The organism is Dietzia sp. IBK-p2-15D, assembly GCF_057773105.1.
This window is the reverse complement of the sequence record NZ_JBYMTK010000015.1, coordinates 1-83765: the sequence shown is the minus strand read 5'-3', so window position 1 is coordinate 83765 and position 83765 is coordinate 1. Positions and strand designations below refer to the sequence as shown.

Genomic DNA, 83765 nt, shown 5'->3' with positions numbered 1-83765 from the left:
CGGGCGGCGGTGAGTGTCGGCCCGGTCATGCGGTACTCGATCCGATCGATGTCGCGGCCGGGTACGTGGTGTCGGCGATGGCGATCTCGACGGGCCGGGCCGAACGGATGATCACCTTCGCCCTCGATCTGCACCTGCGGTATCCGGCGATCCTGTCCGCGATGGCGCAGGGGCGGCTGGATCTGCAGGCCGCGAAGATACTGGCCTCGCAGATGGCCACCGTCCACGTCGATGTGCTCGAGGCGGTGCAGCGGCAGGTCGTCGAGGAGTACCTCGCCGCGATCGAGGGCGGGGTGCGCATGGGCGAGAAAGCCATCCGCAGCAACGTCGATGCGATCATCGCCCGCTACGACGCGAACGGGATCCGCCTGCGCCGTCAGGAAGCGGCCCGCACCCGCGGGGTGCGGTTCCACAAGGGCGTCGACGGCATGTCCAGTGTGTCGGCGATCCTGGCCACCGAGGAAGCCGCCGTCCTGGCCGAGGCCCTCGACCAACGCGTGAAAGACCACAAGTACGCCGACGCCCAAGCCGCCGCCAACACCCAAGCCGACACCGCCAACCCCGGCGGCGGCGGCGCTGGCGGCTCTGGCGAGGTCGAGGACTACTCGATCGCCGAGCGTCGCGCCGACGCCCTGATGTCCCTGGTGTGCGGCGATCCCGGCCTAGCCGGCACCCCTGCCCGCCCCGGCCGGCCCGGCGCGCCTGGTGCCGGGGTGGCGTTGCGGCCGAAGGTCACCGTCATCGCCACCGGCAACACCGCCCGCGACGACGGCGGCGCCCGAGTGGAGTTCACCCGCTCCGGCCAGGCCGCCCTGCAGGCCCTGCTGGACATGCTCGCCACCAGCGACGGAGCCACCTTCGAGCCCATCGATCCCCACATCGGCGCCGCCGACGACTCCCGCGCCGCCCTGCAGTACCGGCCCAGCGCCCAGTTGGCCCGCCGGATCCGGCTGCGGGATGGCACCTGCCGCCACCCCGGCTGTGCGATCCCGGCCGAGGCCTGTGATCTGGATCATGTGGTGCCGTTCGATCACGCCGACCCCCAGCGGGGCGGGCACACCATCGAGGGCAACCTGGCGGCGATGTGCCGCCGGCATCACCGGTTCAAGACCTTCTCGGACTGGATCTACGACCTGCAGCCCGACGGCACCCTGCTGGTGCGCACCCCGGACGGTTCGACCATGCTCACCCGACCCTCCGGCCCACTGGCCGAGTACCGGCGTGAACAGGCGCGCGCCGAGACCGAGGCGTGGACCCGGCAGCAACGCCGCAGCCCCGGGCCCACCGGTGAGGAGCAGGCCGACGCGGAGCCGACGTTCTGGTCGCGCCGCGCGGCCCGCCACCGCACCGAACGCCGCAACGCCGAACGCTCCCGTACCTTTGACCCCGCCCCACCCGCCCCTGGGGCTGGCAAGGCCACCGGGACCGGCACAGGCACAGACGCCGCCAGCGCCAGCACCGGCGCGGCCACCGGCACCACGCCCGAGAAAGCCACCCCCGCCAGCGCCACCCCCGAGAGCGCCAGCCGCTGGTGGGCCCGAAACAAACCCCACCACAGCGACATCGAAAAAGGCATCCGCGCCCTACTCCACGAACGCCTCGACGAACTCATCGACCCACCACCGTTTTAGGTGGGTAGGTGGCTAGGTGGGCGCGGGCCAGTGAGGCGTGGATCAGTAGCCGGTGTAGCGCTCCGGCTCCTCGCCGAAGGTGAACCCGCGGCCGGAGATCTTCTCGGGCGTGATCTCGACGAAGTTGTACTTCAGGGTCGGGATCCAGGGTTTGAGCTCGAGCTCCTCCGCGCGGTTGATCTCCGCGAAGCTGTCGAGTCGTCGCGCCGTCCCGCGGATGACGATCGACCAGGCGTCGTCGCCCTCGATGTGGTCGACTTGGAACACGACGTCCGGATGGACCGTGATCCCGGCGAGCTTGGAGCCCTCCGCGGTGCGGAAGAAGAGCTTGCCCTCCGGGGAGAGCGCGTAGTTGACGGGGAAGATGTCGGCACGGCCCTCGGAGACGGTGACCAGGCGTCCCAGGGAGACCGTGCCCAGAAGCTGCAGACTTCGCGCCTCGTCGAATTCGGTGATCGGGTTGGCGTCCATGCCCTGATCCTGTCACCGCAGAGCCTTCACCGGAACCGTTGTCGGAGACTGCCGCGTGACCGACCTCACTCCCCGGCGGCCACCTGCACACTCATCGTGTTTTCAGGTAACGAATTGGGGAAGGGTGATGCAACAACGTGGGGACGTCACTACGGTGGACACCGACTATGAACCCAGGAGAACGAGTAGTACCCCGTAACCCTGATTCGTCCGACGCGCTGTTCCGCGTGCCCACCGCGGCAGACGGAACCCGCATGTGGGAGATCGCCCGAGACAGCGGCGTTCTCGACCTCAACTCCTCCTATGCCTACGTGCTGTGGGGGGCGGAGTTCTCGGAGAGTTCCGTGGTGGTGGAGGTCGAGGGCCGGGTCGTCGGATTCGTCACCGGATTCATCCGCCCCTCGGAGCCGGACACGATCTTCGTGTGGCAGGTCGGTGTCGACGCCGACCAGCGCGGCAAGGGACTGGCGGCGCGACTGCTACACAGCCTCATGGACCGGCTGGCCGAGCGCGGCGTGGTGCGCCTGCGCACCACCATCAGCCCGGACAACGAGGCTTCGCAGCGCACCTTCGGTGCCGTCGCGCGAGACCGCGGGATGACGCTGTCCGACGAGGACTACCTGAGCTCCGAACTCCTCGGCGAAGGTCACGAGCAAGAAGACCTGTACACGATTTCCTAGACGAGGGCGCGCGGGCCGCCCGGCCCGCCACCGTCGCCCGCCTCTTCACAAATGGAGTGATCTGAAGACCATGACCGAGTCCACGCACGACACCAGCACCAATACGGACATCTTCTCCGACCGCGAGTCGGAGGTCCGTAGCTACTCGCGCAACTGGCCGGTGGTATTCGACACCGCCAAGGGCACCACGCTCACGACCGTCGACGGAGACGACTACCTCGACTTCTTCGGCGGTGCCGGCGCACTGAACTACGGCCACAACGACGACGACATGAAGAGCGCGCTGTTGGAGTACATCCAGCGTGACGGTGTCACCCACTCGCTCGACAAGTACACCGTCGCCAAGCGCGCGTTCCTGGAGACCTTCTCCTCGAAGATCCTCGAGCCGCGCGGGCTGGACTACAAGGTGATGTTCCCCGGGCCGACCGGCACCAACGCCGTCGAGTCGGCACTCAAGCTCGCCCGTAAGGTCACCGGCCGCGAGGCCATCATCAACTTCACCAACTCGTTCCACGGCATGACCCTCGGATCGCTGTCGGTGACCGGCAACTCCATGAAGCGCGCCGGTGCCGGCATCCCGCTGGTCCACGCCACGCCGATGCCGTACGACAACTACTTCGGTGGCGTCACCGAGGACTTCCAGTGGATGGAGCGCGTCCTCGTCGACTCCGGCTCGGGCATGAACCGCCCGGCGGCCGTGATCGTCGAGTGCGTCCAGGGTGAGGGCGGCATCAACGCGGCGCGCGCCGAGTGGCTGAAGGCCCTCGACGAGCTGTGCAAGCGCCACGAGATCCTGCTGATCGTCGACGACGTCCAGATGGGCTGCGGTCGCACCGGTGAGTTCTTCTCGTTCGAGTTCGCGGGCATCAAGCCGGACATCGTCTGCCTGTCCAAGTCGATCGGTGGCTACGGCCTGCCGCTGGCGATCACCCTGTTCAACCGCGAACTCGACGAGTGGACCCCGGGCGAGCACAACGGCACCTTCCGCGGCAACAACATGGCGTTCATCACCGCCGACGTGGCGCTGCGCAAGTACTGGTCCGACGACAAGCTGCAGAACCGCACGCTGGAGAACGGCCGTATCTTGCGCGAGCGCTTCTCCCCGCTGGTCTACAAGTACGAGGGCAAGCTCGAACTCCGCGGCCGCGGCATGGCGTTCGGTATCGCCTTCCTCGAGAAGCCGGAGCTGGCCGGAGAGGTCATGGCCCGGTGCTTCGACAAGAAGATGCTGGTCGAGACCGCCGGCCCGAGCGACGAGGTCGTCAAGTTCCTCGCCCCGCTCACCCTGACCGACGACGAGCGCGATCGCGGCATCGAGATCTGCTACGAGGCCGTCGACCACGTCCTCGCCCAGCAGTACCTCTGAGCGCCCAGACCACACACCCTCGACCCACGACCTCGCCGAGGAGGCTCCGCATGATCGTTCGTACCACCGCAGAGATCACCGACACCGACCGCCACATCAAGGGCAACAACGGCAACTGGGAGTCCAAGCGCATCGTCCTCGCCGACGACCGCGTCGGGTTCTCGTTCCACGAGACCACCATCGCCGCCGGCACGACCAACGACTTCCACTACGCCAACCACATCGAGGCCGTCTGGCTGACCCGTGGCAAGGGCACCCTGCGTGACCTGACCAACGACAAGGAGTACCCGCTCGAGGCGGGCTCCATGTACCTGCTCGACGGAAACGAGAAGCACCAGGTCATCGTGGAGGAGGAGATGCAGATGCTCTGCGTCTTCAACCCCCCGGTCGTCGGCGACGAGAACCACGACGAGAACGGCATCTACCCGCTCCTGCGCCTGCAGGACGACGGCTCGGTCGTTCGCGAGAAGTAGACTCCCGGTCGCTTCCGAGCCCTCCCCGGTCGATTTCGTCCAGTGCGGACGAAACCGGCCGGGGATTCTCGCGTTGTGGGGCAGTATCTGTACCCGTGCCCATCTTTGACACCCGTCCAGTCGCGATCATCGGGGCCGGGCCCTCCGGCCTGGCCGCAGCCCGCAACCTCGACCGCCAGGGCGTCGACTGGGTGGGCTTCGACCTCGCCGGAGACGTCGGCGGACTGTGGAACATCGATTCCCCGCGCAGCACGGTCTACGCGTCGGCCCACCTCATCTCCTCCGCCCGCACCACGGAGTTCGCCGAGTTCCCCATGCCGGCCGACACCCCCGACTACCCGGACCACCGCCGGTTGCTGGCCTACTTCCGCGACTTCGCCGACCACTTCGGCCTACGCGAACGGTTCCGCTTCGGCACCGAGGTGATCCGCGCGGAACCGGTGAGTGACGAGCGCGACTCCGGGTGGCGACTCACCGTGCGCGCGGTGGGTGGGAACGACGACGACGAGGTGGGCCCCGGGCCCGAGGCTGACGCCGGGGAGTTCTCGGCGCTGGTGATCGCGAACGGCACCCTCTCCGAGCCCAAGATCCCGGAGTTCGCGGGCCGGTTCAGTGGCGAGGTCCGCCACACCAGCCGCTACAAGTACCCGCGGGAGCTGGCCGGGAAGCGGGTCCTCGTGGTGGGCGGCGGCAACAGCGGCTGCGACATCGCGGTCGACGCCGTCCACCACGCCACGTCGGTCGACATCAGCGTGCGGCGCGGCTACCACTTCGTGCCCAAGTACCTCTTCGGCCGACCCGCCGACACCCTCGGGTCCGGCGGCCGCCCCCTGCCCCCGCGGATCAAGCAGTTCATCGACTCACGCGTACTCAAGGCCTTCACCGGCGACCCGACCCGGTTCGGTTTCCCGGAGCCCGACCACAAGATCTACGAGTCCCACCCCGTGGTGAACTCGTTGATCCTGCAGCACGTGGGGCACGGCGACATCGGGGTCCGCGCGGACATCGACCGGTTCGACGGGCGAACCGTGCGGTTCGTCGACGGGACTTCTGGTGAGTACGACCTCGTCATGCTCGCCACCGGCTACGTGCTGGACTACCCGTTCATCGACCGCCGCCACCTCGACTGGGCCGAGAGCGCCGCCGCGCCGGACCTGCACCTCAACATCTTCCCGTCGGCCCGCGACGACCTCGCCGTACTCGGCATGCTCGAGGCCTCCGGCATCGGCTGGCAGGGCCGCTACGAACAGGCCGACCTCGTCGCCCGCTATCTCGCGGCACGCCGTGACGACTCACCGGCCGGGCGTGCGGCCCTCGCCGTCGTCGACTCCTCCCGGCGCGGTCCCCGCCCGGACCTCACGGGGGGCTACCACTACCTCGGGCTGGACCGGATGGCCTACTACGTCAACAAGAGCGCCTACCGCGGCGCCGTGACCGGGCTGGTCGCGCGCATGGAAGCGGCGGGTTCGGAGGCCGCGCAGACACAGGGGGCCGGCTCGTGAACGTCGACGACATCCGGATCGCGTTCGACTCCGGGTCCCTCACCACACTGAAGATCGTCCTGGGGCTGATCCTGTTCGGCATCGCCATGGACACCCGGCTCTCCGACTTCCGGCTGGCGCTGCGCAAGCCCAGGGCGTTCGCGGTGGCCGTGGCCGCACAGTTCGCGCTGCTGCCCGCGCTGACGTTCCTGCTGACGCTGCTGCTCGGCGTGCAGGGGTCGGTCGCGCTCGGCATGATCCTCGTGGCGTGCTGCCCGCCCGGCAACGTCTCCAACATCCTCACCCACCGGGCGCGCGGCGACGTGGCGCTGTCGGTGTCGATGACCGCGGTGGGCAATGTCCTGGCGATCGCCATGCTGCCGCTGAACTTCGCGTTCTGGGGTCACCTGCACCCCACCGGCCGCGAGTACTTCGCCGAGATCTCCGTGGCCCCGTGGGACATGCTCAGCGAGGTGCTGCTGGTCATCGCGCTGCCGTTCGCGCTCGGGCTGACCGTGTCGCACCTGCTGCCGCAGGTCGCGGCGCGCACCCACCGCGTGGTGGGCATCCTGTCGTTCGTGGCGCTGGGCGGGATCATCGTGATCGCGGTCGCCAACAACTGGACGCTGTTCGTGGCCTACATCGGGGTCGTGGCGGTGGCGGTGTTCCTCCACGACGCTCTCGCCCTGGGCCTCGGGTACGGCATCGCGCGCGGATTCCGGCTCGACGTCCCTGCCCGCAAGGCCATGACGTTCGAGGTGGGCATCCGCAACGCCGGGCTCGGGCTGCTGTTCGTGTTCAGCTTCTTCGACGGACTCGGTGGGATGGCCCTGGTCGCCGCGTGGTGGGGAGTGTGGGACATCATCGCCGGGTTGGTCGTCTCCGTGGTGTGGGCGCGGCACAGCACGGCGAATGCCGAGAACAGGGAGGTCACGACGTGAAAGTACTGGTCACCGGCGGCAGCGGGTTCCTCGGCAGAGGGGTGGTGGCCGGACTCGCGGCGGCCGGGCACGAGGTCACGAGCGGCGACCTGCTGGTGCCGGACGGCCCGGGCGCCCCCGGGGTGCGGCACGTGCGCCTCGACGTGACCGACGCCGCCGCGGTCTCCGCCGCCGTGGCGGGCCATCACGCCGTCGTGCACCTGGCCTCGATCGTCGACCCCGACGGGATGGGGCGCCACGCCGCTTACCGGGTGGATGTCGACGGCTCCCGACACGTCCTCGACGCCTGTGTGGAACACGGGGTTGGGCGGCTGGTGGTGTCCTCGTCGGGCGCGGCCTACGGCTACCACGCGGACAATCCGGTGCCCATCATCGAGGATCACCCGGTCCGCGGCACCAGCGCCTTCGCGTACAGCCACCACAAGGCGCTCGTCGAACACCTGCTCGCGGACGCCCGCCGGGACCATCCGCAGCTCGAGCAGGTCGTGTTGCGCATCGGCACGATCCTGGGCGACGCCGTGGACAACCAGATCACCGCCCTGTTCCACCGACGGCGGCTGCTGGCCGTGCGGGGGTCGGACTCGCCGTTCGTGTTCATCTGGGACACCGATCTGGTGGCGATCGTCGTGCGCGCGGTGGGCGACGGTCCGCCCGGCACGTTCAACGTGGCCGGCACCGGCACGCTGACCATCCACCAGATCGCGGCGCGGCTCGGCAAGCGCACCCTCGCGATCCCCGAGCCGGTGCTCAAGGCGGTCCTCGCCGTGGGCAGCGCACTGCGGGTCAGCCGCTACGGGCCCGAGCAGACCGGCTTCCTGCGCTACCGCCCGGTGCTGGACAACACCCGTCTGCGGACGGTCTTCGGCTACACGCCCGAGCTGACCAGCGCCGAGGCGTTCGACCGCTGGCTCGCGGGTCATCCCGACGCACGCGCGTGACGCCCCGCGTCGGGCGGCCGGCAGGGCAGAATGTCCGGGTGTCGACCATCGTGTTCCTCCACGCCCATCCCGACGACGAGACGTCCCAGACCGCGGGGATGATGGCGCTCGCCTCCCGCGACGGGCACCGGGTGGTGACGGTGTTCGCCACCGACGGCGATCACGGTGAGCGCCCCGAGCACCTCGGACCCGACGGCGACCTGGTCGAACACCGGCGAGGGGAGGCCCGTGCGGCGGCGGCGGTGCTGGGCGTCGCCCGGATCGACTGGCTGGGGTACCGGGATTCGGGGATGACCGGGTGGGAGCAGAACGATCACCCGCTGAGCCTCCACAGCGCCGACGTCGACGAGGCCGCCGCGCGGGTGGCGCGGATCTGCGACCGCGAGGACGCCGACGTCCTGGTGGGCTACGACCACCACGGGAACTACGGGCACCCCGACCACATCGCGGTCCACCGGATCGCCCGGCGCGCGGCGGAGCTGGCCGCGCGACGTCCCCGCCTGATGGAGGCCACGACCAACCGGGACGCCCAGTTGGAGATGCTCGACAGCCCCGCCGCGGCCGAGTTCATGCAGGCTCTCGCGGCCGGCGGGATGGACCTCGACGCGGACCGGATCCGGCAGGCGATCCTCATCGGCGACGACGGACAACCGATCGGGGTCGCGGAGTCGGAGATCGCGTGGGCGATCGACCTGCCGTCGGACGTGATCGAGCTCAAGCGCCGCGCGATGCAGTGCCACGCCAGTCAGACCAGCGACATCGGCATGATGCTGGCGTTCCCGCCGGACATCTACGCCGCGGCCTTCGGCACGGAGTACCTCATCGAGCCCGACGCGAGTGGGTCCGGAACGGACGTGCCGATGCGGCGCGGGTGGCCGTTCGGCTGAGGCGTCGCGCGTGGTGGGGCGCGCGTCAGGGCATGTCGAGCGCGCGGACCCAGTCGCCGTGGCCGTGCGCCGTGGCCAGGGGGCGACCGTTGACGGCGACGACGAAGATGCCCTTGTGTCGACGGAGCGACTCCGGGACCTGCTCGGCGACGTCGGGCAGGAGGGTCACTCCCTCGACCGAGATCCACACACAGTCCAGCTCGGTGACCCGGCGGACGAACTCGGCGCGGGCCGGCGGCTCTAGGTAGCCGAGCACTGCGGTGTGGAACACCACCGGTGTCGATCCCGCGGGGCAGGCGGCGACGGAGGCCTCCAGCTCCTCGACCAGATCGCCCGCGATGATCTGCGGCGGGTCGGCGGCCGCGATGTCGAGCGCGGCGTCCAGGCGGGGCACGCGCTCGGCCTGCTGTCCGGGCCAGATGAGACTCCGCAGCCAGGCGCGGGAGTCGGCGTCGGCGGGGTCGATGGGCGAGAGGTCCACGCCACCGCGGTGGACGACCTCCGGCAATGCGCGGGGCAGCGGGACGCCGTCGCGCAGGTCGCAGTCCAGGACCGGGGGCGCTGCGGGAGAGTCGACGATTGCGGGCGTCAGCTCGCGGGTGACGCCGCCGTCGAACGTGTACCGGTAGGCGTAGCGGTCCGGGTACAGGCACAGGCCGGCGGACGCGCCCATCTCCACCAGCGAGAGCGGGCCGGGGAGCAGGGACAGGAACGGCAGGAGCACCGCGCAGCGCTTGGCCTCGTTGGTCTGGGTGGAGTGGCTGAGGACGATCTGCTCGATCTCCGGCCAGTGATCGTGGACGAAGTCGCGGAAGGCCGGGTAGTCCTCGGTCTCGGGCGCGCCGGCGTGACGGGCGGCGGCGAAGAACAGTGCCGGCTGACGCTTGATCCGGGGCAGAGAGGCGATGAGGTCGCTGGTGGCGGGGTCGTCCGCGATGCCCCGGGCCCAGGAGAGGTACACCGGGGTGCGTCCGCGGACCTCGAACTCGGCGAAGTCGGAGTAGCGGGCGGGGACGTCGTCGACGTGCGCGGAGTCCATGGTGCCCAGCGTCGCACACCCCCTGTGGGGAGGAGGGCTGGCCTGGCCACATTCCACCCGGTATGTTGGTGATGCATCAATGACCTCACGCCTACCTCTGGAGGCCCTCATGGCTGCCGATTCCGACTTCACGCCCGCCAGGAACGCCTCGACCGACGGCGAGTTCGTCCGCGACGCCACCTACATCAACGATCGCGTGGTGGCGGACGTACCGGCCGGGTCGGAACCGGTGGGGGACAGGGTGGGCGAGATGCGGTGGCCGGTGGAGCCCGGCCGGTATCGACTCATGGCCGCCCGCGCCTGCCCGTGGGCCAGTCGCACCATCATCGTGCGCAGACTCATGGGGCTCGAGGGCGTCATCTCGATGGGCCTCGCGGGCCCCACGCACGATGTCAACTCCTGGGTCTTCGACCTCGACCCGGACGAGCGCGACCCGGAGACCGGCCTGCACCGCCTGCAGGAGGCCTACTTCAACCGGATCCCCGATTACCCGCGCGGCATCACGGTCCCCGCGCTGGTCGATCTGCCCACGAAGTCGGTGGTGACCAACGCCTATCAGAAGCTCAACTTCGATCTCCTCTCCGAGTGGACGGCCTTCCACCGCGAGGGTGCCCCGGACCTGTACCCGGCCGAGCACCGGGACGAGATCGACGAGCTGGACTCGTGGATCTACCCCACCGTGAACAACGGCGTGTACCGCTGCGGATTCGCGGCGGACCAGGACGCCTACGAGCAGGCGTACGACGAGCTGTGGGAATCGCTTGACCGGCTCGAGGAGCGGCTGTCCACGCGCCGTTACCTCGTCGGCGACACGATCACCGTCGCGGACATCCGGTTGTTCACCACACTGGTCCGCTTCGACGCGGTCTACCACGGCCACTTCAAGGCCAACCGCAACAAGATCTCCGAGATGCCCGCGCTGTGGGGCTACCTGCGGGACCTGTTCCAGACCCCCGGTTTCGGTGACACCTGCGACTTCCCGCAGATCAAGGAGCACTACTACGACGTCCACCGGGACGTGAACCCCACCGGTGTGGTCCCCAAGGGGCCGGACCTGTCCGGTCTGCTCACCCCGCACCACCGCGAGGAACTGGGCGGTCGACCGTTCGGCGACGGCACCGCACCCGGGCCCATCGAGGACCCGGCGGAACGCATCGCGGAAGGACACGGCGCGGCCTGAGGGGGCGGTGAACGCCTAGACTTATCGCCTGTGACCCCAGCCCTCCCCGAACCCGGCCGCTACCGCCGTGGCGCCCGACAGTTCCTCATGTTCGGGATCGTGGGTGGCTCCGGCATGGTCGTGAACATGATCGTCACGGTCCTGATGAACAAGGCCAACGGCGGGACACAGAACGCCCAGGACATCCTCTTCCCGCTCGGGGGGACGGAGTTCAACTTCCGGTTCACCACGCTGGTGTGGATCGTGGCCTTCCTCGTGGCGAACGTCTACAACTTCCTGCTCAACCGGCACTGGACCTTCGGCAAGGGGCACAAGGCGCCCCCCTGGCAGGAGTTCTGGCCGTTCCTCGTGGTGGGGTCGGTGGCGGCGGCCGCGGGCATCTTCATCAAGCTCGCGTTCACCAACCCCACCAGCCCGTTCTACCTACCGGAGCCGCTGTTCCACGAGGACGCCGGGATCAACTCCCGTGAGTACTGGAGTCAGCTGCTGACGATCCTCATCACGATGCCGATCAACTTCATCGTCAACAAGCTCTGGACGTTCCGGGCGGTGCGCAACCGGCACCACGCGCGTTCCACCACGGATGCGTCGGACGCGGCCGACGCGGTGGTCTAGGCCCCGCCGTGGAGTCCTCGCCGCTGGTCCTGTGGTTCGACCTGATGGGTGTGTTCTTCTTCGCCCTGTCCGGGAACCTGCTGGCGGCGCGGAAGGACATCGACATCACCGGTGGCCTCGTGCTGGGGCTGCTCGCCGGTCTCGGTGGCGGCATCATCCGTGACGTCCTGCTGGGGGTCACCCCACTCGCGCTGTCGGAGCCGATCTACCTGGTCGCGCCCGTGGTCGCGGCGGCGGTCGTGTACCTGCTCGGTTCGCTCATCCACCGCGTGCAGACGCTGATCGTCGCGTTCGACGCCGCGGGCCTGGGGCTGTTCTGCACCTTCGGCACGGCGCGGGCGCTGGATCACGGGATGCCGGTCGCGTCGGCGCTGCTGCTCGGGGTGGTCACGGCGGTGGGCGGCGGGTTGCTGCGGGACGTGGTCGCGAACGAGATCCCCGCGGTGTTCAGCGGCTCCAACCTGTATGTCATCCCGGCGGCGACCGGTGCCGCCCTGACGGCCCTCGCCGTGGCCACCGACACCTGGGGGCCGTTCGCCGCGACCGTGTTGTCCTTCCTCGTGTTCGCGTTCCGCATGGTCGCGTGGTGGCGGCAGTGGCGCGTCCCGGCGCCGGTGCGGAGCTGGACCGTGCGGGACCTCGACGTGCTGCGCCGCCGCGAGCGGTCGGTGTTCGGCCGGCCGCGCCGGGAGGGGAGCTCCGCCGACGACCGGGATCACGAGAGGCGCGACGACGACGACGAGGGCCGCGACCGCGACGACGACGCTGATCCCGACGGCCGCCGAGGCTTCGGGCCGGGCCGACGTCGGTAGGGTTGTCCGGTGCAGTACTACCTCAGCCTGCTGGGTTTCGCGGCGATCGATTCGCTCAATCTCCTGGCCTTCGCCGTCATCGCGGGCCTGTGGCTGACCTCTGCCGGTCGCGGGATCGCGTTCGCGCCACGGGCCGCGCGGTTCACCGGCGGCGCGTTCTGCGGCATCGTGTTGCTCTCGCTGATCTCGGTGTGGGTGATCGGCAACAACCAGGAGTTCGTCCGCAGCCTGTTCTACAACCTGTGGGCGATGGTCGCGCTCGGCGTGGTCGGCCTCGTCATCACGGTCATGGGGTTGCGTACGCCCGCCGAGGCCAAGGAGGAGAGCGTCGAGGCGCCGCTGACGCAGAACATCCTGCAGAAGTTCGGGATCATGGCCACGGGTGTCGCACTGGGCGTCATCCAGTCCGGGACATCGGCGCCGTTCGCCGCGGGGATGGTGCTCATCTCGTTCGCCGAGACCCCGTGGTGGTCCAAGCTGCTGCAGATCCTGTTCTTCGCGATCATCGCGATCCTGCCCAGTGCCGGGTTGATCGTCGCCCTGGCGCGGGTCCGGTCGGGCGGGATCACCGCGGCCACCCGCCGGATCGACCGGTTCCTGTCGTACGGCCGCGTGGCCGGGCGAGTGCTCACCCTCGTGGTGGGGGTGGCGCTGCTGGTCCTGGCTCTGGTGCGGATCGTCCAGCTCACGGGCGTGCTGTCGTAGCGCGGTCCTAGGGTGGCGGGCGACCACCACACGGGCGGTCCGATGAACCCGGGAGACCCCATGCAGACCCAGCCCCAGACACAGAACCAGACCCAGAACCACGCCTCCGCCGCCGGCACGGTGCTCTGCGAGGACGGACTGAGGCGACCTCCCTGGGCGGCGCGGGACCCCCTGCTGCGGGAGTACTACGACACCGAGTGGGGCGTGCCCGTCCGCGACGAGGCCGGCCTGTTCGAGCGGCTGGTCCTCGAGGGATTCCAGTCCGGGCTCAGCTGGGTGACGATCCTGCGCAAGCGCCCGGCCTTCCGGGAGGCGTTCGCGGGGTTCTCCCCGGACGCCGTCGCGGCCTTCACCGAGGACGACGTGGCCCGGCTCATGGCCGACGAGCGGATCGTGCGCAACCGCCGGAAGATCGACGCCGCCATCGCCAATGCGCGTGCCGTGGTAGCCCTGCGGTCCGAGGGTGGGCTCGGGGAGCTGATCTGGTCGTACCGGCCGGAGACCACCCCGCAGCCGCGGACCGTGGACGAGGTACCCAGCCGCTCGCCGGAATCGGAGGCGCTCGCCAAGGAGCTCAAACGACGCGGATTCAGCTTCGTGGGCCCGGTGACCGTCTTCGCGCTGATGGAGGCCATCGGGGTGGTCGACACCCACCTGGTGGATTCGCACCGTCGCGGATCCTCGGGCGTGTGGACCGGGGGCGCGGCGACTCCGGAGGGCGCGGGCTGACCGGTCAGCCGGGTGGCCCCGGCAGTGCGGGCAGTCCGGCGCGGGCGGGGAGGGCGGGGATCGGTGCGGACAGTGCGGCGGCGCCCTCGACCTGCCCGGTGGCGGGGCCGCCCACGCAGCCGGGGATCCCGCGCAGTGCCGCCATGCGCATCAGGGAGCGGTCGAGGGCCTGTCTGCTCAGGGCGCCGTTGGCCAGTGCCTGTTCGACGGCGTCCAACGCCTCGCCGATCCCGGCCGTGGTGATCCACAGCGGGGAGTCCGCGCCGGCGATGAGCGACTCGGCGACCGCCCGGGGCAGCGGGAAGGCGTCGGTGACCGCGCGCATGCCGGACAGGTCGTCGGTGAAGATCGGTCCGTCGAACTGTTGCGCCCCGTAACCGTGGCCCTCCCGCAGGAGTCGGTACGCCGCCGGTGAGAGCGAGGCCGGACGGTCCACCCCGGTCAGTCCGGGCACCTGCTGGTGGCCCAGCATCATGCCGGCGCCGGGGGTCCCGGCGAGTTCGGCGAACGGGTGCAGGTCGTGGGGCACGAGCTGGTCCAGGGGTGGCACGGTCACCGACTGGTGGTGGCTGTCGCCGGAGGAGCGGCCGTGGCCGGGGAAGTGCTTGAAGACCGGGGCCACACCGGCGTCCTGCAGTCCGGTCGCGAACGCGCGGGCATAGCGCACCACGCGGGCCGGATCGGGGGAGAAGGAGCGGTCCCCGATCACGGCGCCGTCCGGTTGCGCGGACACGTCGACCGAGGGGGCGAAGTCGACGGTCACGCCCATCCCGCGCAGGAACTCGCCGCGCGCGCGGGCCGCCGACCGGACCTGCTCCGGACTCATGGTGGCCGCCATGACCCGGGCGGACGGCAGCGGGCCGGCGTAGGGGGCGATGCGGGACACGCGGCCGCCCTCCTCGTCGATCGCGACCAGCAGCGGGAGGGGAGAGTCCTGCTGGAGACGGGCGAGCGCGTCGCCCGAGACCACCTCGCCGACGACGCCGCCACCGAGGAAGATCCCCCCGATCTTGTGTTGCTCGACCGCCTGCCGGGCGTCTGCCATCGAACTCACGCCGACGGTGAACAGTTGCGCGATCCGCTCCCGCTGGCTCAGTGAATCCAGGGGCGACTCGCACGGCGGTGCAGGTGGCGGCGCCGGTGGCGCGGGCGGCGCAGCGCCAGCCGCTGTCGCTGCCGGGGTGGCCGCAGCGCTGACGGGGGCCGGGTCCACGGGTTCGTCGTCCGAGCACCCGCTCATCGCCAGTCCGGTGATGAGGACGGCGGCCGTCACGCGGAGCCGGCGGGTGAGGGACACGACCCCCAATGTATCCGGACCGGCGGGTGAGCCGAATTCGAGCGGGGGGCCGGGTGCCACGTTCATCTGCCGTCCACCCGGGTTTGTGATGGTGACACGGTGACGTCGACTCTGGAGCGCAGACTGGGCCTGTCCGATGCCGTCGTCGTGGGACTCGGCGCGATGGTGGGGGCCGGGGTGTTCGTGGCGTTCGCGCCCGCCGCGGCCCGCGCCGGCTCGCTGGTGTGGGTCTCGCTCGCGGTGGCCGCGGTGGTGGCCGTGTGCAACGCGTTGTCGTCGGCCCGGCTGGCGGCGCAGTTCCCCTCGGCGGGAGGGACGTACGTCTACGGGCGCGAACACCTCGGGCCGCTGCCGGGGTTCCTCGCCGGATGGGGTTTCGTGGTGGGCAAGACCGCATCCTGCGCGGCGATGGCCCTCACCGTCGGCCTGTACACCTGGCCCGGGCACGCCGACCTCGTCGCGGCCGCGGCGGTGCTCGCGCTGACGATCCTGTCGGTGCTCGGCGTGCAGCGCACGGCCGCCGCGTCGAAGGTGCTGGTCGGAATCGTGCTGGCGGTTCTGGCGGTGTTCGTCGCGATGGCGTGGGTCACGGGGCCCGCGAGTGCCGGCCCGGTGGCGCCACCGCCCGCCGTCGACGGTGAGGCGTGGCCCGCCCGGGTCCTCGGGGTCCTCGGGGGCGCGGGGTTCTGCTTCTTCGCCTTCGCCGGATACGCCCGCATCGCCACCCTCTCCGAGGAGGTGCGTGAGCCCGCCCGCACGATCCCCCGCGCGGTCGTCGTGGCGATCACCGTGGTCATCGGGGTCTACGCGGCGGTGTTGGCCGCCACGGTGCACGTGCTCGGGGTGGGGGGAGTGGCCGCGAGCGCCGCGCCGGTGCTCGACGCGGCCGCTCAGGTCGGCGGCGCGGCAGGCGGTGGCGCAGGAGACGGTGGCGAGTCAGGCGGTGGCGCGGTGCTCGCGTCGGTGGTCCGAATCGCCGCCGGGATCGCGGCCCTGGGGGCGTTGCTCGGTGGGGTGCTCGGCGTGTCCCGAACGGCGATGGCGATGGCGCGCGACCGGCACCTGCCCGCGCCGCTCGCGGCCGTGCATCCCATCACGCGAACGCCGTACGTCGCCGAGCTCTGCGTGGGCGTGCTGGTGGCCGCGATCGTGCTGGTCGCGGACGTCCGTCAGGCGATCGGGTTCTCCTCCTTCGCGGTGCTGATCTACTACCTCGTGGCGAACACCGCCGCACTGCGCCTCGATCGGCGACGCCGGCGACTGCCGGCCTGGGTGCCGGTGCTGGGTGCGATCGGGTGCGTGGTGGTCGCCGGGAGTCTGCCCTGGCAGTCGGTGATCGGGGGCGTCGTCGTCTTCGTCGTCGGCGGCGCGGTCTATGCGGTGACCCGACGCCGGGCGGTACCGCCGGGCGTAGCGTCGGGGGCATGACCCACGACGACACCCGCCACGTCCGGCCCCGTCTCCTGCCGTCCCACCTGCGGCGTCCCGTGATCGGTGCGCCGATGGCGGGCGGACCCACGACACCGGAACTCATCGCCGCGGTCGGCGAGGCGGGCGGGCTCGCGATGATCGGTTCGGGGTACCTCGACGCCGCCGGCCTCCGCGCGGAGATCGCGCGTGTGCGTGAGCTGACGGACGCGCCGTTCGGGGTGAACGTCTTCCTCGTGGACCGCGACGACTCCGACGCCGCCCTGTCGGCGGCGGGTGGACCGGACGCCGTGGCGGAGTTCGCGGCGGCGATCGGGCCGGTCGCGCAGCGGCTGGGGGTCACGCTCCCGGAGGAGCCGGAGTTCACCGACTTCGACCAGGACGCCAGCCTCGCCGCCTTGGTGGCCGACCCGGTCGCGGTGGTCTCCTTCACCTTCGGGATCCCGGATCCCGGCGTGGTCCGGGCTCTGCAGGAGTCGGGGTCGGCCGTGGTCGTCACGGTGGCCGGGGTCGCCGACGCACGCCGGGCGGTCGAGGCGGGGGCGGACTGGCTGTCGGTGCAGAGTGCCGAGGCCGGAGGCCACCGTTCCACCACGACGGTGGGGGAGGAGCCCGACGGCATCACCACAGTGGCGCTGGTGCGGGCGGTGCGTGAGGCGCTGCCGGAGACGCAGTTCGTCGCTGCCGGCGGGATCAGCACGCCGGAGGACGTGGTCGCCGTGCTCGACGCCGGGGCGGACGGTGTGCAGCTGGGCACCGTCCTGCTGCGCACCCCGGAGGCCGGCACGAGCGACCTGCACAGGAGCGCGCTGGCCGACCCCGGGTTCACCGAGTCCCGGCCGACCCGCTGCTACACCGGCCGCTACGCCCGGGCGCTAGTCAACGGTTTCGTGGAAGAGTTCGATGCGGCCGCGCCCCCGGCGTACCCGCATCTTCACCTGCTCACCGGGCCCCTGCGCAAGGCCGCCGCGCAGGCCGGGGACTCCGAGGTGCCGCCGCTGTGGGCGGGGTCGCGCTGGCGGGCGGCCGACGCCTACGCCGATCGGCCGGCGGCGGAGGTCGTCGCGGACCTGTGGGACCGGGCGGTGGCGCTGCGGGGCTGATCGGCGCCGGCCGGGTGCGGGTTACCCGGCCCGCCGCTCGGCCTCGGCGGCGATGTCCGCCAGGTCCTGCTCCATCGTCCTGCGGGTCGACTTCTCGGCGACGCGGCCCATCACGGACATCACGACCCGGGAGACCGCGGGGGCGTGAGCGGTGTGTGCACCGAACCGCATCCGAAGGGTCGAACCGCCGTCGGCGTCCGGGGTGATCGTGAAGACGGTCTTGTACTCGGTGCCGCCGCTCTCGGCGACGATGGTGGTGGAGTGTGGCGGCTCGACGGCCAGCACCATCATCTCCTCGGTCGCCTTCATGCCGAACATCTTGCGCGTCTCACGCCAGCGCAGACCGGGCTGGTACGGGCCGGAGGTGAGGATCTCGACCGCCAGCACGCCACTGAGCGTGCGGTGCGCCTCGGGGATGTCGGTGAGCACGGCCCACACGGTGTCGGGGTCGGCGGCGACGTGGCGGGTCAGGTCGAGTTCCATGGCTCCACGGTACCGGCGCGTGTGGACGGAACGGGCCGCGACAGAACGGGTTGCGGAAATGCGGAGACCGGCCCCCGCCGAGCGGGGGCCGGTCTCACGGTGCACTCGGGCCGACCGAAGCCGAGCCCGGGCGAGGCGCCGTCAGGCGCGTCGGCTCAGGAGCCGAGGGTCCCGGTGACAGTCTTGACGATGTCGCCGAAGAAGTTGAGGACGCTGGCGGCGAGGTCGCCACCGCCGTCAACGACCTGCGAACCGGTGCTGACGTTGGAGGAGCCGGTGGCGAGGCCGGGGAGGAAAGACTCGATGGAACCCATGATGTGGTCCTTTCGTCGGGGGATGCGACGCCTGGTGCGTCGATCGGTGTGCGGAGTTCCCGGCGGGCTCGAGGCCCGTCGAGGACTCACCTCCGGACGCTACGTAGGGCTGCAGCAGGATTCACCCGATTCAGTGTCGCGCGCGGGCGATTCACGGGGAATGCTCTTTACTTTCGCTGGTTGGCAGGCATCCGCGGGTTAATGTGATCTGCGACACACGCTTTCCTGAAAGGCGTGCTGCGCCTTTCAGGAAAAGCCCGCGAGACGGGAGAAGAAAGAGCTAATAAATGCACAACGCCGACATTCTCGAAAGAGAATGTCGGCGTTGAATGCGACTAGGACCTCGCGGGTCCAGCGTCACTCAGCTCAGAGCGAGCCCACGACCTTGCCGAGCGAGCCGGTGACGGTGCCGTAGACACCCTTGGCAGCGGCGGAGCCGGTGTCGACGAAGCCCTCGGCGGCGGTGGAGCCGGTGCCGATCAGGCTGTTGAAGAAGTTGAGGACGCCGGTGAAGATCTGCTCGATCATGTGATGATCCTTTCGTCTGCGGGCGGCGCGAGGGTGCGCCGCACTCGTGGTGCAGTCCTGCTTTCGGACTCGCAATGTACATCCCGAATCCGCTGGAGGACGTTACGCAGCGATCGCGGAATTACTAATTGGGAGGTGGTTTTCGCCCGGTGTTCCGGCTGCACGCTTTTTTATCTATGCAGAACACGGGACCGCACATCTTTCTCTTGTTAGGGGTGTCACATTCTTGAAATGCCTCGGGTGGAACCGGCGCCCCGGCCCGATCCGGGTGGTCGCATACCGCCGGCGGACCCCGGCGGGGGAGAATGGTCACCATGACTCCGCCGAACGCCACCGTCGCCGCCCGGACGATCCCGCTCCCGCCGGGCTTTCGCGCCCACTCGGGTGCCGCGGGACTGCGTGAGCGCGGGGATGACGTCTTCGTCGTCGTCAACGACGGTCCCTCCCCGGCCTCGTCGGCAGTGTTCACCCGGTCCCTCTTCGCCGGACCGTCGGTCGTGCTCAGCCGCGCCAATGCTGCGAGCGGTCGGGCGCGCGGCGTGGTGGTCGTGGCCAAGAACGCCAACGTCGCCACCGGCGAACAGGGCATGGCCGACGCGCGCGAGGTGCTCGATCACGCGGCCGCCGCCGTGGGGGCGGCGCCGGAGGAGATGCTCATCGCCTCCACCGGCGTCATCGGCCGGCGGTACCCGATGGACCTCCTGCGCACGCACCTCGACGGCCTGGCCGGTGCCGGGTTCGATGCCGACGCGGTCGCGCTGGCCACCGCGATGATGACCACGGACACCCATCCCAAGACGGCGCGGGTGGAGGTGACGACGACGACGGGCGGCACCGCCGAGATCGTGGGCATCGCCAAGGGCGTCGGAATGGTCGAACCGGACATGGCCACGATGATCGCGGTGCTGTTCACCGATGCCGCGGTGGAGCCGGGGGTGCTGGACTCCGCGTTCAGGGCCGCGGTGGACGAGACCTTCAACTGCCTGTCCGTCGACACCGACACCTCGACCTCGGACACCGCGATCGCCCTGGCCAGCGGCGCGGGCGACCCTGTCGGCGAGGTCGAACTGCGTGAGGCGTTCGAGGCGATCTGCCTCGACCTGACCCGCCAGCTCGCGCGCGACGGGGAGGGCGCCACCAAACTCCTCACGGTCGAGGTCACGGGCGCGCGGGACCGGGCCCAGGCCAAGCGGGTGGCCAAGGCGATCCTCAATTCCCCGCTGGTCAAGACCGCCGTCCACGGCGCCGACCCCAACTGGGGACGGGTCGCCATGGCGATCGGCAAGTGCCACGACGACACGGACATCGACCCCGAGCGGGTCCGCATCGTGTTCGGCGACCTCGAGACCTACCCGGCGTTCCCCGGCGAGGCCGAACTCGAGCGGCTCACCGAGATCATGCGGGCCGAGGAGGTCACCATCGCCGTCGACCTGGGTGTGGAGAGCGGCGCCGGCGTGGCCGACGGGGCCTGCACCGTCTACGGCTGCGATCTGAGCCGCGAGTACATCTCGATCAACGCTGATTACACGACATGAGCCGGCTGCACGACGGGAGCGCGGTGGAGGACCTCGAGGCGATCCGGGCGGTCTTCGCCCGGCGCCTGTACGTCATGGACACCAAACAGTGGGACGCCTACGGACCGTGCCACACCGAGGATGTGGTCAGCGAGTCGTGGGCGGCGAGCGGCGGCGCGGCCGAGGTGCGCGGGCGCGAGGCGCTCACCGCCGCGATCCGCGACACCCTCGACGGTCCGAACCCGGTGACGAGCGTCCATCACGGGCACACGCCGCTGCTGGAGCTGACGGGCCCGCACCCGACCACCGGTGAGCCCACGGCCACCGGCATCTGGGCGATGGAGGACCGGTTGTGGTGGTCGGTCGACGGCCGTGAACGGCGGCTCCACGGCTGGGGGCACTACCACGAGCGGTACCGGAAGGTGGACGGGCAGTGGCTGATCGCCTACCGGCGGCTCGAACGGATCCGCGTGGACACCGGTTGGAGCTAACCCGCCGGGTTGGGGTTGCGGCGGGCCATCGCGAGCAGCGTGTCACGGGTGTCGTGCCACACGGTGCCGCTGATGTCGCCCCACGGGTCGTGCCCGCCGGGGACCAGCGAGACCCGGGCCGGGTCGCCGGCGCGGCGGGCCGCCCGGACATACGACTCGGACTGCTCGGGCAGGACCACCTTGTCGTCGCGGCCGTGGACGCACACCACCGGAATCCCGGCGGGAAGATGCGTGGCCGGGGACGCGTCGACGTAGCGCTGGCGGCGATCGTCCGGGCGGCCACCGAGGAGCCTGTGGACGTACCGGTCGCCCGTGCGCTCGGCCATGAGCAGGTCCGTCACCCCGGCCAGGGAGACGCAGCCGGTGACCGGCACGACCGGCCGGGACCCGGGCAGCGAGGACGGCAACCGCGCCCGCCCCGCGACCCACAGTGCGAGATGACCGCCGGAGGAGTGCCCGGCCACCACCACCCGGCGTAGATCCAACCGGCCGTCGAGCTGCGCGGAGACCTCGGCGAGGTGGTCGACGGCATCGCAGACGTCCGCCACGGTGGTGGGCCAGCCGCCGCCGGAGTCCACCCGCCGGTACTCGACGTTCCACACCGCCACGTCGAAGGACGCCAGGTCGCGTGCATGGTTCTCCATGTACGCCAGGCCGAGCGAGTCCTTCCACCCCCCGCCGTGGACCAGCACCACCACCGGCAACGCCGGGTTCGCGGAGTCGGGTAGGTAGAGGTCGCCGAACGTCTGGCCGTCGGTGTCGCCCGGATCGGCGTAGTAGTGGCGGCGGGGCTCGGTCACCGGGACGGCTCCCTCGGGCGGCACGTACGGGCGCGGCCCCACCGAGTCCGCATCCTGGCCGGAACCGGACCCCTCGTCGTCGTCACCCGCCCCGATCATCGACGTCAGGGCCCACCCCGCCGCCCCGCCGAGGCCGGCCGAGAGGCCGATCAACAGCGAGCGGCGGGACAGGTCGGGCCGGGCGCGGCGCGACGTGCGGCGGCTGGGCATGCGACTACTGGGCATGCGGCGGCTGGACCTCCTGGTAGGGGGGCGCCGGCCGGGTCGGGCGGGGGGACTCAGACGGTGCCGGCGACGACGTCGTTCTCCGCGCCATCGTAGAACGGGACGTACCCGTTCTCCTTGGACAACACGTAGAGCGGGTCATCGAACTTCGAGGTGTCGAACGCCTGATCACGTAATTCGTTCTTGCGGCTCTTGTAGGTCGAGGTCTGCTCGAGCTCCTTGGACAGCCGGACGAACAGGGGCACCGCGTACGAGGGCAGCGAGTCGCGCAGGTGCTTCGCCATCGCCGCACCGTCGAAGTCGGACTTGTCGTGCAGACGCACCGCCGCCATCCCCGCCTTGCCGTCGGCGTCCGGGACGGCCACGCCGTAGACCACGGCCTGGTCCACCTCGGGAAGGGAGCTGACCGCGGCCTCGACCTCGGTGGTGGCCACGTTCTCGCCCTTCCAGCGGAAGGTGTCGCCCAGGCGGTCGACGAAGGACGCGTGCTTGAGTCCCTGGTCGAGCATGAGGTCGCCGGAGACGAACCAGGCGTCACCGTCGCCGAAGGCGTCGCGGACGATCTTCTTCTCCGTGGCCTCGGCGTCGGTGTAGCCGTCGAAGGGCTGGGAGTCGGAGATCCCGCTGATCAGCAGGCCGGCCTTGCCCTTGCCGACCTTCGTCAGACGGCCGTCGTCGCCCCGGCGGGGCTCACCCGTCTCGGGGTCGTAGTCGACGATCGCGAAGTCCATGGGGCAGTAGCCGGTGGTCCGTGGGACGTTGAAGGCGTTGACGAACGCGATGTTGCACTCGCTGGCCGCGTAGAACTCGCAGATTCGACCGATCCCGAACCGCTCCTGGAACTCGTGCCAGATCTCGGGGCGCAGGCCGTTGCCGGTCATGACGCGGATGGAGTGGTCGCGGTCGCCCGGGCCGGGATCCTGGTTGAGCAGGTACCGGCAGATCTCGCCGATGTAGATGGCCGCGGTCGCGCCGGCCGCGCGGGCCTGGTCCCAGAACTTCGACGCCGAGAAGTGCTCCTCGATCGCCATGCAGGCACCCGCGGCGAGCACGCAGCCGAGGCCCACCGTGAGGGCGTTGTTGTGGTACATCGGCAGCGGACAGAGCAGGACATCGTCCTTGCGCAGGCGCACGCCCGACAGGCCGAACCCGGCCATCGCCTTGTTCCAGCGGTAATGGGACATCGTCGAGGCCTTGGGCAGGCCCGTCGTGCCCGAGGTGAAGACGTAGTAGGCGGTCTCGTCGCCCACGGTCTCGTCCGCCTCCGGCGGGTTGGTGCCCCCCACGTCGTCGCCCAGGGCGTCGAGCTCGTCCTCCAGCCAGGTCAGGTCGGACAGTTCCTCCGGACGGTGGTTCGCGCGGAACTCGCGGAAGGGCAGGTCGACCGGGGAGCTGACGGCGATGAGCTCGCCGACCCAGTTCTCCCGGGGGACGGACTGGACGGCCTCGGCGCACTCGGCGCCGACGAGCACGACCTTGGACTCGATGATCTGCTGCGAATGGTCGAGGACCTCGCCGCGCTGGTGGTGGTTGAGCAGGCCCACCGACGCGCCGACCTTGACCGCACCCAGGATCGCGAGCATGACCTCGGTGCGGTTGACCATGCAGATGCCGACGGTGTCGCCCCGCTCCACCCCGCGCGCCCTGAGCACCTCGGCGAAGCGGTTGGCCCGTCGGTTGGCCTCCCCGTAGGTGACCTCGGTGCCGAGGAACTTCAGGAAGGGGGCGTCGGGCCGGTCGGCCGCGAGTTTCTGGAAGCGGCGGCCGATGGACACCTTGTGGCTGCTGCGCGAGGTGCGGACGATGCGGAGACCGTTGAGGACGGACGGCAGGTCGGCGACCAGGGAGGGAAGGCCCTTGGCGAGGTCGGCCGGGCTGAGGGTCCGGGCGGCCTCGGACCGGCGGGCGGTGGCGGTGGACGTGTCGGTCACGGCTTCTCCTCTGTGGCGGTGGTGAGTGACTTCGCTGGGTCGCCCGCGAGGCCACGCCAGGCGAGCTCGACGACGACCCCGGCGGCCACCGACGTGGGGATCGAGCGGTGCGCGACGCGGTCGGCGACCGCTTCGCCCGCCCCGACGAGGGCGGTGGCGACGACCTCGAGCACCTCGCGGCTGCGCTCGTCGACGGAGTTCTGCGCGAGGAGGTCGGTGGTCAGGTCGACCAGGACCGACCGGGTCTTCTCGACCTCCTCACGGAACTGGGGTTCGGCGAATGCCTGACGGTAGACGACGTTCCACGAGTCCGTGTGCTGGTCGACGAACTCCAGGAACGCCTGGACGACGCCCTCGAGTCTCCGCCGCGGCCCGGCGCTGCCGGTCGCGGCGTCGGTGAGGTGGTCGATGAGCCGCCCGGACTCCCGGACCACGCACGCGGCGAACAGCTCCTCCTTGGAGCCGTAGTACAGGTACAGCATCGGTTTGGAGATGCTCGCGTGGCGGGCGATGGTGTCCATCGAGGCCGACCGGTAGCCGAGATCGGAGAACACGCTGATCGCGGAATCGAGCATCTGTTGCTCGCGGATCGCGCGTGGGATGCGTTTGGTCCCCGTCGTCACAGGTCTCCTCCCGGCGGGCGCGGTGTGGTGCGGTCTGGTGTGGTGGTCTGGTGTGGTCGTCTGGTGAGGCGCGGTGTCATGTGCCACACCCAACTTACCCGCCGGTAAGGACTTATGGGAGCCGCTCCACCGATCCGTCGGGCGGTGGGTGCTACTCTTCCGGCGTCGGTGTGCTCCACAGCACTGCCGTCAGACACTGTCACGTGAACCGCAGGGAGAACCCGATGAGCTTCGGTACCGGAGCGCTCGCCAGCGCAGTCGGCGGAATTGTCCTCGGCGGCATCGTCGCCTTCGGTGTCAGCACCGCGATGGCCGAGAACTCCATCCCCGAGGTCGCGCAGCCGCCGGCCGACCAGGCCCTGCTCGGCCAGGTCGAATACGGCGCGCGCTGATCCCGCGTCGCTGTCAAGTTCTCACGCCGGCGTAGGTGATCCGCGGGGTCCGTCTCGGCGCCGGCGCGCGTGACGCGGTCGTCGCGTTTCTCGCTTTCCTCCTGCTGGCGTGCCTGCAGGCCCCGGGGCTGGTAGTCCCGGACACCAAGTACGACCTCGTCGTGGACCCCGGGCGCTTCCTCGCCCAGGCCACCCACCTGTGGACCGGGCTGTCCTTCTCCGGTCAGGTGCAGAACCAGGCGTACGGATACCTGTTCCCGCAGGGCCCGTTCTTCGCAGTGTTCGACCTGGTCGGGATGCCGGCCTGGCTGACCCAGCGACTGTGGTGGGCCGTCGTCCTCACCGTCGCCTTCGTCGGCGTGGTCCGCGTGGCCGCCGCATTGCGCATCGGCACCCGGCAGACCCGGGTCGTGGCCGGGATCCTCTACGCGCTCGCGCCGCGCATGCTCGGCGACCTGGCATCGATCTCGTCGGAGATCTGGCCGGTCGCCCTCGCCCCCTGGGTGCTGCTGCCGGTCATCCGGGTGCTGCAGGGGCGGATGTCGCCGAGGCGCGGCGGAGCCGGTGCCGCGCTGGCGTTGGCGCTGATGGGGGCGGTCAACGCCGTCGCCACGGCGGCCGCCTGCCTGCCCGCGGTGCTGTGGTGGGCCCTGCACCGCCCGGGCCGCACCTGGGCGCGGCTGGCCGCGTGGTGGCTGCCGCTGTCCGCGGCGGTGTGCGTGTGGTGGGCGGTGCCGCTCGTGCTGCTCGGCCGCGTCTCGCCCCCGTTCCTCGACTACATCGAGTCAGCTCAGGTAACCACCCGCTGGTCCTCGGCGACCGAGGTGCTGCGCGGCGCCTCGACGTGGGTCCCGTTCGTCTCGACCGACCGCACCGCCGGCGCGGACCTCACGAGCGAGCCGGTGTTCGTCCTGGTCACCGGGGTGCTCGCGGCGGTCGGCGTCGTGGGGTTGCTGTGGCGCGGGATGCCCGCACGGGGCCGGCTGCTGGCGATCGCCGCCGTCGGCCTGGTGGCGATGGCGGCGCCGTGGGTCGGGCCCGCCGGCGGCGGCCTCGCCGAGACGCTGCGCGACTTCCTCGACGGCCCGGGCGCCGCGCTGCGCAACGTCCACAAATTCGATCCGCTACTGCGGTTGCCACTGGTACTGGGCGTCGCCCACCTGCTGTCCTGTCTGCTCGCGGGACTCGCCGGGAGCGGCGGCGGGGACACCCGAGGCGAGACCCCCCGCGTCCGCGTGGTGGACGCGCTGGCGCACCCGGAGCGCCACCGGTCGGTGGCCGTGGCGATGGTGATCGTGCTGGCCGCGGGTGTGTCCGTGGCCCCGGCGTGGCTGGGCAGGCTCGCGCCGGTCGGCGCGCATGAGTCGCTGCCCGACCACTGGCCGGACGCGGCGCGGTGGCTGTCGGAGAACGCGCCGGTGGACCGGCCGGGTGCGGACGGGGAGGACGGGGAGGACGGGGAGTCCGACCCGGCCGGCACCACGCGTGCGCTCGTGGTCCCCGGCGCGTCGTTCGCCCGCCAGGTGTGGGGGGTCACCCGGGACGAACCCCTGCAGCCGTTGGCCCGGACGCCGTGGGCGGTCCGCGACTCCGTGCCGTTGCAGCCGGCCCCCGCGATCCGCGCCCTCGACGCCGTGCAGCAACGACTGGCCGACGGCCGCGCCGCGCCCGGGATGGCCGCCACACTGGCGTCGCTGGGCGTCGGTTTCCTCGTGGTGCGCAACGACCTGTCCGAGGACGCCGCCGCGCCGCGCCCGGCGCTGGTGCACCAGGCGATCGACGGCTCGCCCGGGTTGGTGAAGGTCGCCGAGTTCGGCGACCCCGTCGGGGGATCCCGGGTCGGTGACGACGGGGGTGGTGACGACGGGGTTGGTGACGACGGGGCCAGGAACGACGACGAGGTGGTCGTGGTGCCCGATTCCGGGCTGCGGCCGGCCTATCCGGCGATCGAGATCTACCGGGTCGACTCACGACTGGGATCGGATGCGGCGCCGCCCGGACCGCCCCGCTCGGCGACCGCGCCGTACACGGTGGAACTCCGCGACCTCCAGGTCGTCGCCGGAGGACCCGAATCACTGTCCCGGTTGGACGACCTGCTGGCGTCTCAGGACACCGTCGGCTCGCCGTCCCGGGTCACGCGCCTGCTCGAGGCCGACGCGCTCGCCGCCGGCGTCGACCCGGCGTCCGACCCGTTCCCGCGGCCGCGGCCGCTGAACTCCACCGGCCCGGTTTTGACGGACTCCCCGGCGGATCGCGAGACCGACTTCGGCCGGGTCGACCACAACTCCTCGGCCGTCCGGGCCGAGGGCGACCCCCGCCGCAGCCGCGGCACGGTCCCCGACTACCCGGCGACCGTCGCCGAGGACGACCCGGCTCTCACGCGGGCCCGATGGTGGGACGCCCGGGTCACGGTGTCGTCCTCGGCGGCCGACTCGGCCCAGACCGGACCGGTGCGGCCGGCGCACTCCGTCGCCGCCGCCGTCGACGGTGATCCCGACACCGCCTGGCGATCCGGCGGGTACGGGTCCGCGTTCGGTGAATGGATCGAGATCGACCTGCCCGAGCCCCTCGACCGCGGCGTCCTGACGCTGACCGTCCCGGACCCCGCCGCCGGACCGCCCGTCAGCAGACTGGAGGTGCGCACCGACACCGGAACCACGACGGTGTTCCCCGCGGTGGGCGAACAGACCTCCGTGCCACTGCCGCCCGGCCCCACCGGGCGGGTCAGGGTGACGGCCACGGGCTTCGCCGACGGCGGCCGCGGCACCTACCTCGAGGTCTCCGAGATCGGACTGACCGCCGGTGGCCAGGACATCCCACTGCTACGGACCATCGCCCTGCCCGGCCGGCCCGAGGACTCCCGCGCGCCGTCCGGCTGGCTGCTGCGCCACGAACTGTCCGGCCGCTCGGACTGCGTCCACGCCGGCAGCCCGGTCGAGGGACTCGCCGGGGCCGAGGAGTCCACCGGCGCCGCCAGGTGCGCCCCCGGCCTGGCGATCGACCCCGAGGAACCGGGCCGCTTCGCCCGCCTGCTCGACGTCCCCGCCGCCACGACAGTGATCCCGCGACTGCTCGTGCGCCCACGTCCCGGCCCCGCCCTCGACGACGTCCTGCGCGGGGACCCGGCCACCCGCGCACGGCAGGTCCGCGCGACGGGTGAGTCGCTCGTGGACGACCCCGCGGGCAGGCCGTCGGCGGCCGTCGACGGCGACCGTTCCACCAGCTGGCACGCGCCGGACGTTCCCGCGCCGTCGCTCGCCCTGAGCCTGCCCGGTCGTCAACTCGTCGGCTCGCTCCGCCTCTGGGCACCCCGCTCCGAGGCCCCCGCCGCGCCCGAGGTCATCACCGTCGACACCGGGGTCCAACGCACCCGCGTCGACCTGGCCACGCTCACCCCGGAGGAGGACGGCTCCGTCGTCGTCGACGTCCCCGCCGACCACACCGATCGGATCACCGTCCGCGTCGACGACACCCGGGACGTGCGCGGTCCCACCGGCGCGCGGCTGCCCACCGGCATCGCCGAGGTGTGGGTACAGGACCCCACCGGCGCCCGCATCGGCGCGCTGCCCGCCGCCGACGACGAGCCCGTCACCCTGACCTGCCGGGACGGGCCGAAGCTGCACCTCGGCGACCGGGTCGTCGGCACGCGGATCACCGCCAGCCGACGGGCGCTGCTCGAGGGTCGCGCGGTCACGGCCGAACTCTGCGACGACTCCGCCGTCCGGCTGGACGCGGGACCGCAGGAGGTCTCGGTGGACCCGGGTCAGGCGTTCTCCGTCGACACGGTGGGCCTCGTCGTCGTCGACCCGGGAACCGGGAGCCGCACGGGAGGCACCGGGGGCGGCCCCGCGCCGATCCTCGGCGGTGCCCCGCACCCCGCCCGGGCCGTCGCCACCGCGCTGTGGGACGACTCGCGGCGCGAACTGCGCGTGCCGTCCGCGCCGCGCGAACGCGTCCTGGTGATCCCCGAATCCGTCACGCCCGCGTGGCAGGCCCGGCTCGTCGCCGACGACGGCACCGACCTGGCCGACCCGCGTCCGGTCACCGTCGACGGGTGGAAGCAGGGCTGGGTGCTGCCCGCCACCACCACCGGCGCCACCCTCGTGCTCACCGTGCCGCTCGACGCGCCGTACCGCGCGGCGCTGCTCACCGGGCCGCTCGCGCTGCTGCTGGTCCTGCTGCTGTTCCTCGTCCGCGGTAGCCGTGACCGGGCGGGGGCCCGCGCCACGCCGTGGCGCGGGCGCGGACCGTTGACGGTCGCCGCGACCGCCGCGTTCGGGTTCGCGATGGCCGGGCCGGTCGGGCTGGGGGTGACCGCCGGGCTGACCGTGGGTGCGCTGGTGGCGAGTCGGTACCTCGGAGCCGGGCGGGCCCGGCACCTGCTCGTCGTGGGGGCCGGGGCGGGGATCGTCGCCGGCGCCGCGGTGCTGTCCCGCGCCCCGTGGCCGGACCCGCTGGGCTACGCCGGCGACGGCTGGGGGCCTCAGGTCGCGACGGTGGCGGGGCTCGTCTGCGCCGGGCTGGCCGCCAGCTGGCCGTCCGCGGGCCGTCCGCGCGGCGCGCGCCGGGGTGCCAGCCAGCGTCCGGCCGGCACCTCGACCAGCGCGTAGCTGGCAGCCGCGACCACCGTCGAGACCACCGCGGTCACCAGCCAGATCCGCAGCATCTGTCCGGAGAACATGGGCACCGCCGCGATCTGGAACGCGAAGTGCAGGACCAGGACGTGCCACAGGAACACGCCGTACGACCACCGGCCCAGGGTCGTGAGGACGGTCGAGCCGAGAACGGCGAAGCGCAGCCCGCCGCCGTCCGCGGTGCCCGGGCCGGCCGGGGCCAGCGCGGCCGGGGCCAGGAGGCAGAACGCCACCACGGCGCCGAGCGCCGTGCGGAGCGCGAACTCGGGGCCCGACGGATGCACGAAGCCCTCGGTGAACCACTGCGGCACCGTGCTCACCAGGAACGCCGCGGCCGCGACCGCCCACCACCCCCACCGTGCGTGGCGGTGGCGGGCCAGCGTCGCCGCCCGTCCGGGCGGGGCGCAGGCGAGTTCGGCCAGGATCATCCCCGCCGCGAACCACGACGCGAACGCCGGCGGCAGGATCTGGTCGTTGAGCCGGTCGTGCAGTCCCAGCTCGTACCACGGCACGAGCGCCCATCCCAGGCTCGCCACCCCCGCGACCGCGATCGCCGGGATGCGCCACCGCGCCGCCCGCCCGCGCAGCCCCGCGAGCGCCCACCACAGCAACGGCAGCACCAGATAGAAGCTCATCTCCACGGACAGCGACCACGCGTGCGTGAGCCCCTCGACGAGGGAGTCCGGGACGTACACCTGGGTGAGCGTCAGGTTGGACGTCCATGTGCTGGCGGAGCTCCGTGCGTTCCGGGGGATGAGCAGGAACACCGCGGCCACCAGGACGAGATACGCGGGCATGATGCGGACGAGTCGGGAGCGCAGATAGTCGCGGGCGGGCCGTGCGGTCCCCGTGCCTCCCCGGCGTGCGTGCAGGGCGTGCGCGCGCCACAGCAGGAAGCCCGAGAGCGCGAAGAACACGGCCACGGACAGGTCGAAGCGGCCCCAGACGCGGTTGAGGAACGACCCCGTCGAGGCCCCGGTCTGGAACGCGACATGGGTGGTGAGTACAGCGAACGCGGCGACCGCCCGGAGCCCCTCGAGCGCCGGCACGAAGCCCGTCGCGGAGGGCAGAGTCCCGACTCGGTGGTCGGGGGTGCCAAATGCGTTCTTCATCACTGTTAATCTTCTCCTGATGATGGTCCGGTCTGGCAGCCGACCCGGGGACGTTACCCGGGCGTGACCACGGACCGAGGGCGCGACTCCAGGAGGACAACCGATGGCACGACAGAGCAGTTCCGCGGGACGGAGGTCGTCGGTGCCCGCGCTGGTCCTCGTCGGGCTCGGCGCATTCTTGATCACTATCGCACTGGCGCTCGTGTTCTTCGTGGTGCCGGCGCAGAAGAAGACCCCGCTGGACATCAATTCGACGACCGTCACCGAGGTCGCGCCGGGGGCGGTCCTCGTGGGCAGGGCGCTGGCGGGCAACGCGCCCACCGAGCTCAACGCGGACCGGCCCGAGTGCCGTCCCGAGGACGGGGCCGAGGGAGAGGGCGACGCGCCCGAGGGTGAGGCGGTCGAGACCCAGGACGGCGCCGAGGCCGACGACTCCGAGGTGCAGTTCCCCGTCTCGTGCTTCATCGACAACGACATCCCCCTGTACTCGCAGCGTCGGGTGATGGCCGTCGAGCCGTCGGACGCCGACGTCATCACCCTGCAGGCCGCCCAGTCGCTGCTGCGCGAGGACATCGCGGGCGGCGACGAGGTCGAGGCGCTGATCAACGCCACAATCGACCGCATCACGCTGGACCGCGTCACGGCGCAGCCGGTCGACGAGGCCACCAGCACCCTGCAGGTCGTCGCGGGCGGTGCCGACGACACCGCCCCCACGGGTTTCGTCCGCGAGGGGCTGCAGTACAAGTTCCCGTTCGACACCGAGCAGCGGGCCTACGACTACTTCGACGCCAGCACCTTCACCACCAACCCGATCGAGTTCGTCGGCGAGACGTCCGTCGGTGGGATCGAGGCCTACGAGTTCACCCAGGAGCTCGGCCCGATCGACATGTGGTCCTCGATCCGCGACCACTTCGCCTCGATCTCCGACGGCTACGACCCCGCCGTCGAGTCGATCCTCGCCAGCTACCGCCGCGAGGGCATGACCGCCGGCCAGTGGGGCCTCGAGGGTGACCCCGACCGCCCGGTTGACATGCGACGCTTCTACACCAACACCCGCACGGTGTACGTGAACCCGGCCACCGGCCAGATCATCAACGGCAAGGAGGACATCTTCCAGTTCTTCGCCGAGGACCAGGCCGAGGCCGACGCCTTCTTCTCCGACAAGGCCCGCCTGGAGGAGGAGAAAGCCGAGCCGACCCGCACGGCCGTCCGCTTCCAGTCCGGATGGAACGACGAGACCCAGGAGAGCACTCTGGCCGCGGCGCAGGACAGCGCGGACACGCTCAACACGTTCGGTCGTATCGTCCCGGCGGTGCTGGGCATCCTCGGCCTGCTGTCGCTGATCGGTGGCATCGTGCTGGGCCTGCGCGGGAGCCGCGGCGGCACCGGCGGACGGACCACCCGGACCCGCGCCTGACCTGTCAGACCCCGCGGCCGCTCGCCCTATCCGGAGCGGGGGCCGCACCCGGAGCATCGACAAGAGCGTTCCGCACACGACACCCGAGTGGGAGTGTGCGGAACGCTCTTCTCGTTGGGTGACGGACCCGCGACCGCCGCGCAGCCGCCGCGCAGCCGACCGCGACCGCGACCGCCGCGCGACCGTCGGGGACACCAGCCGCCCGGCTCCCGCGATCTGTCCCTCGGATCGGGCGCTGCGAACCCGCGGCCGGCCTCGACGATCCCGCTCCGCCAGCCGCTCCGCCAGCCGCTTCGCCTATCGGATCACGCGCCACCTAGCGGATCCGGTAGGTGAGTCGCCAACGGATAGGCGACGTGGCTCGGCTCGAGGGCGCGGCCCGCTCGGGGCCCTCGCTTCAGGCAGGGCGCACGCGGAGCGCCCGCCAGCCGGCGGCGACCGTGGTGAGGGCGACCGCGACGAGCGTCGCGCCCAGGACGCCCTCGACGTCGCGGGGCGCGAACCACACCGCGACGGCGGTGAGCACCAGACCGCACCAGGCGATCGCGGCCTCCACCGTCCGGTCGGAGGCGATGCTCGCCAGCAGGAACGCCTGCAGCACGCTCAGTGTCACGCCCAGGGCGGCGAACGCCCACAGCAGGCCGGCCACGGGCCGGTAGTCCTCGCCGACGACCACCGGCACGAGCGGGGCGGCCGCCGCGGCACCGACCACCACGACGGCGCCGATACCCAGCAGGACACCCACCGCGGAACGGACCGCCCCCCGGTGCCCCGCCGGATCGGCCATCCTCGGGTAGAGCACCGTGCCCACGGCCTGCGGTAGCCAGAACGCGGCCTTGGCGGCGACCGCCCCGAGCGCGTAGCGGCCGGCGTCCTCGGGGGATAGCAGCGCACGTGCGAGGAGCAGGTCGACGGAGGTCAGGGCCATCATCACGAGCTGCACCTGGCCGGCCGCGAGTACGGCCGCGACGCCGGGTGAGGTCGACGAAGTCCCGGTCGGCGGTCGCCGCGCCTCGGACCCGCGTGTCGAGATCCACGTCGCCACCACCCAGGCCACCGTCACGCCGACGGCCCCGGCCGCGAGCGCGGGCCCCACGCCTCCGCCCGCGGCGAGGACCGCGACGGCCGGCACCACCTTGCCGGCGCCGGCGAGGGCGAGCACTCCGCCGAGGGCGCGGAACCGCTCGGCGCCCTGCAGCAGGCCCTGTTCGGTGGTGAGCAGACAGAGCACCGGGCCGGGGGCCAGCGCGGCGGCGGTGGCCGGGACGGGGGTGTCCAGCAGCAGCGACACCGGGACGACCGCCAGTGCGGCGACCACCGCGACCAGGAGCGCGACCCGCCGGCCGAGCGAGCGCAGGACCTCGTCCGGTACTCCGCGTACGTGGTCGCGGGCGACGACCGCCTGCAACGCCAGTGACGGAACGGCGACCAGCAGCTGCGCGGACAGCAGGGCGGCGAAGGCGCCGTAGCCCTCGGGCCCCAACCACCGGGAGGCCGGCAGGTGCAGCAGGTAGGCGGCGATGTTGGCCAGCATCGACCCGGCCGTCACCGCCCCCGCGCCGGTCAGGAAGCGCCTGGTGGCGGAGCCCGGTGCCGCCTCGCGCGCCTGATGGTCCACACCGGGAATCGTAGGGGGCCGCCGCGGTGGCCCGGTGGCTGGCCGCCGACGGCCCGGCCGCGCGGTGGCGGCCGGCCCCGCGCGCGGGCGTGGTGGAATGAGCGCATGTCGTCCGCTGTCGGTTCCCGTCGCGTGATCGCGCGACCCGCCGGGAGGGACGCCGCGGTGGACGCGGCCGTGGGGGCGGTGGTGACCGCCCTGCTGCTGGCGGGGGTGGCGCGGCCCGGGTTCCCACTGCTCAGAGACTGGGTGGCCACGCCGACGCCGCCCCTGTCGGACGCCGCGCTCGGGCTGGGGGAGTCGGCGGCGCGGGCGGTGCCCCAGGACGTGGCGGTGGTGTGGGCGACCCGCGCGCTGCAGGCGGTGGGGTTGCCGGTGTGGCCGCTGACCGGCGTTCTCACCGCCGTGTTCTGCATCTGGTTGGCGGTGGCGGCGGGGGCGCTGGTGCGCCGGGTCCTGCCCGGCGACGCGGCCGCGGGGCTGTCCGGGCTCTGGCTGCGCCTGCCCGCCGTGGTGGGGGCGGTGTGGAACCCGTTCGTGGTGGAGCGGCTGCTGCAGGGGCACTGGTCCGTGCTGGCCGGGACGGCGGCGGTGATGTCGATGCCGGTGTTGTTGGCCTCCGCCGGCGCCCTCGGTGGCGCGCCCGGTCGGCGCCGGGTGGCGGCGGCGTGCGCGGCGCTGGCCGCGGCGGGGCTCACGCCGACGGGCTGGGTCCTCGCGGTTGTCGCCGCGGCGGTGTCCCTGTTCAGCGGCGGTGCGGGTGGCGGTGACAGTGCCGGTGATAGTGCGGGTCCCGCCGCGCGGCCGGGCCGGCGCGACCGTGCAGCGCTGGCGTTGGCCGCCACCGCCGTGGTGACCGCGCTGCCGTGGCTGCTCGCGACCGCGCTCGCCCCGGCCGGGACCGGCACCGCGCCGACCGCCGCCACGGGCGTGAGCGCGTTCGCCTCCCGCGCCGAGCCCGGCATCGGCACCTTCGGGTCCGTGGTCGCCCTGGGCGGAATCTGGAACTCGGAGGCGGTGCCGCCGTCGCGGTCAACGTGGTGGGCGGCCGTGGCGCTCGTGCTGCTGCTCGTCGTGTGGGCGGTGGCGGCGCGCGGGGTGTGGCGGGCGCGCCGCGATCCGGTGGTGCGGGCGACGGTACCGCTGGCGGTCGGGACGTGGCTGCTGGTGGCGGCCGCCGCGACGGGGCCGGGCCTGGCCGCGCTGGAGACCGTCGTCGCCGCGGTCCCCGGCGCGGGTCTGCTGCGCGACACCCAGAAGTTCGTCGCGCTGGCGCTCCCGGCGACCGTGCTGGCGCTCGCCTTCGCCGCCCGCGAGCTGGCCGGGCGACTCCGACCGGCCGGGGCGGGCCTGCTGCTCACGGCGGTGGTCGTCGCCGCCGTCCCCGACGCCCCGCGAGCCCTGTGGGATCAGCTGCGGCCGGTCACCTACGGCCAGGACTGGGAGCAGGTGGCGCGGATTGTCGACGGCAGGCCCGGTGACCTGCTGGTCCTGCCGGCGGGGTCCTTCCGCTCGACGCCGTTGTGGGCGGGCGGCGCGGCGGTACTCGATCCGGCGCCCCGACTGCTCGACACCCGCGTGCTGGTGCCCGGAGACCTGGTCGTCGGCGGGGCGGCCGGCGACGACGCGGCCGCGGTGCCGGGCGAGGGTGATCGCGCGAGGCGGGCCACCGCGGCGCTGCTGCGAGGGGACGACCCGAGCGTCCTGGCCGGACTGGGGGTGCGGTGGGTGCTCGACGAGCGCACGTCCGCCGGCCCGCGCGGGCGGGCGGCGCGGACGCTGGCCGGGACACCGCCGGAGTCGACGACGACGAGGTTCACCGGCTCCGAACTCGTCCTGCACGAGCTGGCCGCGCCGAACGGGCCGGGTGGGGCGGATGCCCGATGGGAGGCCACCGCCGAGCCCGCGGCTCCGGCGTCGGCCCGCGGATGGGTGCTGGCGGCGCACGCGCTGTGGCTGCTCACGCTCGCCCTCGCCGTGGCCGTTGCCAGCGTCTCCGCCGCGACCACCACGGCGCGCCGGGACGCGCACGCCGCGGGAGGACCGGTCAGCCGGCCTGGCCGCTGATCACACCGCTCACGCGCCAGCCCTCGGTGACCGCCCGGAGGACCTGCGCCATCGCCGCTCCGGTGGCGGGCCAGGACAGTCCCGCGGCCTTGCGGCGCGCGGCTTCACCCATGCGCCCCCGCAGGTCGGGGTCCGCCAGGAGGCGATCGGTGGCCAGGGTCATGGCCGCGACATCGTCCACGAGGAGGCCCGTCTCGCCGTCGTCGATCGAGTCCCGTAGTCCCGCCGCGTGGTGGTAGCCGACGGTGGGCACCCCGTGCTGCGCGGCCTCGGACACCGCCAGACCCCAGCCTTCCTTGCGGGAGGGCATGAGATGCAGTGTGGCGCCGGCGAGGATGCGGTGCTTGGTGGACTCGTCGACGTGCCCGTGGAACACGACCGAACCCGCGTCCGGGCCGGGGCCCGTGCCGGCACCCGAGCCCGGCGCGGGGACGAGGAGCCCGCGCTCGGCGGCGTACCCACGGAGGCGGTCGGACCACCAGCCGCTGCCGATGACGTCCAGCACCAGGCCGGGCCTGCTCGCGCGCAGGGTGGCGACCACGTCGAGGGCGTCCTCGACGTGCTTGTGCGGCACCAGCCGGGACAACACGACCAGCCGCGGGGCGTCGGTGTCGGTGTCAGGGCCGGGGCCCTCGTGCGCGGCCGGCCCGCCCGGCTCGACGTCCGCCGGGAGCGGGTCGAGTCCGTTGCGCACCACGGCGATGCGCGCGGGGTCCACGCCGAGCCCGGCGAGCTCGTCGGCCGAGGGGAGCGACACGGTCACGTACTGACTGCGCGAGTGCACGCGCGGGGACAGCCACGACTCGATCCACCAGCCGATCCGCGCGACCAGCCACCCGGCCACCGGCCACTGCTCACGGTGGATGTGGTGGACCAGCACCACCACGGGCGCGGTGGTGGCCAGGCGGGAGAAGAAGGGGACGCCGTTCTGGGTGTCGACGACGACGTCGGGCTGCCTCAGGACACCGAGGGGCCCCAGCCCGATCCTGCCGAACAGGATCGCCAGCAGCGCGCGGGGATAGACGGTGAACCGGCCGCCGGCCCGGCTGAACCGCACCCCGGCCCCGGTGGTGGCGGAGCGGGCCGCACCCGGTGAGCGCGAGGTCCGGTAGACGACGGTGTGCCCGGCGCCGGCGAGGCCGTCCGCGACGTGCTCGAGGTAGCGTTCGCTGCCACCGCCCTGGGGATGGGTGCTGTCACGCCAGCACAGCAGTAGGATACGAGCCACGCGGACACTGTACGCGGGCGTCGGGACCGCCGACGGGGTGGTCAACGCTGCCGCCGGTATCGTCACCCGCCGGTATCGTCACCGCCGTGATCACCGATCCCGTCCACCGCTCGCCCGCCCTGCGCTCGGTGGCCCGCCGCGCCACCCTCGGTCGGTCGCTCGGATTGCTGCGTTCGTTCCCGCTCGAGCAGTCCGACCCGGACGTCTTCTACTCCGGTCTGGCCCGCGACACCGTCGAACTGGTGGCGGACCTGTGGGAGCGCGCCGGTGACCGGCCGGCCGGGCGGGGCCCCGGGTCCGACACCGGCCGCCTCCCGGGGCTGACGGTGCTGGACGTCGGCGGCGGGCCGGGTTACTTCTCCGACGCCTACGCCGCCGAGGGGGCGCGGTACGTGTCCGTCGAACCGGACGTGGGGGAGATGTCGGCGGCGGGCCTGGACCAGGCGGGCTCGATCCGCGGCAGCGGGATGTCGCTGCCGATCCGATCGGACTGCGTCGACGTGTGCATCTCCTCCAATGTGGCCGAACACGTCCCCGAGCCCTGGACGATGGCCGAGGAGATGTGCCGGGTCACGCGACCGGGCGGCCTCGTCGTCGTCTCCTACACGCTCTGGTACGGACCCTTCGGCGGCCACGAGATGGGACCCACCCACTACCTCGGTGGCGAGCGGGCGCGGCGGATGTACGAGCGTCGCCACGGCCGGCCGCCCAAGAACGTCTACGGCGAGTCCCTGTTCGAGGTGGGCTGCGCCGAGGGGCTCGACTGGGCACGCCAGACCGGATCGGCCGAACTGGTCGCGGCGTTCCCGCGCTACCACCCACGGTGGGCGTGGTGGCTGGTGCGGGTGCCGCTGGTCAGGGAGGTCCTGGTGTCCAACCTCGTGCTGGTGATGCGGGCCGGGTAGCTGCCCCACGGGGCGCCGTGGACTCGCTACAGTGAGGTGGAACACGTTCTTGTTTTCTACCTCTCGGAGGTCCCCGTGGTCGTCGTCCATGACAAGCTCTTCTCCGGCACCCGCTGGACCGATCCCATCACCACCGGCGTCCTCGAGGTGACCTCGCCCGCCACCAACGCGGTCGTGGGTCGGGTCGCCGAGACCACCACCGAGGACCTGGACGAGATGATCAGCCAGGCGCGCGACTCGTTCGAGTCCGGCGTGTGGCGCTCCACCCCGCCCGCCGAGCGCGGCGCCCTGCTGGCCCGCGTGGCCGACATGCTCGAGGAGCGTCAGGCCGAGGTGTGCCAGATCCTCTCCGACGAGATGGGCACCCCGCCCGGCACCGCCGCGATGATCCAGGTGACGCCGACCCTGGGTGTGCTGCGCTACTACGCGCGCCTGTCCGAGACCTTCCCGTGGTCCGAGGTGCGCCACGGAGACTTCGGCGCGTCGGTCATCACCCGCCACCCCGTCGGCGTCGTCGCCGCCATCACCGCGTGGAACGTCCCGCTCTACCTCAACACCGCCAAGCTGGCGCCCGCGTTGCTGTCCGGCAGTTCGGTGATCCTCAAGCCGTCCTCGGCCACGCCGCTGTCCGCGCTGTGGCTGGCCGACCTGTTCCGTGAGGCCGGGCTGCCCGAGGGCGTGCTGTCCGTGGTGACCGGCCCCAGCTCCGTGGGCGACCACCTGGTCTCCCACGCGGACGTCGACAAGATCTCGTTCACCGGCTCCACCGGGGTCGGCAAGCACATCGCCGGGATCGCCGCCCAGAGCCTCACGCGCTGTTCGCTGGAGCTGGGGGGCAAGAGCGCCGCCATCGTGCTCGAGGACGCCGACATCGCCGCCCACGCCGGCACCATGGTCTTCTCCGCCCTGATGAACTCCGGGCAGGCGTGCGTGTCGCAGAACCGCATCCTCGCGCCGCGGTCGAAGTACGACGAGGTCGTCGAGGCGCTGGTGGAGAACGTCAAGGCCATGCCCGTGGGCGACCCGGCCGACGACGGCACCGCCTTCGGCCCGCTGGCCAACCACAAGCAGAAGGCGTCCGTCGAGGGCTACATCCGCAAGGGCGTCGAGGAGGGCGCGACCATCGCCTACGGGGGCGGCACGGTCGAGGGACTGCCCGAGGGCGTCGCCGAGGGCGCCTACGTGCAGCCGACCGTCTTCCGGGACGTCGACAACTCCATGACCATCGCCCAGGAGGAGATCTTCGGGCCGGTCCTGCAGGTCATCGCCTACGACACGGTCGACGAGGCAGTGCAGATCGCCAACGACTCCGAGTACGGCCTGGCCGGGGCCGTGTACTCCGCCGACCCGGATGCCGCGCTGGCCGTGGCCCAGCGGGTGCGCACCGGCACGATGGGCATCAACTGGTACGCCTTCGACCCGAGCGCGCCCTTCGGCGGGTTCAAGAACTCGGGCCTGGGTCGCGAGAACGGCCCCGAGGGGCTCGAGGCCTTCTGCGAGCTGCAGAGTGTGCTCATGCCGTTCGGTTGGGAGCCCGGCGAGGGCTGAGACCTCGACAGATGTGAAGACCCCCGGCCTCGGCCGGGGGTCTTCACACATCGGACGCGTCGGCGCGGCGCCGACCGGCCGGGTGTCACTCCACGCGGTAACCGACGCCGCGGACGGTCTGCACCTTGTTCTCGCCGATCTTGCGGCGCAGGGAACGGATGTAGACGTTGACGATGTTGGAGCCCGGGTCGAAGTCCATGCCCCACACGCTCTCGAGCAGCTGCTCGCGACTGATGGTCTCGCCCTTGTTGCGCAGCAGCATCTCGAGGAGCGAGTACTCGCGGTTGGTCAGCTCCTGGATCCGGCCGTCCACCTCGACCCGGCGGGTGCGGATGTCCAGGCGCATGCCCGCGTGCTCGAGGATGCCCGGGTCCTCGGTGGCCTCGTGCTCGCGCAGCCGCAGACGGATGCGGGCGAGCAGCTCGGGCACGCGGAAGGGCTTGACCATGTAGTCGTTCGCGCCGGACTCCAGCCCCTCGACGGTGTTCGCCACACTGTCGCGGGCCGTGAGGATGATGACGGGTGCGGCGAACCCGCGGTCGCGGGCCTCGCGGAGGAGGGTCAGCCCGTCGGTGTCCGGCAGGCCGATGTCGAGCAACATCAGGTCGATGTCGGAGATCGTCGACAGGATCGCCTGCGCGCTCTCCCCGTCCACGGCCTCGAGTGCGGTGTACTCCGCGCCGCCGAGTGCCTTCACCAACACCGATCGGATGAGATCGTCATCCTCCACGACGAGAACATTCGTCATGCAACCCTCCTTCTCGAACCCGGAGTATCCCACGGGAAGACATCAGTTGGACGCTGCCCGGTCCCGTGTCCGCGGTTTCGTCCGGGACGTGCGCGGGATCAGTGCGTACCGCTGTCGCCCGACGCGACCGGCTCGGCGTCCCCGTCGTCGCGGGGCCGCTTCTCCGGTGGTGGTGCGATGAGGGGGACGACGATGCAGAACACCGCGCCCCCGCCCTCGGCGTTGAACGCGAACGCACGTCCCCCGTGCGCCTTGGCGATGGTGGAGACGATGGCCAGACCGAGGCCGGTGCCGCCCCGGCCGTCGCGGAGCTGGCCGCGCGCGGTGTGGAAACGCTGGAAGATGCTCTCCTCTTCCCCGGGCGGGATCCCCGGTCCGCTGTCGCGGACCCACCACAGGAGCCGTCGGCGGTAGTCCTCCCGCTTGGGCGACGGGGCGACGGGCCCCGCGGCGAACCCGTCGGGCACGGTGGGATCCCCCGGCTCGATGATGCGGCACCCGATCTCGATGGTGTCGCCGGGGCCGGTGAAGCGGACGGCATTGGAGCAGAACTGCATGAGGGCCTGCGTGATGCGGTGCTGGTCCAGTCGGGCCACGCCCTCGGCGTAGGGCAGCACCCGCCAGTCCCGGTCGGCGATCACGTCGATCTTCGCCTCGACGTCCAGCACGAGTTCGGCGACGTCGGTCGGGACGGTCCGGAGGAAGTCGGGACGGTCGGCCCTGGCGAGGGTGAGCAGGTCCTCCACGATGCGGGTCATCCGCGACAGCTCGTCCTGCATGAGGCGGGTGGCCTCGGCACGCCCGTCGGGGTCGTCGGGCATGAGGTCGAGGTTGCCCTGCACGACGGTCAGGGGCGTCCGCAGTTCGTGCCCGGCATCGTCGAGGAACTCCCGCTGGGTCCGGTAGGCCTCCTCGACGCGTTCGAGCATGGCGTTGACCGTGTCGGCGAGTGAGACGATCTCGTCGGGTCCGTCGGAGGGGACCCGCCTCGACAGGTCGGCGGCGGAGATGGTCTCGGCGGCTTCGCGGATACGGCGCACCGGCACGAGCATCCGCCCGGCGATCCACCACGCGAGCACCGCGCTGACGACCATGCCTCCGGCGCTGGCCCAGCGCATGTAGAACACGACGCGCCGTGTCTCCTGGTGGGTGCCCCGGTCGTTGACGGCGACGACGATGTTGGCCAGTCCGGCGGGGCTCTCGACCGTGGTCTTGCGCCACCGCACCGAGCCGTCGAGGATCCCCGAACTCTCGGTGGAGACCAGGCCGATCCGTTGGATCTGTGAGCGTATCGCCGGCGGGAAGAGCTGGTCCTCCTCGGGCCCGTACCGGGAGAGCGTGAACTGGGTGCCCGACTCGGTGGCCGTCCCGACCAGCAGCAGCTCCGAGGACGGGTACTGCTGGGCGAGGTATGCCCGGATCAACTGCTCGACCGTGGGGTTCTCCGACTCGAAGGACGGCAGGATCCCGGCCGTCATGAAGGTCGTGAAGTCGGCGGCCTCCCGGTTGAGCCGCGAGTCCATCACCCGTTCGGTGCTGAGGTTCAGCAGTTGGAACGTGAACACCATCATCGCCGCGAACACGGCGGCGGTGATCAACGTGATGCCGAGGGTGATGCGGAGCCGGGCGGAGTGCCACCAACGGATCGGGGCCGACGTCCGTTTCGAGGGGTTCACCTCGGCATCGGGTGGTCGTCGCCGGACGCTCTCGGGCTGGACACTCTCGGGCTGGACACCGCCGGGCTCGCCTCCGTCGCGCCCGCCCCCTGCGAGGTCGTCACCGGCCCGCTCGCGGCACGGTCTCCCACGGGAGGTCGGCCGAGCACCGGAGCGCCGCCGGCGGGCGACCGACCCGCGTGTGGGGGAGGCCCGGTCTCGTCGGCATGGGCCGGTCGGCCGGTCTCTCCGGCGTGGGGCGGGGGCCCGGGCAGCGGGCCACCTGCTGCGGGCGGTCCGGGAACGGACACGGGAGGCCGACCGGCATCGGGCGCCGGTACGGCGGGACGGCCGCCCGGTCCGCGGTCGTCAGGCGTGTCGCCTCGATCGGCCCCGCCCTCGGAGTGGGGTTCGAAGGTCACCGGCTGGTCGTCCGCCCCGGAGCCGGGACCGGGGCCCGTCGTGGGGTCGCGGGGCACGAGGTCGTCCCGGACCCGGTCCGGGCCCTGCCCGGCGCGCGGACCGACGGTGTCTGCGGGAGCAACCCGGCCGTCGGCCTGCGGGGGAAGCGGTGCCAGCGGCACGGAGGGCACCGTCAACAGCGAGAGGAACGACGGGATCGGCTCCGGTACGGGCAGGGCCGACCTGCCGTCGATCACCGTGAGGAACGGCTTGATCCCCTCGATGGCGGTGCCCGCGTACTCCTCGTCGACGGCCGGGGACGCGTCCGTCGACTCGCCGGTGATCCCGGCGGTGGCGGTCGGCCCGGCAGGAACGGACGTCGGGGCGGGGAGCCCGAAACCGGCAACGGCGGCTGCTGCGACGCCGCTCGCCGCGATCGGAAGCGCGATGAGGCCGACCACGCTGGCTCTCATGCCCCTCCTTCCGGGCGGGAATACTGTTGCCCGCACAGCCAGTAACTGTGACATCAACAAGCGCCGTAGTACAGGGCTTCGCCCAGATTGTAGAGGCGGACGGGCCACACCGGGGAATGGTGTGGCCCGTCCGCGTGGGTCTTTCCGTGCAGGTGCCGGTGTCAGCCGAGCCGCTCCTTGAGGGCGGCGAACTGCTCGTGGACCTCGGCCGGGACCTTGGGTCCGCAGAACTCGAGCCACTCGGTGATGAGCGGCAGCTCGCGGCGCCACTCCTCGGGGTCGACGGCCAGGGCGGCCTCGACGTCCTCGATCGGGGTGTCCAGACCGGTCATGTCGATGTCCGCCGCGCGGGCGGTGATGCCGGCGGCGGTCTCGTCGCCCTCCACGCGACCCTCGATGCGGTCCACGACCCACTTCAGGACGCGGCTGTTCTCACCGAAGCCGGGCCACACGAAGCGGCCGTCGGCGCCCTTGCGGAACCAGTTGACGAGGAAGATCTTGGGCATCTTGTCGCCGCCCCGGGCGCCCATGTCGACCCAGTGCTGGAAGTACTCGCCGACGTTGTAGCCGACGAACGGCAGCATGGCCATGGGATCGCGACGCACCGCGCCGACCTGGCCCTCCGCGGCGGCGGTCTGGCCGGAGGACAGGGTCGCCCCGATGTAGACGCCGTGGTTCCACGAGTAGGCCTCGCTGACCAGCGGGACGGTGTCGGCGCGGCGACCACCGAAGAGGATGGCCGAGATCGGCACGCCCTCGGGAGAGTTGAACTCGGGAGCGGTGACCGGGCACTGGTTGATCGGAACGCAGTAGCGCGAGTTGGGGTGCGCGGCGTTGCCGGCCTTGCCGTCGCCCTCCGGGGTCCAGTCGTTGCCCAGCCAGTCGATGAGGTGGTCCGGGGTGCCCTCGAGGTCCTCCCACCACACGTCACCGTCGTCGGTCAGCGCCACGTTCGTGTAGATGGCGTTGCCCGGCTCCAGCGTCTTCATCGCGTTGGGGTTGGACGAGTAGTTGGTGCCGGGGGCCACTCCGAAGAAGCCGTACTCCGGGTTGACGGCGTACAGCCGACCGTCGGCGCCGAAGCGCATCCACGCGATGTCGTCACCCACGACCTCCGCGCGCCAGCCCTCGATGGTGGGCTGCAGCATCGCGAGGTTGGTCTTGCCGCAGGCGGACGGGAAGGCCGCGGCGATGAAGTGGACCTCGTCGGCGGGGGAGATGAGCTTGAGGATGAGCATGTGCTCGGCCATCCAGCCCTCGTCGCGGGCCATGGCGGAGGCGATGCGCAGCGCGAAGCACTTCTTGCCCAGCAGGGCGTTTCCGCCGTAGCCGGACCCGAAGGACCAGATCTCGCGGGTCTCGGGGAAGTGGGTGATGTACTTCTCCTCGTTGCACGGCCAGGGCACGTCCTGCTCGCCCTCGGCGAGCGGGGCACCCACGGAGTGCAGGCCCTTGACGTACTCGCCGTCCGTGCCGATCTTGGCCAGGGCCGCCGAACCCATGCGGGTCATGATCTTCATCGAGACCACCACGTACGCCGAGTCGGTCAGCTCGATGCCGAGCTTGGGGTCCTCCGCCTCCAGCGGGCCCATGCAGTACGGCACGACGTACATCGTGCGGCCGCGCATGCTGCCGCGGAACAGTCCGGTCATGTGCTCGCGCATCTCGGCCGGGTCGCGCCAGTTGTTGGTGGGGCCGGCGCCCTCTTCGGTCTTTGAGCAGATGAAGGTCCGCGACTCGACGCGGGCGACGTCCTTCGGGTCCGACTGGGCCAGGAAGGAGTTCGGCTTCTTCTCCTCGTTGAGCTTGACGAAGGTCCCGGCCTCCACCATCTCGGTCGTGAGGCGATCCCACTCAGCGTCGGAGCCGTCGGCGAAGACGACCCGGTCCGGCTGGGTGAGCTCGGCGACCTCGGCGATCCACGCGAGCATCTCCGCATGATCGGTTGGTGCCTGACCCTCGAGGCCGGGAATGGTGGTGGTGGTCATCACAGCTCCTCGCGCGTGGTGCATGGTGTTAGTCACAGAGTATCGTCAAGCGTTGTCGACTGCTCAGTCGCAGCCCCCTTTGCACACCCGGACATGAGGGATTCCTCAGGTCGCCGGTCAGATGTGGCCGTGGTCGATGCGTTCCCACCGGGCGGGCGACGGGAAGTCGCCGGTCGTGTCCCCGCGAGCCTCGTTCGTGAATCCCCCGAAGGGCACGCCCTCCGCGGGGTTCGCCAGCCGCCACGAGTCGTAGCTGCCGTCGAACCGCACGGTCGAGACGTGGTCGACGGTGCCGTCGCCGTCGGCGTCGGTGTACACGGTCAGTCCCCGGTCGTCGCCGAGGGTGACCGCCTCCATGAAGCCGTCCCCGTCGAGGTCCGCCTCGGGGGAGCCGAGGTCGAGGACGTCCTCGCCCACGGGCACGTGCAGTCCCAGCGACGAGGGTTCGGCCAGCGGGGCGTCCTGGAGGCCGCACACGTCGGGCGCCGGGTGGTGATCGAAGGAGTCCGCACCGAACAGCGGATCGGTCATGAGGGACTCCCTGTCGTGGGGGCCGGCGGGGCGGTCTGTCCCGCGCGGGTGGTGCGGATGCGGCGTTCGAGATCGGCGACCCGGGGGCCGGGATCGTGGGCGAAGCCGTCGGTGATGGTGGCCTCCGCGGCGAGGATCCTCGAGCCGAGTGACTGCTCGGCGTCGGCCCGCAGCGCCGCGAGCCTGTCGGCCACGGCCGCGACGGTGTGGGTGCGCAGCGCCTGCGTGCGGCGGACGGTGACGGTGATCCACCCCAGCACCACACCGCACAGGAGGGCGAGCGGGATGACCACCGCCGCGACCCCGGGGATCTCGGCGAGCGGGGACAGCAGCATGCGCCCCACCCCGGTCCCGCCGGCGGCACCCATGACCATGACGAGCAGTTCCTCGCCCGTGTTGCGCGGCGGTCGACCCGGGGCGATCCCGCTGGTGGGCGGGGGGATGCGGGGACCCGCCGGCGCGGCGGCGCCGAGATGGCGGGCGACGAGGGCGTCGGCGCGGCGGTCCGCGCGGGCGATGGTGCCGGCCACCGCGGCGTCGGCATCGGCGGCGAGCTGGTGGACCAGCGCGTCGACACGGGCGCGGGGGGCCGCAGCGAGTTCCTCGCGCGCGCGTCCGCCGAGGTCGCGCACCGACCGGTGGAGATCCTGGACGACCTGCATGCGCAGGGCCTGGACGTCCTGCCGCAGTGCCTGGGAGCGGGTGGTGATGGCCTCGGTGCGACGCGCGAGGAGCCAGTCGACGGTCGCGACGGCCGGGTCCGGTGGCGGTGTACCGCCGGGGGCGGGAGGCGCGGTGGGCGGACGGCGCACGCCGGAGGCGAGGACGGCGACGGCGGCGAGCAGCGCGGCCGGGGCTCCGGGGTGACCGTCGTCGATCACGTGGACCGGCGCCGTCACACCCGCCTCGGCCAGGCGCCGGGTGGTGACGTCGACCGTCTCCGACAGGCCCTCGGCGGTGCACTGGTCGGCGCGCCCGGCCAGGGCGACCGCCAGCGGCAGGCGGGCGGCGACGCCGCGCGCGACCTCGACGTCGTCGGGGCGTACCGGGCACACGGCGTCGACGACGAGGACAGCGGCGTCCGGCCGGTCCTCGGGTGCCGCGTCGACGAGCACGCGGATCCGGGCCCCGCCATCGACGGTCGGGGCCGCGGCCGAGGTCAGCGCCTCGGCGACGGCGGGCGCGGCGGAGTCCCGTGCGCCCAGGACCGCGATCGTCAGGTCACGGGGCGGGGAATCGCGGTGCGGGGAGTCGCGAGACGGGGAGTCGCGGGACGGGGAGTCGCGGGACGGAGCGGGCGCGGCGGTCACGACGGACCCGGTCCGGTGAGTACGCAGAGGGCGGCCTCCGCGAGTTCGCCCACCTCGTCGTGGACAGCGAGGCGTTCCAGTTCCGCCTCGAGACGGGCCACCCGGACCGTCGCCAGGGCGTCCAGGGCGCGGTCGAGAAAGGACACGACGCCGTCGACCGACCGGTGCCCCGGCTCCCGCGCGTCCACGGCGGGCAGCCCACGGGCCCACCGCGGCAGGACCTCGTCGTCGCTGCCGCTGCCGCTGTCGCTGCCGTCGTCACCGCCGCCACCGACACCCGTGGCCACCACCAAGAGGGCGTGCCGGCGCGGGCGCCGCACCCACGCCTCCTCGTGGCGGCAGGGGGCGGTGCGCAGGCACACGATCTCCACATCGGGCGCCGTCGTGGCCGGCGCGCCGGGAGCGGCGAGCACGTCGAGGTCGTCGACCTGTGCCCGCCACCCGCGACGCGCCCGCAGCGCCGCGGCCAGGGTGCGGCGCCCCGACCCCAGGCCGCCGCGGATCCGGATGTCGACGGGCGCGTCGAAGCGCGCGAGTGCCTCCTCCACCGGGCCGTGCACGCCCGGGTCGGACCCGGCCGGTCCGGTGGCGGGCTCGACCGACCGCCCGGAGCGTTCCCGGGCGGAGGAGACCAGGCGCCGGACGCGCGCGGCGGGATCCGGGCTCTCGGGTCGCACCGGGGCCTGGGGCTCGGTGTCGTGGGTCACGGTCGGCACGCGGTAATCGTGACGCGGGGATCTGCCCGCGGCAAGACCTTCCCCCAGGCAGGGTCACCCGCGCGGCGCGGTGGGCGGCCCCGCGGCGGGGACGGGGACGCCCGGTCGGATTCGTAACCCGACCACGGATTACGGGATGATGGCCGGGTGAACCAGAGCGAGAACCCCGCCCCGGCGGCTGACGGGACCCCGGACGACGGTGTCACTCCCGACGACAGTGCCCGTCTGTTCCCCCGGGTGACGGCCTACCGGTTCCGCCGCGGAACCCTGCGGCCGGGCCAGCAGCGCAACTGGGAGGAGCACTGGCCCACCTACGGACGCAACGTCTCCGACGAGACCGTGGACCCGGAGCAGATGTTCGGGCGCCGCGCACCGTTGATCGTGGAGATCGGGTCCGGGACCGGGACCTCGACCGCCGCGATGGCCGCCGCCGAGCCGGACGTCGACGTGATCGCCGTGGAGGTCTACCAGCCCGGACTGGCACAGCTGCTGGGCATGATCCTGCGCGAGGGGCTCGAGAACGTGCGCATGATCCGCGGCGACGGCGTGGACGTGCTCACCAACATGATCGCGCCGGCGAGCCTGACCGGCGTCCGCGTGTTCTTCCCCGACCCCTGGCCCAAGGCCCGCCACCACAAGCGGCGGCTGCTGCAGTCCGGCACCTTCGAGCTCATCGCCTCACGCCTGGCGCCCGGCGGCGTGTTGCACGTGGCCACGGACCACGCCGACTACGCCGAGTGGATCGGCGAGACCGGCGACGCCGAGCCCGCGCTGAGACGGCTGGACCCCGCGACCGACCTCGGGCACGTACCGTTCAGTCTTGACAGACCCGTGACGAAGTTCGAGGGCAAGGGGCTGCAGGAGGAACGAGTGATCAACGAATTCCTCTGGCGTCGTACGAACTGACGCCCCTTCTCCACAGCCCCCGAACCACGACGACCGAGGCGGACGCGATGACCCCACCTGACGAGATGCGCAACCACGACACGACGGACGTGGTCACGCCCGACGCCCCGGGAGTGGTGCTCCTGGTGTGGGACGCGCCCAACGTCGACATGGGGCTGGGGTCCATCCTGGGCGGCCGCCCCACCGCGATCTACCGGCCGCGCTTCGACGCGCTCGGCCGCTGGCTGCTCGGGTACACCGCCGACCTGTCCCTGCAGACCGAGGACACCCTCGAGGCCGAGGCGACGGTCTTCACCAACATCGTCCAGGGCACCTCGGACAACGTCCGGCCGTGGGTCGAGGCGCTGCGCAACGTCGGCTTCGCCGTGTTCGCAAAGCCCAAGACCAGCGACGACTCCGACGTCGACGAGGACATGCTCCAGCACATCGACCTGCGGGCCGGCTCCGGCCGCCTCGCGGGCGTGGTGGTGGCGTCGGCCGACGGTCAGGCGTTCCGCGAACCGCTAGAGGACCTCGCCCACGACATCCCGGTCACGGTGATCGGGTTCCGCGAGCACGCCACCTGGGCCGTCCAGCACGACACCATCACGTTCCTCGACCTCGAGGACATCCCCGGTGTGTTCCGCGAGCCGCTGCCCCGGGTCAGCCTCGAGAACCTGCCCGACGAGGGTGCCTGGCTGCAGCCGCTGCGGCCGCTCACGGCCCTGCTCACCTCGCGCTAGGAGTTCCCCGGTGTTCAACTCACTCGGGCGGTTCGTCGCCCACCGCCGCGTGCTGGTCCTGGTGTGCTCGGTTCTCGTCATGGCGTTCATCAGCCTCGCCGGGACCGCGTTCGGCAACCCGTTCGGTCAGGGCGGGTTCGAGGACCCCGACAGCGGGTGGGCGACCGCCGAACAGCTCGAGCAGGAGGCGTACGGACGCGATGCGCTCGGCGACGTCGTGGTGTCGTACCACGCACCCGAGGGCACCTCGGTCGACGATCCCGCCTTCCAGGACCCGATCCGCGCCTCACTCGAGTCGATCCGCACCGAGCACCCCGACGAGGTCACCGGCGTCACCAGCTTCGTGTTCAACCAGTCCCCGGCCCTGGTCAACAGGGACGAGGGCATCGTCGTGGCCTCCATCCAGATCGCCGGCGAGGAGGAGGAGATCCTCGAGAACTTTCGGGTGATCGAGGACGAGATCGCCATCGACGGAATCCAGACCGACGTCGCGGGTGTGCAGGCGGTCGCCGGTGCGCTGCAGGACGGGATGGACGCCGACCTGGTCCGCGCCGAGCTCATCGCGCTGCCGCTGGTGTTCCTGCTGCTGATCGTGGTGTTCGGTGGTGTCGTGGCCGCGTTCATGCCGGTCGCGGTGGGCGTGCTCACGATCCTCGGTTCGCTCGGGGCGCTGCACCTGCTGTCGCTGGTCACCCCGGTGAACTCCTTCGCCCAGAACGTGGTGACCCTGATCGGCCTGGGCCTGGCGATCGACTACGGCCTGTTCGTGGTGAGCCGGTTCCGGGAGGAGATGGCCGAGGGCTACCCACCGGACGCGGCGGTGCGCCGGGCAGTGGCCACCGCCGGCCGGACCGTGGTGTTCTCGGCGGTCATGGTGGGCGTGACCCTGTCCGGGCTGCTCATCTTCCCGCAGGCCTTCCTCAAGTCCGTCGCCTACGGCGCGATCGCCGCCGTCATCCTCGCCGCCGCACTGTCGGTGACGCTCCTGCCGGCCGTGCTGATGCTGCTCGGCCACCGCATCGACATGCTCGGCATCAAGCGACTGCAGCGTCACCGCTCGCGCGAGCAGGTGGAGAACGGCCTGTTCGGTCGCGTCGCCGACTTCTCCATGAAGCGCCCGGTGGCTGTGGCCATCCCCGTCGTCGTGGTGCTGGTCGCGCTCATCATCCCGTTCTCCGGCGTGAAGTTCGGCGGCATCAACGAGACCTACCTCCCGCCGGACAACACCACCCGCGTCGCGCAGGAGCAGTACGACGAGAACTTCCCCGGCACCCGCACCGACCCGGTCAAGCTCGTGGTGATCGGCTCCGACGGGGCGACCCTGTCGCAGATCCGCTCGGCGGCCAACGAGGCGCCGGGTCTGACCGGTCCGTTCCAGTTCGCCCGCTCGGGCGAGCAGGACGCGCAGGGGCGCGACGTGGTGGTGTTGCAGACCGGCGTGATCGACCGGAACGACGCCGCCGAGACCGTCGAGTACCTGCAGTCCTTCCCGATCCCCGCGGACACCGAGGTGTACGTCGGCGGCAACCCGGCCATGGAGCGCGATTCGGTCGAGGCCCTGGTCGACGGTCTGCCGTGGTTCGTGCTGTACGTCCTACTGGCGACCACGCTCCTCATGTTCCTGGCGTTCGGGTCGCTGGTGCTGCCGATCAAGGCCGCGATCATGAACCTGCTCGGGCTCGGCGCCACTCTCGGCATCCTCACCTGGATCTTCGTCGACGGGCACCTGTCCGGGTTGCTCGGATTCACCGCCGGCCCGCTCACCTCGCCGGTCGTGGTGCTGCTCATGGCGATCATCTACGGGCTGTCCACGGACTACGAGGTGTTCCTGGTCTCGCGGATGGTCGAAGCACGCTCGCGCGGCGCCCGCACCACGGAGGCCATCCGCAGCGGTGTGGCCAACACCGGCCGGATCATCACCTCGGCCGCGCTCATCCTCATCGTGGTGACCGGCGCGTTCGCGTTCTCCGAGATCGTGATGATGAAGTACATCGCGTTCGGCATGATCGCCGCGCTCATCATCGACGCCACCGTGATCCGCATGCTGCTCGTGCCGGCGGTCATGCAGATGCTCGGCACCGACAACTGGTGGGCGCCCGGGTGGATGAAGCGCGTCCAGGAAAGGATCGGCCTCGGCGAGGCGGAGATCGACGACGAGCCCGAGCTGCTCACCGGCCGATCCGCCACCACCGGTGCCGCCGAGCCGGTCCCCGCCGCGGACTCCGCGAACGCTGCGGACTCCGCGGATTCCGAGGGCGCCGGACAGCCGGGGGTCGCCGCACCCACCACGGGCGTGGGTGTGCTCGACCGCGAGCCCGGGGCCGAGCCGGAGCCGGAGTTCGAGCCGGAACTTGAGCCGGAGGCGGAGTGGCGGTCCGGGCCGGAGACCGAGCCGGAGGCGGAGTTCGAGCCGGTCCGTGACCCCGAGTACGACGAGGAACCCGACACCACCGAGGAGGGGAAGATCCCCGCCTCCGACCTGATCGCCCGTCTGATGCGGGAACGTCAGCAGGGACGCGACGCGTGACGCCCGCCAGGGCCCGGCGGTGTGGGTCCTGGGCCGGGTCGGATCCTTTGGTTATGGTGGGTCGATGATGGGCACGCGGGGCGCCGAGGCGCGGCGTCGCATCCGGGTGGTCCTGGGCAATCCGTGGTTCAAGGCCATCGCGACCCTGACTGTCCTGGGCTTCATCCTCTACTGGCTCCGTGGCCAGATGCCGTTCTTCGCCGAGGGATTCGAGGCCGTCACCCGCCCGCACTGGGGTTGGGTCGCGGCCGCGCTGGTGTTCTCCTACCTGTCGATGTCGAGTTACGGCTCGGTACAGAAGCTGCTGCTGCAGTCCGCCGGTGTCAGGGTGGGCTACTGGGGCAGCGTCGGCCTGGTCTTCTCCGCCAACGCGTTCTCCACGAGCATCCCGGGCGGCCAGGTCTTCGGCACCACCCTGACGTACCGCAAGACCCGGCAGTGGGGAGCCACCCGCGTCGTCGCCTCGTGGCAACTCGTCATCTCCGGCGTGCTGTCGACCGTCGGCATCGTCCTGCTGGCGCTGCTCGGCTTCTTCCTGGTGGGGACGGTGTCCAACCCGTTCCTGCTGGCGCTCTCGGCCATGGGTCTGGTGGGGATCGTGGTGGTGGTCCAGTGGGCCGCCCGGAACCCCGACAGGATCGAGGGGTCTCTCCTGGCGCTCCTCGAGTGGGTCAACGCGCGGCGTCGCAAGCCCGCCGACCACGGTGCCGCCGCGGTGCGCAAGGTCGTCGAGCAGGCCGAGGCCGTCGAACTGACCAAGACGCAGTTGTCCAAGGCCTTCGCGTTCTCCCTGCTCAACTGGGTCGCCGACATCGGCTGCCTGTGGGCGGCGGCCAACGCCGTCGGTGCCCAACACAGCATCGGCGGGCTGTGCATCGCCTACGTGACCGGCAAGATCGTGGCCAGCGCGCCCATCACCCCCGGCGGGCTGGGGACCGTGGAGTTCGCGCTCATCACGACCCTGACCGCGGGCGGGCTCGGCGCGCATCAGGCGTTCGCGACGGTGTTCGTCTACCGCATCGTCAGCTTCGTGCTGGTCGCCCTGGCCGGCTGGGTGGTCTTCTTCCTCTTCTACCGGGGTGCCGTGGACCTCGACCCCGACGCCGACCCGGACGACGCCGACGACCCGGGGGAGAACACCTCGTCGTCGTCCCCCTCTCCGTCCCCCGCGGCGGCGTATACCGCCGCGTCGCGGCAGACCGTCGCGGCGGCCCCGCCGGCCGGGATTTCGGCGATGTGGCCGCTCAAGGGCACACCGTGGCGGCCCCACGTGCACCACGACTCGGGTCCCATCCCGCTACTGCGCGTGCGTGAGGACGGGGTCGTGGACGACGAGGCCGGCGATGCGTCCTGCTCGGTCAGCGCGAGCGAGCGACGGGAGGGGAAGAGACGGTGAGTCGTGTGGCCGTGCCGGTGATGATCGTGCTCGATGCGGTGTTGGTGGTGGTGTTCTCCACGTTCGGCCGGGGCGCGCACTCCGAGGGGCTCGGCGTGGCCCAGGTCTGGGGTACGGCGTGGCCGTTCCTCATCGGGCTGGCAGTGGGGTGGCTGATCCTGCTGACGACCCGCCGCCCGCCCGCCGCCGTCGGGTCGGGCGTACTGCTGTGGCTGGCCACGCTGGTGGTGGGCATGGTGATCCGCGGTCTCGGTGACGGGCGTGTGCCGCACTGGAGCTTCATGGTGGTGGCGGGCGTCGTCACCGCCGTCCTCCTCATCGGATGGCGTGCGATCCGCGCCGCCGTGGTGCGGCGACGCGAACCCGCACCGCGCTGACGTCCCCCGCGGTCAGCGCATTCCGGGTCAGCGCATTCCGGGCGGCAGCTGGGCCACGACCTCGCGGGGGATCTCGATGGTCTCCGCTAGGCGCACCCCGTCCGGGGCCGGCAGGTCGCGCGGTACGGGGATCGTGAACGGCTCGACCGGGACGGGTGCCTCCGGCGGGATCCCGGCGGGCGCCTCGACGATCTCGCGGTCCGACACGAGCTCTGGGGCGGGCGGGGGAGGCGGCGCCGGTGCGGGCTCCTGTGTGGATTCGGGTGCGGGGGCTGGCGCGGGTGCGGGTGCGGGTGCGGGCTCGACGTGGCCGAGCCAGGCGTGGAGGTCGTCGCGGGTTCCGGCGAAGACGTTGAGATCCACGGCGTCGGTGAAGCCGGGCACCTCACCGGTCTCGGAGCGCTGCCAGAACAGCCACTCGTTCCAGCCGCCGATCACGGGCAGGGTGGGCTCGGACACCCCGTACTCGGCGAGCCACAGCGGGAACTCGGCGAAGCGGTGGGTGTTGGCCATCCGATCGATCCAGAAGTAGCGGTAGGTGTAGAGGATCGGCGCGCGACCGGTCCGGTGGGCGAGAGTGTCGAGGAAGACCTGCGTCCAGTCGGCCAGCTCGGCGGGGTCGAGGCCCTCGTCCTTCTCCAGATCGAGCACCGGCGGGAGCTGCGGGCCGCCGACGGACTGCAGTCGGTCGGCGAACGCGTGGGCCTGCTGCGCGGGGTCCATGGCGGGGCGCGCCATGTGATAGCTGCCGACGAGCATGCCGGCGGCGCGCGCATCGGCGACGTCGGACTCGTAGTAGCGGTTGGCGGGTCCGGTGCCCTCGGTGGCCTTGATGAAGGCGAAGGACTGCCCGGACGCGGCGGCCGCGTGCCAGTCGACGCCGGCACCGTGCGGGTGCTGCCAGCTCGCGGCGTCGACCCCCTGCGCGAGGCCGTGGTAGGCGGGCGCCAGGGGGACGCCGGCGTCGGCGCGCGGGGAGATGACGACGACGAGGAGGCCGAGGGAAAGAGCTGCTGCAGAGGCCACGGCGACGAGAAGGCGGGGAAGGGGGGCGCGTCGGGCCGACGGTCCGGCAGATGTCATGGGCTGAGTATGTTGCAACCCCTCCAGTCACACAAGCAACTCAGGCAACATTTCCCACATCTGTCTAGTTCCGGTCCGCATGGCGGTCGCGGTGAGGCGCCGGGAGAGTGGCCGGAGGGTGGCCGGAGAGTGGCCGGGATCACGGGTTGATCACAACCTGTAACACGCTGTCCCACGCGTTCGGTGACCTGGTTTCTTCACCTACTATTAAGGCAATCCCACCGACCAGTCGGGAGTGCCCCTCAATGAACAATGCGATCGACCTGACCACCCCGCGTTACCGCCAGGACCTCGTGACCGAGGTCGATGGCCCGGGCGACGACCCCTTCCTGGAGGTGTCGGTCGCCGAGACCGTGATGTTGGACGAGCACGGCGCGGGGCGGGGCGTTCCCGAGTTGCGGCTACAGACCGGGGCCGAGGGCATCACGCTCACCGATCGTGACCAGATCCTGCAGCTCCAGGCGATCATCAACCGCGCAGTGAACCAGTGGCGCGAGTCCGCCTCGCACCTGATTTGAGCTCTCCTCGAGCGACTCGACGCGCTGCGCCCTGACGTCGGGCGGTCGGATGTGTGCGGCCGGATGCGGGTGGCCGGTCAGTCGACCCGGATCCCCGCCTCGCCGATCAGCGCCAGGCCCACGCCCAGCACCTGGTCGGGCGAGATGAGGGCGCCCCGCAATGCCGACGCCCCGCGTAGGTCCTCCAGGTCGGCGCCGCGCAGGTCCACGGCCGAGAGGGTGGCCCGGTCGAACGCGGCCCCACGCAGGTCGGAGCCCTCGGTGGTCAGATCGGCGATGCGCGCCTCGAGCAGGTCGGCCTGCCGGCACCGTGTCGAGGCGAGGCGGACCCGCTGCAGTCGGGCCATCCGTAGGTTGATCATGTCCGCGTGGCAGTCCTCGAATGTCACGTCGGTCAGTCGTGCGTCGGACAGCACGATCCCGGTCAGTCGGCAGCCCGCGAACCTCACGCGGGTGAGCGAGGCGCCGTCGGCCACCAGTCCCGACAGGTCGCAGCCGCTGATCACGACATCGGTCAGCCTCAGGCCGTCCGCGCGGGCGCCGCTCAACCGGAGGTTCTCGAGTGCGGATTCCCGGATCTCCATCCCGCCGATCTGCGCCTCGCCCTCCTCCGGGTCGGGCGCGTGTTCGGCGGCGGCCAGGACCCCGTCCCACAGGCCGTCCGTCTCGAGTTCGGTGCGCGGCGGCTCGAGCTGCTCCCGCCTGGGGACGACGGGGGCGGCGGGTGGACGGGGTGAGTTCGAACGGCGACGCAGCGGTGGGGGCACGGCCGTCAGCGTAGAGGGGGCGCGATCAGGGAAGGTCGCAGAGTCGCCGGAACTGGTCCCACTGGGCCTCCAGCGCTGCCGGGGAAACGGTCGGCTGCACGGCGATGCCCGACAGTCGACTCGCCACCGCGGACAGCGCGTTGTCGGTGACCCCGTCGGCGAGGCGGCGGACCTCGGCCGAGGTTGCCTCGCGGTCGTCGTCGGTGCCGTGGACGAGCCGGTGGACGGGTTCGGTCAGTGCCCCGCAGCCCGGGGTGGCCGCCGGCCCGGGCGTCGGGGGCGGCGTCGTCGCGGTGGGGGCCGCGGCTCCCGGGGATGAGGTGGCCGTCGCGATGGTCGAGGTGGCCGTGGCCGGGACGGCGGGTTCCGCGGTCCCGGGGGTCTGGTCTCCGACGCTGACCTGGCCGCACCCGGACAGCGCCAATGCGAGTGACGCGGCCGCCGCGACGACGGTGCCGGCCGCTGCTCTACCGGGGATCATGGGCCGACACTAGCGGCATCTGGGAATCCGTGGGGCGCAGGCGTACTCTGGTCCGCGAGATAGACCGATCGGTCTATCGGAGTGCGTGAGGAGCGAGAACTGTGAGTCTGCGAGAAGCGTTCGTCTTCCCCGAGATCGTCAACGACTACGCCGCGCGGTGCACCGCCGCCCTCGTGGTGACGCTCGCGGTGATCACCCTCCTCGCTCCCGAGCCCGCCAGGACATGGCTGGCGGGAGCGCTGGTGGTGGGTTTCGCGCTCCGGGTTGCCGGCGGCCCGCGGTACTCGCCGTTCGGTCGCCTGTCGGTCCATGTGCTCGCGCCCCGGGTCAGCGACGAGCCCAAGATGGTCGCCGGCGCGCCCAAGCGATTCGCCCAGACGATCGGCCTGGTGATGTCCTCGATCGCGTTCGGACTGTTCCTCGCCGGGTTCGCGGTGGCGGGCAGCGTCGTGCTCGGTGTGCTGGTCGCCGCCGCGCTCGCCGAGGCCGCGCTCGGCTTCTGCCTGGGCTGCTGGATGTACGGGCAGCTCCAGCGGGTCGGCATCGTCTCGGAGGACGCGTGCGTGGACTGCGCGGACATCTGGGCGCGGCCCGGGATGACGGCCCGCAATTAAAGGGCGGCCCGGGAGGACCTCCCGGCTACGCGCCCGCGATGGTCCATTCACGCAGCCCAACCCCTCGATGAGTGTGCAATCGGGCAGCGTAGGCCAGCGAGGACGTGGAGCCGGGGCCGCTTGTGGTGGCGGTGTGAGCGGTCTTGATCGCGGACGACCTGTCGTGGTGCCGCGATACTGTGGACCCATGAGTACTCCCGCTGACGGCAACGCCTCCGACCGGCCCGACGACCCGTTCGGCGGTCGGGCGAACGAGCAGTGGCCCGGTCACGACGGCGGTCAGCAGTACGGGGCCGGCGGCTACGGCGGTCAGCAGTACGGGAGCCCGCAGTACGGAACCCCGCCGTACGGGAGCCCGCAGGGCGGCGGTCAGTTCGACCCGGGTCAGTACGGCGCGCAGCCCTTCTACGGCGCCGAGTACGCCTACGGGGCGCAGCAGCCGTACGGGATGCAGTCCTATGGTCAGCGGTACGGGATGCAGTCCTACGGTCAGTTCCCGCCGGCGGCCCGCAAGGACCCGGCGCTGATGCTGGTGGCGTCCCTCCTCGTGCCCGGCCTGGGGACGATGCTGGTTGGCCGGGCCGGTAGGGGTGTGGGCATCCTCGCCGGCTACCTCGTGGGTGCTCTGCTCTCGGTCATCCTCATCGGACTGCCCATCATGTTCGGGTTCTGGATCTGGGGGATGGTCGACGCCTACCAGGGCGCCAAGGATCACAACGCCCGCCACGGCCTGCCCTGACCCGCGTCCGGCAGCCGCGCGCGGCATCCACGACCACCGGCCCGCCTCACCGGTTCGGCGCATCCCGTCGGCCCGCCTCGTCGTCGTCACGGAGGTGGCGACCTCCGACGTCGTGCCGACCGCCCACCCCGCGACCACTTACGTAACCTGGTCACATGACAGCGACCGAGATCCCCACCACCGACGCGCCCCGTCCCTCGGGCCTCGACCTGCAGTACGTCGATCCGGACGTCCGGCCCCAGGACGACCTCTACCAGCACGTCAACGGCACCTGGATCCGTGAGCACGTGATCCCCGCCGACCGGCCGATCGACGGTGCGTTCCTCGCCCTGCGCGACCTGTCCGAGGAGCGGGTGCGCGACATCATCACCGACGCCCCGGTCGACTCGCAGATCGGCGCCTTCTACGCCTCCTTCATGGACACCGATGCCGTCGAGGCCGCTGGCGTGGCCGCGCTCGCGCCCGATCTGGCCGAGATCGACGGTGCGACCGACGCCGACTCGCTCGCGCTGGCGATGGCACGGCTGGAGAAGGTGGGCGTCGGCGGGCTGATCGGTGCCTACGTCAACAACGACGCCAAGAACTCGAGCGAGTACATCCTCTACCTGGTGCAGTACGGCATCGGGCTGCCGGACGAGTCCTTCTACCGCGAGGACCAGTACGCCGAGATGCGCGAGCAGTACACCGACCACATCGCCCGGATGCTCGACCTCGCCGGGCTGGTCGACGACGTGGACGGGGAGACCGGGGCCCGCCGGACCGCCGAGCGGATCGTCGCGCTGGAGACCCGCATCGCCGCCGCCCACTGGGACGTGGTGGCCCGTCGCGACGCGGACAAGACCTACAACCCCGTCACCTGGGACGAGTTGCCGCAGCAGGCACCCGGTTTCCCGTGGCACGACTGGGCCCGCGAGCTCGGCGGCACCGAGGAGACGTTCGGCCGGCTCGTGGCGATGCAGCCCGACTTCCTCACCGCAGTGGCCGAGCTGTGGTCGGGCGAGCCGCTCGAGACGTGGAAGGAATGGCTGCGCTGGCGGACCGTCTCCTCCCGGGCGCCGTTCCTGACCTCGGACCTGGTGGACGAGAATTTCCGCTTCTACGGCACCGTCATGTCCGGCACCGAGGAGATCAAGGCCCGCTGGAAGCGCGGCGTCGGCGCGGTCGAGGCCGCCCTCGGCGAGGAGGTCGGCAAGGAGTACGTGGCCCGGCACTTCCCGCCCGGCCACAAGGCGCGGATGGTCGAGCTGGTGGAGAACCTCACCGAGGCCTACCGCTATTCGATCAGTCGGCTGCCGTGGATGACCCCGGCCACCCGCGAGCGGGCGCTGGACAAGCTCGAGGCGTTCGTGCCCAAGATCGGCTACCCCGACAAGTGGCGCGACTACTCGGCGCTCGAGGTCCGCGCCGACGACCTGCTCGGCAACGTGCGCCGGTCCGCCGAGTTCGAGCACCACTACGAGCTGGGCAAGCTCGGCGGCCCGGTCGACCGCGGTGAGTGGCACATGACGCCGCAGACGGTCAACGCCTACTACAACCCGGTGATGAACGAGATCGTCTTCCCGGCCGCCATCCTGCAGCCGCCGTTCTTCGACGCCGACGCCGACGACGCCGCCAACTACGGGGCGATCGGCGCGGTGATCGGGCACGAGATCGGCCACGGCTTCGACGACCAGGGAGCGAAGTACGACGGCGACGGCAACCTGGTCGACTGGTGGACCGACGACGATCGCGAGGCGTTCGGAACCCGCGTGGAGGCACTGATCGCCCAGTACGAGGGCCTCACCCCCGACGGCCTGGACTCGGACAAGGACCACGTCAACGGGGCCTTCACGGTGGGGGAGAACATCGGCGACCTGGGCGGACTGACGATCGCGCTGCTGGCCTACCGGCTGGCGCAGGGCGCCGACGGCGAACCCGCCGAGGGCACCGAGGTGGGTCCGGAGATCGACGGGATGACCGGCATCCAGCGGCTCATCACCTCGTGGGCGATCGTGTGGCGCACCAAGACCCGCGCCGAGGAGGCCGCCCGCCGGCTCGCCGTAGACCCGCACTCCCCGCCGGAGTTCCGCTGCAATCAGGTGGTGCGCAACCTCGACGACTTCCACGCCGCCTTCGGCGTGACCGAGGACGACGGCCTGTGGCTCGCCCCCGAGGAGCGCGTCAGCATCTGGTGAGCGTGTTCAGGCGCCGGTGAGTCGGCGGTGGTCGAGGTCGAACTCCCGCCGCGCGACCCTCTCGACCGCTCCGGAGGCGATGAGCTCGTGCAGTCGACGACTCAGCGTCTCCGGGGTCGTGCCCAGATGCGTGGCGAGATCGGCCTGGGACAGGGGTAGTCGAACCCGGGTCCGCCCGTCTGGTCGGGTCGACCCGGGCAACGACGCGAGGTAGCCCGACAGGCGCGTGACCACGTCCTCCGAGGTGAGCGACGCGAGGTGCTGTTCGCAGTCGACCACCTTCCGGGCCAGCGCGCGCGTGATCGAATCGTGTAGGACCGGGCACGCGGCGGCCACCGAACGAAGCGCGTCGTGCGACACGCTTTCCAGCGTGGTGGCCTCCGCGGCCACGACGGTGTGACGGGCAGGGCAGCCCAGCGCGTACTCCACCAGCCCGAGATGACTCCCGGGGCCGAGGACCCGGACGTGACGCTGGTGACCGGACCGGTCCTCTCGGGCGACGTGGAGGGTACCGGCCGTGACCACCGCCAGGCGGCCCACCGGTTCCCCGGTCACCTGCACCACCGCGCCTGGCCTCGCCGTGCTCTGCCGCGCAGAGGCGACCAGCGCGGCCCCACACCTGGGCGGCAACGAGGCGAACAGGATCGAGTCGGCGAACCTCGCGGATCCGGCGAATCCGGAATCGTCCCCGTGTGCGCTCATGCCCCCAGTGTCCCCCGTCAGCCCAGCGTGTGGAATTGCTCACTCGAAGTTGACGTACATCAATGCGAAGTCGGTGGCGTCGACCTATCTTCGGTAGCACGAATGATCGGGGAAGATATGTCTGAGGTTCTCGTACCGCCCACGCATCCGGCCCATCAGCTCGACCATCCGCCGGGCGTCCCCACAGGTGCAGGGCGTCCGGGCTCTGCGGTGTGGAAGACGCTGACGACGACCGATCACAAGCTGATCGGCCTCATGTACATCTCCACGTGCTTCGCGTTCTTCGCCATCGGTGGTCTGATGGCGCTGCTCATCCGGACCGAACTGTTCCTCCCGGGCATGCAGTTCCTGTCGAACGAGCAGTACAACCAGTTGTTCACGATGCACGGCACCGTGATGTTGCTGTTCTACGGGACGCCGATCGTCATCGGGTTCGGCAACTACATCATGCCGCTGCAGATCGGTTCCCCCGACGTGGCGTTCCCCCGGCTCAACGCGTTCGGCTTCTGGCTGTTCACCTTCGGCGGCGTCATTGTGCTGTCGGGCTTCCTGACCCCCGGCGGCGCGGCGTCCTTCGGCTGGACCATGTACATGCCGCTGGCGGACAAGATCCACTCCCCGGGCGTGGGGGCGGACCTGTGGATCCTCGGCGTGGGCATCGGCGGTATCGGCACGATCCTCGGTGCGGTCAACTTCGTCACCACCATCATCTGCCTGCGCGCACCGGGCATGACCATGTTCCGGATGCCGATCTTCACGTGGAACATCCTCGTCACCTCAGTGCTGATCCTGCTGATCTTTCCGTTGCTCACCGCGGCCGCGATGGGGGTGTTCTACGACCGCACCTTCGGTGGTCGGATCTACGACCCCGGTAACGGCGGGGCAATCCTCTGGCAGCACCTGTTCTGGTTCTTCGGTCACCCCGAGGTGTACGTCCTCGCGCTACCGTTCTTCGGCATCATCACCGAGATCCTGCCGGTTTTCTCCCGGAAACCGCTGTTCGGCTACGCCGGGCTGGTCTTCGCGACCCTCGCGATCGCGGCACTGTCGATGGCAGTGTGGGCGCACCACATGTTCGTCACCGGCGCAGTGCTGCTGCCGTTCTTCGCGTTCATGACGTACCTCATCGCCGTGCCCACGGGGGTGAAGTTCTTCAACTGGATCGGCACGATGTGGCGCGGGAAGATGACGTTCGAGACCCCCATGCTCTTCGCTCTGGGGTTCCTGGTGTCGTTCCTGTTCGGCGGACTGACGGGAGTCATGCTCGCGTCGCCGCCGATTGACTTCCAGGTGCACGATTCGTACTTCGTGGTGGCGCACTTCCACTACGTACTCTTCGGCACCGTCGTCTTTGCCACCTTCGCCGGCGTGTACTTCTGGTTCCCCAAGATGACGGGCCGGATGCTCGACGAGCGGCTGGGCAAGTGGCACTTCTGGCTGACGTTCATCGGCTTCCACCTGACCTTCCTGGTCCAGCACTGGCTGGGCAACCAGGGCATGCCGCGCCGGTACGCCGACTACCTGGAGTCGGACAACTTCACGGTCCTCAACCAGATCTCCACGATCGGCTCGTTCGTCCTCGGCATCGCGATGCTGCCGTTCATCTGGAACATCATCAGGAGCTGGCGCTACGGACCGATCGTCACCGTCGACGACCCGTGGGGCGCGGGCAACTCCCTCGAGTGGGCGACCTCCTGCCCGCCGCCGCGCCACAACTTCGTGACGCTGCCGCGAATCCGCTCCGAACGCCCCGCGTTCGAGCTGCACTACCCGCACATGAGCGATCGGATGCGCGCGGAGGCCCACGTCGGTGGACGGGGTAGTGCACAGGACCCGGACTCGTCCAAGGACGTCGGCGAGCGCGGGCCCTCGCCCCAGGACAGGTGAGTGCCGCGGGGCGGTCCGGCGGAAGACCCCTCCGCCGGTAGGGGGCGACCGATAGGGTCGGTGCCCATGACGATCCGCGTGGTGGAATGGTCGACGGGGTATCTGGGCCGGATGGCGGTCGAGGCGATCGACGCCCGCCCCGAGCTGGACCTGGTGGGCGTGTTCGTCTCCGACCCGGCCAAGGTCGGCGCGGACGCCGGGCGGCTCGCCGGCATGGGCCGTGAGCTGGGCGTCGAGGCCACCGATGACACCGCCGCGCTGCTCGCGCTGGAGCCCGACGCGGTGGTGTACACCGCCGAGACCGAGACCCGGTTCATGGAGGCCATGTCCGACTTCGGCCGCTTCCTGCGCGCCGGCGTCAACGTGGTGGCCTCCGGCCCGGTCCTGCTGCAGTACCCGCACGGCACACTGCCCGAGGAGATGATCTCCGAGCTGGCGGCGGCCGGACGCGAGGGCGGCGCCACGCTGCACGTCAACGGCATCGACCCCGGCTGCGCCAACGACGTCCTGCCGCTGGCCATGACGAGCCTGTCCCGGCGGATCGACCACATCCGCGTGGGCGAGATCGCCGACTACTCCGTGTACCACCAGGGCGAGACCATGCGGCGGCTGTTCGGCTTCGGCGCATCCATGGACACGCTTCCGCCACTGCTGCGACCGGGGATGCTCGCGGCGGGCTGGGGCTCGGTGGTGCGCCAAATCGCGGCCGCTCTCGAGGTCACCCTGGACGAACCACTGGTGGAGCGCCACGAGCGCCTGCCCGCGGACCGCGACCTGACCTTGTTGGCGTGTGAGGTCCCGGCGGGGACGCAGGCGGCGTTGCGGTTCGAGGTGGTGGGACAGGTCGACGGCGAGGACCGCATCGTCCTGGAACACGTGACCCGCACCGCGCCCGGCCAGGCTCCCGACTGGCCGCGGCCCGACCACGGGGACGGGTGCTACCGCATCGAGATCGCCGGCGAGCCCGCGATGCGGGTGGAGTTCGGCCACCACGCCGAGCACGGAGACCACAATGTCTCCGGCATGCTCATCACCGCGATGCGACTGGTCAACGCGGTCGAGGCGGTCGTGGCGGCCGAGCCCGGACTGGTCTACGCGAAGGACCTGCCGATGATCACCGGGCGTGGCTTAATGAGTACATGAGAACCCTGCGGGCCGCCCTGGCCGTCACCGCCGCCGCGCTCCTCGCAGTGACGGGCGCGGGCGCCGCGAACGCCACCGACCCGTCGACGCGGGCGCCGCTGCCGGTGCCGTACTCGTTCTTCACCGGGGCGGTTCAGGCGCTCACCGCCCCGGGGGCGGAGCTACCCGGGGCCAACGACTGGTCGTGCCGCCCCACCGCCGACAAGCCGCGCCCCGTCGTGTTGGTCCACGGCACCTCCGGCGGTGCGGTCACCAACTGGGCCACCTACGGACCACTGCTGCACAACGAGGGCTACTGCGTCTACACGCTCACCTACGGTGCGCTTCCCGGCCAGCCGTGGCCGGTGAGCATGCTGGGCGGTCTGTCCGACATCACCGAGGTCTCGGTGCCGCAGGTCGGCGAGTTCGTCGATCGTGTCCTCGCCTCGACCGGTGCCGAGCAGGTGGACCTCATCGGGCACTCGCAGGGAACGCTCGTCTCCGGCCTGGTCGCCAAGGTCGGCCGACCCGGCAAGGTGAACACCGTCGCCGCGATAGCACCCCTGTGGCACGGCTCCCGCGGGACCGGGTCCGGGGCGATCGGCACCGCCCTGGCCAGCGGGGACCGCGGACGCGCGGTCGAGATCGCGCCGTCCCTCGGCCAGATGGCCGCCGGGTCGGACATGCTCGAACTCCTGTGGTCGGGCGGCACCCCCTATGCGCCGGGCGTGACGTACCTCAACCTCGTGACCCGCTACGACCAGCTGGTCCAGCCGTATACGTCCGGTGTCGTGGAGGGCCCGCAGGCCACCAACATCACCATCCAGGACGGGTGTGAGCAGAACCGGGCCGAGCACCTGGCCATCGCCTCGGACGGCCGGACCGCCGACTTCATCCTGGGCGCCCTGGACCCGTCCGACCCGCGTGAACCGCGGTGCGAGGCGGTCGCCCCGTACCTGGGGCCGATTCCCCCGCTGCCGGGATCGTGACCCGGACCGGGATCGCGGGACTGCTCGCGGCGGCGGCCCTCGTCGTCGTCCCTGGTGTGGCGGCCCCCGCCTCCACGCACGCGCAGGTGCCCTGGCGGTGGTGGGACGGCGCGGCGTACCAACTCACCCACGGCCTGGCCGATCCGCCCGGGATCAACCGGGACGACTGCCGGCCGACGGCGCAGCGCCCCGCGCCGGTGATCCTCGTGCACGGCACCGGGCTCAACGGCGGGAACTCGTGGGCCACCCTCGGCGCCGCACTGGCCGCCGAGGGCTACTGCGTGTGGGCCCCCACCGTGGGCGCGCCACCCGGACCCGGCGGCGCCCCCGGGTCTGTGGGCGGCGTCGACTCGCTCACCGGCGCCTCCGCGCCGCAGCTCGCCGCAGAGATCGACCGGGTGCGTGCGCTCACCGGGGCCGCCGAGGTGGACCTGGTGGGGCACTCGCAGGGCGCGATCATCGCCTCCTACGTCACCGCGACCGCCCGGGCCGACGCCGTGCGCACCGTCGTCACGCTGGGCGCCGATCCCGCCCGGTCGGGCGACGGGCCACCCGAGTTCGTCACCGATCTGCTCGGCGTGCTGTCACCCGACACCGCGCGGCAGGACGCCGAGGCGACGCTCGCGTGGCTGGGCGAGGAGGGCGTCCCGTTCGCGCGCGGGGTGCGGTACGTGGCGGTGTCCTCGGACTACGACGAACTCACCGGGCCGGTGGTGGCGCCGGAGGTGCCGGACTTCGTGGACCTGGACGTGGTGCGGCTGCAGGACGGCTGCGAGGTCGACCGCTCGGGTCACCTGACCGTGTTGGCGTCGCCTCGTGCGGTGGACCTGGTGATCGACGCCCTCGGCGGGCCGCGGGACCCGGGTGGTGTCGAGCAGGCCGGCCCGCCGCCGCGCTGCGTTCCCGCGGATCAGCTGCTGGGCGTGCTCGCGCCCGTTCCGCCCCGGTGACCGCGCCGCCGGCGAGCGGGCGTCAGTAGTTCCAGTCGCCCTGGCCGTCGAACGCGCCGAACGGGCGGCCGGGCCCGTTCTTGACGATGAACGGGTCGCCGTTGCGGCTGGTGTCGTAGTACCAGCGGGCGTCGGCGGGGCTGACGTTGATGCAGCCGTGGGAGACGTTGCGGACACCCTGGTCGGCGACCGACCACGGTGCGGAGTGGATGTAGATGCCGTCGTAGGAGAGCCGGACGGCGTCGTTGATGATCGAGTTGTACCCGCCGTCCTCGATGCGCAGACCGAACGTCTCCGAGTTCATGCGGACCTCACGCCCGCGCTGGCCGGTGTAGTAGGTGCCGTTGTAGGTCTCCCAGCCGGGCCGTCCGGCGGAGGCCCGCATGGTGCGGATGTGCTGGCCGTTGCGGGTGACGGTGACGAGCTTGGTGCGGTCGTCGAACTCGGCGATCACGGCGTCGCCGGTGCGGAACGACTGCTGGCGCTTGCCGCCGGCCCACACGGTGACCGAGGTGTTGACCGGCCAGAACTCGTGGGGCCGCCAGCGCACCTCGCGGTCGTTCACCCAGTAGAACTTGCCCGGGACCGCCGGCTCGGTGCGGATGCCGATCGTGGCCTCGGCCCGCGCCCGGTCGCTGATGGGGCGGTCGAAGAAGAACATGACCGGCTGCGCCACGCCCACGATCTCGTTCGGGGTGGGGAAGATGTCGACGTTGCCGTACTCGGGTGTCGGCCGCGCGGGCCCGATGACCGGGTAGGTCAGTACGGGCATCGCGCCGACGCCCGGGATGGCCGGCGTGTACAGGGGCGCGTTCTCGAGCTGCGGCACCCCGGGAGGGCTCAGCGGCATGACGGACTGGGCCTCGGCGGTCGGGGCGGTGCCCGCGCCGACCGACACCCCCATGAGGAGCGCGATCGCGGCGAGGACCGCGGCGGCCACCGAGGGGCGGGAGGAACGGGTCATGTGAGGGGCTCCTGAGGGCGGCGAGGGATTCTCTAAGCGTTACGACAGACTTCTACCCGGATATATCGTGCGTCACAACCGAAGTGTTTCGGAGCGGCGGCCCGCGGCCGCCCGCGATCAGTAGTTCCAGTCGCCCTGACCGTCGAACGCGCCGAACGGTCGGCCGGGGCCGCCGGTGACGATGAACGGGTCGCCGTTGCGGGTGTTGTCGAAGTACCAGGCCGCGTCCTCGGGGCTGACGTTGATGCAGCCGTGCGAGACGTTGCGGACGCCCTGGTCGGCGACCGACCACGGCGCCGAGTGGATGAAGATGCCGTCGTAGCTCAGCCGCACGCCGTTCTCGACGATCGTGTCGTACCCGCCGGCGGTCCGGGACAGTCCCCAGGTCTCCGAGTCCATGCGCACCTCGCGGGCCCGCCAGCCGTTGTAGTAGACGCCGTTGTGGGTGGCGTAGGCGTCGCGGCCGGCGGAGGCCTTCATGGTGCGCACCACCTGGCCGTTGCGGGTGACGGTGACGGTGTGGGTGGCGTCGTCGTAGGTCGAGATCACCGCGTCGCCGGTGCGGAAGACGGTCTCACGCCCTCCGGCCCACACGGTGACGGAGGTGCCCGCGGGCCAGAACTCGTGTGGTCGCCAGCGCAGTTCCGAGTCGCCGACCCAGTAGAACTTGCCGTCCACGGCGGGCGCCGTGCGGATTCCCACCGACGCCTCGGCGCGGGCACGGTCGGCGACGGGCTGGTCGAACCGGATCATCACCGGTTGCGCGACGCCCACCGTCTCGCCCGAGGTGGGGTAGACCGAGGCCACCCCGGTCTCGGCCGTGGTCCGCCCGATGGCGGGGACTGGCAGGGTGAGTACGCCGGTCGATCCGCCGACCGCGGGCAGTGGCGCGGATTCCAGGCCCAGCGCGCCGACCGAGCCGGTGGATCCGGTGGGGCCGAGGAGTGACTGCGCGGAGGCGGCGGGGGAGAGGCCGACGACGACGAGGCAGGCCGTGGCCAGAAGCGTTGCGAAGGACCGGGTGCGGCGCGACATCGTTCTCCTCGAAAGCGGGTACCGCGGCGGGCGGCGACAGCGGGGGTCGCGTGAGGGCGGACAGCCAACCCCACGCGTCACATAAGTAACATCAGTAACAGTACATATCAGGTGCCCGGCCTGTACATCTCCGAGCGCGGGCGGGGATCACGGTGGGTGCCCGCTCCGCCGGGGACGCGCACCGACCCGGCCGGGCACCTTTCCAATGTTCGTTGGTATCGCCGCGGGGAGAACCGCTGGTAGATCCATGCGGCGGCCGTCGTTGAGCGAAAGTCAACGGAGAAACGCCTGATCATGGGCTTGATCGAACGGCAGCTGCAACATAGGGTCATCTCAGTCACCGCCGAGGGGTGGGTGGCGAAGTGAAGTGGTTGCTGAGGGGCTGCGACTTCACGTAACGAGGGGCCGGTCTTGCCGACCGGGGCACCTGGGGGGGTGCCGACCCGCAGCCGAGAGGCAGCGTGGAGGCCGGATCGTACGCGATCTGCCAGATGGAGGGACGGCGTCGGATGCTGAGGGGCTCCGGCGCCGTTCCCGTCATTTCGGCCCACCTCTAGCCGATGATCTCCTGTGCCACGCGGTGCAGTCCGGCCAGCGCCGACGACTCGGCCTGTGGTGACCTCGGCGTCTCGGGTCTGAGCATCGTGATGTGCCACAGCTCGTCGCCGGAGATGAGGATCGTGTGTACCTCGACGCCGCCGCCGGTGGGCGCTGCCACGCAGTCGATGTACAACGTGGCTGGCCGTGGGCCGACCGCGGCGGGTGCCCCGGGCTCGCCCGGGGCCGTCAGGCCGGCCTCCGCGGCACCCGGTCCGCGGATCTCCGAGCAGGCGTACCTGGCGCCCAGCAGTGTGGCCTGACCCGCGAGCGCGGCCCGGGCACCGTCGCGGGGCGTGACGACCCCGGCGGCAACGGTGTCGGGGACGACGTCCGGATCGAAGGCCGGCGGGGTGGTCGTCGCCGTGGTCGCCGTGGTCGCCGTGGTCGCCGAGGTCGTCGCCGACTCGTCGGCCGTGGCGTCAGGCGTCGACGCATCGGTCGTGGCCTCCGCCGCGCCCGCCGCGCCCGCCGCGCCCTCCGTGTCCGCCGATTCCGCATCCGAGACCTCGGAGGCGTCGGCGTCGGTGGCCGTCGCCTCGGCGTCGGTCGTGCTGGTGCCCGCCAGTCCGGCTTCGTACCTCTCGGGTGACCCCGGGCCGCCGTAGGTGCACAGCAGCCCCAGGTCACCGGAACCGGTCGGATCGACCACCGGCATGTCGGCACCGGTGAGGTCGATGATCTCCTCGGTGGTCAGGTCGAGGAGTTCGCAGGCGTTGAGTCGTTCCTCGAGCGCGGGCCGACCCTCGACCATCGCGGCGGCGACGTCGTGCCGGGGATTCGGGGTGAGCCTCGGCGGGCCCGCGTCACCCGAACCGGGGCCCGTGGCAGTGCATCCGGCGACAGCCACCGTGGCCGCCAGGGCGACGAACCCTCCGGCGAGACGGCGTCCGCGCGCCGGACGGGGTCGCTGCGATCGCATGGCCCGATCCTACGGGTCGGCCCCACTGTCATGGCCCCGACGTCCGGCGTTCACCGCGCGTGCGCGGCCCGCTCATCTCGCTCGGCGACACTGCCGGATGTGGAAGCGAGACGCGGGCGGGACGCGCAGCCGCTGCCGGGGCCCGCACTCGGCTACCGGCGATCGGATCTGCACGAAGCCGGGCGCCTTCCCGGTGGGTGGAGGGAGGTTGTCGCCCACGCCGTGCTCGGCGAGGGGGTCGCCCTGTTCGACGGGGCCGCGGACGATCTGCTCAGTCTGGCCGCCCACGCCCGCGCGGGGATCAGGACGGAATCGGCGGAACCGCCCTCGCCGTCGGACCTCGTCGTGCTCTACGGGCCGATGCGTGGACCCTGCCGACTCGTCGACCTGATCGACGAGTCGCTCCGGCAGGGCGTCGTCGTCGGCACCCTCGAGGGCAACACCGCGGTGGCCGAGCACCGCTGCCACCTCGACCTGCACCCCGGGACGGACGAGGTCACCGTCACCGTCCGGACGGTGTGGCGGCCGCGCACCTCCACGGTGCTGCCCGGTGCCGCGGGCCGCGAGGCGCGCGCCTACGAACGCATGGGCGACCGCCTGGTCCGGACGCTCGGCGGCGCTTTCTAACCGGGCACGGCGCCGTCGGGGGCAGCCGGGCCCCTGACGACGTCGGTCGGCTCGGTCACCGAGCCCCGGATGGCATCGAATGATTCCCGGATGCGGTATTCGAGCAGGGAACCCGGCTCGTCGGTGCGCCACCGTTCCACGGCGATCCGGAGGATCGCGATCGACGCGGCCGCCACCGTCGCGGCCTCCACCGAGTCCGGTTCCCGCCCCTCCCGGCGCGCCACCAGGGACGCCAGCTCCTTCTCGTTGCACGCCAGGATCTCGTAGACCTGGGTCCGGACGCTCGCCTCCCGGCGCCACATGTCGTGGAATCGGTCGAAGGCCCGGCTCTGCCGCCGTGCGTTGGACACCTGGTGCCACATGAGCCGTGAGAGGGCGGTCATGGTGGACACGCTGCGGTCGGTGAGGAACTCCCTCACCGCGTCGCGACCGGCGGGGGGAGTGTCCGGGATGCAGGCGGCGGCCTTGGACGGGAAGTAGTTGAAGAACGTCCGCCGCGACACGTTGGCGGCTCGGGCGATCTCGTCGACCGTCACCGCGTCGAGTCCTCGCTCGATCACCAGGTCGACCGCGGCGGCGGAGATCGCACCGCGCAGGTCGCGGCGGCGATCCTCCGCGCGGTCGGCGCCCGCAGCGATGCTCGCGGAGTCGCTCATCTGCCACCTCCCGGTCCCGTCGCCGTGTCGGGCGGTCAGCCGCACCGCCACGGTCAACAGTACTGACCGAAGCGGCATCTATCCTGGCGGGATGCGCACACCCGCCTCCCCAGCCCTCGTCGCGGTGTCGGCGATCCTGCTCGGTGCCTTCGCCGGGTGCGGCGGCGGCTCCGGGCCGGCCCCTGAGATGGGCACCATCCGGACCGCCCCGCCCGAGACAACAGAGCCGGAACTGTCGCCCGTCGAACCGGTCGCCGATGCCGAGTGCCCGTACCTGTCCGCCGACGAGGTCACACGACTCAGCGGCCAGCCGGTCACCGACGTGCGGATCGACGACGGCGTGGAGCCCGCGGCCTGCTTCTTCTACGACTCAGACGGCGAGGTGCAGCTCACGACCACCGTGTACTCGGTCGCGTCCCCGGAGCGGGCGGCGGAGCTGGTGGAGGAGTCGGCGCCCTCCGGCGAGGCCGAACCCTCGCAGGCGGAGGGAGGCTGGAGCGGCGGCCGTACGGTGGGCCTGGGCGGTGCGCTGGTGGTCCTGTCCCGCGACGCCCGGGTGCTGGCCGTGCAGTCCACGCAGGAGGATCCGACGACGGCCCAGCGGATAGCCGAGCTCACCGCACCGCGGGTGGCGGGCTGAGCCGCCGCGCCACAGGATTCACGTGGATCACGTCGGGTCGGTGACCATCCCCAGGATGAGCTCGGCCATGCTGCGGGCGGTCATCGCGGTGGTCCGGGCCTCACCGAGCATGGCGGCGGTCACCGAGCCGTCGTGGAGGAGCGCCAACCGGTCGGCCAGGTCGGTGATGTTGTCCGGGTCCTCGAGGCCCATGCCGGCGAGCTCGGAGCGCAGGGTCTCGGCGACCCACTGCCGCTGATCGGCCACAGCGGCGCGGATGGCGCGCTCGCCGTCCGTCGCCGGGCTGGGGAACTCGATCGCCGCCGCGAGGTGGCAGGACCCGGGCATGGCGGGCTCGACCTGCTCGCGGACGATGTCGAACAGTGCCAGGATGCGGCCCCGGGCATCCGGGGCGAGGTCGGCGCGACGCCGCCACAGGTCACGGTCCCGTTCGGCGACCGACCGCAGGTAGGCCACGACGAGCTCGTCCTTCGACCCATAGGTGTTGTACAGGCTGGCCTTGGCCACCCCGGCCTCCCGCAGGATCCGGTCGATCCCGACCGCACGGATCCCGTCGGTGGAGAACAGACGGGTCGCCGTCGCCAGGAGTCGCTCCCGCGGCCCGGGCTTGGTCGACCGTGTGCTCGTCACGGGGTACACACTATCGGCAGTGACCGCCGACACCACGGGGCCGGTGCCGCGCGCGGCGGACACCGGCCCCATCGCCCGACGGTGCGGTCGATGATGGTCAGGCCGGCGGCTGGCCGTCGGCCGGCGGGCGGCTGTGCTGCGACGAGTCCGGGTTCGGCGTCGGCGTGCCGTCCGGGGCGTCCGGGTTGTCGGGCGCGTCCGCAGTGCGACCGGTGAGGAACTCGCCGGCCTTCTGCTGCGCGGTATCGGTGTGCTCCGAGTACTTACCGCCGGTGCGCTGGTCGAACGCGTCGCCGGTCTTGTCGAGTGCCGAATCCACCTTGTCCGGGTTCTTTCCTGCGAGGTCCTTGGCCTTGTCGAACAGTCCCATGTCAGGCTCCTTCCACTCCGGGTTATGCAGACGGGCGGCCCGACCCCGCTTCGGGCCGGGCCGCCCGGATGTCGCGTTGTGTGGCGTCTGGCGCCGGGGTCAGACCTTGGTGCGTCCGCGCCCCTTGATGGCGGAGACGACGAAGATGACCAGGATCGCGCCGATGATGGCGGCGACGAAGCCCCAGATGGAGAAGGCCTCGGGCATCCCGCCGCCGCTCGTGAAGAGCGAGACGAGGAAGCCGACGATGAATGCGCCGATCACGCCGGCGAGAACGTTGGCCACGAGGCCCATCTGTGCGTTCTTGCCCATGATCATGGAGGCGATCCAGCCAGCGAGGCCACCGACGATGATCCAGGAGATGATGCTCCACAGCATTGTGGTTGTCCTTTCCCGAGAGTCGTAATCGGCCCGGGACGGGCCGCTCACTCAGGAGAACACGACACAGACACGAATGCTTCCGGTCGCACGCCGTGTGGCGTTAAACGTCACTCACTCGTTACCGGTCCGTGTCCGCCGGGCCACCCGCCCGCGGCCTCAGGCGATCTCCGCGGCCTCCGGGTGCTTCTGGATGTATCCCGCGACGAACGAACACGACGGGCGCACCCGCAGTCCCTCCTCCCGGGTCACCTGCAGCGCCTCACCGACCAGCGTCCCGGCGAGACCGCGCCCACCGAATTCGGACGCGACCACCGTGTGGGGGAACTCCCGGACGCCGTCCGTGCCGTCGGAATAGTCGGCGAAACCCGCCACCACATCGTCCACGAGGATCTCGAATCGCCCGGCGGCGGTGTCACGCCGAACCTGAACGTTGTCCTCGCAGCTCATGAGTGCGATTCCGGACGGACGACCATCACCGGGCACGGGGCCGCCTGCAGGAGCGCGCGGGAGGTGGAGCCGAGGACCATGCCCGTGAACCCGCCCCGCCCGTGGGAGCCGACGACGACGAGCTGGGCGTTCTCGGCCTGCTCGACGAGTGCCCGGACCGCGCGATCGCGCGTGACGAACCGCTGCACCTCGACATCGGGGTACCGGTCCGAGAATCCCGCCAGCCGCTCCGACAGCGTCTGGAGCTGCTGCTCCTCGAGTTCCTTCCAGTCATCCTCGGTGAGGGAGATGCCGGCCGCCGCGGCCTGCACCTGCGGATCCATCCAGGTGTGCACGGCGACGAGGGGGGCGGACCGCGCGGAGGCCTCGGCGAACGCCCACTCGGTGGCCTTGGCGCTGACCTCGGAGCCGTCGATCCCCACGACGACCGGGCCGCTGCGGTTCAGATCGTCCGTGTCCTCCCGGGTCACCACGACCGGGCAGAACGCGTGGCTGGCCACCGCCGCCGACACCGAGCCGAGCACCATGCCCTTGATCCCGCCCAGGCCGCGGGAACCCAGGACGATGAGCTTGGCCTTGCGCGAGTAGTCGATGAGCACCTGCGCGGGATTGCCCTCGACGATCGCGTGCGACACCTCGATGCCGGGCACCACCTTGGCCGCGGTCTCACGGGCCTTCTCGATGATGGGCGTGCACTCCCGCTCCAGCTCGTCGTAGACGGGCTGCGGAGGGATCATCCCCTCGGCGAACATCGCGGCCGGCATCGTGTAGCTGGTCACGAGGAGCAGCGGGATGCGGCGGGTGGCGGCGGTGTTGGCGGCGTACGCGACCGCACCGGTGGAGGCGGCGGAGCCGTCGACGCCGACGACGACGGTGTTCTCGAGGGAAGCCATGGCCCCGACCCTACCGCCGGGATACGACACCGGATCGCGGTTTGGGAGTGGGCCGTCTAGAGCTGGTCCGGGAACGGGGCGTTGGCCGGGTAGGCCATGTTGAAACTCCCCTGGAACGCCGGGAGGACGACGCGGCCCGGGCCGAAGAGGAAGAAGTCGACGACGACGTCGATCATGGGCGCTCCCGAGTGTTCAGAGTGGTGCGAGGGACAGATGGTGCTCGAGTGAGTGTAGCCCACCGACTAGGCTCGTGGACATGTCCAGCTCGAGACGCCGTGGGCGGCCCCTCCCGCTGCGGAACGGTGTCGACCCGGTCCGGATCCGGCTGGCCGACCCCGGACAGGGGCCCCGCAGCATCCCCGAGGAGTTGCGCCGACGCTTCCCCGATCGGCTCGCCGAGCTCACCGTGGCCCTCGAGGCGGGGCAGGTCGTCACCGCCGACGGGGCACCGGTCACCGCCGCCACCCGGCGGCACCGGGGGATGGACGTGTGGATGTACCGGACGCCGGAGCCCGAGATCCCGGTCCCGTTTGAGGTCGAGGTCCTGCACGCGGACGACCGCCTCGTCGTCGTCGACAAACCCCACTACCTCGCCACGACCCCCCGCGCGGGGCACGTCACCGAGACCGCACTCGTCCGGCTCCGGCGCGATCTCGCGCTGGACGACCTCGCGCCCGCCCACCGCCTCGACCGGCTCACCGCCGGCGTCCTGGTCTTCACCGTCGATCCCGCGCACCGCGGCGCCTACCAGGAACTCTTCGCCGCCCGCCGGGTCACCAAGACCTACCTGGCGGTCGCGACCGCCCCCGACGGGGTTCCCGCCGAACGGCAGCGGTCCAGCCGGATCGTCAAGACCCGCGGCGTCCTGCAGGCGGCCGAGGTCGACGGCGAGCCCGACGCCCACACCCGCATCACTCTCCTGGGCACCCGGGGGGACGGGGCCGGGCGGATCGGGCTCTACCGGCTCGAACCCACCACCGGCCGCACCCACCAGCTGCGCGTGCACATGAACGCCCTCGGGACCCCGATACTCGGCGACGATCTCTACCCCCGTGTGCTCGACGTGGCCCCCGGCGACTTCTCGACACCACTCCAGTTGCTGGCCGAGTCGATCGCCTTCACCGACCCCGTCTCGGGCGAGAAACGCGAGTTCGCCACCCGGCGGACCCTCGACGCCTGGACCCGTGAGCAGGATCAGGGTGGACACCCGGGCAATCCCCCATCGGCTTCCGCTCCGAATTCCTGCAAGCTTTAGATCGACCACCATGATCCGAGGGAGCACATGACCACCCAGGCCGAGACCCACCGACACGACGGCGAGCCGCACTCCGCGGCCGCCGTCGCCACCGACCTCGTCATGACCTACGGGGAGGGCGAGACCGAGGTCCGTGCACTCGCCCACGTCAGCGCGACCTTCGAACGGGGACGGTTCACGGCGATCATGGGCCCCTCCGGCTCGGGCAAGTCGACCCTCATGCACTGCATGGCGGGACTGGACCGGCCGACCTCGGGGTCGGTGCGGATCGGCGATACCGAGATCGTGGGGCTGGCGGACAAGGAACTGACGGCGCTGCGACGCGACCGCATCGGATTCGTGTTCCAGTCCTTCAACCTCGTCCCGACCCTGACGGCCGAGGAGAACATCACCCTGCCCCAGGACATCGCAGGCCACGGCATCGACCGGGCCTGGTTCGACGAGGTGATCGGCCGGCTGGGGATCGCCGACCGGCTCTCGCACCGGCCGTCCGAACTGTCCGGCGGCCAGCAGCAGCGCGTGGCGTGCGCCCGCGCCCTGGTCGGCCGCCCGGACATCCTGTTCGGTGACGAGCCCACCGGCAACCTCGACTCCACCTCCTCGGCCGAGGTCCTGGCCATCCTGCGCAGCGCCGCAGACGACTTCGGTCAGACCGTCGTGATCGTCACCCACGACCCGCGCGCCGCCACCTACGCCGACCGCGTCCTGCTGCTCGCCGACGGCCGGGTCGTCCGTGAGCTCGCCCATCCGACCGCCGACGAGATCCTGGCGGCCATGGGCGCCCTCGAGGAGCGGTGATGGCGGCCAGGCACGCCTCCGGGCACGCCGGACCCGCCGGCGGGGGGCGACACGAGTCCGCCCACGCCCCGCGCCACACGCGCCCGATGCTGCGCGTCTCCCTGCGCAACATCGCCGCCCACAAACTCCGCCTGGTGCTGTCCGTGCTGGCGGTGGTCCTGGGCACCGCGTTCGTCACCGGCTCGCTGGTCTTCACCTCCACCCTCAAGAGCACCTTCGACGGACTGCTCGACCAGGGCACCGCGGACCTCGCCGCGATGATCGAACCCGAGGACCCCCGCGGGGCGGGCGTGCCGTTCGAGGTGGCCGAGCAGGTGCTCGACCTGCCGGGCGTCGAGGCGGCCATGCCCGGCGTGTCCGGCACCGTGGTGCTGTTCAACGCCGACGGCACCCCGTACCAGTCCGGTGGCGCGCCGTCCGAGGGCCTGGCCTGGATCGATCCCGACGACGCGGTCGGCGAGAGCAGCTGGATCACGGACGGCCGCGCCCCCGCCGCCGACGACGAGGTCGTCCTCCCCGAGACCGTGCTCACCGCCGCCGGCCTCGCCGTCGGCGACACCGCCGAGGTCTACACCACCGGGCAGGGCGTCCTCGACGTGACCGTCGTGGGTGCCTACGCCAACGAGACCGACATCGGCGGGTACGTGGGCGTCGGGTTCTCGGAGGAACGCGCCCGCGCCCTGTTCACCGACGGCGAGAACGCCTCCAACGTCTCCGTCCGCGCGGAACCGGGCGTGAGTCAGGAAGAGGTCCGCGACACGATCGCGGCCGAGTTCCCCGACTACGAGGTCCGGACCGGCGAGGAGATCAAGGAGCGACTGTCCGAGCAACTGTCGACCGTCCTCGACTTCATCAACTATTTCTTCGTCGCGTTCGGGCTGATCGCGCTGCTGGTCGGCACGTTCATCATCTACAACACCTTCTCCATGCTCGTCGCCCAGCGGCTGCGGGAGCTCGCCCTGCTGCGCGCGATCGGCGCCTCCCGCGGGCAGCTCACCCGATCGGTGATGGCCGAGGCCGCCGTCACCGGGCTCGTCGGCTCCGGGATCGGCGTGGTGGTGGGCTTCGGCCTGGCCCAGCTGATCTTCGTGGCGCTCGAGGCCTTCGACCTGGGCATCCCGTCCGGAGCCCTCTCGCTCACCCCGATGTCGGTCATCACCCCGCTGGTGTTGGGCTTCGTCGTCACCGTCTTCTCCGCCTGGGCGCCCGCCCGACGCGCCGGACGCGTCGCCCCGGTGCAGGGCATGCGAGTCGGCTCGGCCACCACCGAGGCCGGCGGCGGATGGCGCACCGCCGTCGGCCTGTTCGCCGTGGTGAGCGGCCTCATGCTCGCGGTGATAGGTACCTGGCAGGAGACGACGCGGGACGGTGCGATCACGGTCGGTGTCGGTGCGGCCGCGCTGATCATCGGCAGTTTCCTGGTGATGCCCGCGCTCGCCAAACCGATCGCCGGTGGCATCGGCAGGGTGATCGGCGCACCGTTCGGCGCGGTCGGCAAGCTCGCCGCCACCAACGCCGGACGCAATACCCGCCGGACCGCCGCGACCGCGTTCGCGCTCACGCTGGGACTGACCCTGGTGGCGGCGTTCGGAACCCTCGGCGCCACCACGAAGGAGAGCGTCAGCGGCGTCATCGACCAGGACATCAACGCCGACGTCGTGGTCCAGGGCGTGGCGTCCCAGGGCCCGCCGACCCCGCTGCCCGGCGGCATCGAGCAGCAGATCGCCGACCTCGACGAGGTCGGTGACGTGGCCTGGCTGGCGTTCGCGTTCGCCCAGCTCGCCGGGGAACCGCAGGCGCTGTCCGCCGCCGGCGGGCCCGTCGGCGAGATGATCGACGCCACCGTGGTCGACGGTTCGCTCGACCCCGGCCCCGACTCGCTCGTCGTGTCCCGGACCGTCGCCAGGGACAAGGGGTGGACGATGGGCGCGTCCGTGCCGCTCGTCGCGCCCGACGGCAGTGAGAGCACCCTCCGGGTCACCGGGATCTACGAGGACTCCCAGATCCTCGGGCAGTTCTACACCGGGATGGACGTCTACGAACGCCTGGTGCCGGAGAACCTGCGGTCGACCTTCAACGTGCTCGTCGCGGCGGACGACGGGGTGAGCGAGGACGAGGTCCTCGCGGCGGTGACCGACGAGCTCACCGACATCCCGATCGCGATGGTCCAGAGCAAGCAGCAGTACATCGACACACAGACCGGCGGGATCGACCAGCTGTTGACGATCATCTACGCGCTGCTGGGGCTGGCCCTGGTCATCGCGGTCCTGGGCATCGTCAACACCCTCGCCCTGTCGGTGATCGAGCGTCGCACCGAGATCGGGATGCTCCGCGCGGTGGGCATGCAGCGCTCGCAGGTCCGCCGCACGATCAACCTCGAGTCCACGCAGATCGCCGTGTTCGGCGCGTTGATCGGCGCGGCGGTGGGCGTCTACCTCGGCTGGGCGTTCGTCACCGTGCTCGCGGACAGCGGACTGACGGAGACGACGATCCCGTGGGGCAGCATCGGCGTCGTGCTGGCGGCCTCGGCGGTCGTCGGGGTCCTGGCGTCGTTGTGGCCCGCGCACCGGGCCGCCAAGACCGACCCGCTCGAGGCGATCTCGGACTAGGTGCGGGGGTCGCCCGTGGACGTCGCCCGTGGACGTCGCCCGCGGGCGACGTCCACGCTAGCGGCGCAGGCCGAAGAGGTTGCGGGGACCGCGGTGCTCGTGGCGGGCGAGCACCGCGCCCAGCACCTCGGCGTCGTGTTTCTGGTCGACCTCGACGCCGGCCAGCCTGCCGACCGTGCGCTCCCACAGCAGGCCCTCGTACACGGTCAACAGGTCCAGTGCGGCTGTGGCCGGGTCGCGCAGCCCGGCGGCGTCGAGTGCGCCGACGAGGTCGCTCGGATCGAGCAGGGCGGCCACGAGGTCCGTGGTGTCCTCCTTGCCGGCGAGTTCGACGATCAACGCCGATCTGGCCGCCAGCTCACCGCGGTAGTCGGCCAACAACCCGTCGACCATGCGCGTGAGCATCCCCAGCACGTCGTCGGCGTCGGAGGACGCCAGTTCCTGGATCCCCGAGACCTCGACGAATCCCCGCAGCAGCGAGGTGAGCCGGTCGACGGTGAGGGTGAGCAGCTGCGCGCGGGTGCGGCAGTAGTAGGAGGTGGAGCCCGAGGGCAATCCCGCCTCCGAGTCCACGGCGCGATGGGTGAGGGCACGGACCCCGTCCCTCGCCACGACCTCGATCGCGGAATCGGCGATGAGCATGCGCCGGTCCTCCATGGGGGCTCCCGTCGTCGTGTTCCACGGACATTCAGCTCGACCGGTGTAGTGCCGGACGTCGACGGGTCCCGCCGACTCGAGCGACAGCCTATCGCCGTACGGGGCCGTGGGCGTCGGAATCACGGACGCCCCGGCACCGGTATCCGGTGCCGGGGCGTCCCTGGCGTCGATCCTGCGGCCGCTGGTCAGGCCACGGCGGCGACCTTGCGGGCCCGCCGCGTGGCGCGGTGGTGCTGCAGCGCGGTCTTCAGGCCCGCCCGCTGACCCTCCACGGCCGGCAGCGGCTTGGGCTGGTCGGCGAACATCCGCTCGGAGTGGGTCTCCGGCGCGTCGTCGGTCGTGTCGCGCAGCATGTGGTTGGGCAGCGACAGCTTGGCGATGGTGCGCCAGGTCTTGAAGTACTGCACCGGCAGGGGACCGGCCACGTAGGGCAGGTCGTACTTGCGGCACACCTCACGTACCCGGATGGACGCCTCCGCGAGCCGGTTGGACGACATGTCCGGGTAGATGTGGTGCTCGATCTGGTACGACAGGTTGCCTGACATGAAGTCGACGACCGGACCGCCGGTGATGTTGGCGGAGCCGAGCATCTGCCGCAGGTACCACTCCGCCTGCGTCTCGTTCTCCACGTCCTTCTTGGTGAACTTCTCGGCACCGTCGGGGAAGTGGCCACAGAAGATCACCGCGTTGGTCCAGACGTTGCGGATCCCGTTGGCCACCAGGTTGGCGGTGGCGGTGGACTTCCACCCCTTGCCGGACAGCAGCGGGTAGAAGACGTAGTCCTTGGCGAGCTGACGGCCGGCCTTCTTGGCGAAGAGCGAGAGCTTGTTCATGGTCTCGCGACGGTCGTCACGACCCTTGGCGACCTTGCCCAGCTCGAGGTGCTGGATCCCCACGCCCCATTGGAACAGCAGCGCGAGGGCCGCGTTGTAGGCGATGTTCCCGTAGTAAAAGGGGTGCCAACGCTGGTCGCGGGTCACCCGGAGAACGCCGTACCCCACGTCGTCGTCCAGGCCGACGATGTTGGTGTACTTGTGGTGGATGTAGTTGTGGGTCTGCTTCCAGTGCTCGGCGGTGCCCACGATGTCCCACTCCCAGGTGGTGGAGTGGATCTCGGGGTCGTTCATCCAGTCCCACTGCCCGTGCATGATGTTGTGGCCGAGTTCCATGTTCTCGACGATCTTGGCGACCCCGAGGGTGCCTGCGCCGATCGCCCAGGCCGTGCGGTTGCGTGAGCCCACGAGGAGCAGTGCACGGGCCGCGATCTCGAGTCCCCGCTGGAAACGGATCGTGTTGTGGATGTACGCGGCATCTCGCTCGCCGAGGGAGCCGATGATGTCCTGACGGATCTGCTCGAGCTCCGCGCCGAGGGCTTCGATGTCGGACTCGGAGAGGTGCGCGAATTCCGGGATGTCGGTGATGGCCATGAAGCTACGGTACCGTAACTTACGGTCGCGTAGGTACGTTCGGTTGCGCGGGTCACACTTTTGGTGTGCGGTGAGCTGATCGATCGTCGCCCAGTCGTGGTGTGGCCGAGGACTCTTTTCCGGCGCCGAAGCGTGCGTGGCCTGCGCGGGAGTTCGACGATGTCACGCCGGACATCACGGTTGTGTAACGTCGAGCGGGTTCGTGACGACATAGATGGCGTTACGTGGGGTACAGACAGAACGCCCGATACCGCAGTACGACTCAGTACGCAGCAGTAAATACGAGGGGACACATCATGAGCAACGCCAACGACATCTTCCTGCAGGCCATCCAGCCGGTCATCGACATCTTCTGGTCGCTGGTGTGGACCGCCACCGGCTCGACCATCAGTGTTCCCCGTCCGACCGCTCCCGCGGGCACTCCCGAGTCGGTCTGATCCTTTCGAGCGCCGGGTTCACCGCCCGGTGATCTCCGCGGCAGCCCGCCCCTCGCTCGAGGGGCGGGCTGCCGCGTTTCATCCGGTCGGCCGGGTGGGTGGCGGTGGTGGCAGCGGCCGTGCCGCCGGCTCAGAGGCCGAACTTCTCGCTGCCACCCAGGTCGATCGGAATGGAGGCGCCGGTGATGCCCGCGCCCGCGTCGCTGCACAGGTAGACGGCCATGGACGCGATCGCCGACGGCTCGACCCACGGCTGCGGCATCTGGTTCATGCCGCTGAAGGTTTCCGCGGTGTCCTCGAGCGTGGTGCCCTGCCCGCCCGACATCATGGCGATCATCGAGGGGTTCTCGATCATCGGCGTACGGACGTTGCCGGGGTGGATCGAGTTGCACCGGACGCCTGAGAACCCGAGCTCACCGGCGAGGGCCTTGGCGAGTCCGCGCACGGCCCACTTGGACGTCCCGTAACTGGCGGTGAAGGAGCCGCCCCGCAGTCCCACCATCGAGCTGATCAAGACCACTGAGCCGCCGCGCCCGGTCGTCAGGATGTGGGGGATCGCCACCGTCGTCGTCACCCACGTGCCCTTGAGATTGATGTCGAGCGTCGTGTCCCACTCCTCCTCGCTCCGCTCCCAGGACGCGGCGGGCTGGGGCGAGACCCCGGCATTGGCCACGACGAAGTCCAGGCCGCCCAGCTCGGCCACCGCGGCGTCGACGGCTGCACGCATGCCGGGAAGGTCCCGAACGTCGACCTCCCCGGTGATGCAGCGCCTGCCGAGCGCGCGAACGGACTCGGCGGTGGCCTCGAGGTCCTCCGGATTGGCCATCGGGTAGGGCACCGTCTCGATGTCCCGGCACAGGTCGAGAGCGATCACGTCACATCCGGCGGCGGCGAACGCCTCGCAGTGTGCGCGCCCCTGGCCGCGTGCGGCGCCGGTGACCAGCACGACCCTTCCGCTCAGATCGGCCTGGGTGGGGACGGCTTGCGACATCGGGGCTCCTGACGTGGTTCGGCGGCGGACCCTGCGGGGTCGCCCGCCCTGCGGCATGCTGGAAGTCAACGTAGACAATCAGAACAGGTAGTGATCATCATGCTTGAACGGACCCTGGTCCTCGTGGATACCTCGTATCTACTGGCTAGTTTCTACAACTCGTGGGAGGAGGGTGCGCGCGGCCAGCTGGAGATATCCCTGGCCACGGTCGTGCACCGTTTAGACCACGTAGCCCACGGTCTGGTGGACCAGCCGGTCCAGCGCCAGAACTGGTATGACGGCATCCCGGACTCCGGCCCGCACCGGTATCAGCGCACTCTCCGTGTGATCGAGGGCGTGCAGCTGCGCGCCGGCCAGTTGATCGAGTGGGGTGAGAGACGAACCCAAAAGGCGGTCGACACCCTCCTCGTCGCCGACATGATCCAAGCCGCCTACAAGGGCCAGTGTTCGGACATGGTCCTGGTCACCGGGGATGCCGACATGATCCCCGGCGTGCGGGTGGCCGTGGACGCCGGTGTCCGGATGCATCTCGTGGGTTTCGGCTGGGATTCGATCTCCTCTGCACTGCGACACGCCTGCGACACCACGACTGTGCTCGATCCCCGCACCGACTTTCACGACGCCATGCAGATCAGGGTCCTCGAGGGCCCCATCCCCCCGAAGGTCAGGACCCCGACGGCGCCTCCGGTGCATCCGGGGGAGGACGCCCACGAGACCGAGGAGTCGGTGGGGATGGCCGACGTCGTCCTGCGCTCGGATCGCGCCTCGGCCACCTCGGTGGCCGACGAGACCCGCCTGACGGCCGCCGAGGAGGAGCGTGCGGCCGATGCGGAGGAGTTGGCGGCGGACGAGCAGGAATGCGCAGCGAGAGCCGAGTCCGAGCCGCCCGCGCCGGAGGCCGGGGATTCCGCGCAGGAACCAGTCGAACCGGCGACGGCCGGCAAGTCCCCCGCGCCTGGCGCATCGTCGAAGCCCGAGAGTTCACAGACCGCGGGGCCGTCGCCCGCGCAGCTGGCCAAGCAGAGCGACAAGACCGAGAAGCCAGAGAAGCGAGAGAAGGCAGAGAAGGCGGGGAAGCCGGACAGGGTGGGGGAGCCCGAGCGGCCCGGCCCGGCCGAGGCGCACCCGGGCCCCCAGTCCCCGGCCCAGTCCTCCCGGGTCGCTCCCCAGTTCGCGGGCTCGGTCCAGAAGCCCTCGGACCCCGGTGCGGATTCCAACGGGTCGTCCCGGCCGAACCCCTCGATGATGGCTCCCCATCGTCGGCCATTGCGGTCGAAGTTCGTTCCGCTCCCGGACGAGGTCTGGACCTCGTCCGGTGAGCAGACCCCCTTCGACGTGGGTCAGCAGTACGCAACGTGGTGGTACGAGCGGGCCGCCACGGAGAGTCAGCGGGACCAGGCGCATCTCCTCTCGGGCGGCGTGCTTCCCCCGGGGATCGACCGCCCGTTGCTGCAGTTCGCCTGCCAGATGCTCAACGAGTTCACTCTGACAGAAGCCCAGCGGGTTCGCCTGCGAGACGGGTTCCACGAGGGGATCCGGGCAGTCCTGCTCAAGCACCGCTGACGCCTTCACGCCTGGCCGGTCAGAAGGGTGGTGGGTCGGGGTCGTGGTGGTGGTCGGGTGGGGTGTCTGGTGGTGGGGCCATGGCGTTGGCTTTGCGCTCGGCGGCCAGGCGTAGGGCGCGTCGGTACCAGTGGGTGCTCTGGGGTCGGGGGTCGAGCCAGGGGCGGCGTGGAGGTGGGATGTCGGCGTCGGGGTCGGCCCTGGTGTCGGTCGCAGCCCCGGTGTCGGTGTCGGTGGTGTGGCGGCGCCAGCGGGCGGGGGGGCCGTCGGGGTGGGTGGTGAGGGTGTGTCCGGTGTCGGTGGTGATGGTCAGGGTGCCGTCGGGGGCGAGTTGGTAGTGCCAGTTGTGGAAGGTTTTGAAGCGGTGGTGGTTGCGGCACATGGCGGCGAGGTTGTTCTCGAGGGTCGGGCCGCCGGCGGTGGGGTCTGTGTGGTTGAAGGGGCGGACGTGGTCGATGTCGCAGGCGTCGGCGGGGACGGAGC

Annotated in this window: 77 protein-coding genes and 2 pseudogenes; 43 read left to right on the top strand and 36 right to left on the bottom strand. The window is 71.4% G+C overall.

Features of this window, described 5'->3' with window-relative positions:
* Window positions 1-1631 (top strand): HNH endonuclease signature motif containing protein (locus tag AC3DEV_RS16135; RefSeq protein ID WP_488372755.1); only part of this gene is annotated, 1631 nt, incomplete at its 5' end.
* A gap of 42 nt (window positions 1632-1673) precedes the next feature.
* Here the strand turns inward: AC3DEV_RS16135 and AC3DEV_RS16130 are convergent.
* On the bottom strand, window positions 1674-2102 hold the full coding sequence (locus tag AC3DEV_RS16130; RefSeq protein ID WP_253002592.1) for a pyridoxamine 5'-phosphate oxidase family protein: 429 nt from the start codon (window positions 2100-2102) through the stop codon (window positions 1674-1676).
* Between the two features lie 167 nt (window positions 2103-2269).
* On the opposite strand from AC3DEV_RS16130, the gene ectA reads away from it, so the two are divergent.
* From ectA to AC3DEV_RS16095, 7 genes are all read left to right on the top strand, one after another.
* Window positions 2270-2782 carry a diaminobutyrate acetyltransferase gene (ectA, locus tag AC3DEV_RS16125; RefSeq protein ID WP_067715900.1) on the top strand — a complete coding sequence of 171 codons (513 nt, stop codon included), beginning with the start codon at window positions 2270-2272 and terminating at the stop codon, window positions 2780-2782.
* Between the two features lie 70 nt (window positions 2783-2852).
* Complete coding sequence (gene ectB, locus AC3DEV_RS16120) at window positions 2853-4148, top strand: diaminobutyrate--2-oxoglutarate transaminase (protein WP_256820459.1); 1296 nt, start codon at window positions 2853-2855, stop codon at window positions 4146-4148.
* A gap of 50 nt (window positions 4149-4198) precedes the next feature.
* The gene (locus tag AC3DEV_RS16115; protein ID WP_067715905.1) at window positions 4199-4621 is read left to right on the top strand and encodes an ectoine synthase; all 423 of its coding nucleotides are present in this window, start codon (window positions 4199-4201) and stop codon (window positions 4619-4621) included.
* Window positions 4622-4716: 95 nt separating this feature from the next.
* A complete protein-coding gene (locus AC3DEV_RS16110) occupies window positions 4717-6123 on the top strand; it encodes a flavin-containing monooxygenase (protein WP_488372754.1) in 1407 nt (468 codons plus the stop codon).
* The gene (locus AC3DEV_RS16105; RefSeq protein WP_488372753.1) at window positions 6120-7043 is read left to right on the top strand and encodes a bile acid:sodium symporter family protein; all 924 of its coding nucleotides are present in this window, start codon (window positions 6120-6122) and stop codon (window positions 7041-7043) included. The genes AC3DEV_RS16110 and AC3DEV_RS16105 overlap by 4 nt, the downstream gene beginning before the upstream one ends.
* Entirely contained in the window at window positions 7040-7981 is a 942-nt protein-coding gene (locus AC3DEV_RS16100) for an SDR family oxidoreductase (protein ID WP_472982839.1), read from the top strand. The genes AC3DEV_RS16105 and AC3DEV_RS16100 overlap by 4 nt, the downstream gene beginning before the upstream one ends.
* Before the next feature lie 38 nt (window positions 7982-8019).
* Window positions 8020-8868, top strand: a complete 849-nt coding sequence (locus AC3DEV_RS16095; RefSeq protein WP_488372752.1) for a PIG-L family deacetylase — start codon at window positions 8020-8022, stop codon at window positions 8866-8868.
* A gap of 25 nt (window positions 8869-8893) precedes the next feature.
* On the opposite strand, the gene AC3DEV_RS16090 is transcribed toward AC3DEV_RS16095, so the two are convergent.
* Complete coding sequence (locus AC3DEV_RS16090) at window positions 8894-9907, bottom strand: DUF2332 domain-containing protein (RefSeq protein ID WP_488372751.1); 1014 nt, start codon at window positions 9905-9907, stop codon at window positions 8894-8896.
* A 109-nt stretch (window positions 9908-10016) separates the two neighbouring features.
* Here AC3DEV_RS16090 and AC3DEV_RS16085 point away from each other — a divergent pair, with 109 nt between their 5' ends.
* The 5 genes from AC3DEV_RS16085 to AC3DEV_RS16065 are packed head-to-tail and all read left to right on the top strand — an operon-like array spanning window position 10017 to window position 13948.
* Window positions 10017-11087 (top strand): glutathione S-transferase family protein, encoded by a 1071-nt coding sequence (locus tag AC3DEV_RS16085; RefSeq protein WP_271800463.1) that lies wholly within the window; start codon window positions 10017-10019, stop codon window positions 11085-11087.
* A 30-nt stretch (window positions 11088-11117) separates the two neighbouring features.
* Window positions 11118-11702, top strand: a complete 585-nt coding sequence (locus AC3DEV_RS16080; protein ID WP_082923884.1) for a GtrA family protein — start codon at window positions 11118-11120, stop codon at window positions 11700-11702.
* Window positions 11703-11710: 8 nt separating this feature from the next.
* Window positions 11711-12514, top strand: coding sequence for a trimeric intracellular cation channel family protein (locus tag AC3DEV_RS16075; protein WP_488372750.1), 804 nt, complete (start codon window positions 11711-11713; stop codon window positions 12512-12514).
* 9 nt (window positions 12515-12523) lie between these two features.
* Complete coding sequence (locus AC3DEV_RS16070; protein WP_317176523.1) at window positions 12524-13219, top strand: hypothetical protein; 696 nt, start codon at window positions 12524-12526, stop codon at window positions 13217-13219.
* 60 nt (window positions 13220-13279) lie between these two features.
* Entirely contained in the window at window positions 13280-13948 is a 669-nt protein-coding gene (locus AC3DEV_RS16065; protein ID WP_488372749.1) for a DNA-3-methyladenine glycosylase I, read from the top strand.
* Between the two features lie 4 nt (window positions 13949-13952).
* Here AC3DEV_RS16065 and AC3DEV_RS16060 read toward each other — a convergent pair whose 3' ends face one another.
* On the bottom strand, window positions 13953-15245 hold the full coding sequence (locus tag AC3DEV_RS16060; protein WP_488372748.1) for a glycoside hydrolase family 3 N-terminal domain-containing protein: 1293 nt from the start codon (window positions 15243-15245) through the stop codon (window positions 13953-13955).
* 99 nt (window positions 15246-15344) lie between these two features.
* On the opposite strand from AC3DEV_RS16060, the gene AC3DEV_RS16055 reads away from it, so the two are divergent.
* Complete coding sequence (locus AC3DEV_RS16055; RefSeq protein WP_488372747.1) at window positions 15345-16673, top strand: APC family permease; 1329 nt, start codon at window positions 15345-15347, stop codon at window positions 16671-16673.
* A complete protein-coding gene (locus AC3DEV_RS16050; protein WP_488372746.1) occupies window positions 16670-17776 on the top strand; it encodes an NAD(P)H-dependent flavin oxidoreductase in 1107 nt (368 codons plus the stop codon). The genes AC3DEV_RS16055 and AC3DEV_RS16050 overlap by 4 nt, the downstream gene beginning before the upstream one ends.
* A gap of 21 nt (window positions 17777-17797) precedes the next feature.
* Here AC3DEV_RS16050 and AC3DEV_RS16045 read toward each other — a convergent pair whose 3' ends face one another.
* The 3 genes from AC3DEV_RS16045 to AC3DEV_RS16035 all read right to left on the bottom strand — a co-directional run bounded on the left by AC3DEV_RS16045 (window position 17798) and on the right by AC3DEV_RS16035 (window position 19101).
* A complete protein-coding gene (locus tag AC3DEV_RS16045) occupies window positions 17798-18259 on the bottom strand; it encodes an SRPBCC family protein (protein ID WP_488372745.1) in 462 nt (153 codons plus the stop codon).
* Window positions 18260-18414: 155 nt separating this feature from the next.
* Window positions 18415-18573 (bottom strand): hypothetical protein, encoded by a 159-nt coding sequence (locus AC3DEV_RS16040; protein WP_488372744.1) that lies wholly within the window; start codon window positions 18571-18573, stop codon window positions 18415-18417.
* A gap of 366 nt (window positions 18574-18939) precedes the next feature.
* A complete protein-coding gene (locus AC3DEV_RS16035; protein WP_488372743.1) occupies window positions 18940-19101 on the bottom strand; it encodes a hypothetical protein in 162 nt (53 codons plus the stop codon).
* Window positions 19102-19415: 314 nt separating this feature from the next.
* On the opposite strand from AC3DEV_RS16035, the gene argJ reads away from it, so the two are divergent.
* The gene (gene argJ, locus AC3DEV_RS16030; protein ID WP_488372742.1) at window positions 19416-20636 is read left to right on the top strand and encodes a bifunctional glutamate N-acetyltransferase/amino-acid acetyltransferase ArgJ; all 1221 of its coding nucleotides are present in this window, start codon (window positions 19416-19418) and stop codon (window positions 20634-20636) included.
* On the top strand, window positions 20633-21106 hold the full coding sequence (locus tag AC3DEV_RS16025) for a nuclear transport factor 2 family protein (RefSeq protein WP_488372741.1): 474 nt from the start codon (window positions 20633-20635) through the stop codon (window positions 21104-21106). Before argJ ends, AC3DEV_RS16025 begins: the two co-directional genes overlap by 4 nt.
* Here AC3DEV_RS16025 and AC3DEV_RS16020 read toward each other — a convergent pair.
* The 3 genes from AC3DEV_RS16020 to AC3DEV_RS16010 are packed head-to-tail and all read right to left on the bottom strand — an operon-like array spanning window position 21103 to window position 24685.
* On the bottom strand, window positions 21103-22131 hold the full coding sequence (locus tag AC3DEV_RS16020) for an alpha/beta hydrolase (RefSeq protein ID WP_488372740.1): 1029 nt from the start codon (window positions 22129-22131) through the stop codon (window positions 21103-21105). The two genes, AC3DEV_RS16025 and AC3DEV_RS16020, sit on opposite strands and share 4 nt — an antisense overlap.
* 53 nt (window positions 22132-22184) lie before the next feature.
* Entirely contained in the window at window positions 22185-24062 is a 1878-nt protein-coding gene (locus AC3DEV_RS16015) for a long-chain-acyl-CoA synthetase (RefSeq protein WP_488372739.1), read from the bottom strand.
* On the bottom strand, window positions 24059-24685 hold the full coding sequence (locus AC3DEV_RS16010; RefSeq protein WP_082923886.1) for a TetR/AcrR family transcriptional regulator: 627 nt from the start codon (window positions 24683-24685) through the stop codon (window positions 24059-24061). The genes AC3DEV_RS16015 and AC3DEV_RS16010 overlap by 4 nt, the downstream gene beginning before the upstream one ends.
* Window positions 24686-24909: 224 nt before the next feature.
* Here AC3DEV_RS16010 and AC3DEV_RS16005 point away from each other — a divergent pair, with 224 nt between their 5' ends.
* Window positions 24910-25077 carry a DUF2613 family protein gene (locus AC3DEV_RS16005; protein ID WP_314038804.1) on the top strand — a complete coding sequence of 56 codons (168 nt, stop codon included), beginning with the start codon at window positions 24910-24912 and terminating at the stop codon, window positions 25075-25077.
* A gap of 35 nt (window positions 25078-25112) precedes the next feature.
* Window positions 25113-28625 (top strand): annotated as a pseudogene (locus AC3DEV_RS16000) (alpha-(1->3)-arabinofuranosyltransferase); the annotation flags it as partial.
* Window positions 28626-29560: 935 nt separating this feature from the next.
* Here AC3DEV_RS16000 and AC3DEV_RS15995 read toward each other — a convergent pair.
* On the bottom strand, window positions 29561-30823 hold the full coding sequence (locus AC3DEV_RS15995) for an acyltransferase family protein (protein ID WP_488372738.1): 1263 nt from the start codon (window positions 30821-30823) through the stop codon (window positions 29561-29563).
* A 103-nt stretch (window positions 30824-30926) separates the two neighbouring features.
* Here AC3DEV_RS15995 and pgfA point away from each other — a divergent pair, with 103 nt between their 5' ends.
* Window positions 30927-32240, top strand: a complete 1314-nt coding sequence (gene pgfA / locus AC3DEV_RS15990; RefSeq protein ID WP_488372737.1) for a cell envelope lipid trafficking protein PgfA — start codon at window positions 30927-30929, stop codon at window positions 32238-32240.
* A 397-nt stretch (window positions 32241-32637) separates the two neighbouring features.
* Here pgfA and AC3DEV_RS15985 read toward each other — a convergent pair whose 3' ends face one another.
* A complete protein-coding gene (locus AC3DEV_RS15985) occupies window positions 32638-33858 on the bottom strand; it encodes a polysaccharide biosynthesis protein (protein WP_488372736.1) in 1221 nt (406 codons plus the stop codon).
* 105 nt (window positions 33859-33963) lie between these two features.
* On the opposite strand from AC3DEV_RS15985, the gene AC3DEV_RS15980 reads away from it, so the two are divergent.
* A complete protein-coding gene (locus AC3DEV_RS15980; RefSeq protein WP_488372735.1) occupies window positions 33964-35925 on the top strand; it encodes an MmpA family trehalose lipid delivery protein in 1962 nt (653 codons plus the stop codon).
* Here the strand turns inward: AC3DEV_RS15980 and AC3DEV_RS15975 are convergent.
* A complete protein-coding gene (locus AC3DEV_RS15975) occupies window positions 35906-37153 on the bottom strand; it encodes a glycosyltransferase family 4 protein (protein WP_488372734.1) in 1248 nt (415 codons plus the stop codon). The genes AC3DEV_RS15980 and AC3DEV_RS15975 overlap by 20 nt on opposite strands.
* 86 nt (window positions 37154-37239) lie before the next feature.
* On the opposite strand from AC3DEV_RS15975, the gene AC3DEV_RS15970 reads away from it, so the two are divergent.
* Window positions 37240-38058 carry a class I SAM-dependent methyltransferase gene (locus tag AC3DEV_RS15970; protein ID WP_120282781.1) on the top strand — a complete coding sequence of 273 codons (819 nt, stop codon included), beginning with the start codon at window positions 37240-37242 and terminating at the stop codon, window positions 38056-38058.
* 75 nt (window positions 38059-38133) lie between these two features.
* Entirely contained in the window at window positions 38134-39606 is a 1473-nt protein-coding gene (locus AC3DEV_RS15965) for an aldehyde dehydrogenase (RefSeq protein ID WP_488372733.1), read from the top strand.
* A gap of 85 nt (window positions 39607-39691) precedes the next feature.
* On the opposite strand, the gene AC3DEV_RS15960 is transcribed toward AC3DEV_RS15965, so the two are convergent.
* The 7 genes from AC3DEV_RS15960 to AC3DEV_RS15930 form a co-directional block, all read right to left on the bottom strand.
* Window positions 39692-40354, bottom strand: a complete 663-nt coding sequence (locus tag AC3DEV_RS15960) for a response regulator transcription factor (protein ID WP_067715955.1) — start codon at window positions 40352-40354, stop codon at window positions 39692-39694.
* 98 nt (window positions 40355-40452) lie between these two features.
* The gene (locus AC3DEV_RS15955; RefSeq protein ID WP_488372732.1) at window positions 40453-42030 is read right to left on the bottom strand and encodes a sensor histidine kinase; all 1578 of its coding nucleotides are present in this window, start codon (window positions 42028-42030) and stop codon (window positions 40453-40455) included.
* Window positions 42027-42884 carry a hypothetical protein gene (locus AC3DEV_RS15950; protein ID WP_488372731.1) on the bottom strand — a complete coding sequence of 286 codons (858 nt, stop codon included), beginning with the start codon at window positions 42882-42884 and terminating at the stop codon, window positions 42027-42029. The genes AC3DEV_RS15955 and AC3DEV_RS15950 overlap by 4 nt, the downstream gene beginning before the upstream one ends.
* A 161-nt stretch (window positions 42885-43045) precedes the next feature.
* Window positions 43046-44872, bottom strand: coding sequence for a phosphoenolpyruvate carboxykinase (GTP) (locus AC3DEV_RS15945; protein WP_488372730.1), 1827 nt, complete (start codon window positions 44870-44872; stop codon window positions 43046-43048).
* A gap of 117 nt (window positions 44873-44989) precedes the next feature.
* A complete protein-coding gene (locus AC3DEV_RS15940) occupies window positions 44990-45403 on the bottom strand; it encodes a DUF6802 family protein (protein ID WP_069389409.1) in 414 nt (137 codons plus the stop codon).
* The gene (locus tag AC3DEV_RS15935; protein ID WP_488372729.1) at window positions 45400-46713 is read right to left on the bottom strand and encodes a hypothetical protein; all 1314 of its coding nucleotides are present in this window, start codon (window positions 46711-46713) and stop codon (window positions 45400-45402) included. The genes AC3DEV_RS15940 and AC3DEV_RS15935 overlap by 4 nt, the downstream gene beginning before the upstream one ends.
* Window positions 46710-47429: a hypothetical protein gene (locus tag AC3DEV_RS15930; protein ID WP_488372728.1), complete on the bottom strand. Its 720-nt coding sequence runs from the start codon at window positions 47427-47429 to the stop codon at window positions 46710-46712. The genes AC3DEV_RS15935 and AC3DEV_RS15930 overlap by 4 nt, the downstream gene beginning before the upstream one ends.
* Before the next feature lie 147 nt (window positions 47430-47576).
* On the opposite strand from AC3DEV_RS15930, the gene trmB reads away from it, so the two are divergent.
* The 5 genes from trmB to AC3DEV_RS15905 all read left to right on the top strand — a co-directional run bounded on the left by trmB (window position 47577) and on the right by AC3DEV_RS15905 (window position 53357).
* Window positions 47577-48335, top strand: coding sequence for a tRNA (guanosine(46)-N7)-methyltransferase TrmB (trmB, locus tag AC3DEV_RS15925; RefSeq protein ID WP_163376239.1), 759 nt, complete (start codon window positions 47577-47579; stop codon window positions 48333-48335).
* A gap of 47 nt (window positions 48336-48382) precedes the next feature.
* Entirely contained in the window at window positions 48383-49057 is a 675-nt protein-coding gene (locus AC3DEV_RS15920) for an NYN domain-containing protein (protein WP_096906650.1), read from the top strand.
* A gap of 10 nt (window positions 49058-49067) precedes the next feature.
* The gene (locus tag AC3DEV_RS15915; RefSeq protein WP_488372727.1) at window positions 49068-51584 is read left to right on the top strand and encodes an MMPL family transporter; all 2517 of its coding nucleotides are present in this window, start codon (window positions 49068-49070) and stop codon (window positions 51582-51584) included.
* Window positions 51585-51648: 64 nt separating this feature from the next.
* Window positions 51649-52980, top strand: coding sequence for a lysylphosphatidylglycerol synthase transmembrane domain-containing protein (locus tag AC3DEV_RS15910; RefSeq protein WP_163376241.1), 1332 nt, complete (start codon window positions 51649-51651; stop codon window positions 52978-52980).
* Window positions 52981-52985: 5 nt separating this feature from the next.
* Complete coding sequence (locus AC3DEV_RS15905; RefSeq protein ID WP_119193329.1) at window positions 52986-53357, top strand: DUF3054 domain-containing protein; 372 nt, start codon at window positions 52986-52988, stop codon at window positions 53355-53357.
* Window positions 53358-53384: 27 nt separating this feature from the next.
* Here the strand turns inward: AC3DEV_RS15905 and AC3DEV_RS15900 are convergent, their stop codons facing one another.
* The gene (locus tag AC3DEV_RS15900) at window positions 53385-54440 is read right to left on the bottom strand and encodes a glycoside hydrolase family 25 protein (RefSeq protein WP_488372726.1); all 1056 of its coding nucleotides are present in this window, start codon (window positions 54438-54440) and stop codon (window positions 53385-53387) included.
* A gap of 245 nt (window positions 54441-54685) precedes the next feature.
* Here AC3DEV_RS15900 and AC3DEV_RS15895 point away from each other — a divergent pair, with 245 nt between their 5' ends.
* Window positions 54686-54958 carry a hypothetical protein gene (locus AC3DEV_RS15895; RefSeq protein WP_067715983.1) on the top strand — a complete coding sequence of 91 codons (273 nt, stop codon included), beginning with the start codon at window positions 54686-54688 and terminating at the stop codon, window positions 54956-54958.
* A gap of 77 nt (window positions 54959-55035) precedes the next feature.
* Here the strand turns inward: AC3DEV_RS15895 and AC3DEV_RS15890 are convergent, their stop codons facing one another.
* Window positions 55036-55725, bottom strand: coding sequence for a pentapeptide repeat-containing protein (locus tag AC3DEV_RS15890; protein ID WP_488372725.1), 690 nt, complete (start codon window positions 55723-55725; stop codon window positions 55036-55038).
* Window positions 55726-55750: 25 nt separating this feature from the next.
* Window positions 55751-56206 (bottom strand): hypothetical protein, encoded by a 456-nt coding sequence (locus tag AC3DEV_RS15885; protein ID WP_488372724.1) that lies wholly within the window; start codon window positions 56204-56206, stop codon window positions 55751-55753.
* Window positions 56207-56307: 101 nt separating this feature from the next.
* On the opposite strand from AC3DEV_RS15885, the gene AC3DEV_RS15880 reads away from it, so the two are divergent.
* From AC3DEV_RS15880 to AC3DEV_RS15870, 3 genes are all read left to right on the top strand, one after another.
* A complete protein-coding gene (locus AC3DEV_RS15880) occupies window positions 56308-56820 on the top strand; it encodes a DUF4395 domain-containing protein (RefSeq protein WP_488372723.1) in 513 nt (170 codons plus the stop codon).
* A gap of 187 nt (window positions 56821-57007) precedes the next feature.
* Complete coding sequence (locus AC3DEV_RS15875) at window positions 57008-57559, top strand: hypothetical protein (protein ID WP_069390026.1); 552 nt, start codon at window positions 57008-57010, stop codon at window positions 57557-57559.
* A 155-nt stretch (window positions 57560-57714) separates the two neighbouring features.
* Complete coding sequence (locus AC3DEV_RS15870; RefSeq protein ID WP_488372722.1) at window positions 57715-59733, top strand: M13 family metallopeptidase; 2019 nt, start codon at window positions 57715-57717, stop codon at window positions 59731-59733.
* 6 nt (window positions 59734-59739) lie between these two features.
* On the opposite strand, the gene AC3DEV_RS15865 is transcribed toward AC3DEV_RS15870, so the two are convergent.
* The gene (locus AC3DEV_RS15865; protein ID WP_488372721.1) at window positions 59740-60435 is read right to left on the bottom strand and encodes a Crp/Fnr family transcriptional regulator; all 696 of its coding nucleotides are present in this window, start codon (window positions 60433-60435) and stop codon (window positions 59740-59742) included.
* Between the two features lie 117 nt (window positions 60436-60552).
* Between AC3DEV_RS15865 and ctaD the strand changes: the two genes are divergently transcribed.
* The 4 genes from ctaD (at window position 60553) to AC3DEV_RS15845 (ending at window position 65383) form a co-directional block, all read left to right on the top strand.
* On the top strand, window positions 60553-62322 hold the full coding sequence (gene ctaD, locus AC3DEV_RS15860; RefSeq protein WP_488372720.1) for an aa3-type cytochrome oxidase subunit I: 1770 nt from the start codon (window positions 60553-60555) through the stop codon (window positions 62320-62322).
* A gap of 66 nt (window positions 62323-62388) precedes the next feature.
* Window positions 62389-63465 (top strand): NAD(P)H-dependent amine dehydrogenase family protein, encoded by a 1077-nt coding sequence (locus tag AC3DEV_RS15855; RefSeq protein WP_488372719.1) that lies wholly within the window; start codon window positions 62389-62391, stop codon window positions 63463-63465.
* Window positions 63462-64433 carry an esterase/lipase family protein gene (locus AC3DEV_RS15850; protein ID WP_259821610.1) on the top strand — a complete coding sequence of 324 codons (972 nt, stop codon included), beginning with the start codon at window positions 63462-63464 and terminating at the stop codon, window positions 64431-64433. Before AC3DEV_RS15855 ends, AC3DEV_RS15850 begins: the two co-directional genes overlap by 4 nt.
* Entirely contained in the window at window positions 64430-65383 is a 954-nt protein-coding gene (locus AC3DEV_RS15845; RefSeq protein WP_488372718.1) for an esterase/lipase family protein, read from the top strand. Before AC3DEV_RS15850 ends, AC3DEV_RS15845 begins: the two co-directional genes overlap by 4 nt.
* A 22-nt stretch (window positions 65384-65405) precedes the next feature.
* Here AC3DEV_RS15845 and AC3DEV_RS15840 read toward each other — a convergent pair whose 3' ends face one another.
* The 3 genes from AC3DEV_RS15840 to AC3DEV_RS15830 all read right to left on the bottom strand — a co-directional run bounded on the left by AC3DEV_RS15840 (window position 65406) and on the right by AC3DEV_RS15830 (window position 68901).
* Entirely contained in the window at window positions 65406-66347 is a 942-nt protein-coding gene (locus AC3DEV_RS15840) for a L,D-transpeptidase (protein ID WP_488372717.1), read from the bottom strand.
* A gap of 117 nt (window positions 66348-66464) precedes the next feature.
* Window positions 66465-67382 (bottom strand): L,D-transpeptidase, encoded by a 918-nt coding sequence (locus tag AC3DEV_RS15835; RefSeq protein WP_488372716.1) that lies wholly within the window; start codon window positions 67380-67382, stop codon window positions 66465-66467.
* Between the two features lie 553 nt (window positions 67383-67935).
* Window positions 67936-68901 (bottom strand): hypothetical protein, encoded by a 966-nt coding sequence (locus AC3DEV_RS15830; protein WP_488372715.1) that lies wholly within the window; start codon window positions 68899-68901, stop codon window positions 67936-67938.
* 99 nt (window positions 68902-69000) lie between these two features.
* Between AC3DEV_RS15830 and AC3DEV_RS15825 the strand changes: the two genes are divergently transcribed.
* Complete coding sequence (locus AC3DEV_RS15825; RefSeq protein ID WP_488372714.1) at window positions 69001-69528, top strand: DUF1990 family protein; 528 nt, start codon at window positions 69001-69003, stop codon at window positions 69526-69528.
* Here AC3DEV_RS15825 and AC3DEV_RS15820 read toward each other — a convergent pair.
* Window positions 69525-70184: a TetR family transcriptional regulator gene (locus AC3DEV_RS15820; RefSeq protein ID WP_488372713.1), complete on the bottom strand. Its 660-nt coding sequence runs from the start codon at window positions 70182-70184 to the stop codon at window positions 69525-69527. The genes AC3DEV_RS15825 and AC3DEV_RS15820 overlap by 4 nt on opposite strands.
* A 91-nt stretch (window positions 70185-70275) precedes the next feature.
* Between AC3DEV_RS15820 and AC3DEV_RS15815 the strand changes: the two genes are divergently transcribed.
* Window positions 70276-70824, top strand: a complete 549-nt coding sequence (locus AC3DEV_RS15815) for a DUF2020 domain-containing protein (protein ID WP_488372712.1) — start codon at window positions 70276-70278, stop codon at window positions 70822-70824.
* A 27-nt stretch (window positions 70825-70851) separates the two neighbouring features.
* Here the strand turns inward: AC3DEV_RS15815 and AC3DEV_RS15810 are convergent, their stop codons facing one another.
* The 5 genes from AC3DEV_RS15810 to AC3DEV_RS15790 form a co-directional block, all read right to left on the bottom strand.
* Window positions 70852-71454 (bottom strand): TetR/AcrR family transcriptional regulator, encoded by a 603-nt coding sequence (locus AC3DEV_RS15810; RefSeq protein WP_488372711.1) that lies wholly within the window; start codon window positions 71452-71454, stop codon window positions 70852-70854.
* Window positions 71455-71551: 97 nt separating this feature from the next.
* Window positions 71552-71824: an antitoxin gene (locus AC3DEV_RS15805; RefSeq protein ID WP_488372710.1), complete on the bottom strand. Its 273-nt coding sequence runs from the start codon at window positions 71822-71824 to the stop codon at window positions 71552-71554.
* Window positions 71825-71923: 99 nt separating this feature from the next.
* On the bottom strand, window positions 71924-72202 hold the full coding sequence (locus AC3DEV_RS15800; RefSeq protein WP_488372709.1) for a GlsB/YeaQ/YmgE family stress response membrane protein: 279 nt from the start codon (window positions 72200-72202) through the stop codon (window positions 71924-71926).
* Between the two features lie 159 nt (window positions 72203-72361).
* Complete coding sequence (locus AC3DEV_RS15795; RefSeq protein ID WP_182635650.1) at window positions 72362-72652, bottom strand: GNAT family N-acetyltransferase; 291 nt, start codon at window positions 72650-72652, stop codon at window positions 72362-72364.
* Entirely contained in the window at window positions 72649-73545 is an 897-nt protein-coding gene (locus AC3DEV_RS15790; RefSeq protein ID WP_488372708.1) for a universal stress protein, read from the bottom strand. Before AC3DEV_RS15790 ends, AC3DEV_RS15795 begins: the two co-directional genes overlap by 4 nt.
* A 256-nt stretch (window positions 73546-73801) precedes the next feature.
* Between AC3DEV_RS15790 and AC3DEV_RS15785 the strand changes: the two genes are divergently transcribed.
* From AC3DEV_RS15785 to AC3DEV_RS15775, 3 genes are read left to right on the top strand one after another with little or no spacing between them, the layout of a single operon-like run.
* Window positions 73802-74800: a pseudouridine synthase gene (locus AC3DEV_RS15785; protein ID WP_488372707.1), complete on the top strand. Its 999-nt coding sequence runs from the start codon at window positions 73802-73804 to the stop codon at window positions 74798-74800.
* Between the two features lie 27 nt (window positions 74801-74827).
* Complete coding sequence (locus tag AC3DEV_RS15780) at window positions 74828-75598, top strand: ABC transporter ATP-binding protein (protein WP_488372706.1); 771 nt, start codon at window positions 74828-74830, stop codon at window positions 75596-75598.
* Entirely contained in the window at window positions 75598-78207 is a 2610-nt protein-coding gene (locus AC3DEV_RS15775; protein WP_488372705.1) for an ABC transporter permease, read from the top strand. The genes AC3DEV_RS15780 and AC3DEV_RS15775 overlap by 1 nt, the downstream gene beginning before the upstream one ends.
* Window positions 78208-78264: 57 nt before the next feature.
* Here the strand turns inward: AC3DEV_RS15775 and AC3DEV_RS15770 are convergent, their stop codons facing one another.
* Together AC3DEV_RS15770 and AC3DEV_RS15765 are read right to left on the bottom strand one after the other, a co-directional pair.
* Window positions 78265-78864, bottom strand: a complete 600-nt coding sequence (locus AC3DEV_RS15770; protein ID WP_096906673.1) for a TetR/AcrR family transcriptional regulator — start codon at window positions 78862-78864, stop codon at window positions 78265-78267.
* Between the two features lie 185 nt (window positions 78865-79049).
* Window positions 79050-80291: a fatty acid desaturase family protein gene (locus AC3DEV_RS15765; RefSeq protein ID WP_472982888.1), complete on the bottom strand. Its 1242-nt coding sequence runs from the start codon at window positions 80289-80291 to the stop codon at window positions 79050-79052.
* A gap of 296 nt (window positions 80292-80587) precedes the next feature.
* Between AC3DEV_RS15765 and AC3DEV_RS15760 the strand changes: the two genes are divergently transcribed.
* Window positions 80588-80728 (top strand): hypothetical protein, encoded by a 141-nt coding sequence (locus AC3DEV_RS15760; protein WP_167492364.1) that lies wholly within the window; start codon window positions 80588-80590, stop codon window positions 80726-80728.
* Between the two features lie 130 nt (window positions 80729-80858).
* Here the strand turns inward: AC3DEV_RS15760 and AC3DEV_RS15755 are convergent, their stop codons facing one another.
* Window positions 80859-81719: a mycofactocin-coupled SDR family oxidoreductase gene (locus AC3DEV_RS15755; protein WP_069390118.1), complete on the bottom strand. Its 861-nt coding sequence runs from the start codon at window positions 81717-81719 to the stop codon at window positions 80859-80861.
* A gap of 99 nt (window positions 81720-81818) precedes the next feature.
* Here AC3DEV_RS15755 and AC3DEV_RS15750 point away from each other — a divergent pair, with 99 nt between their 5' ends.
* On the top strand, window positions 81819-83282 hold the full coding sequence (locus tag AC3DEV_RS15750; protein WP_488372704.1) for an NYN domain-containing protein: 1464 nt from the start codon (window positions 81819-81821) through the stop codon (window positions 83280-83282).
* A 19-nt stretch (window positions 83283-83301) separates the two neighbouring features.
* Here AC3DEV_RS15750 and AC3DEV_RS15745 read toward each other — a convergent pair.
* Window positions 83302-83765: pseudogene (locus AC3DEV_RS15745) on the bottom strand (HNH endonuclease); the annotation flags it as partial.

Excerpts from the sequence above, each read along its gene's own strand:
- AC3DEV_RS15830 (WP_488372715.1), bottom strand. The coding sequence starts at position 68,901 with ATGCGATCGCAGCGACCCCGTCCGGCGCGCGGACGCCGTCTCGCCGGA.
- AC3DEV_RS16130 (WP_253002592.1), bottom strand. The coding sequence starts at position 2,102 with ATGGACGCCAACCCGATCACCGAATTCGACGAGGCGCGAAGTCTGCAG.
- AC3DEV_RS15980 (WP_488372735.1), top strand. The coding sequence starts at position 33,964 with ATGTCGTCCGCTGTCGGTTCCCGTCGCGTGATCGCGCGACCCGCCGGG.
- AC3DEV_RS16040 (WP_488372744.1), bottom strand. The coding sequence starts at position 18,573 with ATGGGTTCCATCGAGTCTTTCCTCCCCGGCCTCGCCACCGGCTCCTCC.
- AC3DEV_RS15765 (WP_472982888.1), bottom strand. The coding sequence starts at position 80,291 with ATGGCCATCACCGACATCCCGGAATTCGCGCACCTCTCCGAGTCCGAC.
- AC3DEV_RS15945 (WP_488372730.1), bottom strand. The coding sequence starts at position 44,872 with ATGACCACCACCACCATTCCCGGCCTCGAGGGTCAGGCACCAACCGAT.
- argJ (WP_488372742.1), top strand. The coding sequence starts at position 19,416 with ATGACTCCGCCGAACGCCACCGTCGCCGCCCGGACGATCCCGCTCCCG.
- ectB (WP_256820459.1), top strand. The coding sequence starts at position 2,853 with ATGACCGAGTCCACGCACGACACCAGCACCAATACGGACATCTTCTCC.
- AC3DEV_RS16025 (WP_488372741.1), top strand. The coding sequence starts at position 20,633 with ATGAGCCGGCTGCACGACGGGAGCGCGGTGGAGGACCTCGAGGCGATC.
- AC3DEV_RS15805 (WP_488372710.1), bottom strand. The coding sequence starts at position 71,824 with ATGGGACTGTTCGACAAGGCCAAGGACCTCGCAGGAAAGAACCCGGAC.
- AC3DEV_RS15840 (WP_488372717.1), bottom strand. The coding sequence starts at position 66,347 with ATGACCCGTTCCTCCCGCCCCTCGGTGGCCGCCGCGGTCCTCGCCGCG.
- AC3DEV_RS15900 (WP_488372726.1), bottom strand. The coding sequence starts at position 54,440 with ATGACATCTGCCGGACCGTCGGCCCGACGCGCCCCCCTTCCCCGCCTT.
- AC3DEV_RS16090 (WP_488372751.1), bottom strand. The coding sequence starts at position 9,907 with ATGGACTCCGCGCACGTCGACGACGTCCCCGCCCGCTACTCCGACTTC.
- AC3DEV_RS16065 (WP_488372749.1), top strand. The coding sequence starts at position 13,280 with ATGCAGACCCAGCCCCAGACACAGAACCAGACCCAGAACCACGCCTCC.
- AC3DEV_RS16035 (WP_488372743.1), bottom strand. The coding sequence starts at position 19,101 with ATGATCGAGCAGATCTTCACCGGCGTCCTCAACTTCTTCAACAGCCTG.
- AC3DEV_RS15950 (WP_488372731.1), bottom strand. The coding sequence starts at position 42,884 with ATGAGAGCCAGCGTGGTCGGCCTCATCGCGCTTCCGATCGCGGCGAGC.
- AC3DEV_RS16050 (WP_488372746.1), top strand. The coding sequence starts at position 16,670 with ATGACCCACGACGACACCCGCCACGTCCGGCCCCGTCTCCTGCCGTCC.
- AC3DEV_RS15910 (WP_163376241.1), top strand. The coding sequence starts at position 51,649 with ATGATGGGCACGCGGGGCGCCGAGGCGCGGCGTCGCATCCGGGTGGTC.
- AC3DEV_RS16045 (WP_488372745.1), bottom strand. The coding sequence starts at position 18,259 with ATGGAACTCGACCTGACCCGCCACGTCGCCGCCGACCCCGACACCGTG.
- AC3DEV_RS15865 (WP_488372721.1), bottom strand. The coding sequence starts at position 60,435 with ATGAGCGCACACGGGGACGATTCCGGATTCGCCGGATCCGCGAGGTTC.
- AC3DEV_RS15790 (WP_488372708.1), bottom strand. The coding sequence starts at position 73,545 with ATGGCTTCCCTCGAGAACACCGTCGTCGTCGGCGTCGACGGCTCCGCC.
- pgfA (WP_488372737.1), top strand. The coding sequence starts at position 30,927 with ATGGCACGACAGAGCAGTTCCGCGGGACGGAGGTCGTCGGTGCCCGCG.
- AC3DEV_RS15775 (WP_488372705.1), top strand. The coding sequence starts at position 75,598 with ATGGCGGCCAGGCACGCCTCCGGGCACGCCGGACCCGCCGGCGGGGGG.
- AC3DEV_RS15960 (WP_067715955.1), bottom strand. The coding sequence starts at position 40,354 with ATGACGAATGTTCTCGTCGTGGAGGATGACGATCTCATCCGATCGGTG.
- AC3DEV_RS16020 (WP_488372740.1), bottom strand. The coding sequence starts at position 22,131 with ATGCCCAGTAGTCGCATGCCCAGCCGCCGCACGTCGCGCCGCGCCCGG.
- AC3DEV_RS15895 (WP_067715983.1), top strand. The coding sequence starts at position 54,686 with ATGAACAATGCGATCGACCTGACCACCCCGCGTTACCGCCAGGACCTC.
- AC3DEV_RS15835 (WP_488372716.1), bottom strand. The coding sequence starts at position 67,382 with ATGTCGCGCCGCACCCGGTCCTTCGCAACGCTTCTGGCCACGGCCTGC.
- AC3DEV_RS15820 (WP_488372713.1), bottom strand. The coding sequence starts at position 70,184 with ATGAGCGACTCCGCGAGCATCGCTGCGGGCGCCGACCGCGCGGAGGAT.
- AC3DEV_RS15920 (WP_096906650.1), top strand. The coding sequence starts at position 48,383 with ATGACCCCACCTGACGAGATGCGCAACCACGACACGACGGACGTGGTC.
- AC3DEV_RS15855 (WP_488372719.1), top strand. The coding sequence starts at position 62,389 with ATGACGATCCGCGTGGTGGAATGGTCGACGGGGTATCTGGGCCGGATG.
- AC3DEV_RS15940 (WP_069389409.1), bottom strand. The coding sequence starts at position 45,403 with ATGACCGATCCGCTGTTCGGTGCGGACTCCTTCGATCACCACCCGGCG.
- AC3DEV_RS15815 (WP_488372712.1), top strand. The coding sequence starts at position 70,276 with ATGCGCACACCCGCCTCCCCAGCCCTCGTCGCGGTGTCGGCGATCCTG.
- AC3DEV_RS16085 (WP_271800463.1), top strand. The coding sequence starts at position 10,017 with ATGGCTGCCGATTCCGACTTCACGCCCGCCAGGAACGCCTCGACCGAC.
- AC3DEV_RS15850 (WP_259821610.1), top strand. The coding sequence starts at position 63,462 with ATGAGAACCCTGCGGGCCGCCCTGGCCGTCACCGCCGCCGCGCTCCTC.
- AC3DEV_RS15885 (WP_488372724.1), bottom strand. The coding sequence starts at position 56,206 with ATGATCCCCGGTAGAGCAGCGGCCGGCACCGTCGTCGCGGCGGCCGCG.
- AC3DEV_RS16115 (WP_067715905.1), top strand. The coding sequence starts at position 4,199 with ATGATCGTTCGTACCACCGCAGAGATCACCGACACCGACCGCCACATC.
- ctaD (WP_488372720.1), top strand. The coding sequence starts at position 60,553 with ATGTCTGAGGTTCTCGTACCGCCCACGCATCCGGCCCATCAGCTCGAC.
- AC3DEV_RS15870 (WP_488372722.1), top strand. The coding sequence starts at position 57,715 with ATGACAGCGACCGAGATCCCCACCACCGACGCGCCCCGTCCCTCGGGC.
- AC3DEV_RS15755 (WP_069390118.1), bottom strand. The coding sequence starts at position 81,719 with ATGTCGCAAGCCGTCCCCACCCAGGCCGATCTGAGCGGAAGGGTCGTG.
- AC3DEV_RS15785 (WP_488372707.1), top strand. The coding sequence starts at position 73,802 with ATGTCCAGCTCGAGACGCCGTGGGCGGCCCCTCCCGCTGCGGAACGGT.
- ectA (WP_067715900.1), top strand. The coding sequence starts at position 2,270 with ATGAACCCAGGAGAACGAGTAGTACCCCGTAACCCTGATTCGTCCGAC.
- AC3DEV_RS16005 (WP_314038804.1), top strand. The coding sequence starts at position 24,910 with ATGAGCTTCGGTACCGGAGCGCTCGCCAGCGCAGTCGGCGGAATTGTC.
- AC3DEV_RS15770 (WP_096906673.1), bottom strand. The coding sequence starts at position 78,864 with ATGGAGGACCGGCGCATGCTCATCGCCGATTCCGCGATCGAGGTCGTG.
- AC3DEV_RS15800 (WP_488372709.1), bottom strand. The coding sequence starts at position 72,202 with ATGCTGTGGAGCATCATCTCCTGGATCATCGTCGGTGGCCTCGCTGGC.
- AC3DEV_RS15750 (WP_488372704.1), top strand. The coding sequence starts at position 81,819 with ATGCTTGAACGGACCCTGGTCCTCGTGGATACCTCGTATCTACTGGCT.
- AC3DEV_RS15795 (WP_182635650.1), bottom strand. The coding sequence starts at position 72,652 with ATGAGCTGCGAGGACAACGTTCAGGTTCGGCGTGACACCGCCGCCGGG.
- AC3DEV_RS15760 (WP_167492364.1), top strand. The coding sequence starts at position 80,588 with ATGAGCAACGCCAACGACATCTTCCTGCAGGCCATCCAGCCGGTCATC.
- AC3DEV_RS15780 (WP_488372706.1), top strand. The coding sequence starts at position 74,828 with ATGACCACCCAGGCCGAGACCCACCGACACGACGGCGAGCCGCACTCC.
- AC3DEV_RS15875 (WP_069390026.1), top strand. The coding sequence starts at position 57,008 with ATGAGTACTCCCGCTGACGGCAACGCCTCCGACCGGCCCGACGACCCG.
- AC3DEV_RS15995 (WP_488372738.1), bottom strand. The coding sequence starts at position 30,823 with ATGAAGAACGCATTTGGCACCCCCGACCACCGAGTCGGGACTCTGCCC.